Source organism: Polaromonas glacialis, from assembly GCF_000709345.1.
GTDB classification, from domain to species: domain Bacteria; phylum Pseudomonadota; class Gammaproteobacteria; order Burkholderiales; family Burkholderiaceae_C; genus Polaromonas; species Polaromonas glacialis.
In genome coordinates this window covers 1789609-1901282 of sequence record NZ_KL448323.1, presented here as the reverse complement: position 1 = coordinate 1901282, position 111674 = coordinate 1789609, and the positions used below count along the sequence as shown (strand labels likewise).

At 62.7% G+C, this 111674-nt stretch carries 111 protein-coding genes, 2 tRNA genes and 4 pseudogenes (2 of these 117 only partly in view); 64 read left to right on the top strand and 53 right to left on the bottom strand.

The window, feature by feature from the left end; translation table 11 throughout:
* Together EC86_RS0109435 and EC86_RS0109430 are read left to right on the top strand one after the other, a co-directional pair.
* Nucleotides 1–1286 carry the 3' portion of a glycoside hydrolase family 5 protein gene (locus tag EC86_RS0109435; protein ID WP_232229845.1) on the top strand. It extends 1060 nt beyond the left edge of the window, so only the last 1286 of its 2346 coding nucleotides appear in the window; its start codon lies off the left edge, out of view; its stop codon occupies nt 1284–1286.
* Between the two features lie 129 nt (nt 1287–1415).
* Complete coding sequence (locus tag EC86_RS0109430) at nt 1416–1925, top strand: DUF1993 domain-containing protein (RefSeq protein WP_029525398.1); 510 nt, start codon at nt 1416–1418, stop codon at nt 1923–1925.
* Between the two features lie 144 nt (nt 1926–2069).
* On the opposite strand, the gene EC86_RS0109425 is transcribed toward EC86_RS0109430, so the two are convergent.
* Entirely contained in the window at nt 2070–2525 is a 456-nt protein-coding gene (locus tag EC86_RS0109425) for a DUF4864 domain-containing protein (RefSeq protein WP_029525397.1), read from the bottom strand.
* A 203-nt stretch (nt 2526–2728) separates the two neighbouring features.
* On the opposite strand from EC86_RS0109425, the gene EC86_RS0109420 reads away from it, so the two are divergent.
* The 5 genes from EC86_RS0109420 to EC86_RS0109400 all read left to right on the top strand — a co-directional run bounded on the left by EC86_RS0109420 (nt 2729) and on the right by EC86_RS0109400 (nt 6768).
* A complete protein-coding gene (locus EC86_RS0109420) occupies nt 2729–3133 on the top strand; it encodes a TspO/MBR family protein (RefSeq protein ID WP_029525396.1) in 405 nt (134 codons plus the stop codon).
* Between the two features lie 31 nt (nt 3134–3164).
* Complete coding sequence (locus EC86_RS0109415) at nt 3165–3923, top strand: SGNH/GDSL hydrolase family protein (protein WP_029525395.1); 759 nt, start codon at nt 3165–3167, stop codon at nt 3921–3923.
* A 90-nt stretch (nt 3924–4013) separates the two neighbouring features.
* A complete protein-coding gene (locus EC86_RS0109410; protein ID WP_029525394.1) occupies nt 4014–4676 on the top strand; it encodes an alpha/beta hydrolase in 663 nt (220 codons plus the stop codon).
* 233 nt (nt 4677–4909) lie between these two features.
* Nucleotides 4910–6484, top strand: coding sequence for a glutamate--cysteine ligase (gene gshA, locus EC86_RS0109405; RefSeq protein WP_029525393.1), 1575 nt, complete (start codon nt 4910–4912; stop codon nt 6482–6484).
* 59 nt (nt 6485–6543) lie between these two features.
* Complete coding sequence (locus tag EC86_RS0109400; protein WP_029525392.1) at nt 6544–6768, top strand: hypothetical protein; 225 nt, start codon at nt 6544–6546, stop codon at nt 6766–6768.
* A 58-nt stretch (nt 6769–6826) separates the two neighbouring features.
* On the opposite strand, the gene EC86_RS0109395 is transcribed toward EC86_RS0109400, so the two are convergent.
* The 3 genes from EC86_RS0109395 to EC86_RS0109390 form a co-directional block, all read right to left on the bottom strand.
* Nucleotides 6827–7909, bottom strand: coding sequence for an IS30 family transposase (locus EC86_RS0109395; RefSeq protein ID WP_029524521.1), 1083 nt, complete (start codon nt 7907–7909; stop codon nt 6827–6829).
* A gap of 281 nt (nt 7910–8190) precedes the next feature.
* Complete coding sequence (locus tag EC86_RS27700; RefSeq protein WP_084181255.1) at nt 8191–8436, bottom strand: oxidoreductase-like domain-containing protein; 246 nt, start codon at nt 8434–8436, stop codon at nt 8191–8193.
* A gap of 10 nt (nt 8437–8446) precedes the next feature.
* Nucleotides 8447–8665, bottom strand: coding sequence for a hypothetical protein (locus EC86_RS0109390; RefSeq protein WP_036772029.1), 219 nt, complete (start codon nt 8663–8665; stop codon nt 8447–8449).
* A 223-nt stretch (nt 8666–8888) separates the two neighbouring features.
* Here EC86_RS0109390 and ylqF point away from each other — a divergent pair, with 223 nt between their 5' ends.
* The 14 genes from ylqF to EC86_RS0109320 all read left to right on the top strand — a co-directional run bounded on the left by ylqF (nt 8889) and on the right by EC86_RS0109320 (nt 21162).
* Nucleotides 8889–9848 carry a ribosome biogenesis GTPase YlqF gene (gene ylqF, locus EC86_RS0109385; RefSeq protein WP_029525390.1) on the top strand — a complete coding sequence of 320 codons (960 nt, stop codon included), beginning with the start codon at nt 8889–8891 and terminating at the stop codon, nt 9846–9848.
* A 173-nt stretch (nt 9849–10021) separates the two neighbouring features.
* Complete coding sequence (locus EC86_RS0109380) at nt 10022–10240, top strand: dodecin family protein (protein ID WP_029525389.1); 219 nt, start codon at nt 10022–10024, stop codon at nt 10238–10240.
* Between the two features lie 400 nt (nt 10241–10640).
* Nucleotides 10641–10973, top strand: coding sequence for a hypothetical protein (locus EC86_RS26045; protein WP_156955280.1), 333 nt, complete (start codon nt 10641–10643; stop codon nt 10971–10973).
* 67 nt (nt 10974–11040) lie between these two features.
* The gene (locus tag EC86_RS0109370) at nt 11041–11613 is read left to right on the top strand and encodes a hemerythrin domain-containing protein (protein WP_029525388.1); all 573 of its coding nucleotides are present in this window, start codon (nt 11041–11043) and stop codon (nt 11611–11613) included.
* A gap of 194 nt (nt 11614–11807) precedes the next feature.
* A complete protein-coding gene (locus EC86_RS0109365; RefSeq protein ID WP_029525387.1) occupies nt 11808–12524 on the top strand; it encodes a Crp/Fnr family transcriptional regulator in 717 nt (238 codons plus the stop codon).
* 192 nt (nt 12525–12716) lie between these two features.
* Nucleotides 12717–13433 (top strand): Crp/Fnr family transcriptional regulator, encoded by a 717-nt coding sequence (locus EC86_RS0109360; protein ID WP_029525386.1) that lies wholly within the window; start codon nt 12717–12719, stop codon nt 13431–13433.
* A gap of 144 nt (nt 13434–13577) precedes the next feature.
* Complete coding sequence (locus EC86_RS0109355) at nt 13578–13850, top strand: hypothetical protein (RefSeq protein WP_029525385.1); 273 nt, start codon at nt 13578–13580, stop codon at nt 13848–13850.
* A gap of 200 nt (nt 13851–14050) precedes the next feature.
* A complete protein-coding gene (locus EC86_RS0109345; protein WP_029525384.1) occupies nt 14051–16003 on the top strand; it encodes an ice-binding family protein in 1953 nt (650 codons plus the stop codon).
* A 108-nt stretch (nt 16004–16111) separates the two neighbouring features.
* Nucleotides 16112–17236, top strand: coding sequence for an outer membrane beta-barrel protein (locus EC86_RS0109340; protein WP_029525383.1), 1125 nt, complete (start codon nt 16112–16114; stop codon nt 17234–17236).
* A 709-nt stretch (nt 17237–17945) separates the two neighbouring features.
* A complete protein-coding gene (locus EC86_RS0109335) occupies nt 17946–18326 on the top strand; it encodes a hypothetical protein (RefSeq protein WP_029525382.1) in 381 nt (126 codons plus the stop codon).
* Nucleotides 18327–18367: 41 nt separating this feature from the next.
* Nucleotides 18368–18610, top strand: coding sequence for a hypothetical protein (locus tag EC86_RS28740; protein WP_156955279.1), 243 nt, complete (start codon nt 18368–18370; stop codon nt 18608–18610).
* Nucleotides 18607–19053: an Hsp20/alpha crystallin family protein gene (locus tag EC86_RS0109330; RefSeq protein WP_029525381.1), complete on the top strand. Its 447-nt coding sequence runs from the start codon at nt 18607–18609 to the stop codon at nt 19051–19053. Before EC86_RS28740 ends, EC86_RS0109330 begins: the two co-directional genes overlap by 4 nt.
* Nucleotides 19054–19093: 40 nt before the next feature.
* Nucleotides 19094–19660, top strand: coding sequence for an Hsp20/alpha crystallin family protein (locus tag EC86_RS27695; protein WP_084181253.1), 567 nt, complete (start codon nt 19094–19096; stop codon nt 19658–19660).
* A 524-nt stretch (nt 19661–20184) separates the two neighbouring features.
* On the top strand, nt 20185–21162 hold the full coding sequence (locus EC86_RS0109320) for a DHH family phosphoesterase (protein ID WP_051676142.1): 978 nt from the start codon (nt 20185–20187) through the stop codon (nt 21160–21162).
* On the opposite strand, the gene EC86_RS0109315 is transcribed toward EC86_RS0109320, so the two are convergent.
* The 4 genes from EC86_RS0109315 to EC86_RS0109295 form a co-directional block, all read right to left on the bottom strand.
* Entirely contained in the window at nt 21135–21758 is a 624-nt protein-coding gene (locus tag EC86_RS0109315) for a class I SAM-dependent methyltransferase (protein ID WP_029525378.1), read from the bottom strand. The genes EC86_RS0109320 and EC86_RS0109315 overlap by 28 nt on opposite strands.
* Nucleotides 21759–21773: 15 nt before the next feature.
* Nucleotides 21774–21992: a hypothetical protein gene (locus EC86_RS0109310; protein ID WP_029525377.1), complete on the bottom strand. Its 219-nt coding sequence runs from the start codon at nt 21990–21992 to the stop codon at nt 21774–21776.
* A gap of 183 nt (nt 21993–22175) precedes the next feature.
* Entirely contained in the window at nt 22176–23576 is a 1401-nt protein-coding gene (nirK, locus tag EC86_RS0109305) for a copper-containing nitrite reductase (RefSeq protein WP_029525376.1), read from the bottom strand.
* A 234-nt stretch (nt 23577–23810) separates the two neighbouring features.
* Nucleotides 23811–24320 carry an RrF2 family transcriptional regulator gene (locus tag EC86_RS0109295; protein WP_029525375.1) on the bottom strand — a complete coding sequence of 170 codons (510 nt, stop codon included), beginning with the start codon at nt 24318–24320 and terminating at the stop codon, nt 23811–23813.
* Between the two features lie 212 nt (nt 24321–24532).
* Between EC86_RS0109295 and EC86_RS0109290 the strand changes: the two genes are divergently transcribed.
* From EC86_RS0109290 to EC86_RS0109280, 3 genes are all read left to right on the top strand, one after another.
* A complete protein-coding gene (locus tag EC86_RS0109290) occupies nt 24533–26809 on the top strand; it encodes a nitric-oxide reductase large subunit (RefSeq protein WP_029525374.1) in 2277 nt (758 codons plus the stop codon).
* Nucleotides 26810–26902: 93 nt separating this feature from the next.
* Complete coding sequence (locus tag EC86_RS0109285; RefSeq protein ID WP_029525373.1) at nt 26903–27166, top strand: DUF2249 domain-containing protein; 264 nt, start codon at nt 26903–26905, stop codon at nt 27164–27166.
* A 140-nt stretch (nt 27167–27306) separates the two neighbouring features.
* Entirely contained in the window at nt 27307–27708 is a 402-nt protein-coding gene (locus tag EC86_RS0109280; RefSeq protein WP_029525372.1) for a SirB2 family protein, read from the top strand.
* 78 nt (nt 27709–27786) lie between these two features.
* Here the strand turns inward: EC86_RS0109280 and EC86_RS0109275 are convergent, their stop codons facing one another.
* Nucleotides 27787–28668, bottom strand: a complete 882-nt coding sequence (locus EC86_RS0109275) for a LysR family transcriptional regulator (protein ID WP_029525371.1) — start codon at nt 28666–28668, stop codon at nt 27787–27789.
* A 104-nt stretch (nt 28669–28772) separates the two neighbouring features.
* On the opposite strand from EC86_RS0109275, the gene EC86_RS0109270 reads away from it, so the two are divergent.
* Together EC86_RS0109270 and EC86_RS0109265 are read left to right on the top strand one after the other, a co-directional pair.
* The gene (locus EC86_RS0109270; RefSeq protein ID WP_029525370.1) at nt 28773–29120 is read left to right on the top strand and encodes a hypothetical protein; all 348 of its coding nucleotides are present in this window, start codon (nt 28773–28775) and stop codon (nt 29118–29120) included.
* Nucleotides 29121–29159: 39 nt separating this feature from the next.
* The gene (locus EC86_RS0109265) at nt 29160–29621 is read left to right on the top strand and encodes a hypothetical protein (protein ID WP_036772024.1); all 462 of its coding nucleotides are present in this window, start codon (nt 29160–29162) and stop codon (nt 29619–29621) included.
* A 138-nt stretch (nt 29622–29759) separates the two neighbouring features.
* Here EC86_RS0109265 and EC86_RS0109260 read toward each other — a convergent pair whose 3' ends face one another.
* Nucleotides 29760–30224: a tellurite resistance TerB family protein gene (locus tag EC86_RS0109260; protein ID WP_029525368.1), complete on the bottom strand. Its 465-nt coding sequence runs from the start codon at nt 30222–30224 to the stop codon at nt 29760–29762.
* 369 nt (nt 30225–30593) lie between these two features.
* On the opposite strand from EC86_RS0109260, the gene EC86_RS0109255 reads away from it, so the two are divergent.
* The 3 genes from EC86_RS0109255 (at nt 30594) to EC86_RS0109245 (ending at nt 34683) form a co-directional block, all read left to right on the top strand.
* Nucleotides 30594–31199: a hypothetical protein gene (locus EC86_RS0109255; RefSeq protein WP_029525367.1), complete on the top strand. Its 606-nt coding sequence runs from the start codon at nt 30594–30596 to the stop codon at nt 31197–31199.
* Nucleotides 31200–31475: 276 nt separating this feature from the next.
* A complete protein-coding gene (gene tnpC / locus EC86_RS0109250; protein WP_232229797.1) occupies nt 31476–32906 on the top strand; it encodes an IS66 family transposase in 1431 nt (476 codons plus the stop codon).
* Between the two features lie 694 nt (nt 32907–33600).
* On the top strand, nt 33601–34683 hold the full coding sequence (locus tag EC86_RS0109245; RefSeq protein WP_029524521.1) for an IS30 family transposase: 1083 nt from the start codon (nt 33601–33603) through the stop codon (nt 34681–34683).
* Nucleotides 34684–34924: 241 nt separating this feature from the next.
* Here the strand turns inward: EC86_RS0109245 and trxC are convergent, their stop codons facing one another.
* A complete protein-coding gene (trxC, locus tag EC86_RS0109240) occupies nt 34925–35362 on the bottom strand; it encodes a thioredoxin TrxC (protein WP_029525366.1) in 438 nt (145 codons plus the stop codon).
* Nucleotides 35363–35558: 196 nt separating this feature from the next.
* Between trxC and EC86_RS0109235 the strand changes: the two genes are divergently transcribed.
* Nucleotides 35559–36071, top strand: a complete 513-nt coding sequence (locus EC86_RS0109235) for a DUF2242 domain-containing protein (protein ID WP_156955397.1) — start codon at nt 35559–35561, stop codon at nt 36069–36071.
* A 3-nt stretch (nt 36072–36074) separates the two neighbouring features.
* Here the strand turns inward: EC86_RS0109235 and EC86_RS0109230 are convergent, their stop codons facing one another.
* The 4 genes and pseudogenes from EC86_RS0109230 to EC86_RS29875 all read right to left on the bottom strand — a co-directional run bounded on the left by EC86_RS0109230 (nt 36075) and on the right by EC86_RS29875 (nt 39802).
* Nucleotides 36075–36665, bottom strand: a complete 591-nt coding sequence (locus tag EC86_RS0109230) for an rRNA large subunit pseudouridine synthase E (protein ID WP_051675801.1) — start codon at nt 36663–36665, stop codon at nt 36075–36077.
* Nucleotides 36662–37375 (bottom strand): haloacid dehalogenase type II, encoded by a 714-nt coding sequence (locus EC86_RS0109225; RefSeq protein ID WP_029525363.1) that lies wholly within the window; start codon nt 37373–37375, stop codon nt 36662–36664. Before EC86_RS0109225 ends, EC86_RS0109230 begins: the two co-directional genes overlap by 4 nt.
* A gap of 154 nt (nt 37376–37529) precedes the next feature.
* The gene (locus EC86_RS0109220) at nt 37530–38651 is read right to left on the bottom strand and encodes a TFIIB-type zinc ribbon-containing protein (protein ID WP_029525362.1); all 1122 of its coding nucleotides are present in this window, start codon (nt 38649–38651) and stop codon (nt 37530–37532) included.
* A gap of 80 nt (nt 38652–38731) precedes the next feature.
* Nucleotides 38732–39802 (bottom strand): annotated as a pseudogene (locus EC86_RS29875) (SPFH domain-containing protein).
* Nucleotides 39803–40016: 214 nt separating this feature from the next.
* Here EC86_RS29875 and EC86_RS0109210 point away from each other — a divergent pair.
* Nucleotides 40017–40973, top strand: coding sequence for a YcjF family protein (locus tag EC86_RS0109210; RefSeq protein ID WP_029525361.1), 957 nt, complete (start codon nt 40017–40019; stop codon nt 40971–40973).
* A 168-nt stretch (nt 40974–41141) separates the two neighbouring features.
* Here EC86_RS0109210 and EC86_RS0109205 read toward each other — a convergent pair whose 3' ends face one another.
* The 3 genes from EC86_RS0109205 to EC86_RS0109195 all read right to left on the bottom strand — a co-directional run bounded on the left by EC86_RS0109205 (nt 41142) and on the right by EC86_RS0109195 (nt 43276).
* On the bottom strand, nt 41142–41570 hold the full coding sequence (locus tag EC86_RS0109205; RefSeq protein ID WP_029525360.1) for a hypothetical protein: 429 nt from the start codon (nt 41568–41570) through the stop codon (nt 41142–41144).
* A gap of 108 nt (nt 41571–41678) precedes the next feature.
* A complete protein-coding gene (locus tag EC86_RS0109200) occupies nt 41679–42287 on the bottom strand; it encodes a DUF938 domain-containing protein (RefSeq protein WP_029525359.1) in 609 nt (202 codons plus the stop codon).
* 95 nt (nt 42288–42382) lie between these two features.
* On the bottom strand, nt 42383–43276 hold the full coding sequence (locus tag EC86_RS0109195; protein WP_029525358.1) for a M23 family metallopeptidase: 894 nt from the start codon (nt 43274–43276) through the stop codon (nt 42383–42385).
* 170 nt (nt 43277–43446) lie between these two features.
* Between EC86_RS0109195 and EC86_RS0109190 the strand changes: the two genes are divergently transcribed.
* Nucleotides 43447–43923 carry a hypothetical protein gene (locus tag EC86_RS0109190; RefSeq protein ID WP_051675800.1) on the top strand — a complete coding sequence of 159 codons (477 nt, stop codon included), beginning with the start codon at nt 43447–43449 and terminating at the stop codon, nt 43921–43923.
* A 36-nt stretch (nt 43924–43959) separates the two neighbouring features.
* On the opposite strand, the gene EC86_RS0109185 is transcribed toward EC86_RS0109190, so the two are convergent.
* From EC86_RS0109185 to EC86_RS0109175, 3 genes are all read right to left on the bottom strand, one after another.
* A complete protein-coding gene (locus tag EC86_RS0109185) occupies nt 43960–44172 on the bottom strand; it encodes a hypothetical protein (protein WP_408633880.1) in 213 nt (70 codons plus the stop codon).
* 291 nt (nt 44173–44463) lie between these two features.
* Nucleotides 44464–44646, bottom strand: coding sequence for a DUF2283 domain-containing protein (locus EC86_RS27690; RefSeq protein ID WP_029525355.1), 183 nt, complete (start codon nt 44644–44646; stop codon nt 44464–44466).
* Between the two features lie 34 nt (nt 44647–44680).
* Entirely contained in the window at nt 44681–44989 is a 309-nt protein-coding gene (locus EC86_RS0109175) for a helix-turn-helix domain-containing protein (protein ID WP_029525354.1), read from the bottom strand.
* A gap of 183 nt (nt 44990–45172) precedes the next feature.
* On the opposite strand from EC86_RS0109175, the gene EC86_RS0109170 reads away from it, so the two are divergent.
* Nucleotides 45173–46147: an IS1595 family transposase gene (locus EC86_RS0109170; RefSeq protein ID WP_029524292.1), complete on the top strand. Its 975-nt coding sequence runs from the start codon at nt 45173–45175 to the stop codon at nt 46145–46147.
* Nucleotides 46148–46391: 244 nt separating this feature from the next.
* Here the strand turns inward: EC86_RS0109170 and EC86_RS0109165 are convergent, their stop codons facing one another.
* The 5 genes from EC86_RS0109165 to EC86_RS0109150 form a co-directional block, all read right to left on the bottom strand.
* On the bottom strand, nt 46392–47108 hold the full coding sequence (locus EC86_RS0109165) for a phospholipase D family protein (RefSeq protein ID WP_029525353.1): 717 nt from the start codon (nt 47106–47108) through the stop codon (nt 46392–46394).
* A gap of 32 nt (nt 47109–47140) precedes the next feature.
* Complete coding sequence (locus EC86_RS0109160; protein WP_198026741.1) at nt 47141–47752, bottom strand: IS630 family transposase; 612 nt, start codon at nt 47750–47752, stop codon at nt 47141–47143.
* Nucleotides 47679–48212, bottom strand: coding sequence for a helix-turn-helix domain-containing protein (locus tag EC86_RS0109155; RefSeq protein ID WP_029524030.1), 534 nt, complete (start codon nt 48210–48212; stop codon nt 47679–47681). Before EC86_RS0109155 ends, EC86_RS0109160 begins: the two co-directional genes overlap by 74 nt.
* Nucleotides 48213–48349: 137 nt before the next feature.
* Nucleotides 48350–49537, bottom strand: coding sequence for a hypothetical protein (locus EC86_RS28725; RefSeq protein ID WP_156955277.1), 1188 nt, complete (start codon nt 49535–49537; stop codon nt 48350–48352).
* A gap of 172 nt (nt 49538–49709) precedes the next feature.
* Entirely contained in the window at nt 49710–51575 is a 1866-nt protein-coding gene (locus EC86_RS0109150) for a glutamine--tRNA ligase/YqeY domain fusion protein (RefSeq protein ID WP_029525352.1), read from the bottom strand.
* 136 nt (nt 51576–51711) lie between these two features.
* Here EC86_RS0109150 and EC86_RS26035 point away from each other — a divergent pair, with 136 nt between their 5' ends.
* Nucleotides 51712–52221: a hypothetical protein gene (locus EC86_RS26035; RefSeq protein WP_051675799.1), complete on the top strand. Its 510-nt coding sequence runs from the start codon at nt 51712–51714 to the stop codon at nt 52219–52221.
* A 122-nt stretch (nt 52222–52343) separates the two neighbouring features.
* On the opposite strand, the gene EC86_RS0109140 is transcribed toward EC86_RS26035, so the two are convergent.
* Together EC86_RS0109140 and EC86_RS0109135 are read right to left on the bottom strand one after the other, a co-directional pair.
* Nucleotides 52344–52934 carry a DUF3455 domain-containing protein gene (locus EC86_RS0109140; protein ID WP_029525350.1) on the bottom strand — a complete coding sequence of 197 codons (591 nt, stop codon included), beginning with the start codon at nt 52932–52934 and terminating at the stop codon, nt 52344–52346.
* 290 nt (nt 52935–53224) lie between these two features.
* Nucleotides 53225–53860 carry a DUF924 family protein gene (locus tag EC86_RS0109135; RefSeq protein WP_029525349.1) on the bottom strand — a complete coding sequence of 212 codons (636 nt, stop codon included), beginning with the start codon at nt 53858–53860 and terminating at the stop codon, nt 53225–53227.
* 100 nt (nt 53861–53960) lie between these two features.
* Here EC86_RS0109135 and EC86_RS0109130 point away from each other — a divergent pair, with 100 nt between their 5' ends.
* The gene (locus tag EC86_RS0109130) at nt 53961–54794 is read left to right on the top strand and encodes an undecaprenyl-diphosphate phosphatase (RefSeq protein WP_029525348.1); all 834 of its coding nucleotides are present in this window, start codon (nt 53961–53963) and stop codon (nt 54792–54794) included.
* Between the two features lie 630 nt (nt 54795–55424).
* Here EC86_RS0109130 and EC86_RS0109120 read toward each other — a convergent pair.
* The 4 genes from EC86_RS0109120 to mutS form a co-directional block, all read right to left on the bottom strand.
* On the bottom strand, nt 55425–56459 hold the full coding sequence (locus EC86_RS0109120; protein WP_029525347.1) for an IS110 family RNA-guided transposase: 1035 nt from the start codon (nt 56457–56459) through the stop codon (nt 55425–55427).
* Nucleotides 56460–56709: 250 nt separating this feature from the next.
* The gene (locus EC86_RS0109115; RefSeq protein ID WP_029525346.1) at nt 56710–57552 is read right to left on the bottom strand and encodes an alpha/beta hydrolase; all 843 of its coding nucleotides are present in this window, start codon (nt 57550–57552) and stop codon (nt 56710–56712) included.
* Nucleotides 57553–57649: 97 nt separating this feature from the next.
* Nucleotides 57650–58477: a proteasome-type protease gene (locus tag EC86_RS0109110; RefSeq protein WP_029525345.1), complete on the bottom strand. Its 828-nt coding sequence runs from the start codon at nt 58475–58477 to the stop codon at nt 57650–57652.
* 41 nt (nt 58478–58518) lie between these two features.
* Nucleotides 58519–61071, bottom strand: a complete 2553-nt coding sequence (mutS, locus tag EC86_RS0109105; RefSeq protein WP_029525344.1) for a DNA mismatch repair protein MutS — start codon at nt 61069–61071, stop codon at nt 58519–58521.
* A 226-nt stretch (nt 61072–61297) separates the two neighbouring features.
* On the opposite strand from mutS, the gene EC86_RS28720 reads away from it, so the two are divergent.
* A complete protein-coding gene (locus EC86_RS28720; protein ID WP_156955276.1) occupies nt 61298–61819 on the top strand; it encodes a hypothetical protein in 522 nt (173 codons plus the stop codon).
* Nucleotides 61820–61829: 10 nt separating this feature from the next.
* Here the strand turns inward: EC86_RS28720 and egtD are convergent, their stop codons facing one another.
* Nucleotides 61830–62861 carry an L-histidine N(alpha)-methyltransferase gene (gene egtD, locus EC86_RS0109095; protein ID WP_232229844.1) on the bottom strand — a complete coding sequence of 344 codons (1032 nt, stop codon included), beginning with the start codon at nt 62859–62861 and terminating at the stop codon, nt 61830–61832.
* Nucleotides 62862–63190: 329 nt separating this feature from the next.
* Here egtD and EC86_RS0109090 point away from each other — a divergent pair, with 329 nt between their 5' ends.
* Complete coding sequence (locus EC86_RS0109090) at nt 63191–63829, top strand: DUF6806 family protein (RefSeq protein ID WP_029525342.1); 639 nt, start codon at nt 63191–63193, stop codon at nt 63827–63829.
* Between the two features lie 6 nt (nt 63830–63835).
* Here EC86_RS0109090 and EC86_RS27685 read toward each other — a convergent pair whose 3' ends face one another.
* Complete coding sequence (locus tag EC86_RS27685; protein ID WP_029525341.1) at nt 63836–64303, bottom strand: RcnB family protein; 468 nt, start codon at nt 64301–64303, stop codon at nt 63836–63838.
* A gap of 84 nt (nt 64304–64387) precedes the next feature.
* Complete coding sequence (locus EC86_RS0109080) at nt 64388–64984, bottom strand: 3'-5' exonuclease (protein WP_029525340.1); 597 nt, start codon at nt 64982–64984, stop codon at nt 64388–64390.
* Nucleotides 64985–65062: 78 nt separating this feature from the next.
* Between EC86_RS0109080 and EC86_RS0109075 the strand changes: the two genes are divergently transcribed.
* A complete protein-coding gene (locus EC86_RS0109075; RefSeq protein ID WP_029525339.1) occupies nt 65063–65320 on the top strand; it encodes a hypothetical protein in 258 nt (85 codons plus the stop codon).
* A gap of 125 nt (nt 65321–65445) precedes the next feature.
* Here the strand turns inward: EC86_RS0109075 and rpoD are convergent, their stop codons facing one another.
* Nucleotides 65446–67650: an RNA polymerase sigma factor RpoD gene (gene rpoD, locus EC86_RS0109070; protein WP_029525338.1), complete on the bottom strand. Its 2205-nt coding sequence runs from the start codon at nt 67648–67650 to the stop codon at nt 65446–65448.
* Nucleotides 67651–67712: 62 nt separating this feature from the next.
* Here rpoD and EC86_RS28715 point away from each other — a divergent pair, with 62 nt between their 5' ends.
* Nucleotides 67713–68024, top strand: a complete 312-nt coding sequence (locus EC86_RS28715; RefSeq protein ID WP_156955275.1) for a hypothetical protein — start codon at nt 67713–67715, stop codon at nt 68022–68024.
* 13 nt (nt 68025–68037) lie between these two features.
* Here EC86_RS28715 and dnaG read toward each other — a convergent pair whose 3' ends face one another.
* Nucleotides 68038–70062 (bottom strand): DNA primase, encoded by a 2025-nt coding sequence (gene dnaG, locus EC86_RS0109065; RefSeq protein ID WP_029525337.1) that lies wholly within the window; start codon nt 70060–70062, stop codon nt 68038–68040.
* Between the two features lie 138 nt (nt 70063–70200).
* Here dnaG and EC86_RS0109060 point away from each other — a divergent pair, with 138 nt between their 5' ends.
* Entirely contained in the window at nt 70201–71109 is a 909-nt protein-coding gene (locus EC86_RS0109060) for a YihY/virulence factor BrkB family protein (protein WP_029525336.1), read from the top strand.
* Nucleotides 71110–71181: 72 nt separating this feature from the next.
* Here EC86_RS0109060 and EC86_RS0109055 read toward each other — a convergent pair whose 3' ends face one another.
* The 3 genes from EC86_RS0109055 to EC86_RS0109045 form a co-directional block, all read right to left on the bottom strand.
* Nucleotides 71182–73038: a gamma-glutamyltransferase family protein gene (locus EC86_RS0109055; RefSeq protein WP_029525335.1), complete on the bottom strand. Its 1857-nt coding sequence runs from the start codon at nt 73036–73038 to the stop codon at nt 71182–71184.
* A gap of 174 nt (nt 73039–73212) precedes the next feature.
* Entirely contained in the window at nt 73213–73980 is a 768-nt protein-coding gene (locus EC86_RS0109050; RefSeq protein WP_029525334.1) for a 3-hydroxyacyl-CoA dehydrogenase, read from the bottom strand.
* Nucleotides 73981–74145: 165 nt separating this feature from the next.
* Nucleotides 74146–75204 (bottom strand): Fe(3+) ABC transporter substrate-binding protein, encoded by a 1059-nt coding sequence (locus tag EC86_RS0109045; RefSeq protein ID WP_029525333.1) that lies wholly within the window; start codon nt 75202–75204, stop codon nt 74146–74148.
* 135 nt (nt 75205–75339) lie between these two features.
* Between EC86_RS0109045 and EC86_RS0109040 the strand changes: the two genes are divergently transcribed.
* Nucleotides 75340–76242, top strand: a complete 903-nt coding sequence (locus EC86_RS0109040) for a patatin-like phospholipase family protein (protein ID WP_051676140.1) — start codon at nt 75340–75342, stop codon at nt 76240–76242.
* 242 nt (nt 76243–76484) lie between these two features.
* Here the strand turns inward: EC86_RS0109040 and EC86_RS0109035 are convergent, their stop codons facing one another.
* Nucleotides 76485–77027 carry a phasin family protein gene (locus EC86_RS0109035; RefSeq protein ID WP_029525331.1) on the bottom strand — a complete coding sequence of 181 codons (543 nt, stop codon included), beginning with the start codon at nt 77025–77027 and terminating at the stop codon, nt 76485–76487.
* Between the two features lie 173 nt (nt 77028–77200).
* Here EC86_RS0109035 and EC86_RS0109030 point away from each other — a divergent pair, with 173 nt between their 5' ends.
* The 10 genes from EC86_RS0109030 to EC86_RS0108985 all read left to right on the top strand — a co-directional run bounded on the left by EC86_RS0109030 (nt 77201) and on the right by EC86_RS0108985 (nt 86883).
* Entirely contained in the window at nt 77201–78157 is a 957-nt protein-coding gene (locus tag EC86_RS0109030; RefSeq protein WP_029525330.1) for a histone deacetylase family protein, read from the top strand.
* 23 nt (nt 78158–78180) lie between these two features.
* Nucleotides 78181–78627: an acyl-CoA thioesterase gene (locus tag EC86_RS0109025; RefSeq protein WP_029525329.1), complete on the top strand. Its 447-nt coding sequence runs from the start codon at nt 78181–78183 to the stop codon at nt 78625–78627.
* A complete protein-coding gene (locus tag EC86_RS0109020) occupies nt 78624–79400 on the top strand; it encodes a nitroreductase (protein ID WP_029525328.1) in 777 nt (258 codons plus the stop codon). The genes EC86_RS0109025 and EC86_RS0109020 overlap by 4 nt, the downstream gene beginning before the upstream one ends.
* Before the next feature lie 4 nt (nt 79401–79404).
* A complete protein-coding gene (locus EC86_RS0109015; RefSeq protein ID WP_029525327.1) occupies nt 79405–81282 on the top strand; it encodes an ABC transporter permease in 1878 nt (625 codons plus the stop codon).
* Complete coding sequence (locus EC86_RS0109010) at nt 81282–82064, top strand: ABC transporter ATP-binding protein (protein ID WP_029525326.1); 783 nt, start codon at nt 81282–81284, stop codon at nt 82062–82064. The genes EC86_RS0109015 and EC86_RS0109010 overlap by 1 nt, the downstream gene beginning before the upstream one ends.
* Nucleotides 82057–82698, top strand: a complete 642-nt coding sequence (locus tag EC86_RS0109005; RefSeq protein ID WP_029525325.1) for an ABC transporter ATP-binding protein — start codon at nt 82057–82059, stop codon at nt 82696–82698. The genes EC86_RS0109010 and EC86_RS0109005 overlap by 8 nt, the downstream gene beginning before the upstream one ends.
* 59 nt (nt 82699–82757) lie before the next feature.
* Entirely contained in the window at nt 82758–83111 is a 354-nt protein-coding gene (locus tag EC86_RS0109000) for an FKBP-type peptidyl-prolyl cis-trans isomerase (RefSeq protein WP_029525324.1), read from the top strand.
* An 89-nt stretch (nt 83112–83200) separates the two neighbouring features.
* Entirely contained in the window at nt 83201–84397 is a 1197-nt protein-coding gene (gene pncB / locus EC86_RS0108995; RefSeq protein WP_029525323.1) for a nicotinate phosphoribosyltransferase, read from the top strand.
* A 69-nt stretch (nt 84398–84466) separates the two neighbouring features.
* On the top strand, nt 84467–85879 hold the full coding sequence (locus tag EC86_RS0108990; protein WP_029525322.1) for a sodium:proton antiporter: 1413 nt from the start codon (nt 84467–84469) through the stop codon (nt 85877–85879).
* A 17-nt stretch (nt 85880–85896) separates the two neighbouring features.
* Nucleotides 85897–86883: a 2-hydroxyacid dehydrogenase gene (locus EC86_RS0108985; RefSeq protein WP_029525321.1), complete on the top strand. Its 987-nt coding sequence runs from the start codon at nt 85897–85899 to the stop codon at nt 86881–86883.
* Here the strand turns inward: EC86_RS0108985 and EC86_RS27680 are convergent.
* On the bottom strand, nt 86855–87079 hold the full coding sequence (locus tag EC86_RS27680; protein WP_084181243.1) for a hypothetical protein: 225 nt from the start codon (nt 87077–87079) through the stop codon (nt 86855–86857). The two genes, EC86_RS0108985 and EC86_RS27680, sit on opposite strands and share 29 nt — an antisense overlap.
* Before the next feature lie 191 nt (nt 87080–87270).
* Nucleotides 87271–88461 carry an IS4 family transposase gene (locus EC86_RS0108980; RefSeq protein WP_198026729.1) on the bottom strand — a complete coding sequence of 397 codons (1191 nt, stop codon included), beginning with the start codon at nt 88459–88461 and terminating at the stop codon, nt 87271–87273.
* A 175-nt stretch (nt 88462–88636) separates the two neighbouring features.
* Between EC86_RS0108980 and cls the strand changes: the two genes are divergently transcribed.
* On the top strand, nt 88637–90121 hold the full coding sequence (cls, locus tag EC86_RS0108975) for a cardiolipin synthase (protein ID WP_156955273.1): 1485 nt from the start codon (nt 88637–88639) through the stop codon (nt 90119–90121).
* Nucleotides 90122–90416: 295 nt separating this feature from the next.
* Entirely contained in the window at nt 90417–91778 is a 1362-nt protein-coding gene (locus tag EC86_RS0108970; RefSeq protein ID WP_029525319.1) for a DNA recombination protein RmuC, read from the top strand.
* Nucleotides 91779–91808: 30 nt separating this feature from the next.
* On the opposite strand, the gene EC86_RS0108965 is transcribed toward EC86_RS0108970, so the two are convergent.
* The 3 genes from EC86_RS0108965 to earP all read right to left on the bottom strand — a co-directional run bounded on the left by EC86_RS0108965 (nt 91809) and on the right by earP (nt 94661).
* On the bottom strand, nt 91809–92672 hold the full coding sequence (locus EC86_RS0108965; protein WP_029525318.1) for an LOG family protein: 864 nt from the start codon (nt 92670–92672) through the stop codon (nt 91809–91811).
* Between the two features lie 176 nt (nt 92673–92848).
* Nucleotides 92849–93403: an elongation factor P gene (gene efp, locus EC86_RS0108960; protein WP_029525317.1), complete on the bottom strand. Its 555-nt coding sequence runs from the start codon at nt 93401–93403 to the stop codon at nt 92849–92851.
* A gap of 130 nt (nt 93404–93533) precedes the next feature.
* Nucleotides 93534–94661, bottom strand: a complete 1128-nt coding sequence (gene earP, locus EC86_RS0108955) for an elongation factor P maturation arginine rhamnosyltransferase EarP (RefSeq protein WP_029525316.1) — start codon at nt 94659–94661, stop codon at nt 93534–93536.
* 33 nt (nt 94662–94694) lie between these two features.
* Here earP and uvrC point away from each other — a divergent pair, with 33 nt between their 5' ends.
* From uvrC to EC86_RS0108940, 3 genes are all read left to right on the top strand, one after another.
* Nucleotides 94695–96644, top strand: a complete 1950-nt coding sequence (gene uvrC / locus EC86_RS0108950; RefSeq protein ID WP_156955272.1) for an excinuclease ABC subunit UvrC — start codon at nt 94695–94697, stop codon at nt 96642–96644.
* Nucleotides 96645–96729: 85 nt separating this feature from the next.
* The gene (gene pgsA, locus EC86_RS0108945) at nt 96730–97296 is read left to right on the top strand and encodes a CDP-diacylglycerol--glycerol-3-phosphate 3-phosphatidyltransferase (protein WP_029525314.1); all 567 of its coding nucleotides are present in this window, start codon (nt 96730–96732) and stop codon (nt 97294–97296) included.
* 63 nt (nt 97297–97359) lie between these two features.
* A complete protein-coding gene (locus tag EC86_RS0108940) occupies nt 97360–98250 on the top strand; it encodes a DMT family transporter (RefSeq protein WP_051676138.1) in 891 nt (296 codons plus the stop codon).
* Here the strand turns inward: EC86_RS0108940 and EC86_RS0108935 are convergent.
* On the bottom strand, nt 98210–99172 hold the full coding sequence (locus tag EC86_RS0108935) for a LysR family transcriptional regulator (RefSeq protein ID WP_036772013.1): 963 nt from the start codon (nt 99170–99172) through the stop codon (nt 98210–98212). The genes EC86_RS0108940 and EC86_RS0108935 overlap by 41 nt on opposite strands.
* Nucleotides 99173–99426: 254 nt before the next feature.
* Here EC86_RS0108935 and EC86_RS0108930 point away from each other — a divergent pair, with 254 nt between their 5' ends.
* The 5 genes from EC86_RS0108930 (at nt 99427) to EC86_RS0108910 (ending at nt 103278) form a co-directional block, all read left to right on the top strand.
* Entirely contained in the window at nt 99427–100533 is a 1107-nt protein-coding gene (locus EC86_RS0108930) for a tartrate dehydrogenase (RefSeq protein WP_029525311.1), read from the top strand.
* A gap of 251 nt (nt 100534–100784) precedes the next feature.
* On the top strand, nt 100785–101057 hold the full coding sequence (locus tag EC86_RS0108925; RefSeq protein WP_011801034.1) for an HU family DNA-binding protein: 273 nt from the start codon (nt 100785–100787) through the stop codon (nt 101055–101057).
* A gap of 18 nt (nt 101058–101075) precedes the next feature.
* Nucleotides 101076–101151 (top strand) — tRNA-Val (locus tag EC86_RS0108920).
* Between the two features lie 80 nt (nt 101152–101231).
* The gene (locus EC86_RS0108915) at nt 101232–103166 is read left to right on the top strand and encodes a SurA N-terminal domain-containing protein (protein ID WP_029525310.1); all 1935 of its coding nucleotides are present in this window, start codon (nt 101232–101234) and stop codon (nt 103164–103166) included.
* Nucleotides 103167–103202: 36 nt separating this feature from the next.
* Nucleotides 103203–103278: transfer RNA gene (locus tag EC86_RS0108910), tRNA-His, on the top strand.
* Between the two features lie 442 nt (nt 103279–103720).
* Here the strand turns inward: EC86_RS0108910 and EC86_RS27000 are convergent.
* Nucleotides 103721–104631, bottom strand: a pseudogene (locus EC86_RS27000) (ISAzo13 family transposase).
* Nucleotides 104632–105166: 535 nt separating this feature from the next.
* Between EC86_RS27000 and EC86_RS0108895 the strand changes: the two are divergent.
* Complete coding sequence (locus EC86_RS0108895) at nt 105167–106534, top strand: IS701 family transposase (protein WP_198026770.1); 1368 nt, start codon at nt 105167–105169, stop codon at nt 106532–106534.
* A gap of 124 nt (nt 106535–106658) precedes the next feature.
* On the opposite strand, the gene EC86_RS0108890 is transcribed toward EC86_RS0108895, so the two are convergent.
* From EC86_RS0108890 to EC86_RS0108880, 4 genes are all read right to left on the bottom strand, one after another.
* The gene (locus EC86_RS0108890) at nt 106659–108740 is read right to left on the bottom strand and encodes a recombinase family protein (protein ID WP_029525308.1); all 2082 of its coding nucleotides are present in this window, start codon (nt 108738–108740) and stop codon (nt 106659–106661) included.
* Complete coding sequence (locus EC86_RS27675) at nt 108719–109024, bottom strand: hypothetical protein (RefSeq protein WP_198026769.1); 306 nt, start codon at nt 109022–109024, stop codon at nt 108719–108721. The genes EC86_RS0108890 and EC86_RS27675 overlap by 22 nt, the downstream gene beginning before the upstream one ends.
* Before the next feature lie 14 nt (nt 109025–109038).
* Nucleotides 109039–109491, bottom strand: coding sequence for a helix-turn-helix domain-containing protein (locus EC86_RS0108885; protein ID WP_029525307.1), 453 nt, complete (start codon nt 109489–109491; stop codon nt 109039–109041).
* A gap of 182 nt (nt 109492–109673) precedes the next feature.
* Nucleotides 109674–109949 (bottom strand): DUF5372 family protein, encoded by a 276-nt coding sequence (locus EC86_RS0108880; protein WP_198026841.1) that lies wholly within the window; start codon nt 109947–109949, stop codon nt 109674–109676.
* Between the two features lie 50 nt (nt 109950–109999).
* Here EC86_RS0108880 and EC86_RS0108875 point away from each other — a divergent pair.
* Both EC86_RS0108875 and istB read left to right on the top strand, forming a co-directional pair.
* Nucleotides 110000–110596: pseudogene (locus EC86_RS0108875) on the top strand (Mu transposase domain-containing protein); the annotation flags it as partial.
* Entirely contained in the window at nt 110548–111399 is an 852-nt protein-coding gene (gene istB, locus EC86_RS0108870) for an IS21-like element helper ATPase IstB (protein ID WP_029525304.1), read from the top strand. The pseudogene EC86_RS0108875 and the gene istB, both read left to right, overlap by 49 nt.
* A gap of 247 nt (nt 111400–111646) precedes the next feature.
* Here the strand turns inward: istB and EC86_RS30540 are convergent.
* Nucleotides 111647–111674: pseudogene (locus EC86_RS30540) on the bottom strand (DUF6444 domain-containing protein); its annotated part runs 128 nt beyond the window's last position; the annotation flags it as partial.

Sequence of the window (111674 nt, the reverse complement as noted above, 5' to 3'; positions counted from 1 at the left end):
GGGCCGAAAGCTTCAGGAACACCATCGACCTGGCGCTGCAAAACGGCGTCGAGGTGTACAGCTGGATGGCCGGTAACCACTGGCCGATACGCAGCAATGCCTTGAGCCAGGTGCCCGGCTGGCACCAGAACAAGACGCAGGAGTCGCTGGTCTCTGGCGTCATGAAAGCGTCGGCCGGCATTGCGCAGGCCCTGCTGTTCGACGACGGCCCGGGCCATGCGCGCGCGGGCACGCCCGTCACCATCACGGTGTATGCCCGGGGCAACCTGGCCCGGCCCGTGCGCCTTGCGGTGTCGGTCAAGGGCCGGGGCAAGCTCAGCAAGGAGGAGCTGACGATTCCGGCCGGTCCGAACGGACAGGATTCCTTCAGCTACACGCCCGCTGAAAACCAGGTCGCCGTGCTGAGCTACGCCAGCCTGGGTCAGTCGTCCATGCCGGTGCCGCCTGCGCGCAAGGTGTTCTCGCTGGCCGATCCGGTGGCCCATGCGTCCACCAGCCTGGGTGATGCGGCCCTGGCGATCATCGCCCGCTACGGCGCCTGCAAATGGGACATGGCCGACGCCTACACCGACTACATGCTCGGCGCGCCGGCGGCCAGCGGACAGGTGCTGCGCGCCGTGTCCGACTCGGGCTACGGCTCCAGCCCGGGCAATGCGATGGAAATGGTCAACTGGACCAACAAGGAAAACCCGGCCATGGGGAAAATGACGCTGCCGGTGCTGCGCGTGGCCAATGGCCGGAAAAGTTCGGTGCACCAGAGCGACACCTTCGGCTTGTGGTGCATGAAGTCGGTACCGCAAGCCGACGTGCGGCCCAACCCCGTCAACCGCATTCCCTACAACATCGAAGACAGCTACTTTGCCGTTGCCGCCGTCGGCATTGCCGCGCAAGACAGCAGCGGCCTGGTTTTCCAGGCGTCCGAGGCAGAGGCCAACCACGCCTGCGAACTCGGGTTTTCAAAAGGCCGCCCAGTCGTCCGGTGGGAGGATGCCAAAGGCCGGAAGGTGGAACTGACCGGCCCCGACAAGCTGGCGCCGAACCGGTTGTCGGTGCTGTCCTTCACCTGCGCGCCCGAGGAGCAGGCGCTGCGCGTCAATTCGGCGCTGGTGGAAAGCAGCAGCGCCACGTTTGCACCGGGCTACTTCAACCAGATGCTGATTGGCTGGGGTTTTCGCAGCTATTACCCGCAAGAAGGTTTCAGCGGCAACATTTATGCCGTCATCACCGGCAAGGGCGTTCCGACAGCGAGCGAACTGGCCATTTTGGAGCGCTACCTGCGCAGCTAGTGTCGTGTCGCACGGAGATTGCCCGGTCTGCAACGCCTGGCGCCGATGCCGGCGAGAATGCCGGGGGCTTGCGCGCTTGCCACGCAGGGCAACCCGCTTTCCCCTTGACATTCCCTTATGAAAGAACCCATGACCCGCGCGATCTACACAGCCTCGATTCCCGTTTTCAAACAGATGCTGGGCGGCCTCAGCGGCGTCTTGGCCAAGGCCGAAGCCCATGCGGCCGCGAAAAAAATCGACCCCAGCGCCTTGCTACAGGCGCGGCTCTTCCCCGACATGTTTTCCCTGCTGCGCCAGGTCCAGGTCGCCAGCGACTTCGCCAAAAGCGTCTCGGCCCGGCTGGCCGGCGTGGACGTGCCCAAGCTCGAAGACAAGGAGCAGACCTTTGCCGACCTGCAGGCGCGCATTGCCACGGTGCTGGAATTTATCAAAGGCCTGGATGCGGCCTTGTTTGACGAAGCCGCCAAGCGCGAGATCGTGACGCAGGCTGGCACCCCGAAGGAAAAGCGCTTCACCGGCGAGTCCTACCTGTTCAACTACGGCCTGCCGCATTTCTTTTTCCACACCACCACGGCCTATGCTCTTCTGCGCCACAACGGCGTCGAGGTGGGCAAGAAGGATTACATCGGCACGTATTGAGCCAGCGGCTGAGCCTGCAAAACCGCCGGCAAGAGCTATCGGGTGACCTGTATCGTTCGGTTTTAAAGCCGAATCGGCCGTTTGCGCAAGAAGGGCGGGCGCGGGCAGCTATGTAATCAATAGCATTGACGCTTCCAGGCCATTTCAGGCCATGCGCCCCTTGTTTGGAATGACCTGGCAGCCGGTGATGCGCCAGGACTTGTCCTTTTGCCGCTGCACGCTGTAGAGCGCGAGCCAGGCGCTGCCGCTTTCATCGGTCAATTGCACCCGCTGGATCACCTGGCCGTGGTGGTCCTCGGGCTTGAGAAAAGCGGTGGAAGCGGGGCGGTAGATGGCCGGGTAGCTTTTGCGCACCATGTCCATGAAACGGCTGGCCGTGCCGACCGTTTCACGGACATTGGGAGCGGCGAACGAAAACGCGGTGGCGGCATCGTCCCGGGCCAGCGCCGCCAGTTGCGCCTCGACCACGGCGCGCACGCCTTTTTCATCAGCCTCTGTCAGCGCCCATGAATGCATCGGCGCCAGAAGCATGAAGGCCGCCGCCAGCCAGCCGGCCAGGCGGGCAAGAAAAAGACATGAGGAAGGAAGGCTGTTTTTCATGGTGACGCTTTCTAGTCAAGCCCCGCAAATGCAGTCATCGCATCATGCCGCAAGCCTTGCTGAACAGTACGCAGCCGCTTCACAAACAGATTCAAGCGCGCGCAACTCGCGCCTGCGTCCTACCCGGTCCCCCGGCCGCCAAGCGTGACCGGGCCAGCCGCCGGTGTTAAAAAGCAGCATTCCTACTTCACACACGACTCGACATGGACAGCACCAACAGCGCCGCATGGTATGCGCAACTCGCCAAACCCTTCTTTGCGCCGCCGGCCTGGATTTTTGGCCCGGTCTGGACGGTGCTCTACATCGTCATTGCGATCAGTTTCGGGTTTGTGCTGGTGCAGACGCTCAGGCGGCGGCTGCCTTTTGCGGTCTTGTTTCCCTTCATCCTGAACCTGCTGTTCAATGCCGCCTACACGCCGATCCAGTTCGGCCTGCGCAACAACGGGCTCGCCAGCATCGACATCTTGCTGGTGCTGGGTACGCTGGTCTGGGCCATGGCGGCCATCTGGCGGCGGGCGCGCTGGGTGGCGCTGGTGAACATTCCCTACCTGCTGTGGGTCGGGTTTGCCACGGTGCTGCAATTGAGCATCACCTGGCTGAATCGCTGAAAATCGACGGAACCCGCCAGCGCCGCAGGCCATGAAACCCGGTTTCTTCAGCGCCCGCCATCTGCCCCGTGCGCTATGGGCGGTGGCCGCGCTCACCATCGCGGCTGTCGCCGGCCAGGCGGCATGGCGCATCAAGCAATCCGTCGATCTGGCGCGCCAGAGCGAGCCGCTCCAGGCGTCGCCCGCCGGCGCCACGGCCAGCCTGCTGATTGCCGGCGACAGCACGGCGGTCGGTACCGGCGCGTCTTCAGCCGCCCACAGCGTGGCCGGCCTGATCGCCAGCAACCATCCCGGCTTGCGCATCGTCAACCGCGCCAGCGACGGCGCACGCTTTGCCGACATCGCCCGCCAGCTGGAAGGCGACGGGCGCTTCGATGCGGTGCTGGTGCTGGGTGGCGGCAACGACGTGATCCGCCTGACTGCCCAAGACGCGCTGGCGCAGGACATTGCCAGGGTTGCACGACTGGCCACTGCCCGCGCGCCGCTGGTCGTCATCATGCCGCCCGGCAATGTCGGGAATGCGCCTTTCTTCATGGCGCCGCTGTCATGGCTGATGGCGAAGCGCTCCCGGGCAATGCACGGTTTGGTGCGCCAGGCTGCCGCAGACCACGGTGCGTTCTATGTCAGCCTCTACAAGGACAAGGCCGACGACCCGTTTGCCCAGCGGCCCGACGAACTCAACGCCCGCGATGGCTTGCACCCCAGCGATGCCGGCTACCGGCTTTGGTACGACGCGCTCAATGCGCAGGCGGGGCTGGCCGAACGGCTGGCGGGCAGCAAGGGGAATTAAAATCCGGCCCTTGTTGCTGCCATGACGAACTTGGCGGCCCGGACAGCAGCACTGTCCCGAACTTTCTTTTTACTTTTTATTGGCAAACGCATGTCCCTCCAGATCATTGAAGCGCAGACCGGCGAAGACCCGGTCGCCACCATTCTCATCATGCACGGCCTGGGCGCCGACGGACGCGACTTCGTGCCGATTGCCGAGCAGCTCGACCTGTCGAGCATCGGGCCGGTGCGCTTCCTGTTTCCCAGCGCGCCGCACATGCCGGTGACGATCAACGGCGGCTACACCATGCCCGCCTGGTACGACATTTTGGGCGCTGACCTGGTCAGCCGCCAGGACGAAGCCGGCATGCGCCAGACGCAGGCGTCGATGGAAGCCATCATCGCCAACGAAAAAGCGCGCGGCATTGCGGCCAAGCGCATCGTCGTCGCCGGTTTCTCTCAAGGCTGCGCGATGGCGCTGATGGCCGGCCTGCGCCACACCGAGCGGCTGGCCGGCATTGCCGGCCTGTCGGGCTATTTGCCGCTCGCCGAAAAAACCGCCGCCGAAGGCAGCGCCGCCAACCGGGACGTACCGATCTTCCTGGCCCATGGCTCGCGCGACGGCGTGGTGGCGCTTGAGCGCGCCGTGGCCACGCGCGATGCGCTGGCCGCGCTGGGCTATCCGGTCGAATGGCACGAATACCCGATGGAGCATTCGGTCTGCCCGCAGGAAGTGGCCGACCTGCAAAAGTGGCTGCTGCGCGTGCTCGCCTGAGCCGGTTTTGAATGAAATAGGCCGTTTGCGCATGATGGGCGTGCGCCAGCAGCTCCTGAAAATATAGCAGGCAAGGCCGCCGAAATCCGCCAGGGCCATCAAGCCCCGCGCTCGGCCGGCTTTTGGCACGGGCTGGCGACGCCTGCCGGCGGCAGGCAAAAAACCCGCGACAGCGCAAAGATCGTGCCTGTGATAACTTCCACGCCAATCCCAAGAATCCGAGAGAACACCGTATGACCCCATTGCAGGCCCACGCCGACGCAATTTTGCAACAACGCCTGAAGGCCTTGACCCCCCAGCAGCTCAAGGGCATGCGCCGGGGCATTGAAAAGGAAAGCCTGCGCGCCCAGCCCAGCGGCGCGCTGGCGCTGACGCCGCACCCCGCCGCACTCGGCTCGGCATTGACGCACCCCAGCATCACCACCGATTTCAGCGAGTCGCAGGTCGAGCTGGTCACCGGCGCCCATGCCAGCCCCGAAGCCGCGCTGGACGAACTCACGCAGCTGCACCAGTTCACCTACCGCGCGCTCAAGGAAAACGGCGACGAAATGCTCTGGGTGTCGAGCATGCCCTGCGGCCTGCCGACCGACGAAACCATTCCGATTGCCCGCTTTGGCTCGTCCAACGTCGGCCGCGCCAAGAGCGTGTACCGCATGGGCCTGTCGCACCGCTACGGCCGGCGCATGCAGACCATTTCGGGCATTCACTACAACTGGTCGCTGCCCGGCGTGAGCAGCGAGCAGTACTTCGCGCTGATCCGCAATTTCCGCCGCCATGCCTTTGTGCTGCTGTACCTGTTCGGCGCCTCGCCGGCGGTGTGCTCGACCTTTGTCGCCGGCCGCCAGCATGAACTGCAGGCGCTGACCGACACCACCATGTACATGCCGCACGGCACGTCGCTGCGCATGGGGCGGCTGGGCTACCAGAGCGATGCGCAGGCGTCGCTGGCCGTCAGCTACAACAGCCTCGAAGGCTATGCCGCGTCGCTGCAGGACGCGCTGAGCCGGCCTTATCCGGCCTATGAAAAGGTCGGCATCCGCAACCCGGGCGGCGACTACAACCAGCTGGCGACCACGCTGCTGCAGATCGAGAACGAGTTCTACGGAACGATTCGCCCCAAGCGCGTGATCCGCCAGGGCGAGCGGCCGCTGCATGCGCTGCGCGAGCGCGGGGTTGAATACATCGAGGTGCGCCTGATGGACCTGGACCCGTTCGAGACGGTCGGCATCAACGCGCAGACCATGCGCTTCATCGACGTGTTCCTGCTGCACTGCCTGCTGTCCGACAGCCCGCCCGACACGCCGGCCGAAATCAGCGAACTCAAGCACAACCAGCACCAGACGGCCGCGCGTGGCCGCGAACCCGGCGTGATGCTCAAGCGCCAGGGCGGCGAGGTGTCGCTGGTGGCATGGGGCGCGGAAATTCTGGCTGAATGCGCGCCAATTGCCGCCGCGCTCGATGCCGAGCACGGCGGCACGCAGTACCGCGATGCGCTGGCCGCCGCCGGCACTGGCCTGGCCGATGCCGACACGCTGCCATCGGCCAGGGTGCTGGCCGCGATGGCGCAGGACTTTGACAATTCCTTCGTTCAGTTTGCCCGGGCCCAGTCGCTGAAAACCCAGGCTGCCCTGCAAAGCCTGCCCCTGACGGACGAACAACTGGCGCGTTTCACCGACCTGACCCGTCAATCCATCCAGGCGCAAAAGGACATCGAAGCGGCCGACAGCATGCTGTTCGAGGACTACCGCAAGCAGTATGTGTCGCCTGCGCACCTGAAAGTGCGGGTGCGCGAGGCGGTGCATGGCTGAGCCGGGGCTTCGGCAGCGCTGCATGGCCGGCTTGGCTGATCTTTTGTAACTCTCCTGCCTTGCTGCAGGTCAACGGCCTTGTTGGCCCTTTGGCGTTGGCCTTGCTTGGCGACGCGCAGGGTTTGCTGTGTCTTGTGCTTGATGTTTTCGGGTTTTCGGGCTTGGAGCGCCTTGCCGGCGGGGAAGAACTGCTGATGCTTGCGGTTTCTGTTCTTTGGTTTTGGTTTTGGTTTTGGTTTTGGTTTTGGGCCTTTGGGCGGCTTCTTCTGCGGTTTGAGGGGTGAGCGCCTGCCCGGCGGGGGGTAACTTTCTTTTCTGGCAAAAAAGAAAGTCACGGCGGATTCAAAGACCAAGTGCAACAGTAGGGATAAGGCCGGCTTTTGCCATGCTGGCATCGTCGTAGAACACCTCTGCAGCGCTGCGCCAGCCGAGGCTCTTTCGGGGGCGCGTATTGAGCTCCCAGGCCATCTCATCGAGCTCTCGCTGGGAGTACACGCCCAGGTCCGTGCCCTTGGGCAGGTACTGGCGCAGCAACCCGTTGGTGTTCTCGTTGAGGCCCCGTTGCCAGGGGCTGTGGGGGTCGCAAAAGTAGATTGTCATCCCGGTGTTGTCGGCCAGGCTTTTGTGCAGCGCCATCTCCTTGCCCTGGTCGTACGTCAGCGTCTGGCGCAACTCCTGCGGCAGCGCACAGAACGCCCTGGTGAAGCCGTCGAGCACGTCTGCAGCCTTGCTGCTGCCCAGTTTGACCATCATGGTGAACAGCGACTTCCTGCACACCAGCGTGCCGACAGACGACGCGTTGGCCTTGCCCACGATCAGGTCGCCCTCCCAGTGGCCGGGCAGCAAACGCTCGTTGGCCTGGGCCGGGCGCGCATGAATGCTCAACGTGCCCTGCAGCGAGCCGCGCCTGTCAGTGCCCCGGCTGCGGCGCCTGCGTGCACAGCGGCCCTGGCGCAGCAGCCCGACCAGCTCACGGCGCAGCTCTCCCCCGGGCATGGCGTAGATGGCGGCGTGGATCGCGGTGTAGATGGTTTCATGACAGGCCTGCAACTGACGTTGCCCGGGATGGCGCTGCCTGAGTTTGGCAGCGATCTGCTCGGGCGAGCACTTCAGTTCCAGCAGCGCCCTGACCTCGGCCCACAGGAGACCAGTGTGGTGGAGTTTGCGCGACGGCCAGGCTTCGCGGCGCACCCGTCTGGCCCGCTTGCCGGCGCGCTTTGCGTCATAGCCGCCAGCGATGCGGGGGCGACCCATGACGCATTGCCCGGCTTCGCTTTGCCACTCATTGCGGCGCAGCTCGCGCGAGATCGTGCTCGGCGCTCTGCCCAGTGCACTGGCAATCGAGCGCATGCTGCAGAACTGCAGCTTCATGGCCATCACCACGCCGCGCTCTTCAGCATTCAATTGTTGATAGGTTCTTGTCATGCAACTCCTCCGGATTCGTAGTGTTGCACTTGCGATTTGAATCCGCCGTGACTTTCTTTTTTGCCAGAAAAGAAAGTTACCCCCCGCCGGGAAGGCGCTCACCCCTCAAACCACAGAAGAAGCCGCCAAAGAACAAGAACAGAAACAGAAACAGAAACCGCAGCAATCAACGCCCGAAACGTTGGCAGTTACAAATTTGCAAGAGAAAAAGGCATTTTGCGCTTGCTGAATAAGGGTCAACAGCTATTGAAAATGTAGCAAGTTTGTTGGATGCAAGCCGGTCATTGCCGAGCGGCTGTCGGTGACAGCCCAAGCAAAGCGTCTTCCCGCCAACAAGCCGCCGCTGCATAAAACCCCTCCCACATGCAGCCATTGCAGCCGCGTCCGCAGCAGCTCGTGGGTTCCAGTGGCGGGCTGCGCAGGTTGACGCCAGCGTCCAGGGCGCGCTGCTGAAGGTCGGTGAAGAGCAATTGCCATGCCTTCGGGCAGGCGGGCACGCACGGGTTAGCCACGGACGCATTCGGCATGGCGTGCCGTTCAGGGCTTGCCCTGCGCCGTCATGCGCCGCTTGGCATACAACCCCAGAAAGGCGCAGCCCAGCACCAGCGCAAACCAGCCGACCAGCGAAGCCTTGGCGACGATGCCCTGCATGCCGGGCGAGGTGATGTAGTAGGGCGACACCAGCACGCCCAGCCCGATCAGGACGCACAGCACGCCCTTGATCAGCAGGTCGTTGTTGGCCTTTTTGTCAGCCATACGGGTGTTGGGGTTGTTGGGTCGGCGGGTGGGGGCATCGGGTAAAGGCATGCGCCGGATTTTCCCCTATTCGCCTGGCCTCGCCAGGCCGCCGCGCGGAACCGCCCCTGAAAAGGCGACAATTCGCTGTTCGGTGCCGGGCGGCTGGCATTAAAAAGCCCGCCCCCTTGGCTGCCATCACGCAGCCTTCCATGCACATTCAACCCAAGAAAGAAACACCCCGATGGCCATCCAGTGGTTTCCCGGTCACATGCACCTGACCAAAAAAGCTATTGCAGAGCGCATCAAGGAAATTGATGTGGTGATCGAGCTGCTCGACGCCCGGCTGCCCGGCTCCAGCGCCAACCCGATGCTGGCCGGGCTGACCGGCGCCAAGCCGGCGCTCAAGGTGCTGAACAAGCAGGACCTGGCCGACCCGGCGCGCACCGCGCTCTGGCTCGACCACTACAACAGCCAGCCCGGCACCCGCGCCATTGGCCTGGATGCCAGCATGAGCACGCCGGCCAAGGCGCTGATCGACGCCTGCCACGCCTTGGCGCCGACGCGCGGCAGCATGGTCAAGCCGATGCGCGTGCTGATCTGCGGCATTCCCAACGTCGGCAAATCGACGCTGATCAACACGCTGACCGGCAAGCGCGCGACCAAGACCGGCGACGAGGCCGGCATCACCAAGGTCGAGCAGCGCCTGGTGCTGGCCGACGGCTTTTACCTGTGGGACACGCCCGGCATGCTCTGGCCGCGCATCATCGTCGCCAAGAGCGGCTACAACCTGGCTGCCAGCGGCGCGATTGGCCGCAATGCCTTCGAGGAAGAGGAAGTGGCGCTCGAACTGCTCGACTACCTGATGCACAACTACCCGTCCATGCTGGAGGCGCGCTACAAGGTCGAGATCACGCCGCAAACCACCGACGAGCTGCTGCTGGAGGAAATCGGCCGCAAGCGCGGCGCCGTGCTGTCCAAGGGCCGCATCAACCTGCAAAAGGCCGCCGAAATCGTGATTTATGAATTCCGCGCCGCTACGCTGGGCCGCATCACGCTGGAAACGCCTGACGAATTCGACAGTGCGCTGGTCGCCGGGCAATTGCTGGACGCCGCGCGGCAGGTGAAAAAAGACAAGATCGAGACCGACCGCCTGATCAGGCAAAAGAAACTCCCCCGGCCCGTCAAGTTCGGTTCACGCTAGGCGGGCCGCAGGCAGCAGGCGCTGATCGCGACCGAAAGCCGCCTACGCCCGCCGGAGAAAGCCGCCAGCGCCATGCTGTCGCTGGCTACAGCGGCAGGCGATGCAATCCGACAGCGCAAGCCCTGCCGCGTCCCTACGATGAAGACCGCATCCAATAAAGTGAGGGAGTTTTGATGATCACAGCGACAGCGGTCGAAATCAGCGCCAGTAGCACCACCGGTTTTGACGACGCGATCAACCGGGGCATCCACCAGGCCTGCGCGGGGCTGCGCGACCTGCGCAAGCTTCGCAGCACCTGCGTCAATGACCAGCAGATATGCCTTGAAAAAGGCCACCCTGCCAGCTACCGGGTGAGCCTGCAGGTCACGTTCGTGCAGGACGGCGAAGAATAGCGTGGCATCTGCGGGAGTTACTATAAAAAGCATAGCTGACTGCGCACGTCCTGCGTGCGCGGAACGCTGTTTTGTTTGAAAACCTGTAACTAATTTAGCGACTCGAAGCATCCTTCTTCCGTTGTCATTCCAGGCACTGAATTGAGTGGTTGCAAAAACCTGGGGGTGGCAAAGGCGCTGATGGCGCCTTGCGGGAATGCGCCAGGCCGTTCTGCGGCTCGCGCCTTTGGAGCCGTGGTCCGGGCCAGCGGCAGGGCTGTACGAACTGTCTTACGCGAAGGCGCGAAGCTGGTTGGTTGCATCGCTCCGCCAGACTGTCTAACTTGACCCTATGCACGCAGGGGCCGATGCCCGACCTGAAGGCGTCCATGAAATCCGTAACCAGCAACAGGGAAAGCGCATGACTCAGCAACCCGCTCCATCGTCCGCCGGCGGCATGAATCAATCCTCGGGACCGGCCTCTGAGGTCAACTTCGACAGCCAGTCGGTCGCGGGCGAGGAAGACCCGGGCGCCGCGCTGGACGTGTCCGGCGCTTCGCCGCCCAAGCCGTCCGGCGCCACGGTTTCCATGCCTGCAGACAGCGTGAACCCGGGCGACGAAGCGCCTGAAGGCACGCCCGGGACCGGCGAAGGACTCTGCCGCGAATGCGGCGGTTCCGGCCGGGTGGGCGATGTGGCCTGTCCATCCTGCAGGGGCAGCGGCAAGGTCATTGTCGGCATTGGCGGAGCGTGACGGACCCTGGCGCCCGGCTTTGCTACTTGTCAATTGACTCTTCAACCTTGTCAACAAAGGATGCCCCATGAACCCGATCACCAGTGCCTTCATGCCCAATGCCACCAACATGATCCGGCTGGACCATACCCATACGATGGCCACCTTTCACCAGTACAAGAGCACCAGCAAGCCGCAGGTCAAGCGCGGGCTGGTCAACACCGTCTGCCTGGCGCTGGAGGTGCATGCGCAGCTGGAAGAGGAAATCTTCTATCCCGCCGTTCGTGAAGTCTCCGACATCGAGGCGATCAGGAAAGCGCTTCCCGAGCATGCCGAGATGAAGCGGCTGATCGCCCTGCTGCGCGACATGGAACCCGAAGATGCGCGCTATGACGACACGTTCATGGAATTGATGCGCGACGTGATGCACCATGTCGCCGATGAAGAAACCCTGATTCTTCCCGAGGCCGAGCGGCTGCTGCAGGACCAGCTCGGCGAGTTGGGCGCCAGGATGATGAAGCGCCGGCTCGAACTGGTGGCGCCGCGCACGGCGGACATCGCAGTGAACATGGCGCGCGCCATGCCTGCACCGTCGATTGCCATGCTGGCGGGCGCCACCATGGCCGGCGTGCTGCTGGGCCGGCGCCTGATGCGCCACTAAGGCGCCAGCGCTTTGCCGGCCGCCTTCCAGGCGCGGCCGGCAAGGCTCGGCGAGGTGACGGATGAATATGTCGCCAAGGGTGTTACATATGTTCGTTAGCGCACATATAAATGGGCAGGTATTGCCTATACTCCGGCCTCACGCGAGATCGCTACACAGTAGTAAATCGAGCCAGATTTACCCTGAAAGTCCCGATGCCTGTTTCTCCCGACCCGAAGAAAAACCACTTGCTTGCGGCCTTGCCGGAGGCTGAATGGCAGCGCTGGCTGCCGCAGCTTGAGTTTGTCGAAATGCCGCTGGGCCAGGTGCTTTATGAGTCGGGCAGCACGCTCAGCCACGTTTATTTCCCGATCACCTCCATCGTCTCGCTGCTCTACGTCCTGGAAAACGGCGCGTCGGCCGAGATTGCCGTGGTCGGCTATGAAGGCATCGTCGGCATTTCGCTGTTCATGGGCGGCGAGTCAACGCCCAGCCGGGCGGTGGTGCAAAGCGCCGGCCACGGTTTCCGGCTCAAGGCGCTGGCGATCAAGGAAGAATTCAAGCGCGCGCCGGTGCTGCACCTGCTGCTGCGCTACACCCAGGCCCTGATCACGCAAATGGCCCAGACGGCAGTGTGCAACCGCCACCATTCACTGGACCAGCAACTGTGCCGCTGGCTGCTGCTCAGCCTGGACCGGCTACAGGGCAATGAGCTGGTGATGACGCAGGAACTGATTGCCAACATGCTCGGGGTGCGCCGCGAAGGCGTGACCGAAGGCGCGCTCAGTCTGCAAAAAGCCGGTCTGATCAGCTATTCGCGCGGCCGCATCCTGGTGCTCGACCGGCCCGGGCTGGAAAAACGCACCTGCGAATGCTATGCGGTGGTCAAGAAGGAATACGACCGGCTGCTTCCGGAAAAGCTGTCCGCCTGAGCGGCTTGCGGCTGAACCGCCAGCCCGGTCCCGACCCGAAACCGGGCCTAAAACCAGCCTGGAGACTGTTTTTTGTGAGAATTTGCAAGCGTAGGGCATACTCGGCCACTCCGAATCGAACTGTATTTGTCAGCTGCGCGGCTTTGAACTTGCCCCTTTCCTGGAAGGGTCTGCAACACACCGAAAGCCCGCATGAATGCTGCCCAAAATCACCTGATTGAAATGCTCCCCGTGGCCGACCGCAGCCGCCTCCTGGCGCTTTGCGAGCCGGTCGAGCTGGTGCTGTCCGAGGTGCTGTGCGAACCCGGCAAACCGACCCGCCATGTGTATTTCCCGACGCAGGGCTACATTTCGCTGGTCGCGCTGGTCGACGGCAGTCCGGGCGTGGAGGTGGGCATGGTGGGCCGTGAAGGCATGCTGGGCGCACAACTGGTGCTGGGCGTGGCCACCGTTCCCCTGCATGCGCTGGTTCAGGGGCAGGGCACGGCCTGGCGCATCGCCACCGCGCCCTTCAAGCGCGAACTGGCGCGCAGCGCGGCCTTGCGGCGCGGCCTGAACCGCTACCTGTATGTGCTCATGGCCCAGCAGGCAAGCTCTGCGGCCTGCCTGCGTTTTCACCTGATCGGCCAGCGCCTGGCGCGCTGGCTGCTGATGAGCCAGGACCGGGCCCATTCGGACAGTTTTCACCTGACGCACGAGTTTCTGGCCTACATGCTGGGCATGCGCCGCGTCGGCATCACGGCAGCGGCCAGTGCGCTGCAGCGCGACGGACTGATCGAGTACCACCGGGGCGAAATCACCGTGCTGGACCGCAGCGGACTGGAAGCCGCCGCCTGCAGCTGCTACGCCACCAGCGAGCAGACCTACAGCGACCTGCTGGGGTCGGCTGCCAAGGCCCCTGCACATTAAAAAGCGCCAGGCTATGTACGCTAGCCAACAGACAAATTCACGTTAAAAAGTTACAAGTGCTTCCAGGCGAACGATTCGATAACTGCTCCTTTCGTGAGCAGATAGGCGAGGGGCGTCGCTGTAACAACTGTCAACCGAAGCACCATGAACCATTCGATCTGCCACCCCGCCGAAGCCGGACGCCTCCTGATCGCCAGCCCCGGGCATGGTGTCGGCCAGGCCGGCATTGCGGCTGAAGACTGGAATCTTCTGTTTTGCGCCGTGACAGACCGGCTCAGGCAATGCGCGAACGATCTGCTGGCCGCAGGCAGCCTGCCGCAGCAAACACCCCCGGCCATTTCATTTTCCAGCGAGGTGCTCGAGTGCGCCGATGCCTTGGACCGGCTCCATGCGGACCTCAGGCAACGACGCGCATGACTCAATGAATGATCAAATAATAATTTATCAAATTGTATTTTTTATCAATTTTGATTTTTTGATCACTTGTAGGACGTGGCGCTGACATTTTCTAACATGTACTTTTGCAACCAGATCACTCCCATAATCGCGCACAGAACGCGTAAAAGTAGCGAATTTTCGTAACTTTTCTGCGCGTCCCACACCGACAGGAACATCAAATGAAACAATTCACAAGCCAGTTCAGCCACCGCCCGTGGCTGCCAGCGCTGCTGCTGAGTGCCCTGGCAGCCGGATGCGGCGGCGGCGACGGTGGACGCGATCCCATCCTCGGTTCGGGCGCAACAGTCGTCACGCCGGTGCCAGTAGCCGTGGCGCCTTCGGTCACCGCCGTGGTGCCGGTGAATGATTCCACCGGTGTTGCACTCAACCACACCCTGATCACCGCCGCCTTCAGCGAGCCGGTGTCGCTGTCCGGCGCGGGCGCTTTCACGCTGAGCTGCGCTACGCCGTGTGTCGCTCCCGCAGGCAGCGTGACGTTCGATGCGAACCAGCAACTGGCCACCTTTGAACTCGCCCCGAGCGCCACCCTGGCAGCCGCCACCAGCTACACGGTCACCATCAGCGACGCAAAAAGCCTGGCCAGCGGCCTGGCCATGGTCAGCCCGTATGTCTGGCGCTTCACCACCGGCCTCATTGCCGACACCACGCGGCCCCGCGTCTCCCTGACGGTTCCCGCCACGAAAAGCCCGGGTCCGCTGACCGGCGTGCCCGCCAATACCGCCATCAGCGCCGCGTTTACCGAAGCCATGGCCCCAGGCAGCCTGAGCGCCGCCAGCTTTACCCTGACGTGTATTGCGCCTTGCGTTTCGCCATCCGGAACGGTGAGCTATTCCCTGGCCAGCAAAACCGCATTTTTCAGGCCATCGGCCGCACTGGCCGTGGGAACGACCTACACCGCCACCGTGACCCGCGCCGCGACCGACCTGGCGCGCAACCAGCTGGCCGGCAACCAGGCGCCACTGCCTGCGGCCAGCAACCATGTCTGGACCTTCACCACCGCAGCGCCCACGCCGCCCGCGAATGTCTCGGTGTCTTCCACCCGGCCTTTGGCCAATGCCGGCAATGTCTGCACGAATTCCACGGTCAGCGCCAGTTTCAGCGTGCCTTCCGGCCTTGAAATGGACCCGGCCAGCGTCAATGCCGCAAGCTTCACCCTGACCGGCCCGGGGCTGACCCCCGTGGCCGTGGTATCCGTGGAACTGGACAACGCGACCGGCCGCATCGCCACGCTCAAGCCTCTGGCGCCGCTGACCGCTGGCGTGACCTATTCCGCCGTGGTCAAGGGCGGTGTGAACGGCGTCAAGGACCTGGCCAATCCGGCCAACCCGATGGCGGCCAGCTACCCGTGGACGTTCACCGCTGTCAACTGCATCCAGCCACCCGTTCCTTCGGCCATTGTGCTGGGCGCAGCCGCCACCTTTGCCAGTTATGGCGGCACCGCCGGCATGACCAACCAGGGGATTGACACGGTCATCAACGGCGACATCGGCACCACGGCGGTCTCGACCGGCGTGACCGGTTTTCACGACACCGGCGGCAACGTCTACACCGTGACGCCGCTGAACAACGGCGCCGTGAACGGCAGCATCTACACCTATCCGCCAGCGCCCGGCAACGCCACGACCAAGGCGATTGCCGACGCCGCCCTGAACGCCGCGCAAAATGCCTACAACCAGCTGGTTGCCATGCCGCCCGGCGCCTATGCCGGTGCCGGCGAACTGGGCCTGCTGACGCTGGCCCCCGGCACCTACACCTCGGCCACCTCGTACAAGCTCACGCAGGGCGACCTGACGCTTGACGCGCAAGGCGACCCGAACGCGGTCTTCATCTTTCAGATGGGCAGTTCACTGACGGTCGGCATTGCCGGACCGACAGGCGCGCGCAGCATCATCCTGGCCAACGGCGCGCAGGCGAAAAACGTGTTCTGGCAGGTCGGCACCTCGGCCACCATCAATGCGGCCGGTGGCGGCTTCATGAAGGGCACCATCATTGCCCAGCAGGCCGTGACCTTCTCGACCGCCGGCAACGCCAAGCTCACGGTGCTCGACGGCCGTGCGCTGAGCCTGATCTCTGGCGTGACCATGGTGAACACACGCATCAACCTGCCTTGAGGCAGTTCAAAAGCCGGCAGGGATGATTTCCGCCGGCTTTGCCTTTCCAACCATGCTCCTGGCGCATTGGCAAGGGGTCAACGATTCAAATCCTGCTTGGAGAAAAACATGAAATTAACAAAAGTCACAAGTGCGCTCGGCCTGGCAGCGCTGGCTAGCCTTGCCGGCCCCGGCGCCATGGCGCAAGGCCAGGACTCGGGCTGGTACGGCGGCGCCAACGTGGGCCGATCGGCCGCCACCATCGACGACGAGCGGATCAACCGTGGCCTGCTGGGCAGCGGCTTTCGTTCCAGCACCATCAATGATGACGACCGCTCCACCGGCTACAAGATTTTTGGCGGCTACCAGCTGAACCGCAATTTTGCGGTCGAAGGCGGCTATTTCGACCTCGGGAATTTCGGCTACACCGCCACCACCGTGCCGGCCGGAACGCTCGACGGCCGTATCAAGCTGCGCGGCCTGAACCTCGACCTGGTCGGCACCGTTCCCCTGAGCGAGAAGTTTTCCGTGTTCGGCCGGGCCGGGCTGAACTACGCGCAGGCGCGCGATTCCTTCAGCGGCACGGGCGCCGTCCAGGTAGCCAGTCCCAACCCGCGCAAGAACGACACCAACTACAAGCTCGGCCTGGGGCTGCAATACGCCTTGAGCGAGTCGCTGGCCGTGCGCGCCGAGGCCGAGCGCTACCGCGTCAACGACGCCATCGGCAACCGTGGCCACATCGACCTGGTGTCGGTCGGCCTGATCTACCGCTTTGGCGGCAAGACCCAGGCACCCGCGCCACGCATGGCGGCCGCCGAGCAGGTCCGCGAGATCGTGGCCGTGGCACCGCCGCCACCGCCACCTGCGCCCCGGTTTGAAAAGTACACCTTGTCGGCCACCGAGCTGTTCGCCTTCGACAGCGCCGAGCTGCGCCTGCCGCAGGCCAGGCTCGATGAAATCGCCAGCGCCCTTAGCCGCCATGCCGAGGTCAACGACATCGTCATCACCGGCTACACCGACCGCATCGGCTCCAGCGCCTACAACCAGAAGCTGTCAGAGCGCCGCGCCGCCGCCGTCAAGACCTACCTGGCCAGCAAGGGCGTTGACGCCGCGCGCCTGAAGGCGCAGGGCAAGGGCGAAGCCGATCCGGTCGTGACCTGCACCGACAGGCAGCTTCCCGCACTGATCAAGTGCCTGGAGCCGAACCGGCGCGTCGAAGTCGAAAACATCACCATCGAACGCCGGGTGCAATAGCCCGGCCGGAACGACGCATGGCCGGACAGGACCGGCAAGATGACAAAAAAGGCGCGATCAGCGCCTTTTTTCATGGCTGTTTCCAGTGCAGTCCAGCAAAAAAACGGTCTCGCTTCCGACAACTTCTAAGGGCATACCCCTACAGTCGCGCCAGGCCGTTTGCAAAAAATAAAAGTCATGGCGCAAGCAGTCCCAACCGGCGTGCGTCGGTGGTGGCTGCACCTTGGTCAATTGCCGGGCAGGGCCCGCAAAGCCAGCGCCGGTGCGGGTTTTGGTAGTTGTGAACATTGTTATCCACAGGGTAGCGCACAGAATTCAGGGATAATTTTTAGTCGGTAGCGCTGTGTGGAACAAAACAGCAAGACGGATCACGAGGGCCTGAAAAACATGTTTTCATAGGCAAAAATCTGTTTTCGCTCGCTGGCGGCAGAAGAACTGGTGATTTAAAAGGCACCGCCCGGCAAGCCAGTGGTGGCGCGGCTTGCGGGGCTTTTGAACAATGTTATGCACAGGGTGGCCCACAGTAATTGGGGGCAATTCAATGGGTTACCGCATGCCGTCTTGGGTGCTCTGATGGCGTGGCTGGGGGGTCTACATTGGTTCTGGCCGCCTGGACTGGCCGGCATCCCGGTTATTTTCTGGCTGCAAAAGCCACAAAGAGATAAAGGCTTACCCTTGGACCATAAGCAAAATTTCACAGGTGGATGGAATGAACTGGTTTAAAAAAATCCCGCATCGCTACCGCGCCGCCAGCGGCCTGGAATGGCGGCTGTGGCGCAAGCTGCCGCTGATCACCCTGGCCGGCACGGCGCTGCCCTTGCTCTGCCTTGCGCTGGTGCATCTGCTGGGCGAGCCGGTGCCTGACGCCAGCGAGGCGCGCTGGATCCAGATGATGGACTACGTCGTCGGCGGCGTGATCATCTTTCACTGGTCCATGGTCCTCACCATCGGCATCGGCTGCGTCATCGTGATGGTGATGAAGGGCCCCGGCTATGTGGCCGACGGCTACCGGGTGTCGCACAGCGATCAGCCACGCGCCGCGCACGAAACCGCCGAAGAGGCATCGGCCTACCGCCTGCCCGAAGCCTGAAGCCGGCGCCCCGGACAGGTTCCGGTGCTTCCTGCCGGTTTATGGAAGCACTTGACAAGCCTCAAGCAAAACGCATTCATCGCACGGTTTTCCTCAACCGGCTTGCAAAACCCCTTGAATTTTTTCAGGTCGCCAATATCGTGATGGCGTCAGGGCTGGCTGGCACCCGTGCCGGCCAGAAAGCATGTCCGGCGCATCGCCTGATGCGTCAGCGGGCAACAGGACCTGCGCTGTTGAGCCCAGGATGTTTTCACCAACGCAAAGCAAGGAGAGGCACCTCATGAATGGAACACTGAACCTTTACGGCGACCTGTTCGCCGAACTCAACCGCCTGCAGGAAAGTTTCGGGCAGGCTTTCCGCCCCGACGGCGCCGGCAGCATCCGCGCGCTGCCGCGCCATACCTTCCCGGTCATCAATATCGGCAGCACGCTTGACGCCATTGAAGTGCTGGCGCTGACGCCTGGCGTGGACCCGGCCACGCTGCAGATCACGGTGGACAAGGGGCTGCTGGTGATTGCCGGCGAACGCAAAAGTGACGGCCCGGCCCAGAACGAGCGCACCACCGTCTATGCGCAGGAGCGCTTCAAGGGCAGTTTTCGCCGCGTGATTTCGCTGCCGGACGATGCCGACCCGGGCCGCATCAACGCCACCTGCCGCGACGGCATGCTGCGCGTGACCGTGCCGCGCCGCGAAGCATCCAAGCCCCGCCAGATCAGCGTCAACTGAACGCCAGCAAGCCACTTTTTTTGACCAAGGAGGAATAGTCATGAACAGCAACCAGCAGAACCAGCAGACAGGCCAGCCCGCCAGCCAGGCTTCCCAGCAGCCCGGCCAGACGGAAACGCAAGGCGCCCAGTCGAGCCAGGACAGCCGCTCTGGCGCTGGCCAGCCGAGCCAGAAAAACACCGTGCAGGCGCAGGATCAGGGCCAGGGCAAAGGGCAGGGCAGCCGGGAGGTTTCGTCCACCGACTCTTCAAGCCGGCAGGCAAAGCCGTCGCAAGGCAGCGTTTTGCTGCCGCCTGTCGATATTTTTGAAGACGAGAGCGGCTTCACGCTGATCGCCGACATGCCCGGCGTCGCCAAGGAGCAACTGGTGGTCCGGGTGACCGGCGACAACCTGCTGATCGAAGGCGCCGCGACCGTTCCGGTGACCGGCAGCATGGAACTGGTGTACGGCGAAATCCAGTCGCCGCAGTACCGGCGCAGCTTCACGCTCAGCCGCGAGCTGGACCCCGGCAAGATCGAGGCCACGCTCGCCAACGGCGTGCTGAACCTGCGCATCCCCAAGGCCGAGGAAGCCCGGCCGCGCCGCATCGACGTTAGCGTCGGCTGACGCCAGTCCATCTCGCCAGACCCGGCTGCGTCGCGGTAGCCGGGTCTGGCTGGGATGCGACTGGTGAAAATGGCATGAAGGTTGTCAAAATTGATAGCTGCTCACGCCCTGTCAGTAAGCGTGAACAGCAGTTTTTACTTAAAATCCAGGTCAATCGTCCGCGTGACATGCGCCGTTGGCGTATTTGCGCCGGATGAATGCCCTGCAGCGTCAGCCGCCCGGCTGGTCAATTTTCAGGCACTGCCCGGCAGGCCAATGGCGGCGCGGCTTTCGGGGCTTGTGAACATTGTTATCCACAGCTTCGCCCACAGAAAGTGCGGACAAGCCTGCGCGGCGTTGATGCCTGCCGTTTGTCATTGCGGGCTTGACCCGCAATCCATGGCGCCGCCATCAACGCAAGAATTGAAAACGGCTGGCGTTCATGATCGGTTTAACCATGCGCCGATGGATCCCGGGTCAAGCCCGGGATGACAGGCTTGGTTGTTGCGAAGGGCAGGCCGCCGCGAGGCGACAATTCGCCCATCATGAAAACCATTCTTCCCCTGCAACTCTTCATCGCCCCCGACCTCAACGACCCGCAACCGCTCGTCATCTACCACGGTCGCAAATGCCCCGACGGGTTTGGCTCGGCTCTGGCGGCGTGGCTTTTCTACGCGGGAAAAGCCGAATTCCTGCCGCTCGACCACGGCGACATCAAGTCGGTAGACGACCTGCCCGCGCTGCAAGGCCGAGCCGTGTACATCCTCGACTTCTCGTTTTCAGCCGACATCCTGCGCGGCATCGAGGAGCGCGCCGCCAAGCTCGTCATGCTTGACCACCACAAGAGCGCCGCTGAAAAGCTGACCGGCTTTGCCTGCCGCTGCGGCGTGGTGCATTTCGACATGGACAAGTCCGGCGCCCGGCTGGCCTGGGAGTTTTTCCATCCCGACAAGCCGGTGCCAGACCTGGTGCGCTTTATTGAAGACCGCGACATCTGGGTCTGGCAGTACCCCGAGAGCGCCGGCTTTCTGGCTGCGCTCGACATGGAGCCACTGAACTTTGCCCGCTGGGCCGAGATTGCCCGGTTCAGCCCCGCGCAAACCGCCGACTTCATGGCACGCGGCGTCGCCATGGACGAGAAATTCAGGAAACTCGTCACCGACATGCTTGATTCCGCCCAGCCCATCGTTTTCAACGGCCAGAGCGGCTTGATGGTCAACGTGCCCGGCGTGTTCCACAGCCTGCTGGGCAACCTGCTGTCCGAAAAAAGCGGCAGCTTCGCGCTGATGTGGCATGTGGGCAAAAGCGGCGGCGTCAAGGTCGGCCTTCGCTCGCAGCGCGGCTTTGACTGCATCGCGCTGGCCGAAAGCATGGGCGGCGGCGGCCACGCGCAGGCCTGCGGCTTCAAGATGGGCATCGAGCGCCTGCCCGAGTTGCTCGGCGGCGTGTTCAACGCAGCAGCCACGCCTTCAGCCGCGCAGGTAACTCCCGTCGCTCAAGCCGGCAGCGTCTCGCCCCAGTAATGAAAGGTGAAGGGGCGCGGGCCGGGCAGGTAGCGTGTGTGCAGATTGGCCACGCTGAAACCGGCGTCTAGCAGCAGCGCCGGAATGTCGCGCCCCAGGTGGCAGCCGCCGGCCACCTTTCCCCACAGCGGCTGCAAGCGCTCCTGCCAGCGCCGCACGCCTTCATCGGGCGCCCGGCCGTGCTCGCAAAACAGCAGCTGCCCGCCCGGCGCCAGCACGCGGCGCATTTCGCGCAGCGCCGCCAGCGGGTCGGGAATGGTACACAGCGTGTAGGTGACGAGCACCGTGTCAAAGCTGGCATCTAGCCGGGGAATCCGCTCGGCCGACAGGCCCACCAGTTCCACATCCAGCCCGGCGGCTTCGATGCGCTCGCGTGCCCGTGGATGCATTTGCAAAGCCGGGTCCAGTCCGGTGATGCGGCTCACGCGGCTTTTGTCGTACCACGGCATGTTCAGCCCGGTGCCAATGCCGACTTCCAGCACCCGGCCCCGCGCCAGCGGCACGATGAGCTGGCGCTGGCGGCCGACCATGGGCAGGCCGCAGGCAACGTCGAGCGCCAGGGGCAGGATGTGGCGGTCGTACCAGGAGGGGCTCATGTGCGGTTCCTTCGTTTAGGCGGCTTTCAACCGGCGCTTGGGTTTGGCTTTTTCGGCGGGCAGCAGTTTCTTGACGGCGTGTTCGAACGTGGCGACGCGCTTGTTGGTGATGCCGAAGATTTCAAAAAAATCAATCCAGAACGGCTTGCCCTGGCTGTCTTCATGCGCCGCGTCAGCCCAGGTGCGGCTGAAGGTGAGGGCGCGGGACTTGATTTCGTTCCAGGAAAGAGGCATGGCGGTGGCGGTTCTTGGGTGGGCTAGAGGCTTGACGAGTGTAGGTCTGGCGCATTGGCCAACCCCTGCCGTTTGGCCCGCAAGAAACAAAAAAGGCGCGACAGAAACCTGTCGCGCCTTGAAAAGCAACCCGCGCCGCCATCAACCGGCTGCCGTGCGGGCCACAACTCCTCGCTACCTTGTTCAATGGCCCGAATTGGCGCTCATCTTTTCGGTGGTGTAGAACACCTCTGGATTTTCGGCGCCGGTCACGTACAGGAAGCCGGCCAGGCCTTTTTCCAGCCGCGACAGCGCATGGTCCACCAGGATGTAGCGGCCGGGCACTTCGACCTTGAACTCGACCATCGACGCGCCGCCGGGCGGCACGCTGATGGTCTGCACGTTCTTATTGGGTGGCGAGGTCAGGTCGGCCATGTTGTAGACACGGTCGAACACTTCGCCGATCACATGAAAGCTTGATGTGGCGTTCGGCCCGCCGACGCCGAAGAAGATGCGAACGGTTTCACCGACTTTCGCTTCCATGCGGTGCGTCTTGGTCAGCGCGTCCATGGTGCCGTTGAACATCATGTGCTCGGGCTGCTCTTTCAGCAGCTTTTCAAGCGAGAACTCGTTTTCGCCGAGCGTGCCGTGCGGCTGGGCGGTGTACAGCTCGCCCTGCATCACGTAGAACTCTCGGTCCACCTTGGGCAAGCCGCCTTCGGGCTCGACCAGGATCATGCCGTACATGCCGTTGGAAATGTGCTGGGCCACCATCGGCGTGGCGCAGTGGTACACGAACAGGCCGGGGTTGATCGCCTTGAAGGTGAAGCTCTTGCTGGTGCCGGGCGCCGCCTGCGTCACTGCCGCGCCGCCGCCGGGGCCGGTGACCGCATGGAAGTCCACCGAATGGATCATCTTGCTGTCGGCGGCATTGGCCATGTTGACGGTCACGGTGTCGCCCTGGCGCACGCGGATGAACGGGCCGGGCACCTTGCTGTTGAAGGTCCAGTATTTGTAGGTGGTGCCGTCGGCGAGCTGGCCCAGCACTTCGGTGGTGTCCAGGTTCACGGTCACACTTTGCGGGCCACGGGCGCCGACGGGTTTTCCGACTTCCATCGGGTTGGCCGATATTTCAGCGCCCAGCGCCTTGGCCTTGGCCGCGCCGTCGCCGACCATGATCTGGCCGATCATACCGGCCTGCACATGACCGGGCAGGGTGCAGATGTACTTGAATTCGCCTTTCTTGTCGGCCTTGAACACGATGGTGGTGCTGGCGCCCTTGGAGTTGAGCTGGTTCGAGCTGGCCTTGAAATCGGGCACGCTGATGTCGTGCGTGGCGCCGTCGCCGTTGACCAGGTTGATCTGCACGATGGCGCCTTCGGCCACGGCCAGCTGCGGATTGACCTTGCCCTTGATGGCGCCGGCTTCGCCGATGAACACCAGCTTGCCGTCGGCAATGTCGGTGCGCAGGGTGAAGGTAACGTCGGGGATGGCCTTGACGCCTGTGTCGTGCTGGCCGTGCGGCGTGGCGGCAAAGGAGGACGACAGGCCGACGACGCCAATGACTGCAGCTGCGACTGCTTTACGAATAAAACCGGCTTTCATTTTTATGACCTTAAACATGTTGGAACTGCATGTCTGGCGTGGAATTCGCGCCAGGTTTTTTGCGGTCCACCGTGCTGTCGCCGGCTGGGCGAGGGAGGCGGTGGTTATCTGCGGCGGGTTCTTTGACCTGCTTGCAAATAATGTACATATTTAATGCATGTTTTAAATTGATGTAGATCAAGGTTTTTGGCGGGCCCGGAACTCGTATGAAGTCTGGACGCTTCCAGGACGGTTTCAGGCCGGATGCGGGAAGTCTGTCGCCGGTTCAGCCGTCTGCGGCGCATCCGGCTGGAGCCGGATCGGAATCGACATGAAGGACGCTTCAGGGCCGGTGCGCTTGCCGCTGGTTTTCATCAGGTAGTCGAGCGTGATGCCGTCGAGCACCGCCAGGTAGGCGGTCGTGGCGTCATTGAGCACATCCTTGAGCGAGCAGGCCGCGCTCATGATGCAGTGGCTTTTGCCCGGGTTGAAACACTCGGCCATGTAGAAGTCGGGTTCGGTGCTGCGCACCACCGCGCCAATGTTGATCTGGTCGGGTTCCTTGCCCAGCCGCAGCCCGCCCTTGCGGCCGCGCAACGATTCGACCACGCCCATGATGCCCAGCTGGTGCACGACCTTGGTCAGGTGGTTTTTGGCGATGTTGTGCGCGTCGGCAATGTCCTGGATGGTCACCAGCCGATCGCGGTTGGCGGCCAGGTACATCAGCGTGCGCAGGGCGTAATCGGTGTAGGTGGTCAGTCGCATGCGCGTGGGTTCTCGGGTGTGGGGCGGGTGGACGCATAGTGGCCTGCGTGGAAAACCGTGTCAATTCTATCGAGCGTGATGCTTTTCAGGGATGCCCCAAACAAAAAATGTATTTAATTGGTATCTTTTTAAAAGATACAGATAGAATACATGTTATTAAATTTGAAGTGTTTTCGAATTTTTCAACCCCGCAATCACCAAGGAAATTTGCCATGCACGCTACGCGCAAACTCTGGACCTGGCTTGCTGTCATCTGCGCGATGTCCTTTGCCGTACTGGGCTGGGTCGGAACCGAGATTTACCTGACAGCACCGCCAATTCCCAAACAAGTCATCAGCACCCAGGGAACCGTGCTTTTCTCCGAAGGCCAGGTCCAGCGCGGCCAGAAAGCCTGGCTGTCGGCCGGCGGCCAGCAGCTCGGCTCGGTCTGGGGCCACGGCAGCTACCTGGCGCCCGACTGGTCGGCCGACTGGCTACACCGTGAAGCGCTGGCCTTGCGCGGCGTCTGGGCGCAGCGCGATTTCGGCAAGACCTTCGAGACGCTGAGCGTCGGCCAGCAGGCCGAACTCAACGCCCGGCTCAAGGTCGAGATGCGCGGCAACACCTATGACGCCGCCACCGGCAACGTCACCCTGTCGCCCGAGCGCGCCGAGGCCGTGAAGCAGGTGGTGAAGCACTACACCGACCTGTTCGGCGATGCGCCGTCGCTCGACAAGCTGCGCGAGCAATATGCGATGAGTTCGGGCCTGCTGCCTGACGCCGAGGACCTGAAGGCGCTGCCCGCCTTCATTTTCTGGGCTTCCTGGTCGGCCGCCACGGACCGCCCCAACGAAACCGATTTGAGCTACACCAGCAACTGGCCGCATGAGCCGCTGGTGGACAACACGCCGACGGCCGGCGCGGGCATCTGGTCGATTGCCAGCATCATCTTCATGATCGCGGCGATTGCCGGCATGATTTTCTACCACTCGACGTCCAGGGAACCGGGCGATCCGAAGCCCGCCAAGACCGATCCGCTGTTCGACCTGAAGCCGACGCCGTCGATGAAGGCCACGCGCAAGTATTTCTATGTGGTGATCGGCCTGATCATGGCGCAGATCGGCATGGGCGTCATCACCGCCCACTATGCGGTCGAAGGCCAGAGCTTCTTCGGCTTCCCGCTGGGCGACATCCTGCCGTTCACCGTGAGCCGCACCATCCACACCCAGTTCGCCGTGCTGTGGATCGCCACTGCCTGGCTGGCCACGGGCCTGTACATCGCGCCGGCCATCTCGGGCCATGAGCCCAAGTACCAGAAGCTCGGCGTCGATGTGCTGTTTTATGCGCTGCTGTTCATCGTGGTCGGCTCGACCGTCACCGGCTGGATCGGCACTCTGCAGCACCTGGGCACGGACTTCAGCTTCTGGGTGGGCAACCAGGGCCTGGAATTTACCAGCATGGGCCGCGTCTGGCAAATCCTGCTGTTCATCGGCCTGCTGTTCTGGGTCACCTTGCTCGGCCGGGGCCTGCTGCCCGCGCTGAAAAAGCCGTCGGAAAGCCGTGGCCTGATCGCCATGGTGTTTTTGGCCGCGCTGTGCATCGGCGGCTTTTACGCCACGTCGCTGACCTGGGGCCAGACCACGCATTACTCGATGGTCGAGTACTGGCGCTGGTGGCTGGTCCACCTGTGGGTCGAAGGCTTCTTTGAAGTGTTCGCCACCGCCGTCATCGCGCTGCTGTTCACCCGCCTGGGCCTGATCCATGCGGCGACCGCCAACACCGCCATCGTGCTGGAAACCATCGTGTTCCTGTTCGGCGGCATCCTGGGCACGCTGCACCACCTGTATTTCACCGGCACGCCGACCTTCGTGATTGCGATTGGCGCAATGTTCTCGGCGCTCGAAGTGGTTCCGCTGGCGATGATTGGCGTCGAGGCCTATCGCAACTACCAGCGCTCCAAGTCGGCGCCCTGGGTGCAGGCCTACAAATGGCCCATCATGTGCTTCATCGCCGTGGGTTTCTGGAACGTCATCGGTGCCGGCCTGCTGGGCTTTAGCATCAACACGCCGATTGCGCTGTACTACATGCAGGGCCTGAACATGACGGCGGCCCACGGCCATGCCGCGCTGTTCGGTGTCTACGGCATGCTGGGCATCGGCCTGCTGCTGTTCTGCCTGCGCGGCCTGTCGCCACGCCATGCCTGGTCCGACAAGCTGCTGGCGCCCATGTTCTGGTGCCTCAACATCGGCCTGGCCATGATGGTGTTCATCTCGCTCGTGCCCGCCGGCATCTACCAGGCCTGGGCCAGCGTCACCCAGGGCATGTGGTACGCCCGTTCGGCCGAATTCGTGCATTCGCCGATCATGGAAACCCTGGTCTGGCTGCGCGTTCCGGGCGACATCGTGTTTGCCATCGGCACCGTGTTCCTGGCCTGGTTTGCGGTTCGGCTGCTGACCGGCGGCAAGAAGCAGCCGGCACTGGCCGCAGCCAGCCGCACGAAACAGGCTTGATTGATTGACCAGCCGCTGCCTGAAGAGGCTGGCCAGACCCGCCTCTTCAGCCCGCGCCTTCTCACCCCTTACGAATCCTCCAGGAGAATTTTCATGAGTCACAACTGCTCCCTTCCCGTGACAAGCGAAGGCGTCTACCCTTTTGACGCGCGCGGCGTTGCCAAGCGTTTCCGCCATGCGGCGATCTTTGGCGCGCTCGATTCGCTGCAGCCCGGCGAAACCATGCGCTTTTGCAATGACCACGACCCCTTGCCGCTGCTGTCGCAGATTAACGCGCGCTTCGGCCCCAGTGTGGCCATCGCCTACGTCCAGCGCGAGCCGGGCGAGATCGTGATTGATTTCAAGGTCATCGGCTGACCGGACGCCTGCATTTGCAGCGCTTCTAGAATGGCGGCTTTGCCATGCCGCCAGCAGGGTGCCAGGACGCGGGTTGAAGACCGGCGGACCTGGCACTGTTGTTTGCGCTCCTTTTCAGACTGAACCCACCGGACCCGCCCGTGAACTACCTCGCTATCAAGCACATCCACATCACCTTTGCCGTCCTGAGCGGCAGCTTTTTCCTGCTGCGCGGCCTGTGGATGCTGCTGGACTCGCCGATGCTGCAGCGGCGCTGGGTGAAGATCGTGCCGCACGTCGTCGATACGCTGCTACTGACCAGTGCCCTGGTGCTGGTGTTCTGGAGCGGCCAGTACCCGTTCGTGCAAAGCTGGCTGACGGCCAAGGTGCTGGCGCTGGTGGCCTACATCGTGCTGGGCACCATCGCCCTCAAGCGCGGCAAGACCAAGGGCATTCGGACGTTTGCGCTGCTGGCGGCGCTGGCCACCTTTGCCTACATCGTGGCGGTCGCGCTGACGCGGCAGGCGGACGTGGTGTTCAGGTCTGTGGGGCTGGGCGGTTGATTTATTGACTAAAAATGGCTTTTCCGCAATACCTGCATCAATAGTTTGCTATTGAATAAATAGTGTAAACGCGGCATTTCAAGGCCCTGCCAGCAGCATCTGGACCAGCGGATGCAACACTTTCCTGTGCGCGGCGATGGCAAAGAAATGCTCTGCCACGCCTTCGCAGGCCCCGACGCGCTCCACGCCGTAGCGGCTGGTCACTTCGTCATGCACCAGCTCAGCGGCCGGAAAAACGCCCATGCCGCTGCCGCCAAAGGTCTTGAGCAGCGCGCTGTCCTCGAACTCGCCCACGATGTGCGGCCGGATGCCCAGCCGTTCAAACCACTGGTCGAGCGCGGTGCGCACGGCGGCATGGCCAGTCGGCAGCAGCACCGGCACACTGGCCAGCGAGCGCGGAAAGTCCTGCCGCGCCGCCGCCTGCCAGGCCGGCGGCGCATACCAGACCAGCGGGGACGAGCCCAGCGAATGGCTGTACACCTTGAGGTTGGGGTTGGCGGGCGCCGGCCGGTCGGCCAGCACCACGTCGAGCCGGTGCAGCGCCAGGTCGCCGAGCAGGTCGTCGAAGGTGTCTTCGTGGCACAGCAGCCGCAGGCCCGGCGTCTGCATGACCGGCTGCATCAACTGCCTGACCGCCAGCTTGGGCAGCGCATCGGACACGCCCAGCGTCAGCCGCACGGCCGGCGAGCCGGTGGCCTCGCGCAGCGCCGCAGGCAACTGCTCGCCCAGCTGAAAGATCTGTTCGGCCTGGCGCATGGCGGCCAGGCCGGCTTCGGTCAGCGCCAGGCCGCGTCCGGCGGGCTTGAGAAGTGAATGGCCCAGCGACCGCTCCAGCTCGCGCACCTGCGTGCTCACGGTCTGCACCGCCATGCCCAGGCGCTCTGCCGCGCGCACCATGCCGCCTTCCTTTGCGACCACCCAGAAATAGTAGAGATGCCGGTAGCTGAAAAGAGTGCTCATCGTCAGGTTTTTTAGAAGGTCGATTCAATAATTATCTGCTTTTAAGGAACCACGCCTGCCTCTATTCTTGCCTTCATCTTCAACCCCACCCCTGGAGCATTGCAATGCAAGTCATTTTTGAATCCCGCGACACCGAAGGCCGCCAATTCCAGGCGCTGGCCGAGCAGCGCGTGCGTTTCGTGCTGCGCCGCCTGAGCTGGCTGGTGCCACAGGCGAGCATCCGGCTGTCGGATGTCAACGGTCCGCGCGGCGGCATTGACAAGCGCTGTCAGGTCGAGTTCACCACCCAGGGCAGCGGCCGCATCGTCAGCACCGCGATGGCCGCCGACTGGCGCGCGGCGCTTGAAGGCGCGCTGGCCCGGGCGGCGCGGCGCATCGTTCGCAGCGTGCGTCGCAGCCAGATGCGCGAGCGCATGCAGCTGCGCCAGCGGCCGTTCGCCGCCGACCTCTGAAATTCTCCACCCCTTCACCGACACCCCAAGGAGCACCCCATGCGCAGCTATCCCCGCAACAGCCCGCAGGCCGCGACCCGAATCCTGGCCCTGGCGATGCTGGCCGACGGCCACCAGTGCGCGTCGGAGCTGGCTCTACTTGAACGGCTCGAAGTGCATGCGCAACTTGGCCTGAGCCGCGTCGAACTGCACGCCGTGGTGCATACCTTTTGCGAGGACCTGCTGGCCATGTCATCGGGCATGTGCTGGGCCGACCTGTCACAGGTCCGGCCCGCCCCGCTGCGCCAGGTGCTGGGCGAGGTGGACGACCCCGAGCTTCAGGGCAAAGTGCTGGAACTGTGCATCTCCCTGGTGGCGGCTGACCGGCACCTGGCCCAAGGCGAGTCGGTGGTGCTGGCCGCCGCGCTGCTGCAGTGGCGCTTGCCCCTGCAGGCACCGCCAGCCGCTGCCAGCGCACCTAAAGATCGAAAAATAGGCACGGCATGGCACCGCGCCGCCTAGAGCGGTTTCACCCCGACCGGGGAAAATCGCCGTCATTCCGCAGGCGGCGATGACGGCTTGGCTTGAACTTTGCGCGCCAGACATGGCGACGTTTGCAGGTCAGGGTGACACCGCTCTCAGCCCTGTCCCAGGACGCCATCAAACCAGGCTGGCCGCTTCCTTGGCGCGCAGCTTGGCGCCGATGTATTCGCCGTGGGTGACGTGCAGCAGTCCGGCGATCTTGCTGATCAGGTGGTTTTCGTTCGCATGCAGGTGGTCGTCGGCATAGGCGACCTGCCACATCTGCTCGACGATCAGGATTTTTTCCGGATGGCTGAAGCGGTCGTTGATGCGCGTGGTGAACTGGTGGTAGTCCGAGGCATGGCGCGCGGCCTGCTCGGCCAGTTCGACCAGCCGCGCCAGTTCGTCGTCCTGCAGCGCAAACTTCTCACGCAGGGTCGCCAGCACCGCCAGGCGTTCTTCAGCATGGCTGGCCGGGTCGGCGCGCATCACTTCGACCAGCAGCACCGCCGTGGCCAGCTTGAGCGCATGGCCCTGCGCCTCGGGGCTTTCCCCGGCCGGTGCGGTGAACGTATCAAACAAGTCCTTGAGGGTTCTGAGCATGGGTTTTCCAGAAAAATGGAGTGCTGCATCAACGCGATGCGGCAATAACGGTGCGACTCCATGAGCTTGGGACGAGTTTCTGCGGTTCAATAGCCGCGTGTAACCTCGTTGTTGCAAGCCACGTAAACAAAAAAACGCATCAGGACACGCTTGTAGCCACGAGGTAAATACCGGGTAAATGTCTGATTTCCTTACGCCCTGTTAACAAATGCAAGACAACAATGGCGACACTGGATCACACAGAGCCTTAGAAAAGCAGCGATTCAGGGGCAGTAGGGGTGACGGGGTTGACGGCAAGCGGAAATTTTTTTCCGCATCCGCCGCCTGCCATCCGAACTGCCGGCCAGTCCATCCATATTGGAGATCCCCATGAAATCGAAATTCTTCACCGCTTCCCTGTTGGCCACCGCCGTGTTTGCCGGACTGGGCATGAGCCCGGCCATGGCCCAGACCAGCACCCCGCGCATTGACCAGGCGCAGCAAGCCATCAGCACGCGCATCCAGCAGGGCATGGCGTCGGGCCACATCACGCCTTCCGAAGCGCAAATGCTGATCCGCCGCGAGCGCGACATCCAGATGCGCGAAGCCCAGTACAAGTCCAACGGCACGGCCACGCCGCAGGAGCGCCAGCAGCTGCGCAATGACCTGAGCGCGCTGAACGCCGACGTTGAACGCATGATGGCGAACAACAATGTGGTGCGCCCGCCCGTCAATGCCGCCAACACCCCCGGCATTGACAACCTCGAATACCAGGTAAGCCGGCGCATCGACGAAGGCGTGCGTTCGGGCCGCATCACCCAGCGCGAAGCGCGCAGGCTGGAGCGCCGGGAGCGCGAAATTGCACGCCATGAGGCCTTCTTCAAGTCCGACGGCGTGGTGACGCTGCAGGAACGCCGCCAGCTGCGCGATGAACTCGACACTTTACGCAACGACGTGGAACGCATGATCAACGACGACCGCCGGGGTCGCGGCTAAACCGCCACGGGCGCGCTGACATGGCGCGCCACCTGAGCGGGTTGGTGTCAAGCCAGGCAGTTTGGTCCAGTAGGGCCGTGCTGTCTGGCTTTTTTCGTGATTACTCACGCTTTCGATTTGATCGCTACTTTTTTTCTTTGGCTTTGGGTTTGCTTCTTCTGCGGTTTGAGGGGTGAGCGCCTGCCCGGCGGGGGGTGACTTTCTTTTCTGGCAAAAAAGGTGACTGTTCAGCCCTCCTGAATTGCAGCCCAAGGGGTTTATGTCAAACTTGAAGCCGTGCAAGAACCAGACGCTACTGCCGACCTGACGCTCCAGGCCATGAACGAGAAAGCCCAAGCGCTGCAAGGGCAAGTGCAGGCGCTCACGAGCGAAGTCGAAAGACTGCGTTTGCGCATCAAGGAGCTCGAAGGCCAGGCATCGAAGAACAGCAAGAACTCGAGCAAGCCGCCATCTTCGGACGGCTTGAAAAAGACGACCTCGCTGCGCGTGGCCTCGGGCAGGAAGCCGGGCGGTCAGGCCGGGCACGCGGGCAAGACGTTGGAGCAAACAGACAGGCCAGACATCGTCATCCGGCATGCGCTGCCCGAGCGCTGCGATGCCTGCCAGGCGACGCTGTCCAATAGTGATGCGCAAGTTCACCGGCGCGGCCAGGTGTTTGACATCCCGGCCGTGCGTTTTGAGGTGGTGGAGTTCCAGACGCTGCAACTGCGCTGCCCGTGCGGCAAGCTCCACGAGAACGAGTTTGCGCCCGAAGTGTGTGAAGTCGCGCAATACGGCCCGAACGTGCGGGCGCTGGCGGTGCACCTGACGCAGGGCCAGTTGCTGCCTTTCGCGCGGGCGGGCGAACTCATCAAGGACCTGTATGGACTGGACATCTCGCCGGCCACGCTGGTGCAGTGGGTGCACGAGGCCGCGCAGGCGCTGGTGCCCACGGTGCAGGCCATCGTGCAAAGCGTGCAGGCCGCAGCGGTGGTGCATGTCGATGAATCGGGCCTGCGCGTAGCGTCTTGCCTGCAGTGGCTGCATACGGCCGCCACGGCCACCCACACTTGGTACGGCGTGCATCCCAAGCGGGGCATGCAAGCAATAGCCGACCATGGGGTGCTGCCCAACTACGCGGGCACGCTGGTGCACGACTGCTGGGCGCCCTACTGGAGCCTGGAGTGCGCGCACTCGCTGTGCGGCGCACACTTACTGCGCGAGCTGATTTATCAAAAAGAGACCACTGCGCAAGCGTGGCCCCAGGGCCTTATCGAGTTGTTGCTGGCCGCTGACCAAGCCTGCAAGGCGGCGCGTCAGACCGATACGGCACTACAGGCTGTGCAGGTCGAGGTCTTTGCCAGCCAATACCGCGCCTTGGTGCAGGAAGGCCAGGCGCAAAACCTGCCAGCGGCCAAGGCGCTAGGACAACGTGGCCGGGCCAAGCAGTCAGGTGCCTTCAACCTGCTGCGCCGGCTGTTGGAGCGAGAGCAGGAGGTACTGCGCTTCATGCGCGATTTGGGTGTGCCCTTTACCAACAACCTGGCCGAGCGCGCCATTCGCATGCCAAAGGTCAAGCAGAGAATTTCAGGCTGCTTTCGTACCTTGCCGGGCGCGCAGAATTTCTGCACCATCCGCTCCTATCTGGACACCGCGCGCAAGCAAGGCTTTGGCATGCTTCACGCCATGCGCGCCGTCTTCTCGGGACAGGCCCTGGCGCTCGCGTAGACTGAACAGTCACCAAAAAAGAAAGTTACCAAAGAAAGTTGCCTTGGGAGCGGGAGCGGGTTGGAGCTGAACGCTCCGACGGGCCATCGCTTCGCTGGGCCCTGGGTTCTCTGATCTGCGGCCGGTGGCCGATGGCTGTGACTGGCTGGTGCTACCGCTCGTTCGCCAACAGCTTCACGCTCTGCCTGATCTGACTGGCTTGCGCTACCGCTCGTTCGCCAACAGGTTCACGCTCTGCTTGATTGTTCAGCAGCTAACCGTGATTTTTCCCTGTGTTTCTCCTTCCCCCGTTGGGGGAAGGCCGGGATGGGGGCCTGCCCGAATCGGGCTGCGGCCCCATCCCATTGGCAGTGGGGCAAGCGGCCATGTGGCCCGGCAAGGAGCCCGTCTGACATTGTCACCGCTGGCCCCCATCCCAACCTTCCCCCAGCGGGGGAAGGAGCAAGGCGGGCGGCATTGCCCGCCAGGGCAACACCGCGTTAGATCAAGCAGAGCGTGAAGCTTTGGCGAACGCAGGGTAGAACCAGCCAGCCTTTGACAACGCCACCAGCTCTCAGATCCAGGTGCCCAGGGCCCAGCGCAGCGATGGCCCGTCGGAGCGCTCAGCTCCAACCCGCTCCCGCTCCCCGGGCAACTTTCTTTGGTGGGGCGGATTCAAATCGCAAGTGCAACACTACGAATCCGGAGGAGTTGCATGACAAGAACCTATCAACAATTGAATGCTGAAGAGCGCGGCGTGGTGATGGCCATGAAGCTGCAGTTCTGCAGCATGCGCTCGATTGCCAGTGCACTGGGCAGAGCGCCGAGCACGATCTCGCGCGAGCTGCGCCGCAATGAGTGGCAAAGCGAAGCCGGGCAATGCGTCATGGGTCGCCCCCGCATCGCTGGCGGCTATGACGCAAAGCGCGCCGGCAAGCGGGCCAGACGGGTGCGCCGCGAAGCCTGGCCGTCGCGCAAACTCCACCACACTGGTCTCCTGTGGGCCGAGGTCAGGGCGCTGCTGGAACTGAAGTGCTCGCCCGAGCAGATCGCTGCCAAACTCAGGCAGCGCCATCCCGGGCAACGTCAGTTGCAGGCCTGTCATGAAACCATCTACACCGCGATCCACGCCGCCATCTACGCCATGCCCGGGGGAGAGCTGCGCCGTGAGCTGGTCGGGCTGCTGCGCCAGGGCCGCTGTGCACGCAGGCGCCGCAGCCGGGGCACTGACAGGCGCGGCTCGCTGCAGGGCACGTTGAGCATTCATGCGCGCCCGGCCCAGGCCAACGAGCGTTTGCTGCCCGGCCACTGGGAGGGCGACCTGATCGTGGGCAAGGCCAACGCGTCGTCTGTCGGCACGCTGGTGTGCAGGAAGTCGCTGTTCACCATGATGGTCAAACTGGGCAGCAGCAAGGCTGCAGACGTGCTCGACGGCTTCACCAGGGCGTTCTGTGCGCTGCCGCAGGAGTTGCGCCAGACGCTGACGTACGACCAGGGCAAGGAGATGGCGCTGCACAAAAGCCTGGCCGACAACACCGGGATGACAATCTACTTTTGCGACCCCCACAGCCCCTGGCAACGGGGCCTCAACGAGAACACCAACGGGTTGCTGCGCCAGTACCTGCCCAAGGGCACGGACCTGGGCGTGTACTCCCAGCGAGAGCTCGATGAGATGGCCTGGGAGCTCAATACGCGCCCCCGAAAGAGCCTCGGCTGGCGCAGCGCTGCAGAGGTGTTCTACGACGATGCCAGCATGGCAAAAGCCGGCCTTATCCCTACTGTTGCACTTGGTCTTTGAATCCGCCGTGACTTTCTTTTTTGCCAGAAAAGAAAGTTACCCCCCGCCGGGAAGGCGCTCACCCCTCAAACCACAGAAGAAGCAAACCCAAAGCCCCAGAACAAAAAAACGCAGCGATCAAATAAAAAAATAACAGTTATTTAGAATGATAAAAAAGGCTCTTGCGCTTGCTGTACATGCCTAGGCAGCTATACAAATAGTAGCGATCAAGGCTTGAGCAAGCCTGCCACAAGCCCCGGCTTCAACGCAGATTGGCCTGCACCCAGCGCACAATGTCCGCCGCGCCCATGGCGCCCGGCTGCCGGGCAATCTCGCGGCCATCTTTGAACAGCGCCAGCGTCGGAATGCTGCGGATATTGAAGCGTGCGCCCAGAGCGGGGACGGCTTCGGTATCAACCTTCACCAGCCGCACCCGCGGCTCCAACTGCGCCGCCGCCTGCTCGTAGGCCGGCGCCATCTGCCGGCACGGGCCGCACCACGGCGCCCAGAAATCGACCAGCACCGGAATCTGGTTGCGGCTGATGTGCTTGTCAAAACCTGCTTCGTCCAGCGCCACGGAATGCGCGGTGAACAGCGCCTGCTTGCAACTGCCGCAGGTCGGCGCGCTGCCCAGCTGGTCGGTGCGAACCCGGTTGGTGGTGTGGCAATCCGGGCAAACGATGTGAAGTGAGTCGGTCATTCCTCAAAGCTTGGGGCCTGGCGACGGCATTTCAAGCGCTTGGCATGACACGGTGTTGTGATGCACCGACGAAGGGGATGACGCCCTTGCCTATATCCCTTTGGGCCGATTGGACGAAAATACGTTTTTGATACGCAAGGAGTGACTGGTTTTGAGATTTTTCAACGTGCGCCGCAGCGCAAGCGTCGGACTGGTGATGCTTGCAGGCCTCTCGGGCTTGCTGGGCGGTTGCGCCAGCCAGGTGAAATCATTCGCGTCCCAGGAAGACTTCAGTTCCACCGTGACCTATTCCCGGCTGTTCGATGCCTCAGCCGCGCAAACCTGCGAGGCGTCCAGGCGGGCCTTGCTGAGCCAGGGCTACATCATCAGTTCGGCCCGGGAAGACATGGTCGAGGGCCGCAAAAGCTTTCAGCCTGAACCTGAAGCGCACCTGCAGATGGAAATTCGCGTCGTCTGCGCGCCCGACAGTCCCGACGGCAAGGTCAGCCTGGGTTTCGTCACCGCGCTGCAGGACGTGTATGCGCTGAAGAAAAGCAACAACTCGGCCAGCCTGGGCGTGGGCGCGCTCGGTTCGGTCTCGCTGCCCTTCAGCTCCAGCAACGATGCCATGGTCAAGGTCGGCAGCAAGACCATTTCGTCCGACGCCTTTTATGAGCGCTTTTTTGACCTGGTCAAGCGTTACCTGGTGGTGGAAGACACCAGCAACTGATCGTCAAGCCGCCGTGGTCAGGCCGGCATCGGCTTCGCGCCAGCTGCCCTGCGTCAGGCCATCGAGCGAATAAGGTCCGACGGCGGCGCGGATCAGGCGCAGCGTCGGAAACCCGACCGCTGCCGTCATGCGCCGCACCTGGCGGTTGCGCCCTTCACGGATGCTTAGCTCAATCCAGCTGGTGGGAATGGACTGCCGGATGCGAACCGGCGGGTCGCGACGCCACAGGTCGGGCGGCGTGTCGATCAGGCTGGCGCGCGCGGGCAGGGTGGGGCCGTCGTTCAGCGCAACGCCCCGGCGCAGGCTTTCCAGCGCTGCCTCGCCGGGCACGCCTTCCACTTGGACCCAGTAGGTCTTTTCCATCTTGAAGCGCGGGTCGGCGATGCGCGCCTGCAGCCTGCCGTCGCTGGTCAGCAGCAGCAGGCCCTCGCTGTCGGCATCGAGCCGGCCGGCGACATACACCCCCGGCAGGTCGATGAAATCCTTCAGCCCGCGCCAGCGCCCCTCCGGCGTGAACTGGCTGAGCACGCCATAGGGCTTGTTGAAGACGATCAATTCTGCCGGCCGGGCCATGCCTGGCATGCGCAAGCTCATCGGCAGCCCAGCTGGTCGGCCAGCGCCAGGAAGTCCCGGGCGTGCCGGGTGTTGGCCGGGCAGGGCGACACGTCCTTGGGATTTTCGGCGCCAAACTCGGCCGGGCGCTCGATGTAGGCTGTCTGCAGGCCGCAGGCGCGCGCGGCGGCCAAGTCGTCCTGATGCGCCGCCACCAGCATCACCTCTTCCGGCGCCACGTCAAATACCCGGGCCACGCCCAGGTAGGCGGCCGGGTCGGGCTTGTAGGCCCGGAACACCTCGGCCGACAAGATGCAGTCCCACGGCAGGCCGCCGCGCTTGGCCATGTCGGCCAGCAGGCCGATGTTGCCGTTGGACAGCGTGCAGAGGGTGTAGCGCGACTTCAGGCGCGTGAGCCCCCGCACCACGTCGGGCCACGGGTCCAGCCGGTGCCAGGCCTTGTTCAGGTGCCGCAACTCCGCCTCGCTCAAATCCTGCAGGCCGAACTGCGCCAGCAGCGCGTCCAGGATCAGGCGGTGCAGGTCGTCGATCAGGGTCCAGCCGAGTTCCCCGGACATCACCCGGCGCATGGCCGGCTGGTAGCCGGCGCGCCAGGCGAGCGCGAAGGCGTTGCCGTCCACCGCCGGCCGCAGCGCCTGCACCTCGCGGGCAATGCCGCTGTGCCAGTCCACCACGGTGCCGAAGACGTCGAAGGCCAGAACCTGGGGGGCGGGGGAGGTCGGTGTGTTCATGGCGCCATTATCGGCAGCCTGCGCCTGATGGCAGGCATCACGGCTGCCTGTTTTTAAGGCATGCCCCGCAAAGCCACGGCTGGCGCGGCTTTCGGGACTTGTCCAGTGACTTGTCCACAGGGCCATTCACAGTTGGCGGGCATAACCTCGGCAGTCATTGATTGAAGGACACCAGCAGCAAAATCAGCAGCAGCACGGCCAGCACGGCAAAGGTGATCTTCACCCAGCTGTAGGGCTGCTCGCCTGCGATGGCGCCGGTGTAGCCGTTGGCCACGACCTGGAAGCTGCGCGCGCCGTAGGTGTAGCTGACCAGCCAGACCGGCACCAGGATGTGCTTGAAGGTGCGGCCCTGGTAGCGGGCATCGACCTGCAGGTTGCGCAAGGTGTCGCCCGGCACCTCGCGGCCGCACAGCACCTGCATCTGTTGCTGCATCGCTTCCTGGTTGAGCTTTTCGGCCTTGCCCAGGTCGATCTGGTAGCGCTCGACTGTCCAGCCGCGCACAAACTCGGGCGAATAGGGCTTGAGGTCGGTCTGCGTCGGAAAGGGCTCGATCTGCCGCAGCAGCGCCGGATGCACGCCGGCAGTGCCGGGCACCAGCTGGTCGTCAAAAAAGTGCGCCAGGCTGCCCGCCGCCGGCACCCAGCGCACATGGCGCACCTGGCGCGTTTGCAGGTTGCCTTTGCCGTCCCGGTGGCTTTCGGTCTCGTAGTAATAGTGGCCGGCGTCGGCGCGCCAGCGGGCGCTGGCCTGCGCATCAAACGTCCAGTAGGGCAAGTACACGCCGCTCAGCGTGTCGGTCAGCGCGGCCGACTTGAGCTTGTTGGGCGCGAACCAGCGCGAGCCGTACCATTGGCGCAGGCGGGCGCGCATCTGCGCCTCGCTGACCTTGAAGGGCAGCAGGCTTTGCGGCGTGATGGCGTCGTTCAGCGTTGCGTGCTCGATGATGGCGGGCGAGCCGCAAAAGTCGCAGCGCCTGGCGACCTTGCCATCGACGAACACCGAGATGGCGTGGCAGCTCTGGCACTGAACCTCGCGCTTTTCCAGCCCTGTCGCGCCGCCCCAGCCGCGCCCGCTGGCCGGGTTGTCCAGGGCTTGCTGCAGGTCCTGCTCGACGACGCTGGCGCCGGGTTCGGGCTCCTTGCCCGGCGCCCACGGCACCACCGTGCCGCAATAGGGACAGGCGAGGGCCTGCCGGGCGGCATTCCACTGCAGGTCGGCGCCGCATTCAGGGCAGGGGTGTTTGCCCACGGATGCGGCCTGGAAGATTTCCGCCATGTTGGTTGTTTTTTTCGGTGTCAGCGTTGTCGGGCCAGCCGCCGTGAATGCGGCCGTGCAGGAATGAAGCGGCTCGGGCGTCAGCCGCGCAAAAATTCTTCCAGCGCGCTTTTGGCAATGCGCCAGGCGCTGCCGATCTTGCGCGCCTTCAGGTCGCCGGCGGAGATGGACACCATCACGTCTTCCACCGACACGCCGAGCAACTGCGCCGCCTGCTCGGGCGTCAGCACGTCCAGCCCGGCGGCTGCGGTGGCCGGCGGCGTGCTGGCGGCGGGCGCTGCCGCTGCCGTGGCGCCGCCCTGCAAGCCGCGCACCATTTCCTGCGCCATGCCAAAGCCCATGGCCATTTGCGCGGGCATCGTGGCAGCCGCGCCGGCTTCGCCGCCCTGGCCCAGGGCCAGGCCCATCTGGTACTTCACATAGTCGTTCAGGTTGCCGATCACGCCCATGCTGGAGCGCTTGTCGATGGCCTGCTCGACCTCTGGCGGCACCGACACGTTTTCCAGCACGAAGCTGGTGATTTCCAGTCCGTACTTCTCGCGCATGGCCGGGTTGACCAGCGGCAGCAGTGCATCGCCCAGTTCGCCGTAGCGCTACGCCACGTCCAGCGCCGGCACGCCCGCGCGCGCCAGCGCTTCGGTGAACACGCTGACGATGCGCGAGCGCATGGTGTCGGCAAACTCGTCCAGCCGGAAGTTCTGGTCGGTGCCGGCCACTTCGCGCAGGAACTTCGCCGCCTCGACGATGCGAAAGTCATACGTGCCGAAGGCCCGCAGCCGCACCACGCCGAAATCCTTGTCGCGCATCATCACCGGGTTGGCCGTGCCCCACTTGTTGCCGGTGAACAGGCGCGTGTTCAGGTAATAGATGTCGCACTTGAACGGCGACTGGAAGCCGTATTTCCAGCCCAGGATGGTGGACAGGATGGGAACGTTTTCCGTTGTCAAGGTGTGCTTGCCCGGATTGAACAGGTCGGCGTACTGGCCGGCGGCGACGAACTGCACCTGCTGCGATTCGCGCACGATGAGCTGCGCGCCGTTCTTGATCTCCTTGTCATCGTCCGGCCAGCGGTAGGACAGCGTGTCGCGCGAGTCATCGGTCCATTCGATGACCTCGATCAGCTGGTTCTTGATCAGGTTGAGCAGGCTCATGGGGCGTCCTTGTGTGTCGGGTTGCAGGCGAAATGGAACAGGTCGGGCCGGCGGCGTAAATCCACACCAGGCCCGATGAGAAATCCGCCGGGCGTTTGCCGCCCGGCGCGCGCGGTTTTATTATGACCAGACAGCCCCGTGCCTGGAGGATTCATTGCCCTCGATGGCATCCGGGCCATCCCTTTTTGAAATACCCGAGCTTGAAAGACCTCCCATGACCCCTGAACAGCAAGAAGCCCTTTTATCCATCGCCCTGTTTGCCGCCTTTGCCGACGGCAACAAGGCCGACGCCGAACGCGAGGAAATCCGCCGCATCGCCGAGTCGCTGTCCAGCGAAACGAACGCGCCCAACCTGCCGCGCCTGTACCAGGACGTGCTGCTCAAGCGCATCAAACTCGATGCGGCGGTGCAAAAGCTGGTTGATGCCAGCCACCGCCAGCTGGCCTATGAAATGGCGGTCTGCGTCTGCGATGCCGACGGCCAGCAGACCGATGCGGAGCGAACCTTCCTGGTCGACCTGCGGCAGCAACTGGCCCTTAGCCCGGCCCAGACCCGGGCATTTGACGCGCAGGCGGCGGCACTGGCTGAAATCGACCTGCCCGACACCGCGCTTCCCGTGCCTTCGCCGGCGATTGCCGCGCTCCCGTCCAGCGTCAATGATGCGGAACTGGACCGCTCCATCCTGAACCATGCGCTGGTCAACGGCGCGCTCGAATTGCTGCCGCAGTCGTGGGCGTCGATGGCCATCATTCCGCTGCAGGTCAAGATGGTCTACGGCATCGGCAAGGCGCATGGCGTCACGCTCGACCAGGGGCATGTGAAGGAATTCATCGCGGCGGCGGGCGTCGGCCTGACCTCGCAGTACTTGGAGCAGTTCGGCCGCAAGCTGCTGGGCGGCCTGCTCGGCAAGCTGGCCGGCAAAACCATCGGCAAGGTCGGCGGCGCCGGCACCGGCATGGCGTTTTCGTTTGCCACCACCTATGCGCTGGGGCAGCTGGCCAAGCGCTACTACGCCGGCGGCCGGGTCATGAACACGGCGCTGCTGCGCGAAACCTACCAGGGGCTGCTGGAGCCGGCCAAGAAACTGCAGACCGAGTACCTGCCGCAGATCCAGCAAAAAGCCGCCACGCTCGATGCCGGCCAGGTCATGGCGATGGTGCGCGGCCGCTAAGGGAAGCGGAAATTCCCTATGTACCCATGTCTTGCCGGGCTTGACCCGGCATCCATGAATTCGGGGCCATGGATTGCCCCGGATCAAGCCCGGGGCAGGCTCGTCAAGCCCGCAATGACAGCCATTTGAAACCGGCACTTTTGCAATTTCCGTATCCCTGTCGGCCGTCTACGCCTCGGTCAGCACGGCGCTCAGCCGAGAGTGAAACAGGCGGATCTTGTAGGCCAGGTGGTGGCTGACCGTTCCCCGGTAACCGCGCGAAATGGCGCGGACGGCGCACTTGGACAGCCATTCCCGCCAGTTTTGCGTTTCCAGGCGGTCAAACCGGTCGCAATCGGCGCAGAAGGTTTCGAATTGCGCGTATTCGCAGCCCATCGACGCGGCCGTGGTCTTGAGCGCGCTGACTTCGGTAAAAAACTCCCTGTCGAATCCGCGTTTGTTGTCAAGCACCTGTTCGGCCCGGCCCAGGTAGGTCTGCGCCATTCGGGCCGACAACAGAAAGCCGTAATCGTTCATCGAGATGGTGGCGATCCGGTGCGTGCCTTCCACGATGAAAAAGGCGATGTCGTCCAGGGGTTCAAGGGTTTGCGGTTGCATGGCGAAAGTCTCCGTACCCTGCCAAGATAGGCTCGCTGCCAGGCGCCGGCTATGCAGCGGCTGCTACAACTTGCGTAGGAGAATCCACCTTTGCATCGACCGACAGCATTACAACGTCCGGGTCCACACCAGCAGCAGGTTGTTGGCCGGCATTGCATGCCGGGCCGCCAGCTGCAGTCCGGCCTTCGCCGCTTCGCGTTCCACGTCTTCGCGGCGGCGCAGTCCCCAGCCGGCATCCTGCGCGCGCAGGCTCTGGTCGAACGCCAGGTTGCCTTCAGACGTGGGAACGCCGTCCTCCAGGTAGGGGCCGTAGGTGATCAGCGCGCCGCCAGCCGCCAGGTGCCGCGCGCTGCCCTGCATCAGGGCGGCGCAGGTGGCCCACGGCGCAATGTGCAGCATGTTGGCGCAGACGATGGCGTCAAACCGCGCCTCGTCAGGCAGCCAGCGCGGCGCCATCACATCGAGCTGCAAGGGCAGCAGGACATTCGCCAGGCCGTTCTGCGCCACCCGCGCGGCAATGCTGTCCAGCGCGGCGGGCTGCACGTCGGTGGGTTGCCAGGTCCAGCGCGGCAGGCCGGCAGCAAACCAGGCGACATGCTGGCCGGTACCCGAGGCGATTTCCAGCGCATTGCCAGCGTCGGGCAATACATGGCGAAGCACTGTCAGGATGGGTTGCTTGTTGCGGTCGGCGGCGGGGCTGAAGTCGGGTGGAAGCATGGTCAAGAGATTTGAAACTTGGTTTTAAGGATAAAAAGTGGCGCTTGCGCTTGATGGACGTGCGCAAGCAGCTATTAAAAACAGAGTATTCCTGTTCAGGCCGGCAGAAACAGCGCAGGGTCCACCATGGCCCGGTTCAGCATCACGCCCCAGTGCAGGTGCGGCCCGGTCGCGCGGCCGGTGGCGCCCACCGCGCCCAGGCGTTCGCCGGTTTTCAGCACATCGCCCGTGGCCACGCCGATGTCGCTCAGGTGGCAATACATGCTCAGCAGACCGCCGCCATGGTCCAGCCACACCGTGTTGCCATTGAAAAAATAGTCGCCGGTGTCAATGACCCGGCCGGGCAGCGGCGCCACGATGGCCGTGCCCGTGCTGGCCGCGATGTCCATGCCGCTGTGCGGATTGCGCGCCTGGCCGTTGAACACGCGCCGCAGGCCGAACGAGCTGGAGCGCCGCCCCGGCACCGGCACGCGCATGCGCAAGGCCTTGGCCTGCGGCAAGGGTTCGCTGAAGGTCGCCATCACCGTTGCCTGGTGCGCGCGCTCGCGTTCGTACCGGGCCTCGTTCTCAGGCGACAGGTCCACCGTGCCCGGGGCGACCTTCAGGCGCTGCTCGGTGTAGCGCTTGGGCGCCACGGTGTAGCCGACCTGGCGCGGGCCGCTGTCCTCGGTAGTTTTTACCGTGATGCTCGCCCGGCCGGGCGAGGCGGACAAGGGAATGCCCACCAGCGCCGTCCATTCGATCACATCGCCCAGCACCAAGAGCGGCACCTCGCCCGCATGCGCCACCGGACGCGCCGCCGCCGGACCCAGCGACAGCCGCGCCACGCCGCCAGGAACCTGCAAGGCGTTCGGCCAGACATCGGGCGCCGGCGGCGTGGCGGCTGCCGCAAGCTGCGATGCGGGCAATGCCAGCAGGCCGACGGTGCCCAGCAGGGCGGCGCGGCGGTTCAGCAGGGGTTGGATAAGGGTGGAGTGGTCAGTGGGCATGGGCGTAGGGAGTGAAGAAAGAGGCGCAAGATTCATTATGGCTTTGTTAATTGGCCGGCCTCGTAGGCGATGCGCCCGGACAGGCGGGCTGCCCGGCGTGCTTTTCAAATCACGCCAAGGCCGTACCATCAAGGGCATTTTTCTGCACCTCACGCTGAGACGCCCCGCCCATGAACAACCAGCATTCACCGACCCTGCCGCTTGCGCTGCGCGCGCTGGCCTTGCTGGCGCTGATCATCGTGGCCGAGGTCGTCAACGGCACCGTTCGCACGCTGGCCCTTGCACCGCTGGTCGGCGACTTCACGGCGCGGCAGATCGGCACCGTCACCGGCTGCGTGCTGATCGGCCTGGTTGCGTGGTTCGGCAGCCCATGGCTCAAGGCCGGCAGCCCGCGCGCCCAGTGGGCCGTCGGCCTGCTGTGGCTGACGCTGATGATGGGCTTTGAAGTGGCTTTTGGCCGGCTGGTGGCCGGTGCCTCGTGGCAGCGCCTGGCAGAGGATTACAACCTGGCGCGGGGCGGGTTGCTGGGGCTGGGAATGCTGTGGCTGCTGTGCGCGCCGAGGCTGGCGGCGGTCGTGCGCCAAAGGCGGGTTTCACCGGATTTCATGGAAAACCTGCAAAGCCAGAAAAAGCGCGGGCAGGGCTGAAGCCTGTTGCCCGGCGCCACCGGCCCTGGGCCCTGGTTAGCTGGCTTGTTCCGTCGTCATGGTGATCTTGCCGTCGCGCACATAGTCGTCGAACTGGGTGCGCGGAATGGCGGTCAGGCCGGCGACGCCCTCGGCGGCTTCCCAGCTCAGCGTGGCGCTGTCGGGCGCCAGTTCCACTTCCACGCGGACGCGGGGGATTTCGATGGGAGCTCCGTCACCCGGGGTATAGGTGACGTCACCGGTAATCATGGCGAACTGGGACATGGTGTTTTCCTTGAGAGGTTGAAGGACAGGCGGGAAAGCCGCTAAAGCATATTTTGCGCCAGCTTTTGGCCGTAACGTGTCGGCAAAGGACGCCAGTTGAGCTTATCGTGCTTTCCACTGTACGGAGTTGCTGCCGGAGCGGCAAGCCTCATAACTTAATTAAAAGGTACTCTGTCGCATGCTGGACGGGCATTGGAAGCTATCAATAGCGTAGCACGGAATATTCGAATCTGACATTCATGAATTCGTCTGAATCCTCATGAGCCGCAAGGCAATTCAAGCGGCATTTCTGAAATCAACGGGCAGAAAACCTTCCTTGCGCGCATCCAGCAGCACGATTTCCACCATCGTGCCGTCTTCGGCGTAACCGATGTGCGTATGCCAGTCTTGCGACACTTCGCGCACGATGGGCTTGTCCGACATGCGGATCTGCCAAATATCATCGTTTTCGAAGTAAATGCTTTTTTTTCATGGGCTGGGCCGGGCAAAAACCTCAAACCATCTGAATAAGCAGTTTCTTTCCGCAGGCTTGAGCGTATTTGCGCAAGGTCGCAAAGGATGGCGAATGCTTTTCGCTGCGCAGCGATGCTTCAAGCCGCGACACCGCCGACACTGTGGTGCCCATGCGGTCAGCCACTTCAGCCTGCGTTAGACCAGCAGTGCGGCGTGCATCGAGCATCGCATGCAGGGCGGTGTATTCCTCTTCAAGTGCCTCAAAAGCTTTCTTGACGCCAGGTTTTGCCAGCAGTTCTTCACGAAAAGCCGTGTCGTGCGGCACGGGTTTATAAGCAGTTTCAGCCATGTTGCACTTTGCTATGCCGTAGCGGACGCTGCACAAAATTCATGCAAACGCGCAGGGGAAATTTCGAGCCCATTCGGCCAGCAAAGCGCGCCGGCATCAATGAAAAAGGCTCTGTCACTGTTAGATGTGGAATTTTTTTTCCAGAGGCGTAGAGTTCATAGCGAACCGTGAAGGAGGTTAGCCATGAACGCCGAGACTTTCAATGCGTTGATGAACCAACAGGTGCCCCGGCTCACGCTGCGCCAGCGTGAACTGCTCAAAAAGCGTCTGGATGAACTCGATGAGCAGCAAAAAGGGCTGGCCGTCATTGAGTCGTCCAGCGCGACTGAGCCGCGCTGCTGCCCACACTGCCAAGGCAGCGAGCTTTACCGGCATGGCCACGTCAGTGGGTTGCAGCGCTACCGCTGCCGGACATGCCACCGCACGTTCAATGCCCTGACGGGCACCGCGCTGGCGCGGCTGCGCAAGAAGGGCAAGTGGTTCGGTTTTAGTCAAGCCCTGGCCGCGTCCCTCACCCTTCGCCGGGCCGCTACTGCCCTGCAGGTTCACCGAAACACGGCGCTGCGCTGGCGCCATCGCTTTCTCAGCGGCCTCAAGGCAGACCGCGCGACAACGCTGCAAGGTATTACCGAGGCCGACGAGACCTATATCCTGGAGTCGCGCAAGGGCTGTCGCAAGCTGGACCGCCCGCCTCGCCGTCGCGGCAGCAAGGCGAGAAAAGCGGGCCTGTCCGGTGAACTGGTCTGCGTTTTGGTGGCTCGGGACCGTGCCGGACAGACGCTGGACTGGGTGATGGGACGCGGGCAGATGACAAAAGCCGCACTGGCCGGCGCACTGCAGCCCGTGCTGGCCAAGGATGCGCTGCTGGTGAGCGATGGCAACCGGACCTACTGCGGCTTTGCGCACGACGCGCACCTGGCGCACGAGGCGGTCAATCTGAACGCAGGCGTGCGCGTCAACGGCGCCATCCATGTCCAGAATGTCAACGCCTATCACGGCCGTCTCAAACAGTGGCTGCACCGCTTTCACGGCGTTGCCACGGGCTATCTGGACAACTACCTGGGCTGGTTTCGCGCCCTGGACAGCCACCATGGCGACTCTGGGCAAGCTGTCTTGGCGATGGCCTTGGGAAAATTTCCACATTTAACAGTGACATAGCCATGAAAAATCGCTTGAAATAGGCCGGCTCGCGCAGGGGTTCCAATAGCGGCCCTGACCGGCTTGTCAGGTAGGCATTTGCGTCAAACACGCCATGCGTGTGATCGGAAAAGTCTAGTTCCAGCTTGAACGAGTCAATCAGACTTGCGGTGAGCACTTTAATCACGGTCAGCTCCTTGGATTCTGTCCAGCGGCTCAAACCGCTGGGCGCGTTGCCAATTGTCTTGCATCACGCAAGCGTGAATCAAACCAGGTAAAAATCCTGCGGCCACAGGAAGTAGGGGCCGAAACGCGACTTGGCGACAAACTCCACGCCGACCTTTTCGCCCTTGGGGCTCAAGAAGAACTGTCCGTTGTCCAACACCAGAAACCCCTGCTGGGCGGCGCGCTCCAGAAACGGCCCGGTTTTCAAACCCAGCTTTTGCGCGATTTTCGAGGAAGCCAGCTTGCCTTCCGGGCTTGGCGCTTCTGCCGCCCGGTCGTCGTTCCGGCTGGGCGCTTCGGCCTCGATGGCCACGCGTTCGAGCGAAATGCGAATCTCGTCGCTGATGCGGATGATGCGCTGGGCTTCCTCGTAGGCGTCTTTATAAAGCTGGCCGTCTTCGTCGCGCAGGATGAGGATGCCCATTTCGTTGTTGTTCACCTGGCTGAACTCGTACAGGTTCAGGCTGGTGACGATGCACATGTTCTCGTTCATGTAGCACTTGGCATGCAGGTTCTTGCAAAAGCTGGTGCGGATATACGTCAGGCCGCTCAGCCATTCGGTTTCCTGCGGCTGCAACTCGCTTTTGCCGTACACGATGCGAACGTCGATCTTCAGCCGGTTCTTGTCCGCCAGCAATTCCTTCATCCGGTCGTTGAGTTTGAGAAAGGGGCTGATCAGGATTAACCGGTCTGCCGCGCTCTTGATCATTTCTTCGAGGAAGTAGTTGGTTGCGCTGGTGTTTAAGAACTTGGCCATTTGGATTGAAGTTAACTTATACCAATCCCGTGTCATGAAATAACCGAAGCCGAGGGCAGCACTGCCCAGCTGCGGGAGCACAAAGAGCGGATGGCGCCAGGGATTTGCGTGAAGGCATTCCAGGCGTCGCAGCAGGCGTCAACAATCTGCTCGTAGCCGTCGTAGCAGCGGTTGGCCAAGTGCCGGTCGCGTAGTTGCGCCCACACCTGCTCGGCCGGGTTGAGCTCGGGCGACCCCGCTGGCAGCGGCAACAATGAAACGTTCGGGAACTGCGGCAGTTTGGGCGTGGTGTGCCATCCCGCGCGGTCCAGCACCAGCACGGCATGGCGTCCCGCAGGCACCGCTTCGCTCAGGACCTGCAGATGATGGCTCATCGCCTCGGTATTGGCGTGCGGCATGACCAGACCGATGGCACTGTCCTGCCGTGGACAGACGGCGCCAAAGATGTACGCCGATTCGGACTGCTGCTGGCGCACCACCCGGGGCCGCGTTCCCTTGCGCGCCCACAGGCGCGTTTGCGTGCCGCGCTGGCCGATGCGCATTTCATCCTGGAACCAGATGTCCACCTGTTCAGGCGCAACGCCTGGCGGCAGCGTTGCGGCGACTTCCTGGACGAAGTTTTTTTTTGAATTCGGCTTGTGCAACCAGATCGGCGTAGGGACTGACGGCGCGGGCCGAAATCCATACCAGCCCCAGGCGCTTCATCAGGTCATACACACCGTTCAGGCTGTAGGCCACGCCAAACTGCCCGGCCAGCAACTGGCGGATGTCTTCGCCCCGCACCCGACCGCCGCCGCGTTCGCCCTGCAGTTGCTCGACCGCCTGGCGAAACGCTTCCTCCTGTGCTTTGGCAAGGCGCTGCGTGCTCCAGTCATGCGGCATGCCGGCCAGACGGGCCACGCCGCCAGCGAGGAACCATTGCACCCAGCGCATGACCGCGTGGCGGGTCACGCGCAATGCAGCCGCCACTTCGGTATAGCTCTTGCCGTCCTTTAGGTGCGCCAGCGCGATCAGGCGCAGTCGCCGGCGCCCATCCTTTTCCTTGTGGGCCAGTCGGTCGAAATCATAGGGCTGCAGCTGATCAATGATGTGCTGAGATAACATTTTCGTAACCTCCTGCGAGAGCCAATATGTCTCAGACTCCGATCGCTGGCTTTGGTTCTTTGTCTGTCGGGATTGGTATTAGTATTTATTATTTGTTGATACTGATTTGAATATAATATTTAATATATTAAATTCATTCAAGCTATTGAATTTTTTACTTCGGTTAGTTTGGCTGCTGCTTTGTCTAACATATCATCGGGATTGGTTGGAATGCGTAACTGTAGAAATGCGTTGCTTATATCTTCCCTGCAAAGTAACGTGACCTTATGATTTATTAGTTGCCTATCTTCAATGGCTATTTGTGCTTTGGGCAGTCCACAAGCGAGGAATGCATCTACACGTAGGTTATGACCTGTAGCATTCAATGAAGCCATCAATGCATTTCGTCGATCTACTAATTTTCCGAGCTTAGTCTGAAAATCTGAAATTTTCATTGTGCATTCAACTATGGCTACTTTTCCATTTGGACTTGTAACTAATATGTCAGGAGCTTGAGTTTCAACCTGAATTGCATTAGAAAATCCTAAAAGATAGAGTAAAGACGCAATACCTTGTTCAAATCGGAAAGAGTCCGTTGGTTCAAGTACTGCTTGTCTAAGTTGCTTTAAATCTTTGTCAAATAACTGTGTTGCGACGTACCTTGCATTAATTGCTTTATTGGGATCATTAAACCATTGACGCCTTATAGTACGACCGCCAACAGTAAGCATTGCTAGAACACTATCCGCATTAGTTAACTTCATTCCAAGAAGGCCGGGTCGTAGGCCACCTTTGATACGTTTCCATGAGATCAATTTGCTGGACTGTTTGCGTGATTCAAGGCCACTACCTGGAAACTCTCTTGTAGCGAGTCCAACCTTTGAAATATCAAATTTTGGATGTGCAGTTAAGGAGAGCTTGAAATTATTCTCATGAAGATTCGATGATTCAAAAATCATGTCAACTGGTGGTCCCACTCGCAAATTGATAGAAGCAGCACGGCCACTTATCCTACCATCAGTAAGTTGCAACCAGGAGCATAGGTCAGCTAGGCCATCAAACGGAGGTGTCGAACAGCGAAGTGAATTATCGTTACTCGTTATCTCTGATGCCGAGGGCATATTCAATTGGGAGCCGGATACTAAAAGATGTAGCTCTGAGAACCAAGTATTTTGATGTGAAGTTTCGGAGTAATAGTCAAGATCAGAACTTGTTTGAATTTTTAATTGCAGTCCATTGACATTTAATTCTCCATTGATAGCATTTTTAAGTCGTGTAAGAATTTCCGCACTTGATAATGAAGGTATAATCTCTTGGCCTACAAGCAAGTTTCCTGCCTTCGCCATAAAATTATTTTTTTAAATTGGTGGTAGAGGTTGTACGGAAAGTGAAGCATCAATTATTTTTAAGACCCCTTGATCTGTCGTAGCGAGATAATTGATTCCTAATGAATAAGAGTCACAAATCCAATCAGCGGCAGCTTCCAAAAATTGATCTCTCGTAGTCTGGCGATTCATCTTACTTTCCCCACGAATCCTTCAACCCTACAGCCAAATTAAACACCGGCCTACCCGCCGCATGATCCACCCGGTCCGCCACAAAATACCCGTGGCGCTCAAACTGGAACTTGTCATCGGCCTTGGCCTCAATCGCGCCGCCGCTGGCGAGTGACGGTTCGACATAGGCGCGCATCACCTTCAGGCTGTCGGCGTTCAGGTTGGTCAAGAAGTCAACGCCGCCGCCTTCGGGCTGGGCTTCCCTGAACAGGCGCTCGTACAGTCGCACTTCGGCCGGCACCGCATCGGCCACAGCTACCCACGTAATCACGCCTTTCACCTTCACCGAATCCGAGCCCGGCGTGCCGCTCTTGGTGTCGGGAATCAGCTTGGCTTGCACTTCAATGATCTTGCCGTCAGCGTCTTTAACAGCGCCGATGCATTCGATGACGTGGCCGTATTTCAGGCGCACCTTGCTGCCCGCAATCGCCTGCTTGCTGGCGTTCAGATGCGGCGGGAACAGGCGGAAAAAGCCCTTGGGCGGGGTTTCTTCGTAGTCGCTGCGGTCAATCCAGACTTCCTTGCCGATCTTGAAGTCGCGCTTGCCCAGTTCCGGGTGGTGCGGGTGAATCGGCGCGCTGCAGTCGTCGAGCGTGCCTGCGCCCATCACTTCGTCCCAGTTGGTCAGCACGAGTTTGACCGGGTCGAGCACGGCCATGGCGCGCGGGGCGCTGCCGTCCAGGGTTTCGCGCAGGCAGCCCTCTAAGGTGCTGTAGTCGATCCAGCTGTCGCTCTTGGTCACGCCGATGCGCTCGGCGAAGAGTTGCAGCGCTTCGGGGGTGTAGCCGCGCCGGCGCAGGCCGACGATGGTCGGCATGCGGGGGTCGTCCCAGCCGTTGACGCGCTTTTCGTTCACCAGTTGCGCCAGCTTGCGCTTGCTGGTCAGCACATAGGTCAGGTTCAGGCGGGCAAATTCGTACTGGCGCGGATGCGGCGTGGCAATCAAGCCGCCTTCGGCCAGCCGGTCGAGCAGCCAGTCGTAGAACGGACGCTGGTCTTCGAATTCGAGCGTGCAGATGCTGTGGGTGATCTGCTCCAGCGCGTCCTCGATCGGGTGCGCAAAGGTGTACATCGGGTAGATGCACCACTTGTCGCCGGTGTTGTGGTGGTGGGCGCGGCGGATGCGGTAGATGGCCGGGTCGCGCAGGTTGATGTTGGGGCTGGCCATGTCGATTTTGGCGCGCAGCACGGCGGCGCCGTCGGGCAGTTGCCCGTCGCGCATTTCACGGAAGCGGGCAAGGTTCTCGGCCGGGGTGCGGCTGCGGAAGGGGCTGTCGGTGCCGGGCTTGACGAAGTCGCCCCGGTTGATGCGTATCTCGTCGGCAGTCTGTTCATCGACGTAGGCGTAACCCGTTTCAATCAGGTGCTCGGCGGCGCGGTACATGAAGTCGAAATAGTCGCTGGCCTGGTAGAGGTTGGTTTCCCCCGCGTTGTGCCAGTCAAAACCCAGCCACTGCACTGCGTCCTTGATGGAATCTACGTATTCGGTGTCTTCTTTCTCGGGGTTGGTGTCGTCAAAGCGCAGGTGGCACACGCCGCCGTAGTCGCGCGCCAGGCCGAAGTTCAGGCAGATGCTCTTGGCGTGGCCGACGTGCAGGTAGCCGTTGGGCTCGGGCGGAAAGCGCAGGCGCACCTTGGCCGCATCTAGCGGGCCGGCGGCGTGGTGGGCGGCATCGCCGGGGCTTCCACCCCAGAGGCGGCTGGCGTAAGTGCCCTCCAGCAGGTCTTTTTCGATGATCTGGCGTAAAAAATTGCTGGGCTTGTGGGCTTCTTTGTCGGCGGCAACAGGGGCAGCGGCGGCGGCTTGGGAGGGGGCAGGGGAGGTCATCGCCTGATTCTATGGGCTAGAAGCTGCACGTTACGTTTGGCAACTCTCTTAACTGTGCATGCGGTAGGCGGCTGGCGCGCTGGCGCGTTTAATTCAAGACATGGGCATTTCGTGCCCAATATTTCAGGAGAAGTTCATGAAGACAAGCATCCGGACCAACCGCTCTGCCATCCTTGCAGGCGCCGCCGCCACGCTGGCAGTGGCTGCCTTGGGTTTCGCAGGCGCTGCCCAGGCCCGCGACAACGTGAACTGGTCGGTCGGTGTCGGTGTCGGCATCCCGGGCGCGGTGGTGAACGTGGGCAACGTGGGTTCGGTGTATCCGCAGCCCATCTATGTCCAGCCCCAGCCGGTGTACGTGCAGCCTGCTCCGCGTTACTACCAGCCCGAGCCGGTGTATGTGCAACCCGCGCCGGGCTACTACCAGCCGCGCCCGGTGTTTGTGAGGCCAGCGCCGGTGTACCTGGCGCCGCAGCCGATTTACTACGAACGCGAACGTCGCCATGGTCACCACCGTCGCTACGACGGTGGAAACTATGTTCAGGGCAACGGGTACGGCCAGGGATACGGGCAAGGTTATGGCCAGGTGTATTACCAAGGCGATGGCCGCGACGGCTATCGCGGCGACCGGCATGACGGCCGCCGCTGAGCAGGTCACTCAGATTCGTTAGACGTTAAAAAGCCCGCAGGCTTCAGGCCTTGCGGGCTTTTTGACGCCTGTCCGGGCGTTATGAAAGGCGTGTGGTCATCACGCGCCCTGGCCTGGCACTATCAAGCCGCTTTCCAGAAAATGTAGTCGGCCTGGTAGGGCAGCGTCAGCTTGTCGCCGACATCGTTTTGCGTGCAGGCCTTGCTCAGGTCCTGTCCGCCCTTGGTCTTGATGCGCTGGATGTAGGTGATGTTCTGCATGGCGCCGGGCGCCGCGCCGGGCGTGCCCTTGGACAACTGGTAGGACAGGTTGGTGGCGCCCGGGCGCGGCGCAACAGCGACCTGCGTGCCGACGACGCTGGAGCCGTCGATGTGCGTCCAGGTGGCGGGCGGGCCGGAATACTTGCCCACGTTCTTGCCGGTGCGGTCCATCAGGTCGGCCTGCGGGCTGGCGAGCACCCAGCCAATGGCGCCGTTCATGGCCGGATTGGCCTTGCATTCGTAGTTAAGGATGCCGACCGCCGTGGTTTCCAGCGCCACCACATGGCCCGATGGCACCTGGATCTGGTCGTCCAGCCGTTCCTGGGTGTATTCCTTGGGCGGCGCCTTGACACCGGCGCAGCCAGCCAGCAGGGCGACCGAGCCGGTCACGAAGGCCAGCGCCAATACCGCGCTTTTGCTGCGCATGCCGACGGGAGTGTGTGCGTTTGTCATCAGTTTCCTCATGTAGTTGTTGCGCGGTCCAGTAAACCGCAAGGCGGCAAACTGGGCGGTAGGACGCTGCGCTGACTCACTGAGGGGACATTTCCAGCATGTGAAATGAACGGGACGGCTTGAACCGCTTAGGGCGTCGGAAATTGCAAAAGTGCCGGTTTCCAATGGCTGTCATTGCGGGCTTGACCCGCAATCCATGGCACCGAATTCATGGATGCCGGGTCCCCGGATCAGGTCCGGGGCAGGCTCAGCCCGGCATGACATGGGTACATCACGAATTTCCGCTTCCCTTATTGCCCGAAGCGCGGGCCATCGCGCAGAAAGTTGTCTTCCTCGGTGCTGCTGGCGCGGCCCAGCACCGCATTGCGGTACGGAAAACGGCCAAACCGGGCAATGATGCCGTGGTGCTGGATGGCAAAGTCGAGGTTGCCCTGCAGCTTGGGCTTGAGCGCATCGGGCGCGTCGGCTACCAGCTGCGAAAAGCAGGCGACGCATTGCTCCTGCAGCGCCAGGTCTTCGGCGTGCATCAGCGGGATGTACAAAAACACCCGGCCGACCCACGGCAGTTGCCGGTCTTCGTGCCGCGCCAGGGTTTGCAGCGTCAATCGCCGCGCACGGGCGTCGCCGTCAAAAGCCCGGGCGGTGCCGCGAAACACGTTGCGGCTGAACTGGTCGAGCAGGATCACCAGCGCCAGCCGGCTGTGAAGCGGCGCTTCCCAGTCTGTCAATTCGCCTTGCATCGCGCGCTGCACCGCCGGGCCGAAGCGGGAGCTGATTTCAGCGTCAAGCGCGGCGCCGCCCAGGAACCAGCGCCGGTTCAGGTCTTCGGACGGCCACCCCAGCTCTAGGCAGTCGCCCAGCCAGAAGTCGAGTATTTCGGTGGCAAGTGCGGGTTGCGGTGAAGGCGTGGAGGGCAATGGGGTCATGGTCTTGCAAGCTTAGTAGCGGCCGGGCCGCCTGGCCGTGGCGCTTCAGGCGGGCTTGAGCCCAACAGCGATAATCAGCCCCATTTTGAATGGAGCCAGCGTGGATATTGCACTGTTGATCAAAGCCGCCATCATGGGCGTTGTCGAGGGACTGACCGAATTTCTTCCCATTTCATCAACCGGCCACCTGATCCTGGCCGGCGCACTGCTGGGTTTTGACGATGACAAGGCCAAGGTGTTCGACATTGCCATCCAGACCGGTGCCATTTTTGCGGTGATCCTGGTGTACTGGCAAAAAATCCGCAGCACCCTGATCGCGCTGCCGAATGAAAAGCAGGCGCAGCAGTTTGCGCTCAATGTCCTGGTGGCTTTTTTGCCGGCCGTGGTGCTGGGGCTGCTGTTTGGCAAGGCCATCAAGGCGCATCTGTTCACGCCGGTGGTGGTGGCCAGCGCCTTCATCGTGGGCGGCTTCATCATCTTGTGGGCCGAAAAGCGCCAGCAGCGCAACCCGGCGGCGGTTCGCATCCACGAGGTCGAGTCGATGACGACGATGGACGCGCTCAAGGTCGGCCTGGTGCAATGCCTGGCGATGATCCCGGGCACCAGCCGCAGCGGATCGACCATCATCGGCGGCATGCTGTTGGGCCTGTCGCGCAAGGCAGCGACCGATTTTTCGTTCTACCTGGCGATTCCGACGCTGATTGGCGCCGGCGTCTACAGCCTGTACAAGGACCGCGCGCTGCTGTCGATGGCCGACCTGCCGCTGTTCGGCGTGGGCCTGCTGTTTTCGTTCATCAGCGCCTGGCTGTGCATTCGCTGGCTGCTGCGCTACATCGCCAGCCACGACTTCGTTCCGTTTGCCTGGTACCGCATCGCATTTGGCGTCGTGGTGCTGGCCACCGCCTGGAGCGGGCTGGTGAACTGGTCGGGTTGAGCCCGAAACTCGTAACTGCTTGCCTCGCCGCAGGTCAACGGCTTTATCGGTCTTTGGTGTTGACCTTGCTTGGGGGATGGGCGGGGCTGGGTTTCTTTTTCCTGCTTGTCTTGGGTTTTCGGGTGTGGAGCGCCTTCCCGGCGGGGGGTAACTTTCTTTTCTGGCAAAAAAGAAAGTGACTTTCTTTTGGCGAAGCAAAAGAAAGTTACCCCCCGCCGGGAAGGCGCTCACCCCTCAATCCACAGAAGAAGCTACCCCAAGCCCCAAGCCCCAAGCCCCAAGCCCCAAGCCCCAAGCCCAAAAACAAAAACAAAAACAAAAACAAAAACAAAAACAAAAACAAAAACAAAAACAGAAAACATACATGAACACCCCCTGTTTGCCAAACATCCAATTCATGACAGCGCGAAGGTAAAGATTGCACCCGTACATTCGGACTTTAGTGTGGCGATGCCACTGTCCCGGATGGGATTCGCTGGTCGGCGCCTCAATCGGAAATGCGCACTCTTGGTGCCCTGTTTTCTGCGGGCTTTGCCAACCCCGGTCTAACCTGTCTTGCCATCACTTCATGACTGCCTGAGCAATCGGTGGTTCAGTTCTACCTGTTTCGTTCCCTCATAGCTAATTTGACTACGCAGCCGCCAAGGCGGGCGTGTAGTCAGATTGGAACTGCCTGTCGTGGGCCAGCATCGCCCACACGGTGCGGGTATTCTTGTTGGCCAGCGCCACGGCCGCCACGTTCTTATTACGCCGCGCCACCACTTGGTTGATCCAGCTGCCGCTGTCCACGCGCTTGCTCGCGTGGTAAATGACAACGCGCGCGCCGTGGATCAGCAGCGTTCTGAGGTAACAGTCGCCGCGTTTGCTGATGCCCAGCAGGTTTTGCTTGCCCCCGCTGGAGTGCTGCCTGGGCACTAAGCCCAGCCAGGCGGCCACCTGTCTGCCGCTCTCGAAGCTCCTGGCATCACCCAAGGACGCCACCAGGGCGCTGGCAGTCAGCGGCCCAATGCCGGGTATTTTTTCAAGCTTTTTGCTCTGTGCGCTCTGGTGGTGCCAAGCCACGATCTGGGCTTCGATCTCATCGACCTGTTTGTCCAGCGCCTTAAGGTGGTCGAGCAGGCGTTGCACCAGGCGCCGGAACATGCCCGGCAGCTCGTTGCTGGCGTCCTCGATCAGGTCGGGCACCTCACGATTGATGCGCCCGATGCCCTGCGCGATGGCGATGCCGAACTCGGCTAGAAGGCCCCGGATCTGGTTGGCCTGCGCCGTGCGGGCCTTGACAAAGCCCTGGCGTGCCCGGTGCAGGGCCAGCACGCCTTGCTGCTCCACATTCTTGATGGGCACAAAGCGCATGTTCGGACGGGCGACCGCTTCGCAAATCGCCTCGGCGTCAGCCGCATCGTTCTTGTTGGTCTTGACGTAAGGTTTGACGAACTGGGGCGCCATTAGCTTGACCGTGTGTCCAAACCCTTGCAGCTTTCTGGCCCAGTAGTGGGCACTGCTGCAAGCCTCCATGCCGATCAGACATGGCGGCAAATTGACAAAGAACTCGGCCATCTGCTTGCGGCGCAGCTGTTTGTTGAACAGCGCCCTTCCTGCCTCGTCGACGCCGTGGACCTGGAAGAATTGTTTGGCCAGGTCAATCCCAATGGTGGTGGGTTTCATGGTGAACGCTCCTGCTCGGTTTGAAATGCAAAAGTTCTGCTCCGCTACTTTGGCACACGCGAGGTGTCACTCAGCGGGTGGGGGTGTTCATCCCATTGGAAAACGCAGCGGGCAAATCAAAAGCGTTGGTAGTTAAAAAATATAAGAAAAACCGGCTTTCCGCAAGTTGGGTAAAGCTTTACAGCTATCTATTCCGTAGCAGCCCGTGGGCGCCTGGCCTGGCGCACGCAGAATGCCGCACAAGCCGGCCTCAGCCCATGAAGTTCAGCAACGCCGCCTCGATGGCGGCGGCCGTGGCCAGCGGCTTTTCCATCGGAAACAGGTGGCTGCCGTCGAGCATCATGATGCGGCCATGGGTGATTTTTTGCGTCATCGCCATGCCGACCTGCTTCATCTCGACCGACTGGCGCCCGCCGATGAAGGCCGACGGGCATTGCAGCGGATTCGTCTTGAGCAGGCTTTCCAGGTTGTCGGGCAGGGTGTTGTAGATCGCCGTTTCCACGTCGCGGTCAAAACTCAGCAGGCGCTGGCCCTGCGCGCTGCCGCCTTCGTCATGCGTGCCGTGGTCGATGTAGTCGCGCAGCACCTGCTCGTCCCAGCGGGCAAAGGCTTTCTTACTGCGAAAGTGCGCCAGCACCTCGTCCCGGCCCAGCCACTGGTGGCGGCGCTTGCGGCTGATGGCGCCCGGCGAGATCGACCCGACCAGCTTGGCCCGCTTGGCCACGCTGAGCGCCTTGGCGCGCCAGCCGCCCAGCACCGGCGAGTCGAGCAGCAGCACGCCGGCGACCTTCTTGCCGCCGAGTTCGGGATGGCGCGCGGCGCACATCAGGCTCAGGAAACCGCCCAGCGAATGGCCGACCAGGAAGGCCGGCTGGCCGGACTTTTCGACTTCGTGGCAGGCAAAGTCGGCCAGTTGCTGCACCAGGTTGGGCCAGTTGCTGGTAACCGGGTAGCGCGGGTCATGGCCGAATTTTTCAATCGCCTGGACTTGAAAACCCCTTGCCTTCAGGCTCTGGAACAGCACGCCGTAGGTGCTGGCCGGAAAGCTGTTGCCATGGGAAAAAATGATGAGGGGTTTGGGACTTTTGGGCACTGAAATAAGGGGGGAACTGTGGCGCGCAGGGCCGCAGTGGTTGCCCGGAGGTGGATGTCGATAAAGGGTCGATAAAGGGTCAGTGAAACAAAAAGGCCTAGATCAGCTTTTCTTGCGGCGTGGTGATCTTTTTCAGCACCGCATGGCGGCCGGCCGGCATCTTGATCGGTGTTTCGGTGTGCGCATCGTCCCACACCGGGTCTTCGATGCTGTCGAACACCTGGCGCAGCTTTTGCCCCCAGCTGTTGTGCATCATCTGGTAGTAGGGGTTGTCCTGGTCGATGCAGACGACCTTGTCGCTCTTGAAGCTGTCGGCTTCATACACCACCAGGTCCAGCGGCAGGCCGACTGACAGGTTGGACTTCATGGTCGAATCCATCGACACCAGCGCGCATTTGGCAGCCTCGTCCAGCGGGGTTTCGGGGCGGATGACGCGGTCGAGCACCGGCTTGCCGTATTTGGATTCGCCAATCTGGAAGTAGGGCGTCTCGTCGGTGGCCTCGATGAAGTTGCCCGGCGAATACACCTGGAACAGGCGCATGCCTTCGCCCTTGATCTGCCCGCCGAAGACCAGCGACACGTTGAAGCCGACATCGTCGTTGCGCAGCGCGCGGGCGTCGTGCTCGTAAACGCGGCGTATGGCCGAGCCAAGCACGCGGGCGGCGTCGAACATGCTCCTGGCGTTCCAGATGGTGATCGGCTCGCCGCCGTCGGGGTCCTTGATCTCTTCCGTTTGAAGAATTTCGCGCACCGACTGCGAGATCGACAGGTTGCCGGCGGTCAGCAGCACCATGAAGCGGTCGCCGGGCTTTTCATAGACGATCATCTTGCGGAAGGTGCTGATGTGGTCCAGTCCCGCATTGGTTCGGGAATCGGACAGGAAGACCAGTCCGGCATTGAGTTTGATGGCGACGCAGTAAGTCATGGCTTGGAGGGAGGTTTGGGAGTACATGGAAAGCTTGACATTCAGCTGGCATTGGCAAGCTTCTTGAGCCGGTACAGCGCATCGAGCGCCTCGCGGGGCGTCAAGGTGTCAGGCTCTATTGTCGCCAATGCCGCGTCAAGGGGTGAGGGTTCGGCCGCCGGCGGCTGCGGCGGCAGGGCAAACAGATCGACCTGTGCGCTGGCCTGGGCTTGCTGGGCTTCCAGCGCGGCCAGCGCATGGCGCGCGTGGTTGACGACGGCGGCGGGAACGCCGGCCAGCTTGGCGACCGCGATGCCGTAGCTCTTGCTGGCCGGGCCGGACTCGATGTGGTGCATGAACACAACGTCGCTGCCCGACTCGACCGCGCTGACGTGTACGTTCACCGCGCCGTGGTGCTGCGCCGGAAATTCGGTCAGTTCAAAATAATGCGTGGCAAACAGCGTGAACGCCTGCGCCTTGTTGTGCAGGTAAGCCGCGATGCCGCCGGCCAGCGCCAGGCCGTCGAAGGTCGAGGTGCCGCGCCCGATCTCGTCCATCAGCACCAGCGAATGGGGCGTGGCGGCATGCAGAATCTGCGCGGCCTCCAGCATTTCCAGCATGAAGGTCGATTGCGCATTGGCCACGTCGTCGGCCGCGCCGATGCGCGTGTGGATGGCGTCGATCGGCCCGAGCCGGCAGGCTCTAGCCGGCACGTAGGAGCCCACGCTGGCCAGCAGCACGATCAGCGCGACCTGGCGCATGTAGGTCGATTTGCCGCCCATGTTGGGGCCGGTGATGATCTGCATCCGACTCTTGCCGGTGAGGTTGCAGTCGTTGGCGATGAAGGCGCCGGCACCTAGCTCGGCCAGCCGGGCTTCCACCACCGGATGCCGGCCTGCGCCAATGTCGATGCACGGCTCCTTGACAAACACGGGCGCGCACCAACCCAGCGTCAGCGAGCGCTCGGCCAGCGTACACAGCGCATCGAGCGCGGCAATGGCGCGCGCCAGCCGGCTCAAGGCGGGCACGAAGTCCTGCAACTGGTCGAGCAGCTGCTCGTAGAGCCACTTTTCGCGCTCCAGCGCCCGCGACGAAGCCGACAGCGCCTTGTCCTCGAAGGTCTTCAGCTCGGGCGTGATGTAGCGCTCGGCATTCTTCAGCGTCTGGCGGCGCCGGTAGTCGGCGGGCACCTTGCCCGTCTGGCCCTGCGTCACCTCGATGTAGAAGCCATGCACCTTGTTGAACTGCACGCGCAGGTTGGCAATGCCGGTGCGCGCCTTTTCGCGGCTTTCCAGGTCGAGCAGGAAACCGTCGCAATTGGTCTGGATGGCGCGCAGTTCATCGAGCTCGGCGTCGCAGCCGTGGTTGATGACGCCGCCGTCGCGGATCAGCGCGGCCGGCTCGTCGAGGATGCACTGGCCCAGCAATTCGGCGCAGCCGGCCGGAGGCTGCAAATCCTCGAAAATAGTGGTCAAAAGTGGCGTTTGCGCACAGTCCACGGGCGCAAGCAGCTCTGCTTTTTGTAGCGTCAGCTGCAGGGCGACCAATTCGCGCGGGCGCACCTGGCGCAGCGCGATGCGGGCGGTGATGCGTTCGACATCGCTGCTGCCCTTGAGCCGGGCGCGCAGCGATTCCTGGGCGCTAGCGCGCAGCTGCGCGATGGCCTCCAGCCGGCTGGCGGCCTGGGCGCGGTCGCGACGCGGGCTGAGCAGCCAGCTTTTCAGCGCCCGGCTGCCCATGCCGGTGGTGCAGGTATCGAGCAGCGAGAACAGCGTGGGCGAGCCTTCGCCGCGCAGGGTCTGCGTGAGTTCGAGGTTGCGCCGGGTCGTCAGCGGCAAGTCGATCAGTTCGCCCGACCGCACCACCTGCAGGCCCCGCACATGCGAAAGTGCGCGGCCCTGCGTGTGCTCGGCATAGCCCAGCAATGCCGAGGCGGCAGCATGCGCTTCGCCCATTGCTTCGGCATGCCACGCCGCCAGCGAAGCCACCTTGAGCTGCTCCAGCAGGCGGCGCGCGCCCAGGGCCGCGTCGAACTGCCAGGCCGGCCTGGCGCTGGCGACGCAGCGCCAGGTTCTCAAGCGCTGCTCGAACGCCGGCGTGACATCGATGTTGTAGAGCAGTTCGCTGGGGGCAATGCGCGCCAGCCAGGTTTCCAGCTCGCCGCTGGCGCAATGCGCCAGGTGGATCTCGCCCTGCGTCACGCTGAGCCAGGCCAGGCCGCAGGTGTTGCGCGCGCCCTGATGCACCGCCAGCAAAATAGTTTCGGTCTTGTCGTCGAGCAGTTCGGCGTCCAGCAGCGTGCCGGGCGTGACCACGCGAACCACCTTGCGCTCGACCGGCCCTTTGCTGGTGGCCACGTCGCCGACCTGTTCGCAGATCGCCACCGATTCGCCGAGCTTGATCAGCTTGGCCAGATAGTTTTCCAGCGCATGAAACGGCACGCCGGCCATCACCACAGGCTCGCCGCCCGACTGGCCGCGCCGCGTCAGCGTGATGTCGAGCAGGCGGGCGGCTTTTTCGGCGTCGGCATAGAAGACCTCGTAGAAGTCGCCCATCCGGTAGAAGACCAGCGTGTCAGGGTATTCGGCCTTGATGGCGTGGTACTGCTGCATCATCGGCGTGTGCTTTGAAAATCCTGCGCTGCCAAGCTCTTGATTTGTAGCGCTTTCCGCCGCTGAGCCCACACGGTCCCTAGGTTTGGCTGTTTCGTCCTGCTTCATTCAATCCTTTTCTAGCCTTGTCTACACCCCACGGTTTAGCGAAGGAAGTAGAGCGCTGATATTTAATTGCCACGCCGTGTAGCTACTCAGGTTTCCGGGATTCCCCATGCCTGGATCAATCATGCCGTTTGACCCACGCGCTGCCAAACTGTTGGCTGATGGGTGCGCATATTATTCTCGAAGAATATCCGGGCCTGCGTTCGGTGGCGGGCAAGCATACACGCAGCTGAATTTACCGCTACACGTCGGCGGAATGCTTGGTGCGGCTAACCATGCCGGGCCGTTGGCCGTCGATGTCGCGGATCGCTGCGTGGAGCAGGCCCCCGATTTCGTCAAAGCGCGCCGGGCGCATTCGGCGGTGGAGTCGGCTGTCAACGGGCTCGAAGTGCATGGGCTTGAGGTTTGCCGGGTCAAGGGATACGCGCGTTTGGACGCGCCGGCATTTCGTGGTTTTGCCTTAAAAAAACCAGGCGGCTTGCCTAGTGTCGCGTCAGGCGCAAACTGCCGGTTCTCGCTGGCCATCGCCGCGCATCGCCGCGTTGCAGCCCTTGCCAGGGCTTCAGCCCTGGCTGCGGTCTACGCCTTGCGCTGCACGCCGCTGGCGACGCGATCTCCCGACACTTTGCGCCTGACGCGACACTAGCGTCGCGACATCAGGCCGCTGCCCAGAACACCGCAAACCACTGCTGCGGATCGGTCCAGCAACGCACTTGACTGAACCCGGCCTGGTTCAGCAAAGCTGTCATCGATTCGACCGTGTATTTGTACGAGCTTTCGGTGTGAATCCGCTCGCCGGCCACGAAAGGCCGCAAATGGCCGGGCCAGGTGACGGTCAGGTCGGCCAGTGCTTCCAGGTGCATTTCAATGCGTGACTGCGCCGTGTTGAACAGCGCCACATGCTTCCACTGGCGAACATTAAAGTCCGCCGCCAGCAGTTCGTTCACGTTGCGCAGCAGGTTTTTGTTGAAGGCCGCCGTGACGCCGAGCGCATCGTCATACGCCGCCTCCAATGTGGCCGGGTCCTTGACCAGGTCGATGCCCAGCAGCAGGCCGCGCGCCTTGCCCTGCGCCGGATCGGCCATGTTGCGTAAAAACGCCAGCGCCTGCGCCGGCTGGAAGTTGCCCAGGCTGGAGCCGGGGTAGAAATACACGCGGTCATTCAATTGCACTTCTTCCGGCAGGCGCAGGCTGGATGAAAAATCCATGCCGACGCCGACGATGTCGAGCGCCGGAAAACAGTTTTGCACCTGGTCGGCCGCGTCCCTCAGGAAATCCGTCGAGATATCGACCGGCACGTACTGGCGCGGCTGCATCACCGGCATCAGCGCCAGCGCCTTGGCGCAGTTGCCCGCGCCCAGGTCGATCAGGCACGGGTGGCTCAGGCCGGCTTGCGCCAGTGCGCCGGCGATCTGCGGCGAAGCAGCCTGGAAAATGCCGGCTTCGGTACGGGTCGGGTAGTACTCGTCGAGTACCGTGATGGCTTCGAACAGCCTGGAGCCAAGGGTGTTGTAAAAAAACTTCGGCGACAGCGCAGCGGCGGGCGCTGTCAAGCCTTGCGTCAGTTCAAAGGCGATGCTGCCGCTTTCACGGTCGGGGGATTCGCTGCCCCGCAGGTTGATGAACCGGGGCGTCGGCAAGGGTGGTGCCGCAATCGGCAGGTCGAAAAGAAGGTCGGAACGTTTCACGGGAGCCTTGGCGGGTAGTGCAGATAGCGTTTGATTTGAAAACGTTTTTACCATGCTGCCTGTAGGACTGAGTCGTTTACGGGCATTGGGCGGACCGGCCGTCACGTCCGGCCCTTGCAGCGTGCGACCGTTCCACGGGCGCGCGGGTGGCACAATACCTTTCAGATATTTCAGGGGCCGCTCAGGCCCCAATCGAAGCCGCTCACCACGGTAGCATTCCATGTTTTTGGCCGCATCTGTCCGCAGACTGCATGCTTGCACGCATCACAAAATGCACGGGGTGGCATCCTGGTCCCCATTGACCCCTTGAAACTGGATAAGATAATTCCATGTCGCGCTACAACACCCCCTTTGAAATTCACGTCCACGGCGAGGTGCCCCTGCGTGCCGATGTCAGCTTCGAGCAACTGCAGGAAGCGCTCAAGCCCTTGTGGAAATATGCCGGTTCCAAATCACTGGCCGCAGGCGCTGCCAGCGTCTATGAGGAAGAACCGGGCATCCGCTTCGACGCGCCCAAGCATTTGCTGCAGATGTGCTGGACGGTTCCAGGCGGCGACGACTTTCGCCAGTCGCTCGACGAGATGTGCATGGGGCTCAATGAACTGGCCGAAGTGGGCGCGCCGATTGAAGTGACCTTCTACGATGCCGACTTCGACGAGGAAGACGAAGGCAGCGAGGAAGACGAAGCCCGTGATGACTTCGTGATTTATTTTGTCGGCCCGACGCCGGCCGCCATCATGCAGGTCCAGCGCGACCTGCTGGTGCAGGACCTGATCGGCCTGATGGAGCGGCATTTCGACGGCTCCGAACTCGGCGAGGTCGTCGAGGCCGTTGACAAGCTGTTTGGCCGCCGTTTCGACGACCTGGTCAACTCGATGCAGCTTGGCCGGCCGCCGCGCGGCTCGGGCGGCTCGCAAGGCGGTTCCGGCCACGGGACGGGCGGGCGCAAACCGCGCCACCTGCACTGAGCCGGTTTACTGGCTCAGCACCAGCTGGGCAATGATGCCGGTGGCGATCGCAATCAATACATAGTCCGAGCCGACCTGCACCCATTGCTGGCCACGCGGCGGCGCATTCAGGCGATGGACGCGCCAGTTGTTCACGACATACTGCCGGTTGCGGTATTCCCGAGGAATGTAGCCGCCGCGATGGTACTGCGGACCCCGGGCTCCATAGTTCCGGTCGCCGCGCGCATCATCACGCTCGTAGCCGCCACGGTTGCCGTAATGGTTGCCGTTGTCATGGCGGTTGCCCTGTTGATCGCGCCGGTCAAAATTCCGGTGACCCGAATCGTGCCCATCCCGTCCCATGGGGCCGCGCTGCTCGGCGCGCGATGGTTCACCGCGCCCCGGGCCGCGCCGGTCGTCGTTGTCAGCGAAGGACAGCGAGGCAAAGCTGAACGAGGCAGCGGCAATGGCGCAAATGATGGTTTTGGATGTCATGGAGTCACTCCAGTGGTTGGTGAAACCTCATCTTGTGCCTTCCACATATCGCCCGCGCAAAGGCCCGGACTCCTTTTGTAAAGATCAGTCCAGCCCCAGCGCCTGATAAACGCGCAGCGCCGCATAAGCATCGTTGGCCGCATAGATCAGCTGGGATTCCTGCAAATGGACATTGGCCCAGTTCGAGGTGGTGGCCTTGCGCGACTTGATGAAGCGCCGGTTGAACATCACCGCCACCGCGCCGCGCACGCCCATGTCCTTGCGGTAGCCGCGCTCCCGGAACACCGCGTTCAAATCAAGCACGCCCCGTGGATCGACGCCGAGCTTGTGGATGATGCGACGCCGGTCGTCGCCCAGGCCGAAGCCCGCCTTGACCACCCGGTCGGTCTCCAGCAGCAGCGCGATGGCACGGCGGCACTCGGCGTCTTCCAGCTGGAAAATGTAGGCCCGCTCCAGCGTTGACAGCTGGACGATGTGCGGTCCGGTGGAGGCTTCGTTCTTCATGAACGTCGGCTTGGACTCGGTGTCGAAGCCCAGCGCCGTCACGCCGTCGAGTTCTTCCAGTGCGCGAATGGCCTGCTGCGCCGTCGCGACGAGCTGGATCTGCGGCAGATCGAGGCGGTCAAAGGGCGCCAGCAGCGCGATCTGCTCTTTGTCCGGGGTGGGGTGGCGTTCGGTCATGAAATCCAATGCGTGAAAATAGGGGTAGAGCTTACCGCCGAGCGCTTGCAATCCCATCACTTCCAGCATCAAACGACCATGGCCACAGCCAAAAGCATCACCACCGACCACTACAAGCTTTTCCCGTCGCCGCGCAACCGGCACCGGGCGCTTTTCCAGCACGAGGTGTTCGTGCCTTATCCCTACATGCTGATCGACCTGGAAAGCTACCACTTCAAGGGCAAGTACAGCCTGTTTGCCGCCTACCGGCTGAGCGACCAGAAGATGGGCCAGCTGGTCACGATTGACCTGGCCGAAGACGAAGCCCGCTTCAAGGCCCGTTTTGTCCCGGATTGAGTGCGCAGGGTCAAGTGCCGATCCAGAAGACTACTATCAAAAAAATAGCTGGCAGCGCCCGCTGGACGGGAGATAACCAGCTATTTAACTCTTGATTTTGCAGCCCGGAGCGCCGGGCCGCCGATTTACAGCGTGTCGATGAAGCTGCGCAGCTTGTCGCTGCGGCTCGGGTGCTTGAGCTTGCGCAGCGCCTTCGCCTCGATCTGGCGGATGCGCTCGCGCGTCACGTCGAACTGCTTGCCGACTTCTTCAAGCGTGTGGTCGGTGGACATCTCGATGCCGAAACGCATGCGCAGCACTTTCGCTTCGCGCGGCGTCAGGCTGTCCAGGATGTCCTTCACCACATCGCGCAGGCCGGCCTGCATCGCGGCTTCAAGCGGGGCGGTGTTGGCGCCGTCCTCGATGAAGTCGCCCAGATGGCTGTCGTCGTCGTCGCCAATCGGCGTTTCCATCGAGATCGGCTCCTTGGCGATCTTCATGATCTTGCGGATTTTCTCTTCCGGAATCTCCATCTTCTCGGCCAGGATGCTGGCGTCGGGCTCGAAGCCGAACTCCTGCAGGTGCTGGCGCGACAGGCGGTTCATCTTGTTGATGGTCTCGATCATATGGACCGGAATGCGGATGGTCCGCGCCTGGTCGGCAATCGAGCGCGTGATGGCCTGGCGAATCCACCAGGTCGCGTAGGTCGAGAACTTGTAGCCCCGGCGGTATTCGAACTTGTCCACCGCCTTCATCAGGCCGATGTTGCCTTCCTGGATCAAATCAAGGAACTGCAGGCCGCGGTTCGTGTACTTTTTCGCAATCGAAATCACCAGGCGCAAATTGGCCTCGATCATTTCCTTCTTGGCGTCGCGCGAATTCGACTCGCCTTCGTTCATGCGCTTGTTGATGTCCTTCAGGTGCGCCAGCGGCACGACGACGCGCGCCTGCAATTCGCCCAGCTTGGTCTGCAGTTCCTGGATCGGCGGAATGTTGCGCGCCATGACGTTGGACCACGGCTTGCCGGAGGCGACCTGCTTTTCAACCCATTTCAGGTTCAGCAGGTTGGGCGGGAAATCCTTGATGAAGGTTTCCTGCGGCATGCCGCACTTTTCAACAATGATCTTGCGCAGTTCGCGCTCCTTCTTGCGCACGTCCAGCACCTGGCCGCGCAGCAGGTCGCACAGCTTTTCGATGGTCTTGGCGGTAAAGCGCACCGTCATCAGCTCGTCGCTGAGGGCTTTTTGCGTTTTCAGGTAGGTGGGCGTGCCGTAGCCCTCTTTTTCGTAGGTCTTCTGGACTTTCTGGGCATACTCGCCGACCTTTTCGAAACGGCTGAGCGCTTCCTTTTTCAGCTCTTCGAGCTTCTTGGTCAGCGCCTTGGAGCCGCCCTTGCCGTCATCGTCGTCGTCTTCGTCGAATTCGTCGAAGTCTTCTTCGGCCACGTAATCGTCGGCTTCGTTGGCCACGGTGAAACCGTCCACCACGGTCGAGATGACGACCTTGCCTTCGCGGATTTCATCGGCCAGCCGCATGATCTCGGCAATCGTCGCCGGGCTTTCCGAGATGGCTTCCATCATGCGCATGAGGCCGCCCTCGATGCGCTTGGCGATCTCGATCTCGCCTTCGCGCGTCAGGAGTTCGACCGTGCCCATTTCGCGCATGTACATGCGCACCGGGTCGGTGGTGCGGCCGAATTCGCTGTCCACGGTGGACAGCGCGGCTTCGGCTTCTTCCTCGGCTTCTTCCTCGGTCGCCACGGTGGCGCCGGTGTTGTTCAGCAGCAGGGTTTCGGCATCGGGCGCTTGTTCATAAACAGCCACGCCCATGTCGTTGAGCATGTTGATGACGACTTCGAGCGTTTCGGCATCGACCAGCTTGTCGGGCAGGTGGTCGGAGATTTCGCCGTGCGTCAGGTAGCCGCGCGTCTTGCCAAGCTTGATCAATGCCTTGAGGCGCTGGCGTCGCTTGAGGATGTCCTCTTCCGACAGGACGGTTTCGTCCAGGCCGAATTCCTTCATCAGCGCGCGTTCCTTGGCCTTGCTGATCTTCATGCGCAGCGGCTTGACCTTTTCGGCGGTGGCCGTCACCTCGACCGCCGCCGGCTCTTCTGCGAACTCGGCTTCGATGTCCGACAGGTCTTCACCGTCCAGGCTTGACTCCTTGGCCTTGCGCACGCGCTTGGCTGCGGCGACGGCTGCAACCGGCGCGCCTTCAACAGCAGCGGCTTTTGGCGGGCGGCCGGGTTTCTTTTTGGCAGGCGCAGCGCCTTTGAGCAGGGCGTCTGCAGCGGCGAGAAGTTGGGCTTGGGTGGATTTGGGCTGCACGGCAGGAACTTTCTTCAAGGGCATATCGGTTTTCGCAGAATTCAAAGAATTTTTGCCCAGCGGGGCAGGATCAAACGCGGGCTGCAATGGATATGGCGGTTTTTCCAGTTTTTTCAAGCTGGCACATCATCCGCGCGCTGGCGCCCGGATCACGGTCAGGGCACCCGGGGAAAAAATTCAGGATTCAAATCGGAAGCGGTAAAAAATCAAGTCAGCCTGTGCCTTGGCACGAAGACGCTCAAAATTTTTGGCAAGCTGGTTGGGCGAACATTTGGAATGCAGTCCTTGCGGTGCGTTGGCCGTCTCCTGTGGAGTTTCCCTTGGCTCAAAGGGGGCCGGTGCCGGAGGTGCTGCTGTCGCGCTTGCCGGAAAAAACCGGATTATACCCTAAAAATTGAAATATGCCAGTGTTCATGCGGGTTTCGCGGGGGTTCCCCGCGTGCGCGATTGCGCCAGGAGTTCGCGCAATCGCTCCAGCACCGCCGGGTCGCCGGGCGCGCGTGCCGCCAGATCGGCAATTTCGCTGTCATGCCTGAGTTGTTGAAGCTGCGCCAGTATCCGGCGGGTTTCGCCCCAGTCGTAGTCCACGCCCTCCAGCACTTCGGCAAACTGCGCCACGGCATGGTGCTCATGGGCATGGCCGCGCAGGCCCTCGCGCAGCACGGCCCAGGATTGCGGGCCATGCTCATGCAACTGGCTTTCCAGCCAGGCAAACAGCGGCCCGTGCGGCGCCGGAAGGCTGAGCAGCAACTGGTGCTCCTCGGTGCTGAGCCGGTCCCAGCTTTGCGGATCGGTCAGCAGCAGCCTGAGCACCCGGTCCTCGCGGCTGGTCGGCAGGATGCGGCCCGTCACGCGGCGCGGCGCGGTGCCGGAGGGGAAAGGCTTGCGGCCGAACTTTCCCGGCTTGCCGGGTGGCGCGGACGGTGACGGTGCGTAGCCGGAAGGCTGCGAAAAGTAGGGCTCCGACGATGCGTAATCAGGTTCTTCATGCAGGCCCATGGGCGGATAGTCGCCGAACTCGGGCATGCCGTGGTCCAGCTCGGGCGCAGGATGTTCGGGCCGCAAGGCGGGCGATGGCGGGGCACCGGTTTTTTTGTAATACGGTTTGCGTCCGCCCGATGCCGACTGCCAGAGCTGCAGCAGTTCGCGGCTGTCGATCATCACCTGGTCGGCAATCTCGGCCAGCAGTTGCGGCTTGAACGCGCCTTCGGGCAGCGCGGTCCAGAGCGGCCGTGCGTTGCTGGCCATGTGCGCGCGGCCCTCTGCGGTGTCCAGGTCGCAGCCTTCGCCGGCAGCTTCGAGCAGGAAGCGGCTCAGCGGCACCGCCTTGCTGACATAGGCGGCAAAACCTTCCTGGCCGTGCTCTCGGATGAAGCTGTCGGGGTCGTGTTCGGCCGGCAGAAACAAAAACTTGACGGTGCGCACGTCGCTGGCAAAGGGCAGGGCGGCATCCAGCGCCTTGCGCGCCGCGCGCCGGCCGGCGCTGTCGCCGTCAAAGCTGAACACCACCGAATCGGTGAAGCGAAACAGCTTTTGCACATGCTCAGGTGTGCAGGCCGTTCCCAGCGTGGCGACCGCATTGGGAAAGCCCAGCTGCGCCAGCGCCACCACATCCATGTAGCCTTCGGTGACCAGCGCGTAGCCGTGCAGGCGCAAGGCGGTGCGCGCCTCGAACAGGCCGTAGAGCTCGCGGCCCTTGCTGAACACCGGTGTTTCGGGCGAATTGAGGTACTTGGGTTTGTCGTCGCCCAGCACGCGGCCGCCAAAACCGATGCATTCACCCTTGACGTTGCGAATCGGGAACATGATTCGGTCGCGGAATCGGTCATAGCGCTTGGCTTCGCCAGCGGCGTTTGCTTCGCCGGGCTCGCCGGTGATGACCAGCCCGCTTTCAACCAGCAAGGGGTCGCCGTAGTCCGGAAATACACTGGCTAGCGCCCGCCAGCCTTCGGGCGCATAGCCAAGGCCGAAGGTCCTGGCGATTTCGCCTGAAACTCCGCGCTGCTTGAAATACTGAATCGCCCGTTCTGATGTGCGCAGACTCTTGATGTAGGCCAGGCCGGCTTTTTCCAGCACGCTGGTCAAGGTGGCCTGCTGCTCGCGCACCTGCGCTGCCTTGACCCGGTCTTGCGGCGAGATGTCGTCCTCGGGCACCTGCAGGCCGTATTGCTGGGCCAGGTCTTTCACCGCCTCGATGAAGCTCATGCCGGCATGGTCCATCAAGAAGCTGATGGCGTTGCCGTTCTTGCCGCAGCCGAAGCAGTGGTAGAACTGCTTGGACGGGCTGACGCTGAAGGACGGCGATTTTTCGCCGTGGAACGGGCACAGGCCCATGAAGGTGGCGCCGCCTTTTTTCAGCTGCACGTAGCGGCCGACGATGTCGACCACGTCGGCGCGTGCCAGAAGCTCCTGGATGAATGATTGGGGTATGGCCATGGGTCGCAAAAGTTGAAAGCCAATTTAAGCACAGCTGCCTACAAAGCTTTGCGTGTAAGGCACCCTGCGGTCGGCCCAGCCGCCGCACATAATCAAAACCCCTCTTTTTTCACCTGCGCTCGCCCGCGCAAACGCTCAATGATCCTTGAACCGCAGGCCGCTTATGTGCTCCGCCATCCCGGCGCTTTTGCGCTGCAGATACTCAAGGGCTTTCGCGCCAACCAGGGCCTGCTGCTGGCCGGCGCGGTGGCTTATTACGCCTTGCTGTCGATTGTTCCGCTGCTGATCCTGATCGCGATTGCGCTGTCGCATGTGGTGGACCAGGCAGCGCTGCTGGCGGCGCTTGGCCGCTACATCGGCTGGCTGGCACCGGGCGAGTCCCGCTTCATCGTCAACGAACTGACCAATTTCCTGGCGCACCGCGATGTCATGGGCTGGGTCCTGCTGGCCACCATGCTGTTCTTCAGTTCGCTGGCGTTCACCGTGCTGGAAAACGCCATGTCGGTGATTTTTTTGCACCGCGTGGCGATCCGGCGGCGGCATTTCCTGGTGTCGGCCGTGCTGCCGTATTGCTACATTTTTTGCCTCGGTCTGGGTTTTTTGCTGGTGACGCTGGTGGCCGGAAGTTTTCAGGCGCTGGGCGACAAGAGCATCGAGTTCCTGGGCGCCAGCTGGTCGCTGAGCGGATTTTCTGGCGTGCTGCTTTACCTCTTGGGCCTGACCGGCGAGATCTTCGTGCTGACCTCGGTCTACATGGTGATGCCGGTGGGCCAGTTGTCGCTGCGCCGGGCGCTGATGGGGGGCGTGACGGCCGCGCTGCTCTGGGAAGTGACGCGCCATGTGCTGGTCTGGTACTTTGCCACGCTGTCGCAGGTCGGCCTGGTGTATGGCTCGCTGACCACCGCCATCGTCGTGCTGCTGAGCCTGGAAATTGCCGCCACCTTGCTGCTGCTGGGCGCGCAGGTGATCTCGGAATACGAGCGGATCGCGGAAGTCGTACCCGATGCGCCGGCCCAGCCGCTGGAAACCGGTCCGGCGAAGCCGTGAACAGCGCCTCGATACTATTGAAAAGATAGCTGCCTTCGCCCGCCAGTCATGCGGGGAAGGCAGTTTTCACCATCAATCGCCCATTACCAGACCTTCACGCCGGGGATCGGCGCCGCCCAGCCACAGCGTCATGCCGTGGGCCTGGCCGCGTGTGATGGCCTGCAGGCCGCTGGTCATGGGCTGCTCGCGCACTTCGGCGCCGCGTGCGCGCAGCGCTTCGACGGTGGCTGGCGCAAAGCGCTTTTCTTCCAGCAGCGTCGGCCCGTTCAGCGACGCGAAGTTGGGCAGGTCAATCGCCTGCTGTGGCATCAAGCCCCAGTTCAGCACGCCGTACAGCGTCTTGGCGGTGAAGTGGATGATCAAGGCGCCGCCGGGGCTGCCGCCGCTCATGACGAGCTGGTTGGTATTTTTGTCGAACACCAGCGTTGGCGCCATCGACGAGCGCGGCCGCTTGCCGGCCTGCACCCGGTTGGCGACTGGCTTGCCTTCGGCGTCCGTGGGCGCAAAGCTGAAGTCGGTCAGTTCGTTGTTCAATAGAAAACCGCCGGCCTTGCCGGTGCCGCCGTCGGTCATCAGTCGCGAGCCGAACTGGTCCTCGATGGTCGTCGTCATGGCAATCGCATTGCCGAAACTGTCGACGATGCTGATGTGCGAGGTGCCGTATTCAGGCTGCTCAGGCATGGCGGCATGCGCCGTGCTGACCGCGCCGGGAACGCCGGGCTTGGCGGTTTTCATGCTCGGGCCGGTGGGCTGGATCAGCTTGGCGCGCTCGCTCAGGTAGGCGGGCGCCAGCAGGCTCATCCAGTTGCCGCCGGGCGGCTGGACGAAGTCCGGGTCGCCCAGGTACTGCGCCCGGTCTGCAAAGGCCAGGCGCGAGGCTTCGGTGTACAGGTGCAGCCAGTCGGCCGATGGCGTGGGTCCGGTGGTGCCGGGAACGCCGCCCATGCCGGTCACCAGCCCCAGCGTGGCGGCTGGCGTGTTGTTCAGGATGCCCAGGATCTGACCGATGGCGATGGCGCCTGAACTCGGCGGCGGCATGCCGCACAGGCGGTAGGTCTGCGCCTTGACGGCGTAGTCGGAACAGATCGGGTCGCGTTTTTTCGCCTGGTAATTGGCCAGGTCGCTGAGCGCGAGCTTGCCCGGATTGCCAGGGTGGCCCTGCACCTTGGTGACGATGGCCTGCGCGACCGGGCCGGTGAGCAGCGCGTTCGATCCCTTGCCGGCGATTTGCCGCAGCACCTCGGCCAGCGCCGGGTTGCGCAGGGTGGCGCCGGCATCGACCGAGGTGCCGTCTGGCTTGTAGAAATAGGCGGCAGCCGTCGGGTCGTTCTTCAGGTATTTCTCGTCCTTGAGCAGCGTGCTGAGCCGTGCGCTGACCCGAAAGCCATTGTCGGCCAGCGCGATGGCCGGCGCGAAAAGCTGCGCCCAGGGCAGCTTGCCGTATTGCTTGTGCGCCATCTCCAGCATGCGCACCGTGCCGGGCGTGCCGACCGAGCGGCCGCCGACCACGCCGTCGTAAAACGGCATCGGCTTGCCGTCCGCGCCCATGAACAGTTTTTCATCCGCTGCCATCGGCGCCGTCTCGCGGCCGTCAAAGGCTTCCACTGCCTTGCCATTGGAGTGCAGCAGGAACGCGCCGCCGCCGATGCCGCTGGACTGTGGCTCGACCAGGGTGAGCACCATCTGCACCGCGATGGCCGCGTCAATCGCCGAGCCGCCGGCCTTGAGGATCTGGTAGCCCGCATCGGTCGCCAGCGGATTGGCGGCGGCGACGGCGAACTTCATGGCGGCCCAGCCGGGCTTGGGCGTGAAGCCCGACGAGCCCTCGGGCTGCTGCGTGGGCGCGCTGTACGCAAACGGGCTGGTCGGAGAACTGGCGCAGGCCGCCAGCAAGGCAGTCAGGGCAACGGAAGTCAGCAGGCGTTTCATGCAATCTCCTCTGGAAGTGGTGAGGCGCCATGGTACGTGACGCGACACCGTCTGCAAAGGAAAGCGCACGATTTATTTAGCCATTCAGGCCGCCTGCGCAGGACAGGCGGGCGCGGCCAGCTATCAAAAAGAAAGCAGCCGCAGCGCCGCCCGTTGCAGGCGGCGCGGGAGTTTTTAACGCGGTGCCAGGCGGATGGCGCCGTCGAGGCGGATCACTTCGCCGTTGAGCATGTCGTTTTCAAAGATGTGCTTGGCCAGCTTGGAATAATCCTGCGGCGTTCCCAGGCGCGAAGGGAAGGGCACGGCGGCAGCCAGCGAGTCCTGCACGTCCTGCGGCATGCCGAACATCATCGGCGTGCCGAAAATGCCGGGGGCGATCGTCATGTTGCGGATGCCGTTGCGCGCCAGGTCCCGGGCAATCGGCAGCGTCATGCCGACCACGCCGCCCTTGGAGGCGCTGTAGGCGGCCTGGCCCATCTGGCCGTCGTAGGCGGCGACGGACGCGGTGGAAATCAGCACGCCGCGCTCGCCGGTGGCTTCGGGTTCATTCTTGGCCATGGCTTCGGCAGCCAGGCGGATCATGTTGAAGCTGCCGACCAGGTTGACGGTGATGGTCTTGGTGAAAGTCGACAGCGTGTGCGCGCCGTTCTTGCCGATGGTCTTTTCGCCCGGTGCGATGCCGGCGCAGTTGACCAGGCCCATCAGCTTGCCCATGGACACGGCCTTGGCCACCACGGCCTGGCCGTCGGCTTCCTGGCTGACGTCGCACTTGACGAAAGCCGCATTCGCTTCGCCGAGTTCCTGGGCGATGGCTTCGCCTTTTTCAGCCTGCATGTCGGCAATCACGACCTTGCCGCCGTTGGCGACCAGCATGCGCGCCGTGCCTTCGCCCAGCCCTGAAGCGCCACCGGTGACGATAAATACCTTGCCTGCGATGTCCATGGGATGTTCCTTGAAATTGAAAGGTTGAAAAAAAGGGAAAGGGAAGTCTGGCCAGCGGTTTGACGTTTACGTTAACGTCAATCCAGCCGCCAATTATCGCGCATGAAAAAGCCCGGCTGTCTTTCAACGGCCGGGCTTGCGCTCAGGGATGGACCGATGATCCGGTTATTTGTAACCCACACGGTCGAGCATCTGCTGCACCTTGACCTGGTTCATGCCGACGACACTGACCGGAATAGTTTCGGACTTGAAGCTGCCGCCGGTCATGGCCTGCAGGGCCGGGTTGCTGACCTTCACGCTGGACACGGCGGGCCATTCGTTGTTGCCGTTGGCAAAATAGTTTTGCGCCTCCGGCGTGGCCAGGTATTCCATGAACTTGACCGCATTGGCCGTATTTTTGGCATTCTTCGCCACGGCGGCGCCGGCAATGTTCACATGCGTGCCCCAGGTTTGCTGATTGGGAAACACCACGCCGACGCGCTCAGCCACGAGTTTGTCCTCTGGCGCGTTCGACCGCATGATGCGCGCCAGGTAATACGAGTTGGTCAGCGCCACGCCGCATTCACCGCTCGCCACGGCCTTGATCTGGTCGCTGTCGCCGCCCTTCGGGTCGCGCGCCATGTTGGCGACCAGGCCCGCAAGCCATTGCTCGGCCTTGGCTTCGCCCAGATGCTCGGTGACGGCTGAAAACAGCGACAGGTTGTAGGGGTGCGCGCCCGAACGGGTGCAAAGCAGCCCCTTGTTCTTCGGGTCGGCCAGTTCCTCGTAGGTATCGACGTCGGCCTTCTTGACCTTCAGCTTGTCATACACCACGACGCGGGCGCGCGTGGAAAAGCCGAACCAGGTCGTGCCTTCAGGGCTTGCCTTGGCCCGCAGGTTGAACGGAATCGCTGCTTCAAGCGTGGGCGACTTGATCGGCTTGAACAGGCCCTCGACATCGCCCTTCCAGAGGCGTGCGGCATCGACCAGCAGGATCACGTCGGCGGGCGACGCCGCGCCTTCGGCCTTCAGGCGCGCCAGGATGCCGGCATCGTCGGCATCAACGCGGTTCACCTTGATGCCGGTGGCCTTGGTGAAATTGCTGTAAAGCGCCTCGTCGGTCTGGTAGTGGCGGGCGGAATACAGGTTGACCACCTGTTCCTGGGCGCTTGCGCTGTTTGCAACACCGAGTAAAGCTGCGGCGGCAAAGGCAAGACCTGTGAAAATTGGCACTCTCTTGATCATGTTGAAAAATTCCTGAAGGCTTGAAAGTTGATAAGTCTAATGCAAATGCGAATTAGTCGCAATTCCTTTTCGGTCAAAAACCGTACCTTGATACGGGCGGCCAGCGTGCCTGCCTGCAAGCCCTGGCTGAGCCGAATGGGCGCGCTGGTCTTGCTGCCGGCATTTCTGTTCGCGGGTTGCTCCTCGGTGCCTGTGGTGCCTGTCAAACCCGTGGTGCCGGACGCAAACACGGCGCCGGTCGTCAAAAAGCCTTTGAAGATTGGCCTGGCGCTGGGCGGCGGCGCGGCGCGGGGCTTTGCCCATGTCGGCGTGATCGCGGTGCTCGAAGAAGCCGGGCTGCGGCCGCAGATGGTGGTGGGCACCTCGGCTGGCAGCCTGGTCGCGGCGATTTACGCGACCGGCAAGACCAGCGCGCAGCTGCAGCAGACCGCCTTGGGCATGGAGGAAGTAGCGATGACCGACTGGATGCTGCCGATCATCGGCAAGGGCGTGTTTCGCGGCGATGCGCTGGGCCGCTACGTCAACCAGCTGGTCGGCGGCCGCCTGATCGAGAACATGGCGATTCCGCTGGGCATCGTGGCCACCGACCTGGGCAGCGGCCAGGCGGTGCTGTTTCGCAGCGGCGACACCGGCACGGCGGTGCGGGCGTCGAGCGCGGTGCCGGCGGTGTTCGTGCCGGTCAGGATCAGCGGACGTGAATATGTCGATGGCGGCCTGGTGTCGCCGGTGCCGGTGCGCTTTGCCCGGCAAATGGGCGCCGACATCGTGATCGCGGTGGACATTTCGAACTCGCCCGAAGGCAACCCGGCCGATGGCACCTTGCAGATCTTGTTGCAGACCTTTTCCATCATGGGCAAAAGCATCAACCAGTACGAGTTGAAGGAAGCCGATGTGGTCGTGCGGCCTTCGCAGGCAGGGCTCAAGAGCGCCGATTTTTCGGCCCGCAAGCTGGCGATTGAATCGGGCAGGGCGGCGATGCTGGCGGCGCTTCCGGCGCTGAAGGCGCGGCTGGCCACTGGCATCGCGTCCAGCCATTGAATCCCTTTTCGGATTTGCTCATCTTTCGATAGCTGTTCATGCCCGCTGCGCGTGCGAAAAAGGCTGATTTGACCAAAAAAAAGCCCAGTCGCGAGACTGGGCTTGAACGGAACCGCGAAACCAGACGTTTCTGCAAGGAACCGAGGAGACAACTGGTAGAACCCGTCGCTGGCGACGGGTTTCAGGAGCAGGCTCCGTGAGCTTTCAAGTTGCGCCTGGCAACTTGAGAAGCCCGCTGGAAATTAACGCTTCTTGGAAACACCCTTGGTGGCGCTCAAGGCGGACTCGGACACCGTGTTGAAGTTGGTTTCGGCCATGTCGCCGGCTTGCTTGACGGCTTTTTGCACCGACTCGAAGGCCGTGTTGGCGGCGGTCATGGCGCTTTTCATCATGGTCACTGCGGTTTCAGAACCGGCAGGTGCATTCTGGGTGGCGCTTTCGACCAGGTCGGCGAACTTCTTCTGGGCTTCGGCGGTCTGGCCTTCAAAGGTCTTGCTGATTTCAGCACCGGCGGACTGGGCGATGTCATACAGGTGACGGCTGTAGGCAGCGGTCTTTTCAGCCAGGGGCTGGACCATGCTGGCTTGCAGTGCCAAGAGTTCCTGTGCGTCCTTGACGCCCATGACGGCTTGTGCGTTGTTGGCGGTTTCTGCCAGGGCAGCCTTGGTGGCTTGCACGTTCAGTTCAACCAGCTTTTCAACGCCTTCGAAGGCTTTCTGGGTCAGGCCAAACAGCGTTTCGATGTTTGCTTTGTGGGAAGCCATGAGTTGTTCAGCAGTCAGCATAAGTAATCTCCGTAAGTGTAGTTAAGGTAAATAGTTGCTTTGCGCTGAATTGCTGCACTGCAACATGGAATTGATTATAGGAGAAACCTGTCCTTTTGCAAACATATTTTGCTGCAATGCACCAATCTAGACAGGTTACTCTGATCTGATTCGTTATTTCAGGATCAAGTTTCGTGCAAGCCTTCTACGCCGATCATTTTGTCCTGCCGCTGCCCGCCGGACACCGCTTTCCCATGCCAAAGTACCAGCTGCTGCGCGAGCGGCTGGCCGGTGAACTGTCCGAGGTGCGTCTGGGCGAGGCGCCGGCGGCCAGCGATGGCGAACTGGCGCTGGTGCATACGCCGGCTTATATAGAGGCCATCGCCCAGGGCACGCTGCCGGCGCCAGCGCAGCGCGAGATCGGCTTTCCCTGGAGCCCGGCGATGGCCGAGCGCGCCAGGCGTTCGGCCGGCGCCACCGTGATGGCGGCGCGGACGGCCCTGGGGCTGGCGCCGGGCGCCCGGCCCGAAGGCATTGCCGCCAATCTCGCGGGCGGCACCCACCATGCCTACGCGGGCAAGGGCGGCGGGTTCTGCGTCTTCAACGACTCGGCGGTGGCTGCGCGGCTGATGCAGGCCGAATGGGCGCGGCGCCACCGCCAGGCGCGCCTGCCGCTGCAGGTCGCGGTGATTGACCTGGACGTGCATCAGGGCAATGGCACGGCCAGCATTTTTGCCGGCGATGCCAGCGTGTTCACGCTGTCGCTGCATGGCGAAAAGAACTTTCCGTTCCGCAAGGATGCCAGCGACCTGGATGTCGAGCTGCCCGACGGCTGCCTGGACGCGCCCTACCTGCAGGCGCTGGAACAGGCGCTGGACGAGCTGGAGCGGCGCTTCGAGCCCGGCCTGATCTTGTTCCTGGCCGGCGCCGACCCGTTCGAAGGCGACCGCCTGGGACGGCTGAGCCTGAGCTTTGACGGCCTGGAGGCGCGGGACCGCCGGGTGTTCGACTGGGCCTGGCAGCGGCGCATCCCGCTGGCTTTTTCGATGGCCGGCGGCTACGGCGTGAACATCGACGACACCGTGCAGGTGCAGGTAAACACCTACCGCGTGGCGCTTGAATATTGGCGCCGCTGGCAAACGGCCGGCTGAAGCGCTGGCAAAATAGCCTTTCCATGAGCTTGACACCCCGCCCCCAGCCCGAATACCGCAGCGACTACCGGGCCTTTCGGGCCATCGGCACCCGCTGGTCCGACAACGATATGTATGGCCATGTCAACAACGTCGTTTACTACAGCTGGTTCGACACCGCCGTCAACGGCCTGCTGATCGAGCGCGGCGCGCTCGACATCCATGCCGGCCCCGTGATCGGCCTGGTGGTGGAAACCCGCTGCAACTATTTTTCGCCGCTGGCCTTTCCCGAGCCAGTGGTGGCCGGCATTCGCGTGGCGCATGCCGGCGCCTCCAGCGTGCGCTATGAAGTCGCGCTGTTCTCGGCCGACGCTAGCTTGCCGTGCGCCGCCCGGGGCCATTTTATCCATGTGTATGTCGACCGCGCCACGCGCCGGCCGGCTGCCTGCCTGCCGCCTGAATTACTGTCTGTCCTGGAGATGCTGAAATGAACCCAACCGATTCCTCCGCCCACCCTGTCGTCGCGGGCGACTTTGCGCTGGAGGACGCGCCGAACAGTGCCTGCCAGCCGCCCGTCAACGCGGTGGACCGCGCCATCGAAAGCCGCCAGTCGATGCGCGAGTTTTTGCCGGCGCCCGTGCCACGCGCGCTCATCCTGCATCTGCTTGAACTGGCCAGCCGCGCCCCGTCGGGCACCAACACGCAGCCGTGGAAAGCCTATGTGCTGCAGGGCGCGAGCAAGGACAGTCTGGCTGAAAAGGTCTGCCGCGCCCATGACGCGCTGCGTGACAACCCGGCGCTGGCGGCCGACTACCGGGAGGAATACGACTATTACCCTGAAAAATGGGTGTCGCCCTACATCGACCGCCGGCGCGAGAACGGCTGGGGCCTGTACGGCCTGCTCGGCATCACCAAGGGCGACAAGGACAAGATGCATGCGCAGCACCAGCGCAACTACCGGTTTTTCGATGCGCCGGTCGGGCTGATGTTCACCCTGGACCGGGTGATGGGACGCGGCTCGCTGCTGGACTACGGCATGTTCATGCAGAACCTCATGGTCGCCGCGCGCGGCCACGGCCTGCACACCTGTCCGCAGGCCGCCTGGAACGGCTTTGCCAAGATCATCATGCCGCACATCGGCGCGGGTGAGCAGGAAATGCTGGTCTGCGGCATGTCGCTCGGCTATGCCGACGAATCGGCGCTGGTCAACACCTTTCGCACGCCTCGCGTCAGTGCTGCCGAATTTACAACCTGGCTAGATTGAGCCAGTGACCTTTTCCGTCGTCCAGCTGCTCGGCGGGCTGTCTTATGCGACCACGCTGTTCCTGATGGCTTCGGGGCTGACGCTGATTTTCGGCGTCACGCGGATCGTCAATTTCGCGCATGGCAGCTTTTTCATGCTGGGCGCGCTGTTCACCGCGCACTGGGTCACGGACTGGTTTCCGGCCTGGGGTGGCAGCGCGCCGCTCTACCTGATTGCTATTCTTTTGGGAGCTGCCTGCGCAGGACTGGCGAGCGCAATTGCCGAATTTCTCTTGTTAAGGCGAATGTCGGGCGCGCCCGAGCTGTACCAGCTGGTCGCCACCTTCGGCCTGAGCCTGGCGATGCATGACGCGATGCAGTGGGGCTTCGGGCCCGACGAGGTGTTCGCGCCGCGTTTTCCGGGGCTCAAGGGATCGGTGCAGATCGGCGACGAATTCTTTCCCGTGTACCAGCTGGCGATGATCGCGCTCGGGCCGCTGGTCTGGCTCGGCCTGCATGTGCTGTTGCGGCGTTCTTTGTTTGGCCAGCGGTTGCGCGCCGCCACGCAGGACCGCGACATGCTGGCCGCGCTGGGCGTCAACCCCAAGCCCCTCATGCTGGGCGCGGTGGTGCTGGGCTGCGCGCTGGCCGGGCTGGGCGGCGCGCTTCAACTGCCGCGCGAACCGGCGCACCTGCAGATGGACATGAACGTGATCGTCGAGACCTTCGTGGTCGTCGTCACCGGCGGACTGGGCAGCATTGGCGGCGCCTTTGTCGCCGCGCTGCTGATCGGCTTGGTGCATGCCTTCGGCACCGCCTGGTTTCCGCAGGCGACGCTGGTGGTGGTGTTCCTGACCATGGCGGTGGTGCTGGTGTTCCGGCCGCAGGGGCTCAAGGGCGGGCCGGCCGCGTCGCTGGAGCACGGCGGCAACCGGGAGCCGGCGCAGAAGTTTCGCGGGCTTGGGCTGGGGCGCGGCTCGACCTTGCTGATCACGCTGGCCTTTGCCTTGCTCGCCGCTCTGGCCTGGTCCGGCGGGGCCTACTGGCAGGCGCTGGCCGCCGACGGCTTGATCCTGATGATTTTCGGCATCAGCCTGCAGTCCATGATGGCGCTGGGCGGGCTGGTCAGCTTTGGCCATGCGGCGTTCTTTGCGCTCGGCGCTTATGGCGCGGCGCTGTCGCACAGCCTCTGGGGCGCCACGCTGCCGGTCGCTTTGGCCGTGGGCTGCGGCGCGGCGCTGGCCGTAGCTAGCGTGTTCGGCGCGGCGGTGGTGCGCAGCAGCGGCGTGTACCTGGCGATGCTGTCGCTGGCGCTGGCGCAGGTGGTCTGGGCCGGCGCGACGCAGTGGGTGGGCCTCACGGGTGGCGACAACGGGCTGATCGGCCTGCGGCTGGTCAGTGATGACGGCCGGCCGGTGTTTTACCTGCTGCTGGTGGCGCTGGCGCTGGCGGCCGTGTTCGCGCTGCGCTACCTGGGCCGCTCGGTGATGGGTGCGGCGCTGCAGGCGGTGCGTGATGCGCCGCTGCGCGCAGCCGCGTCCGGCCTGTCGGTGGGCTGGCTCAAGTACCGCGTGTTTGTCGAAAGCGCGGTGCTCGCCAGCCTGGCGGGCGGGCTGTTCGCAGCGCACAAGGGCGCTGTTTTCCCTTCGCTGGCGGCCGTGTCCACGTCGGTCGATGCGCTTCTGGAGGTGCTGCTCGGCGGCGTGCACCAGCTCTGGGGCGCAGTCGTGGGCAGCGTGGTGCTGACTTACCTAGGCGCCGAACTGGGCCGCGAAGTGACTTACTGGCGCGGCCTGCTGGGCGTGTTCATCATGCTGATCATGGTGGCTTCGCCGTCCGGGCTGCTGGGTCTGCTGTCGCGCTTCAGCCATCGGCGCCAGCGTGTCATCGAAGGGAAGCGCTGATGCTGCAGGTTCAAGGGCTGGTCAAGCATTTTGGCGGCATCCATGCGGTCGATGGCGTGAGCTTCGACGTTGCGGCGGGTGAATGCGTGGCGCTGATCGGCCCCAATGGCGCCGGAAAATCGACCTGCTTTGCCTGCATCGCCGGCCAGTACCCACTGACCGGCGGGCGCATCCTGTGGAACGGCCAGGCGCTGGAAAAACTGGCGCCAGCCGCGCGCCTGCGGCACGGCGTGGCGCGCACCTTTCAGGTGGCGCAGGTCTTTGAAGCGCTTAGCGTGCTACAAAATGTGCAGCTGGCTATCGAGGCCAGCCGTGCGCAAAAGGCCATTTCGGCCTTCAAATCGCTGGACCGGCAGTCGGTCGAGGCAGCGATGGCGCTGCTGGTCCAGACCGGCCTGCGCGAATCGGCGGATGACGACGTTTTGAGCCTGGCCTACGGCGCCAAAAAGCGGCTTGAACTGGCCATCGCGCTGGCCGCCGCGCCGAAACTTTTGCTGCTCGATGAACCCGCCGCCGGCCTGGCCGAAGCCGAGCGCGCCAGCCTGATGCAGCTGGTGAAAACGCTGGCAGGGCAGGGCATGGCCGTGCTCTACACCGAGCACAACATGGACGCCGTGGCCGGCGTCGCCGACCGGGTGCTGGTGCTGATCGAGGGCCGGCTGGCCGCGCAGGGCTCGTTTGACGAGATTTCCCGCGATGCCGAAGTGCGCCGGCTCTACCTGGGCGATGGTCTGGGCGATGACGGCGACGGCGTGAATATCAAAGGAGCGGCGCATGCTTGAAATCGACCGGCTCAGCGCCTTCTATGGCCAGGCGCAAGCCCTGTTCGAGGTGTCGCTGCGCGTGGCGGCCGGCGAGATGGTCGTGCTGCAGGGGCTGAACGGCGCCGGCAAATCGACGCTGCTCAAGGCGGTGATGGGGCTGGAAGTACGCACCGAAGGCGCGATTCGTTGCCAGGTGCCGTCCGGCCTGGCGGCTGTCGAACGCTGGGAAACCCACCGTCGCGCGCAGGCCGGGCTCGGCTATGTCGCCGAGGACCGGCGTCTGTTCACCGGACTCTCCGTGCGCGAAAACCTGCATGTCGCCGCCGGCCGCGATGCCAAGGCCCATGAAGCCCGGGCGCTGGACCTGTTTCCTATCCTCAAAACCCTGCTCAACCGGCCCGCCGCGCAGATGAGCGGCGGCCAGCAGCAGATGCTGGCGATTGCCCGAACCCTGATGACCGGCCCGAAGGTCCTGCTGCTCGACGAGCCCTGCGAGGGCATTGCGCCGGTGCTGGTCGCGTCGATCCGCGATGCGCTGCTTGCTTTGAAGCGCGAAGGCATGGCGCTGCTGCTCGTCGAGCAAAATCGTTTGCTGGCATCGCGCGCCGACCGCTTGCTGTGGCTGGTTGCGGGTAAAGTCAGGGGCTCGTGAAAAAAGCCCGCTTTTGGTGCTGATTCATTTTTCAATCCATCGCTACAAAGGACATTGCCATGACGACGACCACCACCGCCTCGGGCCTGCAGTACGAAGACACCGTGCTGGGCACCGGCGCCATCGCCAAGGCCGGCCAATACGTCAAGGTGCATTACACCGGCTGGCTGTACAACGACGGCGTGCAGGGCAAAAAATTCGACTCCAGCAAGGACCGTGGCCAGCCCTTCCAGTTTTCGCTTGGCGCCGGTGAAGTCATCAAGGGCTGGGACGAGGGCGTGCAGGGCATGTCGGTCGGCGGCACGCGCCGCCTGGTCATTCCGTCGGAACTCGGCTACGGCGCGCGCGGCGCGGGCGGCGCGATTCCGCCGAACGCTACCCTGCTGTTCGAAGTGGACTTTCTCGGCACCTGATCTGGCCGCAAGGTCTTGACATCAACGCCAGGCCCGGCAGCGGGTCTGCGCACCGCATTACCTGCCACGGCCCACCTTCAGGGTTCACCATGATCATCACCAGCCTGCTCGATACCGACCTTTACAAGTTCACCATGATGCAGGTGGTGCTGCACCAGTTCCCCGGTGCCGAGGTGGAATACAAGTTCAAATGCCGTAACGCCGGCGCGCCCGGGGTCGGCGACCTGTCGTTCTACGTGCATGAGATACGCGAGGAAATCCGCGGGCTTTGCAGCCTGCAGTTTCAGGATGCGGAGTTGGCTTACCTGAAGGCCATGCGCTTCATCAAGAGCGACTTTGTCGATTTCTTGGGGCTTTTCCGGCTCAATGAAAAATACGTCAGCGTCAAGGCCCTGCCTTCGGGCGAGATCGAGGTCCTGATCAAGGGGCCGTGGCTGCACACCATCCTGTTCGAGATTCCGGTGCTGGCCATCATCAACGAAGTCTATTTCCGCAACACGCAAAAGCAGCCCGACCTCACCGAAGGGCGCAAGCGCCTGGAAACCAAGATCGGGCAGCTGCAGGTCAGGAGCCTGGCCGAACTCAAGATTGCCGACTACGGCACCCGCCGGCGCTTCAGCAAGGCCTGGCATGAAGAAGTGCTGCGCACGCTGGTCACGCGCCTGGGCACTGGCGCCGAGGGGCAACTGGCCGGCACCAGCAATGTGCTGTTCGCCATGAAGCTCGGCTTGACGCCGCTGGGCACCATGGCCCATGAATACCTGCAGGCCTGCCAGGCGCTGGGGCCGCGCCTGCGCGACAGCCAGGTGTTTGGGTTTGAAATGTGGGCCAAGGAATACCGGGGCGACCTGGGCATTGCGCTGTCAGACGTGTACGGCATGAGCGCCTTCCTTCGCGACTTCGACCTGTACTTCTGCAAGCTGTTCGACGGCGCGCGCCATGACAGCGGCGACCCGTTCCAGTGGGGCGAACGCATGATCGGCCACTACGTCGAAAACCGTGTCGATCCCAAGACCAAGACGCTGATCTTCAGCGACGCGCTGACGATACCCCGGACCATCGAGCTGTACCGGCAGTTCCGGGGGCGCTGCCAGCTGGCCTTCGGCATCGGCACCAACCTGACCAACGACCTGGGCTACGAGCCGCTGCAGATCGTCATCAAGATGGTGCGCTGCAACGGCCAGCCGGTGGCCAAGCTGTCCGATACGCCGTCCAAGAACATGTGCGATGACGAGAAATACCTGGCCTACCTGCGCCAGGTGTTCGATGTCGCCTCGGTGCGCTGACCGGGCCACCGACGACGCGAGCCCGCGCTTCCCGACCATGGGTATTCGACCTTAAAACCGGCACTTTTCATGAAATCACTTCGTTGCATTGCCGCCTTCGCGCTACTTTGCCTGTCGCCCGGCCTGTCCATGGCTGCAACGCTGGACGGCAGCGCGCTGTCGGTGCTGTGGGGCGTGCCGTTTGCCGGACTGCTGCTGTCGATCGCGCTGCTGCCGCTGCTGGCGCCGTTCTTCTGGCACCACCATTTCGGCAAGGTGTCGCTGGCCTGGTCGCTGGCATTTTTGCTGCCTTTTGCGCTGACTTACGGAACCGGCATGGCGGCTTTCAGCTTCATGCATGCGCTGCTGGAGGAATACATCCCCTTCATCTTGCTGCTGACGGCGCTGTTCACCGTTGCCGGCGGCATCCATATCCGGGGCAACCTGCACGGCAGCCCGGGGCTGAACACCGCCATCCTGGCCATTGGCGCGGTGCTGGCCAGTTTCATGGGCACCACCGGCGCGTCGATGCTGCTGATCCGCCCGCTGATCCGGGCCAACGACAACCGCGCGCACAAGGCGCATGTGGTGGTGTTCTTCATCTTCATCGTGTCCAACGCCGGCGGCTCGCTGACGCCGCTGGGCGACCCGCCGCTGTTCCTCGGGTTTCTGAAGGGCGTTGATTTTTTCTGGACCGTGCGGCATATCTTTCCGGAAACGCTGTTTCTGGTCGGCAGCCTGCTGGGCATTTTTTACGCGCTAGACACCTGGTTTTACCGCCGCCGCGAGGAGTTGCTGCCGCTGGACCCGACGCCCGACACCCGGCGCATCGGCTTTGATGGCGGCGCCAACTTCTGGCTGCTGGGCGCGATTGCCGCGCTGGTGCTGCTCAGCGGCATCTGGAAGTCGCCCGTGGCCTTCGACATCGCAGGCACCCGCGTTGGCCTGCCGGGCCTGGTGCGCGATGCCGGGCTGGTCGCCATCACCTTCATCTCGCTGGCCATCACGTCGAACAAGGTGCATGCCGACAACCAGTTTTCGTGGGGGCCGATGGTCGAGGTGGCCAAGCTGTTCGCCGGCATCTTCCTGACCATCGTTCCGGTTATCGCCATGCTCAAGGCCGGCACCAGCGGTGCTTTCGGCGCTGTTGTTTCGGCCGTGACGCGGCCTGACGGCTCGCCCGACCCGGCAATGTACTTCTGGGCCACTGGCGCGCTCAGTTCCTTTCTGGACAATGCGCCGACCTACCTGGTGTTTTTCAACACTGCCGGCGGCGACCCGCAAGCCATGATGACGACCTTTGCCTCGACGCTGGCGGCCATTTCGGCTGGCGCCGTGTTCATGGGCGCCAACACCTACATTGGCAACGCGCCCAACCTGATGGTCAAGGCCATCGCCGAGGACCGGGGTGTGAAAATGCCGAGTTTCTTCGGCTACATGCTGTGGTCGGGCGGTGTCCTGATTCTGCTGTTCATTCTCATGACCTTGATCTGGTTCAAATAAAGAAAGCAACTATTCCCATGAGCAAACCCAAGATACTGATTGCCCGCGCCGTGTTTCCTGAAGTCATCGCCAGGCTGGAGCAGCATTTTGAAGTCGAGTCCAACCAGCTCGATGAAACCTGGTCCAAGGCCGAATTAATCAAGCGGCTCCACGGCAAGGCCGGCGCCTTCACCACCGGCGGCGACCGCATCGACGCCGAAGTGCTGGCCGCCTGCCCGGAGCTGAAAATCTGCGCCAACATGGCGGTGGGCTACAACAACTTCGACATCGACGCGATGACCGCCGCCGGGGTGCTGGCCACCAACGCGCCCGACGTGCTGACCGAAACTACCGCCGATTTTGGCTTTGCCTTGCTGATGGCCACGGCCCGGCGCATCACCGAAAGCGAGCATTACCTGCGCGCCGGAAAGTGGAAGAAGTGGAGCTATGACATGTTCGCCGGATCCGACATCCACGGCGCCACGCTGGGGATTTTTGGCATGGGCCGCATCGGGCAGGGCATTGCCAAGCGCGGAGCGCACGGCTTTGGCATGAAGGTGATTTACCACAACCGTTCGCGGCTCGATGCGGATCTGGAAGCCGAATGCAAGGCCAGCTATGTCGGCAAGGAAGAACTGCTGAAAACCGCCGACCACCTGGTGCTGGTGCTGCCGTACTCGCCGGCGTCGCACCACGCCATCGGCGCCGCCGAACTCGCATTGATGAAGCCGACCGCCACGCTGGTCAACATCGCACGCGGCGGCATCGTCGATGATGCCGCGCTGGCGGCGGCCCTGCGCAACCGCACGATTGCGGCGGCGGGGCTGGATGTGTTCGAGGGCGAGCCTTCGGTCCATCCCGATTTGCTGAGCGTGCCCAACGTGGTGCTGACACCGCATATCGCCAGCGCGACCATCCCGACACGAATGGCCATGGCCAGTCTGGCCGCTGACAACCTGATCCAGTTCTTCTCGCAAGGCAAGCCCCTGACGCCTCTCAACCCCGAGGTGCTGGCAACGCGATAACTTTTAAAGAGTCGATAAAAGGCAAGCGCACCGCATCACGTGCCTGTTCCGCCTTGCCTTCCTGAATGGAGCCAATGCGGGCATTGATGAGAACGACACCTGTAACGACGCCAGCATCCACATAATCGCCGAGCCCGAGCGTGACAGCCCCGGCGGTCAGCACATAGAGAAATGGAGTGTGAAATTGCAGCACCAAGGATGCGGTCAGTCATAACTTCCCTGCGTCATACCCGCGAAGGCGCATAAGCGCTAACCTAAAAATTATTCCATTCGTCAATCTTGAGTTTTCGTTTTCGAGGCGGCTCGGCCAGACGATAGCGCACGCACCTCCACTGGGTAAGGGCCTGCACAAGTGACAAAGCCGGCAGCACGGCGCGACACAGCAACTCATGCATCAGCGAGAACTCCCGCCACAGGCACGGACTTCTCGTTTTCGTTCGCGCCCTGCTCGCCAGTGGCGCTGCGGTTGCCAGTGAGTTCGATGTAACCCCAGGGGGGAAAAGCCTCGCCGGCGACCCGCAAGGCATCAATGAGAAGCGCCACCAAAAGCTTGCCCTGTAGCCACGCGCGAGCGGCCCGGGGGTCATGCTTTTTTAGATGTCCCAGCCCGGCTAAAGACTTCAGCCGCTTGAACACCAGCTCAATTTGCCAGCGCGCCCGGTATAAATCGAGCACCTCAGCGGCGCTTAGCTCGTCGCCAACGGTTGTGAAGACCAGCACATAGTCGGCCGCCAGCAGCGTGCGCGGCTGCAGCTCGGTGCCATTGCGCTGGCTTTCGCGCGTCACGCGCTGGCGCGCCTTGAGCGCCGAGGCGGCGTCTTTCTTGACCGCGCACAGCCGCCCCGCAATCAGGCGCTTGCCGTGGCTGACGTAGGCGGGCCATGCACCGCACTGCCCGGTCTCCAGTGCGCTGACGCACTCAAGAATCCCCAGCGGCTGGCCTTGCGCGGTTTTTAGCGGCAAGGTGACCAAATTGGTACGCACCACCACGGCGCCTCCCGCATCGTGGACATGGGCCACGCCCGGCGGGTTGGCAAAACCCCGGTCTGCGACCAGTACCTCTCCAGGCAGAACCGTAAAGCGGCGCAGCGTCTCTCCCTCTTTGCTGGTGCTGACAATGACCTCGTCGGCGCGCAGGCTAGGCCACTGCACGGAGTAGTGCAAGCGCCACTTGGAGCCGCTCGCGCCAGGCTCGCTGACCATGGTGCCATCGACCAGGCGGATGCAGTAGTTGCCCCAACAGGGCCGCAAGGCCTGGCTCGCCTTGAGCGCGGCCGGCATCCACTGCTGGCGTAGCTGGCTGCCCATCCATTCAAACCAGCTCGCGCAGTGACGCAGGCGCTTCAAAACAGCAACATCGCTGAGCGCGGCGATCCCGCCCAGGCGTGCCCGCTGCGCAGTCTCCCGCAAGCCGCAGCCCTGAGCAATGTGAATGAGCATGACGCGCAGCAGCGCTGCTGCATCCGCGACGCCTCGCGTGCGCCTGAGCGCGTGCAGCTCACGCGCCTTGGCTTGCCAATGCTCGGGCAGCAGGCGCTCTATCGCCGCCCAGTCTTCGTCAGCCAGCTTTGACGGCACGCTTTGCTCTTGCCGTGTTGAAGAGTCCGCTTGTTCGGTGTGAAAAACCATGCCTGCATTATCTCTGATATCTGCAATGACTCGTATATTAAGTTAGCGCTTATGCGCGAAGGCGGGTATCCAGACTCGTTTGAGCGTTTCAGCCCGTGTCGCTGGATTCCCGCTACCATGGTTCATGATCCTTCCGATGTGGTTGCAAAGCGTCTTGCGGGAAGCACAGAGCCTGTTGCCGGTGCTGGCCACCTTGCTGCATCTGGCGCTCGCGGTTTCGGTGACGCTGCACGCGCTGCTGACCCGGCGCAATGTGTCGGCCACGGTGGCCTGGATCGGACTGGCCTGGCTGGCGCCTTTCGTGGGCGCGTTGCTCTACCTGATGCTGGGCATCAACCGAATCAAGCGCGCTGGCGTGGCGCTTGATCTGAAGGCGGCCTGGCAGCGCGAGCACCGTCGCAATGGCAGCAGCCTGGCGGCCATCGGCAGCGCCGCCGGACCCGATGCGCCGTGCGCTCAGGAGTTGGCCGGCATCAACCGGCTGGTCCGGCAGACCACCGGCAATGCCCTGCTGGGCGGCAACGCCGTGACGCCGCTGGTCGATGGCGACGCAGCCTACCCGGCGATGCTGGCGGCCATCGACGGCGCGCGGCGTTCGGTCACGCTGGCCACCTATATCTTTGACCTCGATGACGCCGGCAGCGCCTTTGCCGACGCACTGGTGCGTGCGCGGCAGCGCGGCGTGCCGGTGCGTGTGCTGGTCGATGCCGTGGGCGGGCGCTACAGCCGCATCAGCATGGTGGCGCACCTGCGCGCCCGGGGCGTCACCGCAGCGGCCTTTTTACCCCCGCGCCTTCCCGGTCTGCTGGCGTACGCCAATTTGCGCAACCACCGCAAGATCATGGTGGTTGACGGCGCGCACGGCTTTACCGGCGGCATGAATATTCGGGCCGGGCACTGGCTGGCAAAGCAGCCGGCTGCGCCGATTCGCTGCCTGCATTTTTCCGTGCAGGGCCCGGTGGTGGCCGACATGCAGCGCGCTTTTGCCATTGACTGGGCCTTCAGCACCGGCGAGGCGCTGCTGGGCAGCACTTGGTTTGCCCCGAACGGCGACTGCGGGCCGGTGCTGGCGCGCGGCGTGTCCGACGGGCCCGATGGCGACATCGGCCACATGCGCCAGGTCATGCTCGGGGCGCTGACCTGCGCGCGCCGCCGTGTGCGCATCGTGACGCCGTATTTCCTGCCCGACGAGGCGCTGCTGACCACGCTGCAAATCACCGCACTGCGCGGCGTGGGGGTTGACCTCATGCTGCCCGCGCGCAGCAACCTGCCGCTGCTGGACTGGGCCATGCGGCCGCAACTGAGCCGCTTGCTGGCGGCTGGCTGCCGCGTTCACCTGTCGCCGCTGCCGTTCGACCATTCCAAGCTGTTTCTGGTCGATGATGCCTGGTCGCTGATTGGCTCGACCAACTGGGACGCGCGCAGCCTGCGGCTCAATTTTGAATACAACCTGGAGTGTCATGACGCCCAACTGGTTCGGCAACTCGATGCCCTGGTCGAACAACGCATCGGGCAGGCCCGGGCGCTGGACACGGCAGCGCTGGAGCGTCAGCCCCTGGCAAATCAGCTGCGCGACCGCCTGGCCGGCTTGCTGTCGCCGTATCTTTGAGGTGAAGACCAACAAAGCCGCGATGCCACTGGCTTTGGAGTGCTTTTGATTTTTACCGCTGGATGATTCAAGCAAATTACAAGAAAAAAGCTGCTTTACGCATACTGTGTATGTTTAAGCAGCTATTAAAAATGTAGCATCTATTGCGGCTATGCCTTTCACTAATTTGCAATCCGCTCTATGTTGCCTTCTTCCTTGTGGATGCGCACCTGCCGGTTGCCGTGGTGGGCGTGCCGATTCCCCGGCCAGCACGGTGAGCTTGAACAACAATAGCGCCCCATGAGGAGAAATCGCTTTGAATGAAATTTTGCTTTGGTTGATCTTGGCGCTGGCGGTCTTGAATGGCTTGGCGTTGTGGTGGCTGAACTTTGGCCGACAGGATTGCGGTGCGGCTCAGGCGGCGCAGCAGCACAAGGACGAGACGCTGACGACCCTGGGGGCTGCCAATGAGCGGCTGGAGCGCGAACTGCGGCGCGAGATCAACGACAACGCGCGCAGCAGTCGGCAGGAAATGGCAGCGAGTCTGGCCACCTTTCAGCAGACACTGGTGCAGCAAAGCGCCGAAGCCACCCGCACGCAAAACACCCAGATCGATGCGTTTTCGCAGCAGCTCACCTTGCTGCAAAAAACACTGTCGGACACGCTGAGTACGCAATTGCAGTCGCTCAGTGAATCGAATGCGCGCCGCCTCGGAGAAGTTCGCGAAACGCTCGAAAAGCAGCTCGCACAACTGCAGCAAGGCAATGCCGCCAAGCTCGACGAGATGCGCCGCACGGTCGATGAAAAGCTGCACAACACGCTGGAAACCCGGCTGGGCCAGAGCTTCAAGCAGGTCGCCGACCGGCTCGAACAGGTACACAAGGGCCTGGGCGAAATGCAGACGCTGGCGCAGGGCGTGGGCGACCTCAAGCATCTGCTGACCAACGTGAAAACGCGCGGCATCTTTGGCGAAGCCCAGCTGGCAGGCCTGCTGGAGCAGGTGTTTACCGTGGACCAGTATGCCGCCCAGGTCGTCACGCGGCGCGGCGGCAAGAACCCGGTCGATTTCGCCATCAAGCTGCCTGGCCGGTCCGATTCGGGCGAGCCGCTGTGGCTGCCCATCGATGCCAAGTTTCCCAACGAAGACTACGAACGCCTGCTCGATGCGCAGCAGCGCGCCGACGGGCCGGGCGCCGAGGTTGCCGGCAAGGCGCTGGAGCTGCGCATCCGCCTGGAAGCCAAATCTATCAGCGAAAAATATATTGAACCGCCGTACACCACCGACTTTGCCATTTTGTTTTTACCGACCGAGGGGCTGTATGCCGAGGTGCTGCGCCGCCCCGGCCTGATTGAATGCCTGCAGCGCGACCACCGCATCACGCTGGCCGGCCCGACCACGCTATTGGCCATGCTCAACTCCCTGCAGATGGGGTTCAGGACGCTGGCGCTGGAAAAGCGCTCCAGCGAGGTCTGGCAGGTGCTGGGCGCGGTCAAGACCGAATTCGGAAAGTTCGGCGACGTGCTGGCCAAGGTCAAGTCGCAGACCGAAACCGTGCTCAATACGCTCAGCAGCGCCGAACAGCGCAGCCGCGTGATGGGCAAGGCCTTGCGCAATGTAGAGGCCCTGCCCGAGGCGGACGCAGTCCGGCTGATTCCGCTGGACAGGGAACTGGACTGACGCGGCGGTCCGGCAGGCCGCCTGCCAGAGTCAGAGTTCGTAAAAGTTCTTGATCGCGTCCCAGGCGGCCTGCGGCTCATCGACATACTGGATGAGGTCGAGGTCTTGCGGTGAAATCGCGCCTTCCTCGATCATCACGTCGAAGTTGAACAGCCGTTTCCAGTATTCGGTGCCGAAAAGAATGATGGGCACCGGCTTGGCTTTTTTGGTCTGCACCAGCGTGATGACCTCGAACAGCTCGTCGAGCGTGCCAAAGCCTCCGGGAAACGCCACCAGCGCCTTGGCGCGCATCATGAAATGCATCTTGCGCAGGGCGAAGTAGTGGAACTTGAAGTTCAGCGACGGCGAGATGTAGGGGTTGGAGCCCTGCTCGTGCGGCAGCACGATGTTCAGGCCCACGGTCAATGCGCCCATTTCCTGCGCGCCCCGGTTGGCCGCTTCCATGATGCCCGGGCCGCCGCCGGTGCAGATGAACAGCTGCTCGGCCGACGGGCGCGGATTGCTGTAGCCCGCCACGATGCGCGCGAACAGGCGCGCCTGGTCGTAGTACTGGGCGTTGCGCATATGGCGCCGGGCGAGCGCCAGCGCGGCTTCGTCATCGCCTTGCTCGGCCAGGGCGAGCGCCGCTTCAGCCTGCTCGGGGGCCGGAAAACGGGCGCTGCCGAACACCACAATGGTGTTTTCAATGCCCTGGGCCTGCTGGTCGATCTCAGGCTTGAGCATTTCAAGCTGGATGCGCAGGCCACGCGTTTCGCGCCGCAGCAAAAATTCCGGGTCGGCAAAGGCGAGCCGGTTGGCATCGGGCCGCAGCGGCGCGCTGTCGCTGGACAGTGCATGCAGTTCAGCCCAGGCGTTGGCCAGGCGGTCTTCTGATAAGTCTTGTGTTTGTTCCATGAGCCTGTATCGGTGATGCGTGGTCCCTGTGTTTCACCACCGGGCCGCGCGGTAATCAAAGTAAAAAATAAGCGGTGGGTAACGGGAACATCATAAAGACGGTTTGTTGCGCTTCCTGTCAGGGAAATAAAAAAGGCTCCCGAAGGAGCCTTTTGACTGCGCGGCAGGGCGCTGTATCAGACGCGCTTGCGGTATTCGCCGGTGCGGGTGTCGATTTCAACCACGTCGCCCTGGGCCACGAAAATAGGCACGCCGATCTCGAACCCGGTGGCCAGCTTGGCCGGCTTGAGCACCTTGCCGGACGTGTCGCCCTTGACGGCGGGCTCGGTCCAGGTGATTTCGCGCTGCACGCTGGTCGGCACTTCGACCGAAATGGCCTTGCCGTCATAGAACACGACTTCGAGTTCCATGCCGTCTTGCAGGTAGTTCAGCGAGTCACCCATGTTTTCGGCTTCGACTTCGTACTGGTTGTAGTCGGCGTCCATGCAGATGTACATCGGGTCGGCAAAGTAGGAATAAGTGCATTCCTTCTTGTCCAGGAAAACCTGGTCAAGCTTGTCGTCGGCCTTGAAGACCTGCTCGGTGTTGAAGCTGGCAATCAGGCTTTTGAGCTTCATGCGCACGGTGGCGGAGTTGCGACCGCCACGGCTGTATTCGGTTTTGAGCACGACCATCGGGTCCTTGCCGTGCATGATGACGTTACCGACGCGGATTTCTTGAGCGATTTTCATGGCAGTTTTGACTATGGTGGACCGCAGGGCCCGTGCAATTGTGTGCAGGTTCCGCGGCGGGTTTATATGACCAATTATTTGGCTGTTCGTGCGTTTTGCCTTCTCGGGCTAATTCGCAAAGCCTGCGATTTTAACGGTTTTTTGCCGCAAAGCTAGTCAAGCTGGTGCACAGGTCGTTCTGGCGCACCAGCCGGGAGCGGGCCGCCAGGATGCATGTTTGCCAGGCGGGGAGGTCTGGCAGCGGGAGATGCGGCGTTTCATGGCTTGACTTTTGGCTGTTCCAGGCATGGTGAAAGCGTCGCAGCGAAGGCGGCGCTTCGAGCATGTAGAGAAAGGCATCCAGTTTGTCCAGGTGCGCCGCATCGTCCTGCGGGTAGATGTGCCAGACAAACGGCTTGCCGGCCCAGAGGGCGCGCACCACCGAGTCCTCGCCGCGCACAAAATTCAGGTCGCAGGCCCAGAGCAGGTGGTCGAATTCCGCCTGCGTTAGCCATGGAAGGTATGAAATTGATAGCTGACTGTGCCCGTGGATATTGCGCAAGAGGCATTTTTCATCATTAAATACCGATTGCACCGCACTGGCGGCCCGTCCCGCCGCCACGAGCAGGCGCACCGGCTTGCCGCCAAACCCGTGCTGTGCAAACTGCTGCAACAGGACCGGCAACGCGCCAGGTTCATAGCAGAACAGCGAAACCAGTTTTCCCCCGCTGAACGCAATGCCTTGGGCGGCCAGCCAGGCCTGGCGGTCAAAGCGGGCCTGCCGGTCGGCCAGACCCGGCTCGCGCAACAGGCCGCCGGTGGCTGCGGTGAAGCCCGGGTAGAAAAACCACTTGGTCCATCCGTCCGCCGGACCGCCGCGCACCGGCGAGGGCAGGGCATGGCATCGCTCGACATACGCCTCGGCGGACAGGTATTCGAGGTTGATCCATACGGGTTTCAGGCCGTTTGCGCTTTGCCGGCTTGCGCAAGCAGCTATGAATTCAGGAGCTGCATCACATCCGAACGCTTCGATCAGCACATCGCAGGGCTGCGCGGCAAGGTCCGCTGCGCGCAGGTCGAACGGCTGAGTCCAGGGAATCACCTGGACATTCTGGCAACCCCCGGGGGCCATCCACTGCAGCGCGCCAGCGTCATCGACCCACAGGCGCACGCGGTGGCCGCGCGTCGCCAGGTCGGCCGCCAGGCGCCAGCACACGCCAATGTCCCCGAAGTTGTCGATGACTTTGCAAAAAATGTCCCATTGCAGGCGGTGATTCATGAAACGATTGTCCACAATACGGCCATATATTCCATGAATGCCATGACCCCGACCCACGAATTCGATCCCCAACTGCTCAGCGAAGTGGCTGCGCTGCCGCCGCTGCCCGGCGTTTACCGCTACTTCGACGAGCAGGGCGGCGTGCTTTACGTCGGCAAGGCGCGCAACCTGAAAAAGCGCGTCACCAGCTATTTCCAGAAAAACCACGGTGGCACGCGCATTGGCCACATGATCACCAAGATCGTGCGCATGGAAACCACGGTGGTGCGCTCAGAAGCCGAGGCGCTGCTACTGGAAAACAACCTGATCAAGACGCTCAACCCGAAATACAACATCCTGTTCCGGGACGACAAGAGCTATCCCTACCTCAAGCTGACCGCCGCCCAGCCCAGGCCCGAAGGCGGCGCATCAATGGCCATCGCCTATCCGCGCATTGCCTACTACCGGGGCGCGGTGGAGAAAAAGCACCGTTATTTCGGCCCGTATCCCAGCGCCTGGGCGGTGAAGGACACCATCTTGCTGTTGCAAAAGGTGTTCAGGTTGCGCACCTGCGAGGACACGGTGTTCAACAACCGCACGCGGCCCTGCCTTCTGTACCAGATCAAGCGCTGTTCGGCGCCGTGCGTGGGCCATGTGTCGCCCGGGCAGTACGCGCTGGACACGGCGAACGCCGAGCGCTTCCTGCAGGGCCAAACGCAAGAGATCCTGGGCGAACTGGAAAAGAAAATGCTCGCGCATTCCGACCGGCTGGAGTTCGAGCAGGCCGCCGAATTGCGCAACCAGATGTCAGCGCTGTCGAAAATCCTGCACCAGCAGTCGATGGAAATTGGCGGCGACAAGGACGTGGACATCCTGGCGGTGAAAGTGCAGGGCGGCAAGGCCTGCGTCAACCTGGCGATGGTGCGCGGCGGCCGCCACCTGGGCGACCGGCCGTATTTTCCGACGCATGTCGAGCATGCCACCGACGTGGCCGCGCTCGACGCCGAGCCCGATTCGCCAGGGGCTCCGGTGAAGGAAAAGTCGCTGGAGGCGCTGGTGCTTGAGGCCTTCATCGCCCAGCACTATATCGACGTGCCGGTGCCGCCCACGCTGGTGGTCAGCGAGCCGGTGGACAAGGACCTGATGGCCGCGCTCGCGGAGCAGACCGGCAGCCGCGTTGCCGCCATCCACCAGCCGCGCGAGCAGCGCCGCGTCTGGCTGGAGATGGCGCAAAAGAATGCCGGCCTGCAACTGGCGCGGCTGCTGGCCGAACAGGGTTCGCAGCAGGCGCGCACCCGGGCGCTGGCCGAGGCGCTGGAACTGCCGATGGACAATCTGGACGCGCTGCGCATCGAGTGTTTCGACATTTCGCACACGGCGGGCGAATCGACCCAGGCGTCGTGCGTGGTGTTCAAGGAGCACAAGATGCAGAACAGCGAATACCGCCGCTACAACATCGAAGGCATCACCCCGGGCGACGACTACGCGGCCATGCGCCAGGTGCTGACCCGCCGCTACACCAAGCTGGCCGAGGCGGCGCGCAATGGCGAGGCCACGTTGCCAGATCTGGTGCTGGTCGATGGCGGCAAGGGCCAGGTGTCGATGGCGCGCGAGGTGTTCGTCGAACTGGGGCTGGACCTGGGGCTGATCGCCGGCGTCGAGAAAGGCGAGGGCCGCAAGGTCGGGCTGGAAGAACTGGTGTTTGCCGACGGCCGTGAGAAGGTCTACCTGGGCCGCGATTCGGCTGCGCTGATGCTGATCGCCCAGATCCGCGACGAGGCGCACCGCTTCGCCATCACCGGCATGCGTGCCAAGCGGGCCAAGGTGCGCGTCGGCGGCAGCCGTCTGGAAGACATCGCCGGCATTGGTCCGAAAAAGCGCGCCAGCCTGCTGCAGCGCTTTGGCGGCGTGCGCGGCATTGCCTCGGCCAGCGTCGAGGACATCGCCATGGTCGATGGCATTTCGACCGAACTGGCCGAGGAAATCTACCGGGCGCTGCATTGACGGCGCGCCACGGCGCAGCCTGCGGCGCACAGGTCGGCCGCAGCGCTTACGCAGCGGGTCTGCCGCGCGTGCCAAAATCGGTGCCATGTTCCTGACCATCCCCACCATCATGACCTGGACGCGGATTGTGGCAATTCCGCTAATCGTGGGGGTTTTCTACCTCGACATTCCTGCTGCGGAACGCAATCTGATCGCCACGGTGATGTTCGTCGTGTTTGCCGCCACCGACTGGCTTGATGGTTTTCTGGCCCGAAAACTCAACCAGACATCATCCTTCGGTGCTTTCCTGGACCCGGTGGCCGACAAATTCCTGGTCTGCGCCTCGCTGCTGGTGCTGGTGCATCTGCAGCGCGCCGATGTGTTCGTGGCGCTCATCATCATCGGCCGCGAAATCGCCATTTCGGCGTTGCGCGAGTGGATGGCCCAGATCGGCGCGTCGCGCAGCGTGGCGGTTCACATGCTGGGTAAGGTCAAGACCACGGTGCAGATGATCGCCATTCCCTTTCTGCTCTACGACGGCCGCCTGTTCGGCATCATCAACACGCCGGTGTGGGGCACCTGGCTGATCTGGCTGTCGGCCATCCTGACGGTCTGGTCGATGGTCTATTACCTGCAAAAAGCGATTCCTGAAATTCGTGCGCGGGCCAAATAATCTTTTTTTCCAAGCGGGCTGCTCTTGAGTTCTTCGTCATCTTCGAGCGCACTGATCCGCGCCATGCCCGCCGTGTTCGTGCTGATCTGGAGCACCGGCTTCATCGTCGCCAAGTTTGGACTGCCGTATGCGCCGCCGCTGACCTTCCTGGTGCTGCGCTATTCGTTTTCCATTGCCTGTTTCCTGTTGTGGATCCGGTTCAGCCGCGCGCGCTGGCCGCGCGGGCGCCAGCAGTGGTTGCATCTCGCGGTCACCGGGGTGCTGATGCATGCCGGTTACCTGGGCGGCGTGTGGGTGGCGGTCAAGGCCGGCATGGGGTCTGGACTGGCGGCATTGGTTGTCGGGCTGCAGCCGGTCATCACCGCCTTGTGGCTGTCATGGGCCGGCTCGCCCGGCGCATCAGCCCCCGGTGTTGCGCCGCAGGTCCAGGTCACAGCCCGCCAATGGGCCGGTCTGGTCCTGGGGCTGGGCGGCTTGCTGCTGGTGGTGGCCCGCAAGTTCGGCACTGGCAGCGAAGTGACCGTGCTAACGCTGGGCGCTACGGTATTTGCCTTGATCTGCATCACCGTGGGAACCCTGTACCAGAAACACTTTGTCCAGCCGACCGACGTGCGCACCGCCAATGCGATCCAGCTGGCCGCCGCGCTGCTGGTCACGCTGCCGTTTTCCTTCATGGAAACCGAGGCGATCGTCTGGAACACTGAATTCATCGGCGCCATGGCCTGGTCGGTGCTGGCGCTGACGCTGGGCGGCAGTTCGCTGCTGTACCTGCTGATCCAGCGCGGCGCGGCCACTGCGGTCACCAGCCTGCTTTACCTGGTGCCGCCCACCACGGCCGTGATGGCCTGGGTGCTGTTTGGCGAATCCATCACGCTGGCGACCGTAGCCGGCACGGCGCTCACGGCCTTGGGCGTCAGCTTGGTGGTGCGGCCCGCGAAGCCGCAGGCCGCGTAGTTTTCCAGGGCTCATCTTGAAATTGCGCAACCAGAAAGTCGATCAGCAGCCGGATGCGCCGGGGCGAATCCGGGCGGTAAGGTGCCAGCCAGTGAATATCGGCGTCCGGCATCGCATAGTCTTCCAGCACCCGTACCAGCTGGCCAGAGGCCAGGCAGGGCGCGATATCCCACAGGCTGCGCAGCATGATGCCGCGCCCGTCCAGGCACCAGTCGCGCACCAGTTCCCCCGAGTTGCTTGACAGCGGACCCCGCACCCTGACTGCTTCGGGTGTCTTGCTGTTGCCTTTGTGCAGCATCCAGGTATCGAAGCCCTGGCTCTGGGTATGGCCGTTTTCGTGCACGATCAGGCAGGCATGGTCCCGCAAGGCATCCAGCGTGGCCGGCAAGCCATGCCGCCCGAGATAGCCGGGCGCGGCCACCAGTACGCGCAGGTTGCGCGCCAGCCGGCGTGAAACCCAGTGCGCCGCCTGTCGGCCCTGTACTGACCATAACCAGATGGCGCCGTCAAATCCTTCGCCAGCAAGGTCCGGCAGTTGCTCGGTAAGCTGCAACTGGACGTCGATGCGCGGGTAGCGTTCCTGGAACAGGGCCAGCGCCGGCCCCAGCCACAGGCGCCCAAAGCCGAAAGTCGCTGCCAGCCGTATCAGCCCGGTCGGCTCGGCCTTGCGTTCCTGAAGCTCGGCCTCCAGCGCGCCGAAGCCTTGCAGCAACGCCAATGCCCGTTCGTAAACGGCTTCGCCCTCGGCCGTGGGGCTGACACGCCGGGTGGTCCGCTGAAATAGCCGCTGGCCCAGCCGTACTTCAAGTGCCGCGAGCCGTTTGGTGACCACCGGCGCTGCCAGATCCAGGCTGCGCGCGGCTGCCGACAAGCTGCCATGATCGCGTATTGCCACCACCAGTTCCAGATCGCTGCGTTCCATTCCTGCCTTTATGGAAATAATCAATTGCTTAATTATTGCTTGAAGCATCTGCTTTATTGCGACAAAATTTCGCCAGGCTGTTGCATGCGCGGACCGCTAAAAATTCAAGGCTGATCCATGTCTGTGGCAGGAACGCGCCAGCGGTGCTTCCGAAAAAACCGTACCGAAGGAACACTCTTTTGCGAAAGAGGCTCCGGCATGGGGACTGGCGCAGGCGTTCGAAATTTTCAAAAACTGAACCAAAGGAAAACATCATGAGTCAAACAACCGGCAAAAAAAGAATCGCGGTCATCGCGGGCGATGGCATCGGTAAGGAAGTGATGCCTGAAGGCATCCGTGTGATGGAGGCCGCAGCGGTCAAGTACGGCATTGACCTGCAGTTCGACCACTTCGATTTTTCCAGCTGGGATTATTTTGAAAAGCACGGCAAGATGCTGCCCGACGACTGGAAAGACCAGATTGGCGGGCATGATGCGATCTATTTTGGCGCGGTGGGATGGCCCGACAAGATCGCCGACCATGTCTCGCTCTGGGGCTCGCTGCTGCTGTTCCGCCGCGAATTCGACCAGTACATCAATCTGCGGCCCGCGCGCCTCATGCCTGGCATCATCGCGCCGGTCGTTCGGCGCGACGGCAGCCCGCGCCAACCCGGCGAGATTGATTTCTACATCGTGCGTGAAAACACCGAGGGCGAATACTCCAGCATCGGCGGCAAGGCGTTTCCCGGCACCGAGCGGGAGTTTGTGCTGCAGGAGTCGGTGTTTACGCGTATCGGCGTCGATCGGGTGCTGAAATTCGCGTTTGAACTGGCGCAGACACGGCCCAAAAAGCATCTGACCAGCGCGACCAAATCCAACGGTATTTCCATCTCCATGCCTTATTGGGACGAGCGTGTTGCCGAGATGGCGAAAAACTATCCGGCCATACAGCTCGACAAGTTTCACATCGACATCCTGACCGCCCATTTTGTCCAGCGGCCGGAATTTTTCGACGTGGTGGTGGCGAGCAACCTGTTTGGCGACATCCTGAGCGACCTGGGTCCTGCCTGCACAGGCACCATCGGCATTGCACCGAGCGCCAACCTCAATCCGGAGCGCAAGTTTCCTTCGCTGTTCGAGCCTGTTCATGGCTCGGCGCCGGACATTGCCGGGCGCGGCATTGCCAATCCCATCGGACAGATCTGGTGCGGTGCCATGATGCTGGAATTTTTGGGACACAAGGACGCCCATGACGGCGTTCTTGCAGCCATCGAACAGGTTCTCAGCGACCAGGGCGGTGCGCCACGCACGCCCGATCTGGGGGGGCATGCGGGTACGGCGGACGTTGGAAAAGCCATCGCGCAAGTGCTGGCCAAAGGGTGAAATCTCGCGTTGTCAAGCATGAAAATTAAAGTTCATGCTCGGCAACAAAATCAGAATTTGCCAAAACAAAGCTAGAATTCCGCTCAAGAGCTTAAATACTTGCGCCATGTTGACAGCTGGGGAAGTCCATGGCTTTAATGGATTCAGAAACCAAGCTGTCCTGCTGCTACTGCCGAAACCGAACTGCCGTGTGCTGCGGAAACGGATATCAAGCCAACCAGAACAACTGATCAAATAACGAGGTGCTTTTTGTGAACAAGACTGAACTGATTGAGCACATTGCCCAGAATGCAGACATTTCCAAGGCTGCGGCAACGCGTGCCCTGGAGTCCACCATCAGCGCGGTGAAGGCCACGCTGAAAAAAGGAGGCTCAGTGTCTTTGGTGGGCTTTGGCACTTTTGCTGTTGGCAAACGTGCCGCCCGGACGGGGCGCAACCCCCGGACGGGTGATGCGATTAAAATCAAGGCAGCAAAGGTTCCTAAATTCCGTCCAGGCAAAGCGCTCAAGGATGCGTTGAACTGATGTAATATTTTTAAAGTGGGGTGCTTAGCTCAGTTGGTAGAGCAGCGCCTTTACACGGCGTAGGTCGGCGGTTCGAGTCCGTCAGCACCCACCACCCACTAAAAAAAAGGCGAACCGGGGTTCGCCTTTTTCCGTTGTTATGCCTGCCCGGGCCGTCATACAGGAAATTCGAAGATGTTTGATTTCATTCGCAAGCACACCAAGTGGACAATGGCGTTGCTGTTTTTGCTGATCGTGCCGTCCTTCATATTGGTTGGCATGAACAGCAACCCTTCCGCCGAAAAGGGCCGTGTGGTGGCCAAGGTGGATGGAGTCGAGATCACCCAGCCTGAGTGGGATCGTGCGCATCTCGGCGAAGTTGACCGTCTGCGCTCTTCCATGCCGACGCTAGATGCAAAACTGCTCGATACCCCCGAAGCGCGCTATGCCACGCTAGAGCGCATGGTTCGTGACCGCGTCATTGCCGTGGCTGCTGAAAAGCTCAAGCTTTCCACCAGCGACCAGCATCTTGCGCGCGAATTGCAGAGCAGCCCCGAGATTGCTGGCTTGCGCCGCGCCGATGGTTCGCTTGACATGGAGCGCTATCGCCAGTTGCTCGGCGCTCAGGGTTTGAGCCCCGAAATGTTTGAAGCCAATGTGCGGTCTGACCTGTCCCGGCGTCAGGTGCTGGCGGGTGTGACTGGCAGCGGCCTGGGTTCCAGTGTGGCGGCTGACCTCGCATTGAACGCTTTTTTTGAAAAGCGGGAGATCCAGCTTGCGCGTTTCAATGCTGCTGATTACGCCGCAAAGCTGAGCCCCTCGGAGTCCGATATCGAGCAGTTCTACAAGGCCAATGAAAAACTTTTCCAGGCGCCTGAGCAAGCCAGCATCGAGTACGTTCTGCTCGACCTCGACACGGTGACAAAGGGTATTGCGATCAATGAAGCGGACCTCAGGACGTATTACGAGCAGAATGCCAGGCAGTTGACTGGCGCGGAAGAGCGTCGCGCCAGCCACATCCTGATTACTGCTCCAGTCAGCGCACCGGCCGCACAGCGCGAGGAGGCGAAGGCCAAAGCCGAGGCACTGCTTGCAAGCGTTCGAAAAGCCCCAGATAGCTTTGCTGACTTGGCCCGAAAAAACTCCCAGGATCCGGGTTCCGCGCCCAGCGGTGGCGATCTTGACTTTTTTGGCAAGGGTGCCATGGTCAAGCCATTCGAAGACGCTGTTTTTTCGATGCACAAAGGTGACATCAGCGATGTGGTCGCGTCTGATTTTGGATACCACATCATCAAGCTGACCGACATCAAGGTGCCCAAACAACGCAGTTTTGAAGAAATGAAGTCCACGCTTGAAGTGGACCTGAAGAAGCAGCAAGCACAAAAGAAATTCTCTGAAACTGCTGAAGCTTTTTCAAATGGCGTGTACGAGCAGTCAGACAGTTTGAAGCCGGTGGCGGATCGATTGAAACTGGAAATTAAAACCGCTGGCAATGTATTGCGTCAGCCAGTTGCAGGCGTAGCCGGTCCGTTGGCCAATGCCAAGTTTCTCAATGCGCTGTTCTCGCCTGATTCAATCGAGAAAAAACGTAATACCGAAGCCGTTGAAGTAGGTTCCAACCAGTTGGTGTCAGGGCGAATCGTTCAATACACCCCGGCGCGAACCTTGCCTTTGGCCGAGGTTAAAGTCAGCGTGCGCCAGCGCTGGCTGGTGCAGCACGGTGCCGAAGAAGCCCGCAAGGACGGAACGGCCAAGCTTGCGGCCTGGAAGGCAGCACCTGCTACCGCGTCCCTGGCCGCGCCGATACTTGTGTCGCGTGAACAGAGCCAGCAGTTGCCGGCGGCGCTTGTCGATGCTGCGCTGCGTGCCGATGCAAGCGCTTTGCCCTCTTTTGCAGGCATTGACCTGGAGGCTCAGGGCTATGCAGTCGTCATGGTCAACAAGGTCGTGTCACGTGATCCGCCGGCTGACGACGCAGTCAAGCAAGAGCGCAACCAGTACGGCCAACAGTGGACATCTGCCGAAACGCTGGCTTACTACAACGGTCTGAAGGATCGCTTCAAGGCAGAAATACTCGTTGCAAAGCCTGTAGTTAACCAGCAAAATGCGCAAGCTGCCCCAGGCAGGTAAATCACGCTCTCTTTGCCGCTATAATTAGATTCTCCGGTGGCTGTAGCTCAGTTGGTAGAGTCCAGGATTGTGATTCCTGTTGTCGTGGGTTCGAGCCCCATCAGCCACCCCAGTGTTTATAAAGAAACCCTGCTATCAATTTGATAGTTGGGTTTTTTCTTTTATGGCGCTTTTAGGCAATCTCTAGGCAACTTGCCCGAGTAGGCCTATTCAAGGCTTGCATGCCCCGCTTGGGATGTACCCCGTACCAGATGTGGGTAGCCGTGGCGGCCGTATGAAGCCACTGTAGGCGAGACGCCACGCGCAGGCCCGAGTCATCGACATGCACCACCGCTGCCGCATGCACGCTTTACACGATAGCCTGCCGCGTGGGCGCCAGCGCCTGCGCCGCCTCATGCACCCACTGCACCAGCGTGGCTGGCGAAATGCACAGCCCCTACAGGTCTTTGATGAGTTCGTCCGCGCTCGCAAAGGGCAGGAACTGGCCCTGCGTCAGATGCATCGCCAGCGCCCGCACGTCCGGGCCGTATTGCGCGACTTCACACACTTAGCACTCAGCAATAAATAACATTGCAGTTTTTTATGCTGCCGTGACGCGGGCGCAGCGTGTAGTTCCACTTCGGGCATACGGCATCGGCTTCAAGATCAAGAGCGCGCATTTGTTCATCTGAAATGCGCTCACCGATTTCGTTGCCGCCCCGTTTGAGCAGGGCACGCACCTTCAATCCAGCCTTTGTCACCGTGCCAGCGATGTAATTGAGCATCGTCTCAAACGTGCGCAGTGGCACGCCTGCCCAATTCATGCTGATGTAACTAAAGAGGCGATGTTCGATCGGATTCCACTGGGAGCAACCAGTGGGGTAGTGGCATACCGTCACCTCCAGGCCGCATGCGTCGCACAATTGCTCTTGCAACTGGGCTTTCCACACGCGCGAGCGACAGGTGTTGGAGCCGCCTGCATCGGCCAGGATCAAGAGTCTGCGTGCTTGCCCATAGCATCGTCTTCCTATCATGGCCCACCAATCGACGATGGCGTCGACTGCAAAGCGCGGCGTGTCGAAACAGTCGCCCACGCAGACAAAGCCAGCGTTGGCCGTCACGTCGTAAATGCCGTATGGGACAGCTTGTCCAGTAGCGTCCTGCGGCCAATCGTGGATCAGTACCGGCTCGGCGTTTTTGCACCAGGTGCACCCGTTGTTTTTGAAGTTGCCGATCAGCTCTTTTTTTTAGTGTCTACACTGATGATGGGATCGCCCGCTGCTTGAAAGTCGTTGCGTTTTTCAGCAATATGCTCGAACTGCATATTGCGCTCTGGTGGTGAACTGCGTGCGTTGGCGCGCCGTGCATTGCGTTTGGGCGAGTAGCCCTTTTGCCGAAGAAGCTTGGCAATCGTGGGCCGGCTGGCGGGGTGTCCGGCTTCAGCCAGTTTGCTACTGAGGTGCTGCAGCGAGCTGCGTTTTGCCATCGCCCGCTGACCCATCGGGTCGCCTGCTGTCTCGCTTGCCAAAAGCTCCTCCAGCGCAGGCTCGAGCACTGGATCGCGCGTCTGAAGCGTAGGTCGCCCTCCGCCGGGAGCACGCAGCTGCGTGCGCGAGCATGGTGCCAGATCGGCTTGCAACTCCTTCTCGCCGCGCCGGATGGTCATCAAGCTCAAGCCGGTGATCTGCGAAACCAGACGTCGTCCGCCGTGACCCATCCGGCCCGCTTCGAGTGCGGCAAACCACCGCCTCTGCGGCTCGTTCAGGCGGCTTATGAAAACGTTGATTTGATGGTGATAGCTTTGGTCCGGATGCGGCAAGTCCGACAGGCACTTTTGACATTTGCATGCATGTACAGTGAAAGAAGACATGATCGACTCCTTCTGCAACAGGAGTCATTATTAATACTGCTCAAAACCGTATACGCCTGTAATGCTATTTTGTTTGCTGCTGAGTGCCTAGCGGTAGTTTGTTGAACCATTTCATCCCCTGTTCTGTCCAAGTGACAGGAGGGTCCAGATCATGTCTGCTCGTCTTTCATGTCCTCCTGCACCAGGACCATTGGAGGCTTACGCGGTGCAGTTCGATCCCTTGCTCAAGACGCCGGCCCAGCGCCATGGCTTTCGCACCTACCTGTCGGGCTTGCTGCTGCCGCGAGACCGGTCCAAGACACTGACCGCGCTGGTCGGCGCCGAGCCTCTCGTCCAGGCCCAGGCAGCGCAGGTGCAGCGGCTGCAGTTTTTCCTGTCTGAGGCTGCCTGGGACGCCGAAGCGATCAATGCCAGGCGCCTGGCGCTGCTGGTGGCCGAGCCGGCGACGGCACCTTCGGCCACAGGCGTACTGGCAATTGACGACACGGGGGATCGCAAGGACGGCAGTGCCACCGACCACGTGGCGCGCCAGTACCTGGGCTCGGTGGGCAAGGTCGACAACGGAATCGTCGCGGTGACCACGCTGTGGGCCGACGAGGCGCATTACTACCCGCTGCATGTGATGCCCTACACGCCCGAGAAGCGGCAGCCAGAGGGAAAGCGGGATCCGGCGTTTCGCACCAAGCCGCAAATCGCGCTGGAGCTGGTCGAGCGCGCGCAGGCCGCCGGCATCGCGTTTTGCGCCATCGTGGCAGACTGTTTTTATGGCGACAACAATGGGCTCGAAACCGCGCTGCTCACGCGCGGTCTGCCCCATGTACTGGCGCGCCGCGGCGCGCCCGGGCGCGGCTGGGCGCCAGCCGAGGCGGACCATTCGTTCAGGGATGCGGCGCGCTCGCTGCCGCTGCGCGCCTGGCAGCCAGTGATTCGCCGCTTCCGGGATGGCCACACCGAGCGCTGGTGGGCCGCCGAGCTCACACTGTTCGGCTATGGCCCGCTCAAGCCGGTGCGGGCGCTCTGCGCCACGACCGACCGGCGCGCGTTGCCGGAGCTGTCGACCTGGTATTTGACGACCAACCTGCCCGCGCCTGTGGCCGAGATTGTGCGCATCTACGGCTTGCGCAACTGGATCGAGCAGGGCTACAAACAGATGAAGGACGAGCTCGGCTGGGCCGACTTCATGGTTCGCAGCGACCGGGCGATCCGCCGGCACTGGACGCTGGTGTGCTGCGCATTTGCCTTTTGCTGGCGGCATCACGCGTTGCAAGCGCGCGCAGACGACTCGCCACTGCCTGGTATCCCCAAAGCGCCGCCCGGGGCGGGAAAAAAAACCGGCCCCGTCAAGGCGCTGCCGTGCTGGCCGCGCCTGCTGCGCGCGGTTCGCGCCTGGCTGACCCCGGCGTACTGGCTGGCGCGCTGCTGGCGCGCCTTTGCCAGCGCGCCCCCGCCGGCCGAACTCGCCGCGTTGCTCGGCGCCCTGAACGCCGGCCACGGGATTAACCTCTACCTTCGGATTTAACAAACTACCGCTAGACGCAAATAAACCCATTGTCTACAACGCCAAACTGCTGGCCTGCGCGGCCCACTATGGTTTTGTACCTCGGGCATGCCAGCCCTACCGGGCGCAGACGAAGGCGTGGACTTCATACTGCACCTTGTGTTGACGGTTGAGCGGGAATAAACGAAGCGCAGTGGCTGGTGTACCGGCCACCGACGCCGCGCACCAGTTGACCACCGTTTGGTGGCTCGTACAAGCAACGGTGGTGGTTGCCGTACAGGTGGCGCGCCAGCACCCCTTTGCGGCCGAGCTGATGGATGGTGGTCGACGACACACCGAGCTGCTCGGCCATCTCCTGGCCCGTGAGCATGCCGTGCGCTCGCAGCCGTTCGAAACGACTGCGCAATCGGTAGGCACGGCGAACGGACATGACCGTTCTCGACGTGAACGACTGCCCCTTCCAGTTGCGGTGGCCCTGTTCGTTGAGCCTGGCGGCGACCTGCCTGTCCGTTGAGGCATCGAGCCATTCATCGATGAGCTTGACGACTTCGCAGGGCGTTTTGCGGATCTGCGCGATGGGGCGTGGCTTGTCCACGCTCAGGCTCTGGGTATGCCCGCCGCGCCAGCGTACATGAACGGCAATGCTGGGGCCGGCCACAAGCGTCACGTCCTCGACCAGGAGCGCGAGCATGCGCTTGCGTTCCTGGGCGCTGGTCCGGGCATCGTTCCAGACGCGGGGAAAGTCGCTTGTCAGCTCGGCGATCCGCTGGCGCGCCGCGTCGTCCAGTTGGGTTTCATCGCTCTGGCGTTGGCGATCTTGAAGTTGTTGCAAGGCATCGAGTTCGCGTAGGCGATGGTTCCAGTCGGCCTCCAGCGCATCGGCTACCAGGCGGTTGTCCGGATCGACCTTGGCGTAGCGGCGCCGGGCCAGCTCGGCTTCGTAGCGTGCGCGCTCGAGCTGCGCCTGGCGCCGCTCGGCGGCCTGCCCGATGCGCTGGGCAATTTCGTCCTGCACGGCCAGCGCCACCTCGATCGCTGCGGGCGCCACGGTCTGCAGCAGCAAGGCACTCACCGCGGCATCGACCGCCGGTCCGTGGACGGCCTGGCATGGCTTGCCGGCACGGCGCACCACCTCTTCGCTGCAGCGGTAGTAGGCACGAAGCCCGGCGCCAAGCGCCTCGTAGTGCACGCGCATGCGCGCACCGCACTTGCCGCACAGCACGCGACCCTGCAGCAAGGCCTGACCTTCGCGCGGCATGCGACCGCGCTCCCCGGGTGCAAAACCCAGGTTCTGACGCAGCCGCAGCGCATTGCGCTCGAACTGCGGCCAGTCGATGTAGCCCGGATGGGCGTCACGGATCAACACCTTCCAGTCCTTTTGCCCGACGACGCGCTGCACCGGATGGAGCTGTGCGTTGCATCCGGTGCGCGAGCGCCCGTAGACGAACGCGCCGGCGTAACGCGGGTTGTGCAGGATCTGCAGCACCCGCGAGACGTCAATCGACCCCCACAGCAGATCGCCCTTGCCGATTCCTCGGCGGATGCGCCGGGGAAACAGCACCTGCTGAGCGCGCAGACGCCGCACCACGGCGCAGGCCGAGCCGACCGCGTCGAACACATCGAAGAGCAGCCGCACCGTGTCCTGGACCTGGCGGTCCGGGTCGAGCACGACCCGGCCGAGGCCGTCGTACGTCAGGCCGATCGGCAAGGGTATCTCCAGCTCCCCGCGGCGAGCTTTGTTGAGAATGCCGCCTTGCAGGCGGGACCTGAGGATATGCAATTCAGCCTCACTCATGGTGCCCTTGAGGCCCAGCAGCAAGCGGTCGTTGAAGTGGGCCGGGTCGTAGACCCCGTCCTCGTCGAGGATCAGCGTATGCGACAGCGCGGCCAGCTCGAGCAGACGGTGCCAATCGGCGTTGTTGCGCGCCAGGCGCGAGACCTCCAGACCCAGCACGATGCCGGCGTGGCCCAGCGCCACCTCGGTGACCAGGTGCTGGAAGCCGTCACGGCCCTGCGCCTGCGCGCCGGACTGGCCCAGGTCGCTGTCGATGACATGCACGCGCTCGATGGGCCAGCCCAGCGCGACCGCGCGCTCGCGCAGCGCGTACTGGCGCTGGGTGCTCTCGGTGTTCTCGAACACCTGGCGCAACGAGGATTGGCGCACGTACAGGAACGCGTCGCGGCGTAGATGGTCGGCATCGATCTTCAAGGCGGACTCACTGGGCATGGATCACCTCCTGTCTGTAAGGCCAGCACCATGTCGGCCAGCAAACGCACGAGCTGGCGATCGGGCGTGCCGGTGGGGGTCGCCGCTGATGGCGGCGACACGGTCGGTGAAGGCAGTGGCAATGGCGAGGCTGCCGTCTCGAGCAGTACCCCAAGCCCTCGCCACATGCCGTGAAAGACGATGGCGCCCACGGCGTCGGGGCGCGCCTGGCCGGCCATCACGTCGGCGCGAATGCGCTCGTATGCCGACGCGGCTTGCGCGGGCAGACCCTTTGCGCAGCACACGACAGCCGCCGATGTCAGCGTTTTTTTTTGCGTGTCATGGCCCGCTCGATGCTGCGCGGGTGCACCTTCAGGCCCAGCTGGCTGAACACCACCCGGGCCATCTCGCGCGCCTGCATCGGGGCGCCCGGGCGATGGTGCGACTCGATCACGCCCATCACCTCGGCAGTGAGCTTGTGCGCCGACTTCGGGCCGCGCGGCTGCGGCAGCAAGCCGGCCACGCCGCCCTGCTCGAACGCGGCTTCGGCCTGATAGAAAGTCGGGCGCGACAGGCCAAAAAGACTCGCCGCCTCGGCCTTGGTGACGCCGTCCTGGCGCGCGTGGCGCAGCATCTCGTATTTGACCTGCACCAGATCGTTGGCGTCGAAGAAGCTCCCCGGCTGGAACCAAGCGGCCTGCACTCGCCCAGGCTGTGCGTTGAGGACGCCGGCCTGGCGCAGTCGATCGAGCTTGGGGGTGGTCTTGGTCATCGTCTAAAGGCGACTTGTGGTGTAAATAATAATATGCCGCTGGCTGCGTGGCGTCAAGGCAGCCATGACCTCCTACTCCTGTGGATGCTATTGCCCAGAAAGAAACCAAGACACCTGAATCGGTGGTTATTTCGGCAACGCCATGCCATGCGGCATTAATGCCTTTACAGATGCGGCAAAATTTACTTGACACGGCGAGGCCTCCTCAAGTGCTGGGTCCTGATCTCGTCGATCAGCGCTGCAAGCCTGAGGAGATCGTCCGAACGAAACGCCGCACGACCAGCGGCTGCCTGCGTGCAAACGTCCGGCGGGTCGATGTCGGTCCACGCCGCAGGCAGCGAACGCAGCCGGCCTTGGGCGTCGAAGTACATCACCCGATCCTCGCCCCAGTTTCGCTTGCGCGTGGCCAGCACAAAGCGCTGGCCACGCCAGGGATGAAAGGGATGCGTGACTTCGATCTCTATGCACGCTCCAGTGGCCGGACAGCCGGCAGTTCTGGACCTATGAGAAAGGCAAAGTCGAGCGCCCGTATCGCTACATCCTGGCCGACTTCTTCATGGCGCGCGCGTTTGCCGATCTGACGGACATGAACGCGCAGCTGCGCCAGTGGCTCGACGCGGTCGCCAATGCGCGCGTGCACGGCACGACCGACCGGGTGGTAGCCGAGCACTTCGCCCAGGAGCGGCCCGCCTTGCAGCCGTTGCCCGGCGGGCGCTTCGATGCCGTGCTGCGCATGGAGCGGCGGGTGAGCAACGACGGCTGCGTTAGCGTGGGCGGCAACTATTACAGCGTGCCCGACGGCACCCGCAGCCGCGTGCTGGAGGTGCAGACCACGCCCTGTCAGGTGCGTATTCATGAGGAGGGCGAGCTCATTGCCACGCACGCCTTGCTGCAAGGGCGCAAGCGCCGCTCCGTGCTGCCCGGGCATCGCCAGCTGCAGCGCGCTGCACGCCACCAGGGCGGGAAGAACAAGCCTGGCGTGACGCCGGGCCTGTCGGTGGCCACGCGGCCCCTGGGCGTGTACGAGCTCGTGGCCCGTCACCTGGGAGCACAGCGATGGGCGCTGACACCACCGAGCAAATCCGTCGCCATCTGGTCGGCCTGAAGATGCCCCGGGCCCTGGAGGCGCTGCAGGCGACGCTCTCGCGTACCGAGCAGGGCGAGTTCAGCGCGCTCCAAGCCATTGAATCGCTGTTGGGCGAGGAATACTCCACGCGCGAGAGCCGGCGCATCAAGATGGCCTTGCAGACGGCCCGGCTGACCACCGTCAAGACGCTCTCCGGGTATGACTTCGGTTTCCAGCCCAGCCTGGACCGCAACCGGATACTGGCGCTGGCCGAACTCGGCTTTGTCGAGCGGCGCCAGTGCGTGCATTTCCTGGGGCCGCCCGGTACCGGAAAAAGCCACCTGGCCATTGCCCTGGGGGTCGAGGCCGTCAAGGCGGGCAAGAGCGTGTACTTTGCAACGCTCGCCGAACTGGTGGATTCGATGCGCAAGGCCGAGCGCGGGGGGCGCCTGCGCGAGCGGGTCAAGTTCCTGAGCCGCTACAGCGTGCTCATCGTCGACGAAATCGGCTATCTGCCGGTGGGCTCGAGCGGGGGCAATCTGTTCTTCCAGCTCGTCAACGCCTGCTACGAACGCTGCGCCATGATCATGACGGGCAACCGCGGCTTTGGCGAGTGGGCTGATATTTTTGGGGACGCTGTGGTCGCCAGCGCCTTGCTCGACCGCCTGCTGCACCACGCGGTGGTGGTGCCCATTGAAGGCAATTCGTACCGCCTGCGGGAGCACGCCGCCTTGATTCCCGAGCACCTGCGCAATCGACCGCCCTTGCCAGAACCAGCGCCGCCATCCAAACGCCGGCCTGCCCAACCCCAAAAAGAGTCCTCGCCGTCCATGCCGGGCTGACCGCCCATCCACCACAGGGGTGGGGAAATTTACTCCGGCCAAATGGGGAAATTTCAACCGGTATTGACACCTTGCCGCGCCGATGAACCTGCGCATCGCTATTGGACAGCGTCGCCTGGCAGACATCGCAGCGCTCGGGCGGTGCTTGCTGGACGACGATGTCTGGCGTGTCTGTTTGTGCCAACGTCTTGCCCGCATGCGCGGCCTGCCCGCCCGGCTTCTTGCCTGGGGCCACGCGCAGCGAGGTCGTCTTCTTCGATCCATCGGAGGATGGC

Coding starts and splice junctions, on each gene's coding strand:
- EC86_RS0109430 (WP_029525398.1), top strand. CDS start 1,416: ATGACCCGCGCGATCTACACAGCCTCGATTCCCGTTTTCAAACAGATG.
- EC86_RS0109425 (WP_029525397.1), bottom strand. CDS start 2,525: ATGAAAAACAGCCTTCCTTCCTCATGTCTTTTTCTTGCCCGCCTGGCC.
- EC86_RS0109420 (WP_029525396.1), top strand. CDS start 2,729: ATGGACAGCACCAACAGCGCCGCATGGTATGCGCAACTCGCCAAACCC.
- EC86_RS0109415 (WP_029525395.1), top strand. CDS start 3,165: ATGAAACCCGGTTTCTTCAGCGCCCGCCATCTGCCCCGTGCGCTATGG.
- EC86_RS0109410 (WP_029525394.1), top strand. CDS start 4,014: ATGTCCCTCCAGATCATTGAAGCGCAGACCGGCGAAGACCCGGTCGCC.
- gshA (WP_029525393.1), top strand. CDS start 4,910: ATGACCCCATTGCAGGCCCACGCCGACGCAATTTTGCAACAACGCCTG.
- EC86_RS0109395 (WP_029524521.1), bottom strand. CDS start 7,909: ATGACAAGAACCTATCAACAATTGAATGCTGAAGAGCGCGGCGTGGTG.
- EC86_RS27700 (WP_084181255.1), bottom strand. CDS start 8,436: ATGCCGAATGCGTCCGTGGCTAACCCGTGCGTGCCCGCCTGCCCGAAG.
- EC86_RS0109390 (WP_036772029.1), bottom strand. CDS start 8,665: ATGGCTGACAAAAAGGCCAACAACGACCTGCTGATCAAGGGCGTGCTG.
- ylqF (WP_029525390.1), top strand. CDS start 8,889: ATGGCCATCCAGTGGTTTCCCGGTCACATGCACCTGACCAAAAAAGCT.
- EC86_RS0109380 (WP_029525389.1), top strand. CDS start 10,022: ATGATCACAGCGACAGCGGTCGAAATCAGCGCCAGTAGCACCACCGGT.
- EC86_RS26045 (WP_156955280.1), top strand. CDS start 10,641: ATGACTCAGCAACCCGCTCCATCGTCCGCCGGCGGCATGAATCAATCC.
- EC86_RS0109370 (WP_029525388.1), top strand. CDS start 11,041: ATGAACCCGATCACCAGTGCCTTCATGCCCAATGCCACCAACATGATC.
- EC86_RS0109365 (WP_029525387.1), top strand. CDS start 11,808: ATGCCTGTTTCTCCCGACCCGAAGAAAAACCACTTGCTTGCGGCCTTG.
- EC86_RS0109360 (WP_029525386.1), top strand. CDS start 12,717: ATGAATGCTGCCCAAAATCACCTGATTGAAATGCTCCCCGTGGCCGAC.
- EC86_RS0109355 (WP_029525385.1), top strand. CDS start 13,578: ATGAACCATTCGATCTGCCACCCCGCCGAAGCCGGACGCCTCCTGATC.
- EC86_RS0109345 (WP_029525384.1), top strand. CDS start 14,051: ATGAAACAATTCACAAGCCAGTTCAGCCACCGCCCGTGGCTGCCAGCG.
- EC86_RS0109340 (WP_029525383.1), top strand. CDS start 16,112: ATGAAATTAACAAAAGTCACAAGTGCGCTCGGCCTGGCAGCGCTGGCT.
- EC86_RS0109335 (WP_029525382.1), top strand. CDS start 17,946: ATGAACTGGTTTAAAAAAATCCCGCATCGCTACCGCGCCGCCAGCGGC.
- EC86_RS28740 (WP_156955279.1), top strand. CDS start 18,368: ATGGAAGCACTTGACAAGCCTCAAGCAAAACGCATTCATCGCACGGTT.
- EC86_RS0109330 (WP_029525381.1), top strand. CDS start 18,607: ATGAATGGAACACTGAACCTTTACGGCGACCTGTTCGCCGAACTCAAC.
- EC86_RS27695 (WP_084181253.1), top strand. CDS start 19,094: ATGAACAGCAACCAGCAGAACCAGCAGACAGGCCAGCCCGCCAGCCAG.
- EC86_RS0109320 (WP_051676142.1), top strand. CDS start 20,185: ATGAAAACCATTCTTCCCCTGCAACTCTTCATCGCCCCCGACCTCAAC.
- EC86_RS0109315 (WP_029525378.1), bottom strand. CDS start 21,758: ATGAGCCCCTCCTGGTACGACCGCCACATCCTGCCCCTGGCGCTCGAC.
- EC86_RS0109310 (WP_029525377.1), bottom strand. CDS start 21,992: ATGCCTCTTTCCTGGAACGAAATCAAGTCCCGCGCCCTCACCTTCAGC.
- nirK (WP_029525376.1), bottom strand. CDS start 23,576: ATGAAAGCCGGTTTTATTCGTAAAGCAGTCGCAGCTGCAGTCATTGGC.
- EC86_RS0109295 (WP_029525375.1), bottom strand. CDS start 24,320: ATGCGACTGACCACCTACACCGATTACGCCCTGCGCACGCTGATGTAC.
- EC86_RS0109290 (WP_029525374.1), top strand. CDS start 24,533: ATGCACGCTACGCGCAAACTCTGGACCTGGCTTGCTGTCATCTGCGCG.
- EC86_RS0109285 (WP_029525373.1), top strand. CDS start 26,903: ATGAGTCACAACTGCTCCCTTCCCGTGACAAGCGAAGGCGTCTACCCT.
- EC86_RS0109275 (WP_029525371.1), bottom strand. CDS start 28,668: ATGAGCACTCTTTTCAGCTACCGGCATCTCTACTATTTCTGGGTGGTC.
- EC86_RS0109270 (WP_029525370.1), top strand. CDS start 28,773: ATGCAAGTCATTTTTGAATCCCGCGACACCGAAGGCCGCCAATTCCAG.
- EC86_RS0109265 (WP_036772024.1), top strand. CDS start 29,160: ATGCGCAGCTATCCCCGCAACAGCCCGCAGGCCGCGACCCGAATCCTG.
- EC86_RS0109260 (WP_029525368.1), bottom strand. CDS start 30,224: ATGCTCAGAACCCTCAAGGACTTGTTTGATACGTTCACCGCACCGGCC.
- EC86_RS0109255 (WP_029525367.1), top strand. CDS start 30,594: ATGAAATCGAAATTCTTCACCGCTTCCCTGTTGGCCACCGCCGTGTTT.
- EC86_RS0109245 (WP_029524521.1), top strand. CDS start 33,601: ATGACAAGAACCTATCAACAATTGAATGCTGAAGAGCGCGGCGTGGTG.
- trxC (WP_029525366.1), bottom strand. CDS start 35,362: ATGACCGACTCACTTCACATCGTTTGCCCGGATTGCCACACCACCAAC.
- EC86_RS0109235 (WP_156955397.1), top strand. CDS start 35,559: ATGCTTGCAGGCCTCTCGGGCTTGCTGGGCGGTTGCGCCAGCCAGGTG.
- EC86_RS0109230 (WP_051675801.1), bottom strand. CDS start 36,665: ATGAGCTTGCGCATGCCAGGCATGGCCCGGCCGGCAGAATTGATCGTC.
- EC86_RS0109225 (WP_029525363.1), bottom strand. CDS start 37,375: ATGAACACACCGACCTCCCCCGCCCCCCAGGTTCTGGCCTTCGACGTC.
- EC86_RS0109220 (WP_029525362.1), bottom strand. CDS start 38,651: ATGGCGGAAATCTTCCAGGCCGCATCCGTGGGCAAACACCCCTGCCCT.
- EC86_RS0109210 (WP_029525361.1), top strand. CDS start 40,017: ATGACCCCTGAACAGCAAGAAGCCCTTTTATCCATCGCCCTGTTTGCC.
- EC86_RS0109205 (WP_029525360.1), bottom strand. CDS start 41,570: ATGCAACCGCAAACCCTTGAACCCCTGGACGACATCGCCTTTTTCATC.
- EC86_RS0109200 (WP_029525359.1), bottom strand. CDS start 42,287: ATGCTTCCACCCGACTTCAGCCCCGCCGCCGACCGCAACAAGCAACCC.
- EC86_RS0109195 (WP_029525358.1), bottom strand. CDS start 43,276: ATGCCCACTGACCACTCCACCCTTATCCAACCCCTGCTGAACCGCCGC.
- EC86_RS0109190 (WP_051675800.1), top strand. CDS start 43,447: ATGAACAACCAGCATTCACCGACCCTGCCGCTTGCGCTGCGCGCGCTG.
- EC86_RS0109185 (WP_408633880.1), bottom strand. CDS start 44,172: ATGATTACCGGTGACGTCACCTATACCCCGGGTGACGGAGCTCCCATC.
- EC86_RS0109175 (WP_029525354.1), bottom strand. CDS start 44,989: ATGGCTGAAACTGCTTATAAACCCGTGCCGCACGACACGGCTTTTCGT.
- EC86_RS0109170 (WP_029524292.1), top strand. CDS start 45,173: ATGAACGCCGAGACTTTCAATGCGTTGATGAACCAACAGGTGCCCCGG.
- EC86_RS0109165 (WP_029525353.1), bottom strand. CDS start 47,108: ATGGCCAAGTTCTTAAACACCAGCGCAACCAACTACTTCCTCGAAGAA.
- EC86_RS0109155 (WP_029524030.1), bottom strand. CDS start 48,212: ATGTTATCTCAGCACATCATTGATCAGCTGCAGCCCTATGATTTCGAC.
- EC86_RS28725 (WP_156955277.1), bottom strand. CDS start 49,537: ATGGCGAAGGCAGGAAACTTGCTTGTAGGCCAAGAGATTATACCTTCA.
- EC86_RS0109150 (WP_029525352.1), bottom strand. CDS start 51,575: ATGACCTCCCCTGCCCCCTCCCAAGCCGCCGCCGCTGCCCCTGTTGCC.
- EC86_RS26035 (WP_051675799.1), top strand. CDS start 51,712: ATGAAGACAAGCATCCGGACCAACCGCTCTGCCATCCTTGCAGGCGCC.
- EC86_RS0109140 (WP_029525350.1), bottom strand. CDS start 52,934: ATGACAAACGCACACACTCCCGTCGGCATGCGCAGCAAAAGCGCGGTA.
- EC86_RS0109135 (WP_029525349.1), bottom strand. CDS start 53,860: ATGACCCCATTGCCCTCCACGCCTTCACCGCAACCCGCACTTGCCACC.
- EC86_RS0109120 (WP_029525347.1), bottom strand. CDS start 56,459: ATGAAACCCACCACCATTGGGATTGACCTGGCCAAACAATTCTTCCAG.
- EC86_RS0109110 (WP_029525345.1), bottom strand. CDS start 58,477: ATGACTTACTGCGTCGCCATCAAACTCAATGCCGGACTGGTCTTCCTG.
- mutS (WP_029525344.1), bottom strand. CDS start 61,071: ATGATGCAGCAGTACCACGCCATCAAGGCCGAATACCCTGACACGCTG.
- EC86_RS28720 (WP_156955276.1), top strand. CDS start 61,298: ATGCCGTTTGACCCACGCGCTGCCAAACTGTTGGCTGATGGGTGCGCA.
- EC86_RS0109090 (WP_029525342.1), top strand. CDS start 63,191: ATGTCGCGCTACAACACCCCCTTTGAAATTCACGTCCACGGCGAGGTG.
- EC86_RS27685 (WP_029525341.1), bottom strand. CDS start 64,303: ATGACATCCAAAACCATCATTTGCGCCATTGCCGCTGCCTCGTTCAGC.
- EC86_RS0109080 (WP_029525340.1), bottom strand. CDS start 64,984: ATGACCGAACGCCACCCCACCCCGGACAAAGAGCAGATCGCGCTGCTG.
- EC86_RS0109075 (WP_029525339.1), top strand. CDS start 65,063: ATGGCCACAGCCAAAAGCATCACCACCGACCACTACAAGCTTTTCCCG.
- rpoD (WP_029525338.1), bottom strand. CDS start 67,650: ATGCCCTTGAAGAAAGTTCCTGCCGTGCAGCCCAAATCCACCCAAGCC.
- EC86_RS28715 (WP_156955275.1), top strand. CDS start 67,713: ATGGATATGGCGGTTTTTCCAGTTTTTTCAAGCTGGCACATCATCCGC.
- dnaG (WP_029525337.1), bottom strand. CDS start 70,062: ATGGCCATACCCCAATCATTCATCCAGGAGCTTCTGGCACGCGCCGAC.
- EC86_RS0109060 (WP_029525336.1), top strand. CDS start 70,201: ATGATCCTTGAACCGCAGGCCGCTTATGTGCTCCGCCATCCCGGCGCT.
- EC86_RS0109055 (WP_029525335.1), bottom strand. CDS start 73,038: ATGAAACGCCTGCTGACTTCCGTTGCCCTGACTGCCTTGCTGGCGGCC.
- EC86_RS0109050 (WP_029525334.1), bottom strand. CDS start 73,980: ATGGACATCGCAGGCAAGGTATTTATCGTCACCGGTGGCGCTTCAGGG.
- EC86_RS0109045 (WP_029525333.1), bottom strand. CDS start 75,204: ATGATCAAGAGAGTGCCAATTTTCACAGGTCTTGCCTTTGCCGCCGCA.
- EC86_RS0109040 (WP_051676140.1), top strand. CDS start 75,340: ATGGGCGCGCTGGTCTTGCTGCCGGCATTTCTGTTCGCGGGTTGCTCC.
- EC86_RS0109035 (WP_029525331.1), bottom strand. CDS start 77,027: ATGCTGACTGCTGAACAACTCATGGCTTCCCACAAAGCAAACATCGAA.
- EC86_RS0109025 (WP_029525329.1), top strand. CDS start 78,181: ATGAGCTTGACACCCCGCCCCCAGCCCGAATACCGCAGCGACTACCGG.
- EC86_RS0109020 (WP_029525328.1), top strand. CDS start 78,624: ATGAACCCAACCGATTCCTCCGCCCACCCTGTCGTCGCGGGCGACTTT.
- EC86_RS0109010 (WP_029525326.1), top strand. CDS start 81,282: ATGCTGCAGGTTCAAGGGCTGGTCAAGCATTTTGGCGGCATCCATGCG.
- EC86_RS0109005 (WP_029525325.1), top strand. CDS start 82,057: ATGCTTGAAATCGACCGGCTCAGCGCCTTCTATGGCCAGGCGCAAGCC.
- EC86_RS0109000 (WP_029525324.1), top strand. CDS start 82,758: ATGACGACGACCACCACCGCCTCGGGCCTGCAGTACGAAGACACCGTG.
- pncB (WP_029525323.1), top strand. CDS start 83,201: ATGATCATCACCAGCCTGCTCGATACCGACCTTTACAAGTTCACCATG.
- EC86_RS0108990 (WP_029525322.1), top strand. CDS start 84,467: ATGAAATCACTTCGTTGCATTGCCGCCTTCGCGCTACTTTGCCTGTCG.
- EC86_RS0108985 (WP_029525321.1), top strand. CDS start 85,897: ATGAGCAAACCCAAGATACTGATTGCCCGCGCCGTGTTTCCTGAAGTC.
- cls (WP_156955273.1), top strand. CDS start 88,637: ATGATCCTTCCGATGTGGTTGCAAAGCGTCTTGCGGGAAGCACAGAGC.
- EC86_RS0108965 (WP_029525318.1), bottom strand. CDS start 92,672: ATGGAACAAACACAAGACTTATCAGAAGACCGCCTGGCCAACGCCTGG.
- efp (WP_029525317.1), bottom strand. CDS start 93,403: ATGAAAATCGCTCAAGAAATCCGCGTCGGTAACGTCATCATGCACGGC.
- earP (WP_029525316.1), bottom strand. CDS start 94,661: ATGAATCACCGCCTGCAATGGGACATTTTTTGCAAAGTCATCGACAAC.
- uvrC (WP_156955272.1), top strand. CDS start 94,695: ATGAATGCCATGACCCCGACCCACGAATTCGATCCCCAACTGCTCAGC.
- pgsA (WP_029525314.1), top strand. CDS start 96,730: ATGTTCCTGACCATCCCCACCATCATGACCTGGACGCGGATTGTGGCA.
- EC86_RS0108940 (WP_051676138.1), top strand. CDS start 97,360: ATGCCCGCCGTGTTCGTGCTGATCTGGAGCACCGGCTTCATCGTCGCC.
- EC86_RS0108935 (WP_036772013.1), bottom strand. CDS start 99,172: ATGGAACGCAGCGATCTGGAACTGGTGGTGGCAATACGCGATCATGGC.
- EC86_RS0108930 (WP_029525311.1), top strand. CDS start 99,427: ATGAGTCAAACAACCGGCAAAAAAAGAATCGCGGTCATCGCGGGCGAT.
- EC86_RS0108915 (WP_029525310.1), top strand. CDS start 101,232: ATGTTTGATTTCATTCGCAAGCACACCAAGTGGACAATGGCGTTGCTG.
- EC86_RS0108895 (WP_198026770.1), top strand. CDS start 105,167: ATGTCTGCTCGTCTTTCATGTCCTCCTGCACCAGGACCATTGGAGGCT.
- EC86_RS0108890 (WP_029525308.1), bottom strand. CDS start 108,740: ATGCCCAGTGAGTCCGCCTTGAAGATCGATGCCGACCATCTACGCCGC.
- EC86_RS0108885 (WP_029525307.1), bottom strand. CDS start 109,491: ATGACCAAGACCACCCCCAAGCTCGATCGACTGCGCCAGGCCGGCGTC.
- istB (WP_029525304.1), top strand. CDS start 110,548: ATGGGCGCTGACACCACCGAGCAAATCCGTCGCCATCTGGTCGGCCTG.